Origin of the sequence: Pseudomonas sp. NPDC007930 (assembly GCF_042958985.1) — a bacterium.
In the GTDB taxonomy this organism is placed as follows: Bacteria; Pseudomonadota; Gammaproteobacteria; order Pseudomonadales; family Pseudomonadaceae; genus Aquipseudomonas.
Map to the genome: position 1 here is coordinate 275,992 of NZ_JBIBKC010000005.1, position 85,977 is coordinate 361,968.

76 protein-coding genes, 3 tRNA genes, 2 pseudogenes and 1 riboswitch (1 of these 82 only partly in view) are annotated in these 85,977 nt (G+C 66.0%); of the genes and pseudogenes, 50 read left to right on the plus strand and 31 right to left on the minus strand.

Features of this window, described 5'->3' with window-relative positions:
- The 4 genes from ACFZCE_RS13855 to ACFZCE_RS13870 form a co-directional block, all read right to left on the minus strand.
- Positions 1-173: the start of an aminotransferase class III-fold pyridoxal phosphate-dependent enzyme gene (locus ACFZCE_RS13855; protein WP_390939818.1), read on the minus strand. The gene continues 976 nt to the left of window position 1, outside the view; the window shows 173 of its 1,149 coding nt (coding positions 1-173); it begins with the start codon at positions 171-173; its stop codon lies off the left edge, out of view.
- Positions 174-508: 335 nt separating this feature from the next.
- Positions 509-1,075 (minus strand): GNAT family N-acetyltransferase, encoded by a 567-nt coding sequence (locus tag ACFZCE_RS13860; protein ID WP_390939821.1) that lies wholly within the window; start codon positions 1,073-1,075, stop codon positions 509-511.
- A 46-nt stretch (positions 1,076-1,121) separates the two neighbouring features.
- Positions 1,122-1,892: a CbtA family protein gene (locus tag ACFZCE_RS13865; protein ID WP_390939823.1), complete on the minus strand. Its 771-nt coding sequence runs from the start codon at positions 1,890-1,892 to the stop codon at positions 1,122-1,124.
- 12 nt (positions 1,893-1,904) lie between these two features.
- On the minus strand, positions 1,905-2,126 hold the full coding sequence (locus ACFZCE_RS13870; protein ID WP_390939825.1) for a CbtB-domain containing protein: 222 nt from the start codon (positions 2,124-2,126) through the stop codon (positions 1,905-1,907).
- Positions 2,127-2,178: 52 nt separating this feature from the next.
- Positions 2,179-2,238, minus strand: a riboswitch (cobalamin riboswitch).
- Between the two features lie 128 nt (positions 2,239-2,366).
- Between ACFZCE_RS13870 and ACFZCE_RS13875 the strand changes: the two genes are divergently transcribed.
- The 6 genes from ACFZCE_RS13875 to ACFZCE_RS13900 all read left to right on the plus strand — a co-directional run bounded on the left by ACFZCE_RS13875 (position 2,367) and on the right by ACFZCE_RS13900 (position 8,954).
- Entirely contained in the window at positions 2,367-3,140 is a 774-nt protein-coding gene (locus ACFZCE_RS13875) for an ATP-binding cassette domain-containing protein (protein WP_390939985.1), read from the plus strand.
- A gap of 70 nt (positions 3,141-3,210) precedes the next feature.
- Positions 3,211-3,963 (plus strand): SRPBCC family protein, encoded by a 753-nt coding sequence (locus ACFZCE_RS13880; RefSeq protein WP_390939827.1) that lies wholly within the window; start codon positions 3,211-3,213, stop codon positions 3,961-3,963.
- A 99-nt stretch (positions 3,964-4,062) separates the two neighbouring features.
- Entirely contained in the window at positions 4,063-5,061 is a 999-nt protein-coding gene (locus tag ACFZCE_RS13885; RefSeq protein ID WP_390939828.1) for an iron chelate uptake ABC transporter family permease subunit, read from the plus strand.
- Positions 5,058-5,819, plus strand: coding sequence for an ATP-binding cassette domain-containing protein (locus ACFZCE_RS13890; protein WP_390939830.1), 762 nt, complete (start codon positions 5,058-5,060; stop codon positions 5,817-5,819). The genes ACFZCE_RS13885 and ACFZCE_RS13890 overlap by 4 nt, the downstream gene beginning before the upstream one ends.
- A gap of 19 nt (positions 5,820-5,838) precedes the next feature.
- The gene (locus tag ACFZCE_RS13895) at positions 5,839-7,953 is read left to right on the plus strand and encodes a TonB-dependent siderophore receptor (protein ID WP_390939832.1); all 2,115 of its coding nucleotides are present in this window, start codon (positions 5,839-5,841) and stop codon (positions 7,951-7,953) included.
- Positions 7,950-8,954, plus strand: a complete 1,005-nt coding sequence (locus ACFZCE_RS13900; protein WP_390939834.1) for an ABC transporter substrate-binding protein — start codon at positions 7,950-7,952, stop codon at positions 8,952-8,954. Before ACFZCE_RS13895 ends, ACFZCE_RS13900 begins: the two co-directional genes overlap by 4 nt.
- Here ACFZCE_RS13900 and ACFZCE_RS13905 read toward each other — a convergent pair.
- Complete coding sequence (locus tag ACFZCE_RS13905; protein WP_390939836.1) at positions 8,929-9,420, minus strand: SprT family zinc-dependent metalloprotease; 492 nt, start codon at positions 9,418-9,420, stop codon at positions 8,929-8,931. The genes ACFZCE_RS13900 and ACFZCE_RS13905 overlap by 26 nt on opposite strands.
- Before the next feature lie 194 nt (positions 9,421-9,614).
- Between ACFZCE_RS13905 and ttcA the strand changes: the two genes are divergently transcribed.
- A complete protein-coding gene (gene ttcA / locus ACFZCE_RS13910) occupies positions 9,615-10,439 on the plus strand; it encodes a tRNA 2-thiocytidine(32) synthetase TtcA (RefSeq protein ID WP_390939838.1) in 825 nt (274 codons plus the stop codon).
- 111 nt (positions 10,440-10,550) lie between these two features.
- Positions 10,551-10,844 (plus strand): helix-hairpin-helix domain-containing protein, encoded by a 294-nt coding sequence (locus tag ACFZCE_RS13915; RefSeq protein ID WP_390939840.1) that lies wholly within the window; start codon positions 10,551-10,553, stop codon positions 10,842-10,844.
- On the opposite strand, the gene ACFZCE_RS13920 is transcribed toward ACFZCE_RS13915, so the two are convergent.
- The 4 genes from ACFZCE_RS13920 to ACFZCE_RS13935 all read right to left on the minus strand — a co-directional run bounded on the left by ACFZCE_RS13920 (position 10,834) and on the right by ACFZCE_RS13935 (position 16,095).
- Positions 10,834-11,763 (minus strand): glycosyltransferase, encoded by a 930-nt coding sequence (locus tag ACFZCE_RS13920; protein ID WP_390939843.1) that lies wholly within the window; start codon positions 11,761-11,763, stop codon positions 10,834-10,836. The two genes, ACFZCE_RS13915 and ACFZCE_RS13920, sit on opposite strands and share 11 nt — an antisense overlap.
- 121 nt (positions 11,764-11,884) lie before the next feature.
- Positions 11,885-12,307 (minus strand): hypothetical protein, encoded by a 423-nt coding sequence (locus tag ACFZCE_RS13925; protein WP_390939844.1) that lies wholly within the window; start codon positions 12,305-12,307, stop codon positions 11,885-11,887.
- An 83-nt stretch (positions 12,308-12,390) separates the two neighbouring features.
- Positions 12,391-15,147, minus strand: a complete 2,757-nt coding sequence (locus tag ACFZCE_RS13930; RefSeq protein ID WP_390939846.1) for an ATP-binding protein — start codon at positions 15,145-15,147, stop codon at positions 12,391-12,393.
- A gap of 54 nt (positions 15,148-15,201) precedes the next feature.
- Positions 15,202-16,095, minus strand: a complete 894-nt coding sequence (locus ACFZCE_RS13935; protein WP_390939848.1) for a LysR substrate-binding domain-containing protein — start codon at positions 16,093-16,095, stop codon at positions 15,202-15,204.
- Between the two features lie 270 nt (positions 16,096-16,365).
- On the opposite strand from ACFZCE_RS13935, the gene ACFZCE_RS13940 reads away from it, so the two are divergent.
- The 3 genes from ACFZCE_RS13940 to ACFZCE_RS13950 all read left to right on the plus strand — a co-directional run bounded on the left by ACFZCE_RS13940 (position 16,366) and on the right by ACFZCE_RS13950 (position 19,338).
- Positions 16,366-17,589, plus strand: coding sequence for an OprD family outer membrane porin (locus ACFZCE_RS13940; RefSeq protein ID WP_390939850.1), 1,224 nt, complete (start codon positions 16,366-16,368; stop codon positions 17,587-17,589).
- A gap of 79 nt (positions 17,590-17,668) precedes the next feature.
- The gene (locus ACFZCE_RS13945) at positions 17,669-18,391 is read left to right on the plus strand and encodes a 5-oxoproline transporter, DUF969 family subunit (RefSeq protein ID WP_390939852.1); all 723 of its coding nucleotides are present in this window, start codon (positions 17,669-17,671) and stop codon (positions 18,389-18,391) included.
- Positions 18,388-19,338, plus strand: a complete 951-nt coding sequence (locus ACFZCE_RS13950) for a 5-oxoproline transporter, DUF979 family subunit (RefSeq protein WP_390939854.1) — start codon at positions 18,388-18,390, stop codon at positions 19,336-19,338. The genes ACFZCE_RS13945 and ACFZCE_RS13950 overlap by 4 nt, the downstream gene beginning before the upstream one ends.
- 49 nt (positions 19,339-19,387) lie before the next feature.
- Here ACFZCE_RS13950 and ACFZCE_RS13955 read toward each other — a convergent pair whose 3' ends face one another.
- Positions 19,388-21,322, minus strand: a complete 1,935-nt coding sequence (locus ACFZCE_RS13955) for a transglycosylase SLT domain-containing protein (RefSeq protein ID WP_390939856.1) — start codon at positions 21,320-21,322, stop codon at positions 19,388-19,390.
- A gap of 199 nt (positions 21,323-21,521) precedes the next feature.
- Between ACFZCE_RS13955 and ACFZCE_RS13960 the strand changes: the two genes are divergently transcribed.
- The gene (locus tag ACFZCE_RS13960; protein ID WP_390939858.1) at positions 21,522-23,441 is read left to right on the plus strand and encodes an ATP-binding cassette domain-containing protein; all 1,920 of its coding nucleotides are present in this window, start codon (positions 21,522-21,524) and stop codon (positions 23,439-23,441) included.
- A 62-nt stretch (positions 23,442-23,503) separates the two neighbouring features.
- Here the strand turns inward: ACFZCE_RS13960 and ACFZCE_RS13965 are convergent, their stop codons facing one another.
- Positions 23,504-23,995 carry a universal stress protein gene (locus ACFZCE_RS13965; protein ID WP_390939860.1) on the minus strand — a complete coding sequence of 164 codons (492 nt, stop codon included), beginning with the start codon at positions 23,993-23,995 and terminating at the stop codon, positions 23,504-23,506.
- A gap of 85 nt (positions 23,996-24,080) precedes the next feature.
- Here ACFZCE_RS13965 and ACFZCE_RS13970 point away from each other — a divergent pair, with 85 nt between their 5' ends.
- From ACFZCE_RS13970 to prpF, 12 genes are all read left to right on the plus strand, one after another.
- Positions 24,081-24,512, plus strand: coding sequence for a hypothetical protein (locus tag ACFZCE_RS13970; RefSeq protein ID WP_390939862.1), 432 nt, complete (start codon positions 24,081-24,083; stop codon positions 24,510-24,512).
- Between the two features lie 369 nt (positions 24,513-24,881).
- Positions 24,882-27,029, plus strand: coding sequence for a fatty acid oxidation complex subunit alpha FadB (gene fadB, locus ACFZCE_RS13975; protein WP_390939864.1), 2,148 nt, complete (start codon positions 24,882-24,884; stop codon positions 27,027-27,029).
- A gap of 29 nt (positions 27,030-27,058) precedes the next feature.
- Positions 27,059-28,234 (plus strand): acetyl-CoA C-acyltransferase FadA, encoded by a 1,176-nt coding sequence (gene fadA, locus ACFZCE_RS13980; RefSeq protein ID WP_390939866.1) that lies wholly within the window; start codon positions 27,059-27,061, stop codon positions 28,232-28,234.
- Positions 28,235-28,339: 105 nt separating this feature from the next.
- Complete coding sequence (locus tag ACFZCE_RS13985; RefSeq protein WP_390939868.1) at positions 28,340-28,603, plus strand: DUF1653 domain-containing protein; 264 nt, start codon at positions 28,340-28,342, stop codon at positions 28,601-28,603.
- A gap of 97 nt (positions 28,604-28,700) precedes the next feature.
- Positions 28,701-31,316, plus strand: a complete 2,616-nt coding sequence (gene topA / locus ACFZCE_RS13990) for a type I DNA topoisomerase (RefSeq protein WP_390939870.1) — start codon at positions 28,701-28,703, stop codon at positions 31,314-31,316.
- A gap of 104 nt (positions 31,317-31,420) precedes the next feature.
- Positions 31,421-31,945 (plus strand): DUF6586 family protein, encoded by a 525-nt coding sequence (locus ACFZCE_RS13995; protein WP_390939872.1) that lies wholly within the window; start codon positions 31,421-31,423, stop codon positions 31,943-31,945.
- A gap of 51 nt (positions 31,946-31,996) precedes the next feature.
- Positions 31,997-32,230, plus strand: coding sequence for a hypothetical protein (locus ACFZCE_RS14000; RefSeq protein WP_390939874.1), 234 nt, complete (start codon positions 31,997-31,999; stop codon positions 32,228-32,230).
- A 144-nt stretch (positions 32,231-32,374) separates the two neighbouring features.
- Entirely contained in the window at positions 32,375-33,082 is a 708-nt protein-coding gene (locus ACFZCE_RS14005; protein WP_390939876.1) for an FCD domain-containing protein, read from the plus strand.
- The gene (gene prpB / locus ACFZCE_RS14010; protein WP_390939878.1) at positions 33,079-33,966 is read left to right on the plus strand and encodes a methylisocitrate lyase; all 888 of its coding nucleotides are present in this window, start codon (positions 33,079-33,081) and stop codon (positions 33,964-33,966) included. The genes ACFZCE_RS14005 and prpB overlap by 4 nt, the downstream gene beginning before the upstream one ends.
- Before the next feature lie 48 nt (positions 33,967-34,014).
- On the plus strand, positions 34,015-35,142 hold the full coding sequence (gene prpC / locus ACFZCE_RS14015) for a 2-methylcitrate synthase (protein ID WP_390939880.1): 1,128 nt from the start codon (positions 34,015-34,017) through the stop codon (positions 35,140-35,142).
- A gap of 75 nt (positions 35,143-35,217) precedes the next feature.
- Complete coding sequence (gene acnD, locus ACFZCE_RS14020) at positions 35,218-37,806, plus strand: Fe/S-dependent 2-methylisocitrate dehydratase AcnD (protein WP_390939882.1); 2,589 nt, start codon at positions 35,218-35,220, stop codon at positions 37,804-37,806.
- Positions 37,807-37,822: 16 nt separating this feature from the next.
- Positions 37,823-39,004, plus strand: coding sequence for a 2-methylaconitate cis-trans isomerase PrpF (gene prpF, locus ACFZCE_RS14025; RefSeq protein WP_390939884.1), 1,182 nt, complete (start codon positions 37,823-37,825; stop codon positions 39,002-39,004).
- Between the two features lie 229 nt (positions 39,005-39,233).
- On the opposite strand, the gene nadE is transcribed toward prpF, so the two are convergent.
- A complete protein-coding gene (gene nadE / locus ACFZCE_RS14030) occupies positions 39,234-40,061 on the minus strand; it encodes an ammonia-dependent NAD(+) synthetase (RefSeq protein WP_390939886.1) in 828 nt (275 codons plus the stop codon).
- 52 nt (positions 40,062-40,113) lie between these two features.
- Positions 40,114-40,761: an isochorismatase family protein gene (locus tag ACFZCE_RS14035; protein ID WP_390939888.1), complete on the minus strand. Its 648-nt coding sequence runs from the start codon at positions 40,759-40,761 to the stop codon at positions 40,114-40,116.
- Between the two features lie 212 nt (positions 40,762-40,973).
- Here ACFZCE_RS14035 and ACFZCE_RS14040 point away from each other — a divergent pair, with 212 nt between their 5' ends.
- The 3 genes from ACFZCE_RS14040 to ACFZCE_RS14050 are packed head-to-tail and all read left to right on the plus strand — an operon-like array spanning position 40,974 to position 43,944.
- Positions 40,974-42,101, plus strand: coding sequence for an ABC transporter substrate-binding protein (locus ACFZCE_RS14040; RefSeq protein ID WP_390939890.1), 1,128 nt, complete (start codon positions 40,974-40,976; stop codon positions 42,099-42,101).
- Positions 42,098-43,165 carry an iron chelate uptake ABC transporter family permease subunit gene (locus ACFZCE_RS14045; protein ID WP_390939892.1) on the plus strand — a complete coding sequence of 356 codons (1,068 nt, stop codon included), beginning with the start codon at positions 42,098-42,100 and terminating at the stop codon, positions 43,163-43,165. The genes ACFZCE_RS14040 and ACFZCE_RS14045 overlap by 4 nt, the downstream gene beginning before the upstream one ends.
- Complete coding sequence (locus tag ACFZCE_RS14050; protein ID WP_390939894.1) at positions 43,165-43,944, plus strand: ATP-binding cassette domain-containing protein; 780 nt, start codon at positions 43,165-43,167, stop codon at positions 43,942-43,944. The genes ACFZCE_RS14045 and ACFZCE_RS14050 overlap by 1 nt, the downstream gene beginning before the upstream one ends.
- A gap of 15 nt (positions 43,945-43,959) precedes the next feature.
- On the opposite strand, the gene cmoB is transcribed toward ACFZCE_RS14050, so the two are convergent.
- The 3 genes from cmoB to folD are packed head-to-tail and all read right to left on the minus strand — an operon-like array spanning position 43,960 to position 46,515.
- Complete coding sequence (cmoB, locus tag ACFZCE_RS14055) at positions 43,960-44,916, minus strand: tRNA 5-methoxyuridine(34)/uridine 5-oxyacetic acid(34) synthase CmoB (protein ID WP_390939896.1); 957 nt, start codon at positions 44,914-44,916, stop codon at positions 43,960-43,962.
- On the minus strand, positions 44,913-45,653 hold the full coding sequence (gene cmoA, locus ACFZCE_RS14060) for a carboxy-S-adenosyl-L-methionine synthase CmoA (RefSeq protein ID WP_390939898.1): 741 nt from the start codon (positions 45,651-45,653) through the stop codon (positions 44,913-44,915). The genes cmoB and cmoA overlap by 4 nt, the downstream gene beginning before the upstream one ends.
- Positions 45,654-45,660: 7 nt before the next feature.
- Positions 45,661-46,515, minus strand: coding sequence for a bifunctional methylenetetrahydrofolate dehydrogenase/methenyltetrahydrofolate cyclohydrolase FolD (gene folD, locus ACFZCE_RS14065; RefSeq protein ID WP_390939900.1), 855 nt, complete (start codon positions 46,513-46,515; stop codon positions 45,661-45,663).
- A gap of 280 nt (positions 46,516-46,795) precedes the next feature.
- On the opposite strand from folD, the gene ACFZCE_RS14070 reads away from it, so the two are divergent.
- The 5 genes from ACFZCE_RS14070 to ACFZCE_RS14090 all read left to right on the plus strand — a co-directional run bounded on the left by ACFZCE_RS14070 (position 46,796) and on the right by ACFZCE_RS14090 (position 47,997).
- A tRNA-Arg gene (locus tag ACFZCE_RS14070) sits at positions 46,796-46,872 on the plus strand.
- A gap of 32 nt (positions 46,873-46,904) precedes the next feature.
- A tRNA-His gene (locus ACFZCE_RS14075) sits at positions 46,905-46,980 on the plus strand.
- Positions 46,981-47,038: 58 nt separating this feature from the next.
- Positions 47,039-47,123 (plus strand) — tRNA-Leu (locus tag ACFZCE_RS14080).
- Between the two features lie 258 nt (positions 47,124-47,381).
- A complete protein-coding gene (locus ACFZCE_RS14085) occupies positions 47,382-47,678 on the plus strand; it encodes a transcriptional regulator (RefSeq protein WP_390939902.1) in 297 nt (98 codons plus the stop codon).
- A gap of 1 nt (position 47,679) precedes the next feature.
- On the plus strand, positions 47,680-47,997 hold the full coding sequence (locus ACFZCE_RS14090; RefSeq protein WP_390939904.1) for a helix-turn-helix domain-containing protein: 318 nt from the start codon (positions 47,680-47,682) through the stop codon (positions 47,995-47,997).
- 78 nt (positions 47,998-48,075) lie between these two features.
- Here the strand turns inward: ACFZCE_RS14090 and ACFZCE_RS14095 are convergent, their stop codons facing one another.
- Positions 48,076-50,229, minus strand: coding sequence for an ATP-binding protein (locus ACFZCE_RS14095; RefSeq protein ID WP_390939906.1), 2,154 nt, complete (start codon positions 50,227-50,229; stop codon positions 48,076-48,078).
- The gene (locus ACFZCE_RS14100; RefSeq protein ID WP_390939908.1) at positions 50,226-50,840 is read right to left on the minus strand and encodes a biliverdin-producing heme oxygenase; all 615 of its coding nucleotides are present in this window, start codon (positions 50,838-50,840) and stop codon (positions 50,226-50,228) included. Before ACFZCE_RS14100 ends, ACFZCE_RS14095 begins: the two co-directional genes overlap by 4 nt.
- Positions 50,841-51,039: 199 nt before the next feature.
- On the opposite strand from ACFZCE_RS14100, the gene tig reads away from it, so the two are divergent.
- The 6 genes from tig (at position 51,040) to ACFZCE_RS14130 (ending at position 59,491) form a co-directional block, all read left to right on the plus strand.
- Complete coding sequence (gene tig / locus ACFZCE_RS14105; RefSeq protein ID WP_390939910.1) at positions 51,040-52,356, plus strand: trigger factor; 1,317 nt, start codon at positions 51,040-51,042, stop codon at positions 52,354-52,356.
- An 89-nt stretch (positions 52,357-52,445) separates the two neighbouring features.
- The gene (gene clpP / locus ACFZCE_RS14110) at positions 52,446-53,084 is read left to right on the plus strand and encodes an ATP-dependent Clp endopeptidase proteolytic subunit ClpP (protein ID WP_390939987.1); all 639 of its coding nucleotides are present in this window, start codon (positions 52,446-52,448) and stop codon (positions 53,082-53,084) included.
- A gap of 105 nt (positions 53,085-53,189) precedes the next feature.
- Entirely contained in the window at positions 53,190-54,470 is a 1,281-nt protein-coding gene (gene clpX, locus ACFZCE_RS14115; RefSeq protein ID WP_390939912.1) for an ATP-dependent Clp protease ATP-binding subunit ClpX, read from the plus strand.
- A gap of 161 nt (positions 54,471-54,631) precedes the next feature.
- Complete coding sequence (gene lon, locus ACFZCE_RS14120) at positions 54,632-57,031, plus strand: endopeptidase La (protein ID WP_390939914.1); 2,400 nt, start codon at positions 54,632-54,634, stop codon at positions 57,029-57,031.
- A 148-nt stretch (positions 57,032-57,179) separates the two neighbouring features.
- On the plus strand, positions 57,180-57,452 hold the full coding sequence (locus ACFZCE_RS14125; protein WP_390939916.1) for an HU family DNA-binding protein: 273 nt from the start codon (positions 57,180-57,182) through the stop codon (positions 57,450-57,452).
- Positions 57,453-57,619: 167 nt separating this feature from the next.
- Positions 57,620-59,491 carry a SurA N-terminal domain-containing protein gene (locus tag ACFZCE_RS14130; RefSeq protein ID WP_390939919.1) on the plus strand — a complete coding sequence of 624 codons (1,872 nt, stop codon included), beginning with the start codon at positions 57,620-57,622 and terminating at the stop codon, positions 59,489-59,491.
- 51 nt (positions 59,492-59,542) lie between these two features.
- Here ACFZCE_RS14130 and ACFZCE_RS14135 read toward each other — a convergent pair whose 3' ends face one another.
- From ACFZCE_RS14135 to gloB, 7 genes are all read right to left on the minus strand, one after another.
- A complete protein-coding gene (locus ACFZCE_RS14135) occupies positions 59,543-61,144 on the minus strand; it encodes a dipeptide ABC transporter ATP-binding protein (protein ID WP_390939921.1) in 1,602 nt (533 codons plus the stop codon).
- Between the two features lies 1 nt (position 61,145).
- Complete coding sequence (locus tag ACFZCE_RS14140; RefSeq protein WP_390939923.1) at positions 61,146-62,165, minus strand: microcin C ABC transporter permease; 1,020 nt, start codon at positions 62,163-62,165, stop codon at positions 61,146-61,148.
- Complete coding sequence (locus ACFZCE_RS14145; RefSeq protein WP_390939925.1) at positions 62,165-63,241, minus strand: microcin C ABC transporter permease YejB; 1,077 nt, start codon at positions 63,239-63,241, stop codon at positions 62,165-62,167. Before ACFZCE_RS14145 ends, ACFZCE_RS14140 begins: the two co-directional genes overlap by 1 nt.
- Positions 63,241-65,085 carry an ABC transporter substrate-binding protein gene (locus ACFZCE_RS14150; protein WP_390939927.1) on the minus strand — a complete coding sequence of 615 codons (1,845 nt, stop codon included), beginning with the start codon at positions 65,083-65,085 and terminating at the stop codon, positions 63,241-63,243. The genes ACFZCE_RS14145 and ACFZCE_RS14150 overlap by 1 nt, the downstream gene beginning before the upstream one ends.
- Positions 65,082-66,893: an ABC transporter substrate-binding protein gene (locus ACFZCE_RS14155; protein ID WP_390939989.1), complete on the minus strand. Its 1,812-nt coding sequence runs from the start codon at positions 66,891-66,893 to the stop codon at positions 65,082-65,084. The genes ACFZCE_RS14150 and ACFZCE_RS14155 overlap by 4 nt, the downstream gene beginning before the upstream one ends.
- A 114-nt stretch (positions 66,894-67,007) precedes the next feature.
- Complete coding sequence (locus ACFZCE_RS14160; protein ID WP_390939929.1) at positions 67,008-68,423, minus strand: transglycosylase SLT domain-containing protein; 1,416 nt, start codon at positions 68,421-68,423, stop codon at positions 67,008-67,010.
- Between the two features lie 100 nt (positions 68,424-68,523).
- Complete coding sequence (gene gloB / locus ACFZCE_RS14165) at positions 68,524-69,300, minus strand: hydroxyacylglutathione hydrolase (RefSeq protein ID WP_390939930.1); 777 nt, start codon at positions 69,298-69,300, stop codon at positions 68,524-68,526.
- Between the two features lie 68 nt (positions 69,301-69,368).
- Between gloB and ACFZCE_RS14170 the strand changes: the two genes are divergently transcribed.
- Complete coding sequence (locus ACFZCE_RS14170; protein ID WP_390939932.1) at positions 69,369-70,136, plus strand: methyltransferase domain-containing protein; 768 nt, start codon at positions 69,369-69,371, stop codon at positions 70,134-70,136.
- A 20-nt stretch (positions 70,137-70,156) separates the two neighbouring features.
- The gene (gene rnhA, locus ACFZCE_RS14175) at positions 70,157-70,603 is read left to right on the plus strand and encodes a ribonuclease HI (protein ID WP_390939934.1); all 447 of its coding nucleotides are present in this window, start codon (positions 70,157-70,159) and stop codon (positions 70,601-70,603) included.
- Here rnhA and ACFZCE_RS14180 read toward each other — a convergent pair.
- Both ACFZCE_RS14180 and ACFZCE_RS14185 read right to left on the minus strand, forming a co-directional pair.
- Positions 70,600-70,890, minus strand: a pseudogene (locus ACFZCE_RS14180) (alpha/beta hydrolase); the annotation flags it as partial. The gene rnhA and the pseudogene ACFZCE_RS14180 sit on opposite strands and share 4 nt — an antisense overlap.
- 71 nt (positions 70,891-70,961) lie before the next feature.
- Positions 70,962-71,631: pseudogene (locus ACFZCE_RS14185) on the minus strand (patatin-like phospholipase family protein); the annotation flags it as partial.
- A gap of 147 nt (positions 71,632-71,778) precedes the next feature.
- Between ACFZCE_RS14185 and ACFZCE_RS14190 the strand changes: the two are divergent.
- The 5 genes from ACFZCE_RS14190 to ACFZCE_RS14210 are packed head-to-tail and all read left to right on the plus strand — an operon-like array spanning position 71,779 to position 76,719.
- Entirely contained in the window at positions 71,779-72,057 is a 279-nt protein-coding gene (locus tag ACFZCE_RS14190) for a hypothetical protein (RefSeq protein WP_390939936.1), read from the plus strand.
- A 57-nt stretch (positions 72,058-72,114) separates the two neighbouring features.
- On the plus strand, positions 72,115-73,032 hold the full coding sequence (locus tag ACFZCE_RS14195; protein ID WP_390939938.1) for an AAA family ATPase: 918 nt from the start codon (positions 72,115-72,117) through the stop codon (positions 73,030-73,032).
- Positions 73,029-73,985, plus strand: coding sequence for a DUF58 domain-containing protein (locus ACFZCE_RS14200; protein ID WP_390939941.1), 957 nt, complete (start codon positions 73,029-73,031; stop codon positions 73,983-73,985). The genes ACFZCE_RS14195 and ACFZCE_RS14200 overlap by 4 nt, the downstream gene beginning before the upstream one ends.
- Complete coding sequence (locus ACFZCE_RS14205) at positions 73,982-75,958, plus strand: transglutaminaseTgpA domain-containing protein (RefSeq protein WP_390939943.1); 1,977 nt, start codon at positions 73,982-73,984, stop codon at positions 75,956-75,958. The genes ACFZCE_RS14200 and ACFZCE_RS14205 overlap by 4 nt, the downstream gene beginning before the upstream one ends.
- On the plus strand, positions 75,955-76,719 hold the full coding sequence (locus ACFZCE_RS14210; RefSeq protein ID WP_390939944.1) for a CHAD domain-containing protein: 765 nt from the start codon (positions 75,955-75,957) through the stop codon (positions 76,717-76,719). Before ACFZCE_RS14205 ends, ACFZCE_RS14210 begins: the two co-directional genes overlap by 4 nt.
- On the opposite strand, the gene ACFZCE_RS14215 is transcribed toward ACFZCE_RS14210, so the two are convergent.
- From ACFZCE_RS14215 to ACFZCE_RS14225, 3 genes are all read right to left on the minus strand, one after another.
- Entirely contained in the window at positions 76,716-76,904 is a 189-nt protein-coding gene (locus ACFZCE_RS14215; protein WP_390939946.1) for a hypothetical protein, read from the minus strand. The two genes, ACFZCE_RS14210 and ACFZCE_RS14215, sit on opposite strands and share 4 nt — an antisense overlap.
- A gap of 325 nt (positions 76,905-77,229) precedes the next feature.
- Positions 77,230-78,462: a methyl-accepting chemotaxis protein gene (locus ACFZCE_RS14220; protein WP_390939948.1), complete on the minus strand. Its 1,233-nt coding sequence runs from the start codon at positions 78,460-78,462 to the stop codon at positions 77,230-77,232.
- A 76-nt stretch (positions 78,463-78,538) separates the two neighbouring features.
- Positions 78,539-79,345, minus strand: coding sequence for a TatD family hydrolase (locus tag ACFZCE_RS14225; RefSeq protein WP_390939950.1), 807 nt, complete (start codon positions 79,343-79,345; stop codon positions 78,539-78,541).
- Positions 79,346-79,533: 188 nt separating this feature from the next.
- Between ACFZCE_RS14225 and ACFZCE_RS14230 the strand changes: the two genes are divergently transcribed.
- The 5 genes from ACFZCE_RS14230 (at position 79,534) to ACFZCE_RS14250 (ending at position 84,274) form a co-directional block, all read left to right on the plus strand.
- Entirely contained in the window at positions 79,534-80,955 is a 1,422-nt protein-coding gene (locus ACFZCE_RS14230; RefSeq protein ID WP_390939952.1) for a transglycosylase SLT domain-containing protein, read from the plus strand.
- Between the two features lie 165 nt (positions 80,956-81,120).
- Positions 81,121-81,429 (plus strand): hypothetical protein, encoded by a 309-nt coding sequence (locus ACFZCE_RS14235; protein ID WP_390939954.1) that lies wholly within the window; start codon positions 81,121-81,123, stop codon positions 81,427-81,429.
- A gap of 209 nt (positions 81,430-81,638) precedes the next feature.
- The gene (locus ACFZCE_RS14240) at positions 81,639-82,442 is read left to right on the plus strand and encodes a lipopolysaccharide biosynthesis protein (RefSeq protein WP_390939955.1); all 804 of its coding nucleotides are present in this window, start codon (positions 81,639-81,641) and stop codon (positions 82,440-82,442) included.
- A gap of 41 nt (positions 82,443-82,483) precedes the next feature.
- Positions 82,484-83,374: a hypothetical protein gene (locus ACFZCE_RS14245; protein WP_390939958.1), complete on the plus strand. Its 891-nt coding sequence runs from the start codon at positions 82,484-82,486 to the stop codon at positions 83,372-83,374.
- Between the two features lie 60 nt (positions 83,375-83,434).
- Complete coding sequence (locus ACFZCE_RS14250; RefSeq protein WP_390939960.1) at positions 83,435-84,274, plus strand: CAP domain-containing protein; 840 nt, start codon at positions 83,435-83,437, stop codon at positions 84,272-84,274.
- 10 nt (positions 84,275-84,284) lie between these two features.
- Here the strand turns inward: ACFZCE_RS14250 and ACFZCE_RS14255 are convergent, their stop codons facing one another.
- Positions 84,285-85,616, minus strand: coding sequence for a carbohydrate porin (locus tag ACFZCE_RS14255; protein WP_390939962.1), 1,332 nt, complete (start codon positions 85,614-85,616; stop codon positions 84,285-84,287).
- Positions 85,617-85,977 lie beyond the last annotated feature (361 nt).

Genomic DNA, 85,977 nt, shown 5'->3' on the forward strand with positions numbered 1-85,977 from the left:
GGTTGGCCGAGCTGGGCCGGCGGGTTGAGGCCCTGGCGGGCGTGCTCGCTGAGCGCTTGCATCAGCACCGGGTGGGCGTGGCCGAGGGGGCCGGGGGTGGTGTCGAAGTAGGCCTGGCCTTCGGCGCTCCAGGCGGTACTGCCCAGGGCATGGGGGGAGGGGAGAGCGTGCATGGTCGGCGTCCTGGCGAGGTGTGGGGCCAGTATCCGCAAGGGTGCCAGGGTGGATAAACGCGGGTTTGCTGCAAGGATTTTAAAGTTGGGGTTGATAATCGAGGGCCCTTCGCCCGGCACAGCCGGAGTGCCGGACCACGGCCTCCCACGGATTTGTGTAAGTACTTGATTTACGAGGCAACACACACCCCGTGGGAGGCCGGCTGTGCCGGGCGAAGGGCCCTGAAGCTCATGCACAAAATCAGCAGAGCTCACAGATTGATCCCTTCCTAAAATCTGTGAGATTGCTTAAGTGAACAGCATTACGGCTGTGCCGGGCGATGGGCCCGCCAGCCTTACCCCTTGCGCCGCGGCCTGGACACCACCGACTCGATATTCTTGCGCCCGATCAGCGGCGCCCGCTCATGCTCCGGGGCCTCCAGCCACTTGTACATCACTAGGCAATCGACCAGGCCCAGCGCCCCATGGCGGTAGGCCTTGGGCAGCCGCCCGACCTCCTCGAAGCCGAGCTTGCGCCACAGCGCCACCGCCACCTCGTTGGTGGCCACCACCGAGTTGAACTGCATCGCCAGAAACCCCGCCGCGCGGGCTTGTTGCTGGGAGTGCTCGCACATCAGCCGGGCCACGCCCTTGCCGCGGGCGGCCTCGCAGACCATGTAGCCGCAGTTGCTGACGTGGCTGCCGGGGCCGCTGGCGTTGGCCTTGAGGTAGTAACTGCCGAGCAGTTCGCCGGCCTCTTCGGCGACCCAGGTTTGCAGGGGCAGGCCCAGCCATAGGTGTTCAGCCTGTTCACGGGTGGTGTCGGCGGCGTAGGCGTAGGTGGCCTGGGCTGTGACGACCGCTTCGAACGTGGGCCAGAAGCGGTCGAAGTCGCAGGCTTGCATGGGGCGCAGGGTGATCATCGGGCGGGCTCCGGGTGGCGAAGCCGCCGATGATACCTGCCTGGGGCTAACCGCGCAGCCGCGCGTCAGGGCGCACGGCGGGAGCGCCGAGCAGGTAGCGCTCGGCCAGCCAGCCGAAGGCGATGCCCACGCCGCCCCACAGCGCCAACTGGATGCCCAGCGCCACGGTGCGGAACTGCCACAGCAGGGTGGCGCTGAAGTGCTCGGGCACCTCGTTCACCGCCGGGAACGCCGCGCCAGCCACCGCCATGATCAGCGCGTACAGCAGCGCCGCCAGCAGTGTGGCGTTCCAGCCGCCCAGGCGTGGCAGCAGGCTGCGCGCGGCATTCACCGCCAGCACCATCGCCGCCACCGACACCAGCACCATCAGGAAGAACAACCGGGTGCGTTGGGCAATGGTTTCCGGGCTGCCCACCGCCGGCGGGTTGGCCGGGTACTTCAGGGCCGGTACCAGGTACACCGCGATGATCGCCAACAGCGCCAACAGCGCCGCCAGCCCGCGCGGGCTGAGCTTGAACGCGCCGAGGCGGCCCATGGCGTAGGCAAACACCAGGGCGAACAGCCCGCCCATCGACAGGCTGTAGACCATCACCCCGGTGAACAGGCCAACGCCGCCCTGCACCTGGCGGCTGAACACCTCGGGCTCTTCTTCTTCGGCGGCGCTGGGGTCGCCATGGCTATGGCTGTGGCCGGCGCTTTCTTCGAAGGCGATGGCGCGATCCACCTGGGGCTCGCCGAACACTTTCGCCACGGCGAACGCCAGCAGGCCGGCCAGCAAACCTGCGATCAGGCCGCGTAGCAGCAAATTACCAGTCATGTGAAGCTCCGGTCAGTGGCAGGGAAAGCCCAGCAAGTGGCGGCCATCGTGCACGAACTCATGCACCGCGGTACCGGAGAACATTGCCGTGGCGCCTTGCTCGGCACCGACGAAGTACAGCGCCAGCATCAGCAGCAGGCCGGCAAAAACGGCCCAGGGCAGAATTTGCCCCAGCGGCAGGGTGGGCAGCGACAGGTCATCGCTGAGGGGGGCACTGGAGGTGCGGGTGGTCATAGAAGCTCCTGGGAATACGCGTCCCGGCAAAGGCGAAGTGGAACGAAACAGGGTCTGGCTCTCGTGGTGACGATTACAGTGGCGCGACCGCGCCGGGCTTGCACCGGCTTCCTGCGTCGAGGGCCAAGGATAATGGGCTTGGCCGGTTAGCGCCAGAAGCAGCAAGTTTCAAGTTCACCTTGGTAAGTGAATGTTACGCTACGGTTTACCTTCGACCTGCCGTTGAGCGCCGCTAACCCCATGATCGAATTCAACAACGTTTCTGCCTTTCAGCAACAACACCAGGTGTTCGAGCACTTTTCCCTGACCATCGGCGAGCATGAGCGGGTGGCCATTCTCGGCCCCAACGGCGCCGGCAAAAGCACCCTGCTCAAGCTGGTGACCCGGGAGATCTACCCGGTGGTGCGCGACAACAGCTACCTCAAGCTGTTTGGCGACGAAACCGTGAACCTCTGGGCCCTGCGCGCCAAGCTCGGGTTTGTCTCGCAAGACCTGCAAGAAGACTACACCCCCTTCACCACCGCCCTGGAGGTGGTCACCTCGGGCTTTTTTGGTGCCATCGGCGCCCACGGCCACCTGCAGCCGAGCGCCGAGCAGATTGCCCAGGCCCGCGCCATGCTCGCCACGGTGGAAATGGCCGAGTATGAAGGGCGTATGTTCCAGCGCTTGTCGACCGGGCAAAAGCGCCGCCTGTTGCTGGCGCGGGCCTTGGTGCACGGGCCGCGGGCGTTGATTCTCGACGAGCCGGCCAACGGCCTCGACATGGGCGCCAGCCTCGGCATGCTGGCGTTGATGCGCAAGTTTTGCGGCCAGGGCCGGGGGATGATCATCACCACCCACCACATTGATGAGATCATCCCGGAAATTGATCGGGTGGTGCTGCTTGATCGCGGCAAGATCGTCGCCGATGGCCCCAAGGCCGAGGTGATTACCAGCGAAAACCTGTCGAAGCTGTACCACACCCCGCTGCGCATCAGCGAAGAGGGCGGCTGGTACCGCTGCTGGCACGCCTGAGCTCAGCGGCGGAATTTCCCCCGCCGGCGCGGTTCTGATCCTCACATGCCATCGCTTCGAGGACCGCGCCATGACCGACCACCCCCGCCTGGCCAACCGCTGCACCGGCAGCGGCCCGCATAACCTCAACAGTACCGAGCGCAGCCTGTACCTGGCCGCCGGCGCCGCGTTGGCCGCCGATGGCGTGCGCCGTGGCGGGGCGGGCGGGCTGCTGCAGCTGGCCGCGGGCGCCTGGGCTGGCTGGAACGCCTACCGCGGCCGCTGCCCGCTCAAGGCCCGCCTGTGCCCCGCCGAGGCCCCGGTGGATGCCGCCCTGGCCAGCGCCGTGGCGGTGCGCAGCCTGACTGTGAACGCCGCGCCGGAGCAGGTGCTGGCGTTCTTGCAACACCCGGCCAATGTCGGCGAGCTGCTGCCTTGGGTCGATACCATCGAGGAAGTTGCCGGCGGCCACTACCGCTGGGCGATTCGCGGCCCGGCCGGGCGCACGCTGCACTGGTTGCTGGAGCAGGTTGCCGACGGCGACACCTTGCACTGGCGCACCCCGGCTGGCAGCCGCTGGGCGGTGCACGTGCAGGCCAGCCTGAGCACGCCACGGCACGGCCGCGGCACCCAGGTCAGGGTGCTGCTCAGCGCCGACCCGTTCCCCGGCAAGGCCGGCCAGCTGTTTGCCGGGCGCCTCAGCCAGTTTGCCGACGGCGCCTTGCTCACCCTCCTGCAGCGGGTCAAGCAGCAGCTGGAAACCGGCGAGGTGAACGCCCAGGACGCTGAGGCCAACGACTTTTTGTTCGTGCACCCGGCCAACCCTGAGCAGCCTGGCGGCTAAACCCGCCGGCTGCGGCCGATTGTCTCATTCAGGGAGTTTCATTTAGCCCTGGGGCTCGCTATGTGATTTTTTATATAGCGAATACCTCGGGGCTTTTCGATGCGTCTATTTCAGCACTTTGCGCGCGCCACGCCGTGGCTCGCGGGGCTTGGCCTGGCCGGGCTGGTGGGCCTGTCGCTGCTGCTGGGGCGCTACCCGCTGAGCGCGGCGCAGGTGCTGGCGGCGCTGGCTGGCCAGGCCGACGCGCTGACCCGCCAGGTACTGTGGGGCACGCGTTTACCGCGGGTGCTGGCGGCGCTGTTGGTGGGCGCCGGGCTGGCGGTGGCCGGCGCCGCCTACCAAGGGGTGTTTCGTAACCCGCTGGTGTCGCCGGGTTTGCTCGGGGTGTTGGCCGGTTGCGCCTGCGGCGCGGCGGCCGGCGTGCTGCTGGGCGCGGCGCCGGCGGTGGTGGCGCTGCTGGCCACCCTCGGCGGCTGGCTGGCGGTGGGCCTGGCGCTGGCTATCGCGCACTGGGCCGAGCGCGGTTCGATGCTGGTGCTGCTGCTCGCCGGCCTGCTCAGCGCGGCGTTGTTCAACGGTGCGCTGTCGTTGCTCAAGTACCTGGCGGACCCTCAGGAGCAATTGCCGTCGATCGTGTACTGGCTGCTGGGCAGCCTGGCCAGCGTCGACACCCACCTGTTGCGCTGGGTCGGGCCGATGCTGCTGGCCGCGACCCTGGCGCTGTGCGCCATGGGCCGGCTACTCGATGCCCTCAGCCTGGATGACGACGAAGCCGCCAGCCTCGGCCTGGCGGTGCGGCCGTTGCGCCTACTGGTGATCGTCCTGGCCACTGCCACCAGCGCGCTCACCGTGACCCTCGCCGGCATGGTCGGTTGGGTCGGCCTGCTGGTGCCGCACCTGGCGCGGCTGTGGTGGGGCCCGGCCCACGGCCGCTTGCTGCCGCTGTGCGCGCTGCTCGGCGCTGGCTTTGTGCTGCTCGCCGATGACCTGGCGCGCAGCCTGGGCCCGGGCGAGATTCCGCTGGGCATCGTCACCGAGCTGGCCGGGGCGCTGGTGTTTGTGCTGCTGCTGCCGCGCTTGCGCCGGGGCTGGGCATGAGCCGCCTGGTGGCACGTGGGCTGGCCGCCGAGGTGGCCGGGCGAGTGGTGTTCAGCGGCGTGGACCTCGCACTAGGCGCGGGCGAGTTCGCCGTGCTGCTGGGCGCCAATGGCGCCGGTAAAAGCACCTTGCTGCGGGTGCTCGCCGGGTTGCTGCCGGCCCACGCCGGGCAGCTCGTGCTCAATGGCCAGCCGCTGGCCAGCCTGGGCCGGCGCGCCATCGCCCGGCAGTTGGCCTGGGTGCCCCAGGCCCACGTGCCGGCTTTCCCGTTCAGCGTGCGTGAGTGGGTCACCCTTGGCCGCTTGCCCAGCGCCGGGCCCTGGCGCCGGCCCAGCGGCGAAGACCGCGAACAGGTTGAGCAGGCCCTAACGCGGATGGCCGTGGCCCACCTGGCCGAGCGGCCGTACACCCAGCTTTCCGGTGGCGAGCGCCAGCGCGTGCGGCTGGCCCGGGCGTTGGCCCAGGCCGCGCCGATCCTGCTGCTCGACGAGCCGGCCAGCCACCTGGATTACGGCCAGCAATGGCGCTTGCTCGAACACCTGCGGGAACTGGCCGGGGAGGGCTACACGGTGCTGGCCGCCAGCCATGCCCCGGAACAGGCGCTGGCCTGTGCCAGCCGCGCCCTGGCCTTGCACCAGGGCCGGCTGGTGGCCGATGGCGCCCCCGCCGAGGTGCTCGATGCCGCGCGGGTGCGGCAGTTGTACGGCGTGCCGCTGCGCCAGCTGGACCACCCCCCTTACCGTTTTTTCGCCCCTTGAGGTTACCCCTGTGAACACCATGCCCTGGCGCCACAGCCTGCTCGCGCTGGCGATTGCCGCGCCGCTGGCGCAGGCCGATGGCAGCACCGTGCTGCTGGCCCCGCTGACCACCACCGCCAGCGCCCCGAGCGCCGCCGAAGCCGCCCACGACAAGGCGCGCAACCGCCGCGCCAGCGTTGGCCCGCTGGGCTCGCGCAAGGTGCTCGACACCCCCTACAGCGTCAATGTGGTCGGCCACGGCCTGCTCGAAGGCCAGCAGTTGAAGAGCATCAAGGACGCCTACCGCTACCTGCCCTCGGTGCAGGGCGATGGTGCCCGCCCGCAAAGCCGCGGCATGCAGGGCAGCGTGGTGCAGAACAGCCGCCTCGATGGCCTTAACGTGGTCTCCACCACCGAGTACCCCGCCGAGCAGTTCGACCGCGTCGAGGTGCTCAACGGCCTGGCCGGCTCGCTGTACGGCCCGGCCAACCCAGCCGGGACCTTCAACCTGGTGAGCAAACGGCCCACCGACTTCACCCGCAACCGGCTCACCTTTGGCCTTGGCACCGGCCTGGCGTGGCAGAAAGCCGCCGACCTGTCCGGCCCCTTCGACCCCGCCGGGCGCTTGAAATACCGCCTTAACCTGCTCGATGAGCAAGGCCACGGCTACGCCCCCGGCAGCACCCTGCGCCGGCAACTGGTGAGCCTGGCGCTGGATGCGCGCTTGAGCGAGCAGGACGTACTGGAAACCCACTTCAGCCATTACAACTATTTGGGCAAAGGCCTGCCCGGCAACTTCGCCCTGGCCAGCGGCCAAGCCTTCCCCCACGCGCTGGACCCTACCCGCAACCACCTGGGCCAGGATTACGCCGGCAACAACGACACCACTGATACCGCCAGCGCGCACTGGAAGCACGACTTTGACGGCAACTGGAAGCTCGACCTGGGCCTGCTGCGGCAGATCGCCGACCGCGAAAGCACCGCGCTGACCAATACCCTGAGCAACGCCCAGGGCGCCTACACCACCACCGCCTCGACCAGCACCGCCAGCCGTTTCACGATCGACAGCTACCTGCTGAACCTCAGCGGCCATGCCGACACCGGCTTCATCGGCCATGACCTGGGCCTGGGGTTGACTGGCTTTGACTGGAAAAACTACAACCCGGTGGCCGGCGCCGCGGTGACTGTGGGCGAGGGCAACCTGAGCGCCCCGGCGGGGTTTGCCGAACCGGCCTACCCAGACTTCACTGACCGCTACCATTCGGCCACGGCCACCCAGCGCTCGCTGGTACTGGCCGACACCCTGGCGTTCAGCCCGCAGTGGAGCCTGATGCTCAGCGCCAGCCAAAGCCACCTGGCCGCCTCGAACTGGGCCAGCACGGGCGCGCGCAAGCCTGGCGCCAGCGCCAGCGGCTGGAGCCAGGGCGAAAGCCTGATCTACAAGCCCATCGACGATGCCACCCTGTACCTCACCTACGCCGACAGCCTGCAGCAGGGCGACACCGCCAGCGCCGGCAGCGCCAATGCCAATACGGTGCTGGCGCCCTACCGCAGCCGGCAGTGGGAGGTGGGCGCCAAGTACGCCCTGGGCGGCGCCAACCTGGCGCTGGCGCTGTTCCAGATCAAGCGCCCCTATGCCTACACCCAGAGCGATAACGTCTATGCCGTGGGCGGCGAGCAGCGCAACCGCGGGGTGGAGTGGATGGTCGATGGCCAGGCCACGGCCAACCTGCACCTGTACGGCGGCCTGACCTGGCTGCAACCCCTGTTGTTCAGCCACGACCCGAGCAAGGACGGCACCCAGGTGGTTGGCCTGCCCAAATACGCCGGCAACCTGCTGGCGGTGTATCAACTGCCAGCGCTGCCAGGGGTGGCGCTGAACGCCAACCTGCACTACGTGGGCAAGCGCCCCACCGACAACCAGAATGACCACTGGGTGGCGAGCTACAACACCCTCGACCTGGGCGGCAGCTTCACCACCCGGGTGCTACAGCGGCACACGGTCTACCGGCTGCAGGTGACCAACCTGGGCAATGCCCATTACTGGACCAACATCGTGCCCGGCGCCCTCAACGGCTACAGCGGCGTGGGCAACGCCAGCGCCCAACTGGGCGCGCCACGGATGCTCCAGGCCAGCGTGCAGGTCGACCTGTGAAGCGCCACGCCCTGCTGGCGCTGCTGGCCTGGCCGCTGTGGGCGCAGGCGCTGCAGGTCACCGATGACCTCGGCCAGGCCGTGGAGCTGCCGGCGCCGGCGCAGCGCATCGCCGAGGGCTGGTACGCCCACCAGGTGCTGCTGCTCACCCTCGGCGCCGGCGGGCGGATCGTCGCCACCGTCAACCACGCCCACGACCACCCGTGGATGTTCCGCGTGCAACCTGCCCAGCGCCAGGCGCTGCAGGTCGAGGGGCGAACCTTCAACGTCGAGCAACTGCTGGCCCAACGGGTAGACCTGGCCTTTCTCAGCGGCAACGACCGCCAGGGGCCCGCGCTGCAACAGGCCGGCATCGCCGTGATGCACATGGGCTTCGACGACTTCGCCGGCCTGCAGCGCTCATTGCTGGCCACTGCCCATGCCCTCGGCGATGGCCCGGCCTTGGCGCGGGCCGAGGCGTACAACGCCTGGCTGGCGCAAACCTTGGGCGAGGTGCGGCAACGCCTCGGCCCCCTGACCCCGGCGCAACGGCCACGGGTGCTGCACCTGGCCTCTCTCGAGCCGCTCAAGGCCGACGGTGATGGCACCTTGGTCGAGCAGTGGATTCAACTGGCCGGCGGGCGCAACGCCGCCGAAGGGCTGCACGGCAACCTGCAGGCGGTCAGCGCCGAGCAGGTGCTGGCGTGGAACCCGGACGTGATCATCGTCGCCGCGCAGGCCAGCAACGCGCTGGGCAAGCCTGGGTTCGCCTGGCTCAAGCTCACCGGCGCCGGGCAGGCCGGCAAGCTGCTGCGCAACCCCGAAGGGGTGTTCCCATGGGAGCGTTACGGCACCGAGGTGGGCCTGCAAGTGCCCTGGGCGGCGCAGCAGTTGCACCCGGCGCGGTTCGCCGGGCAGAACATGGCCGCGCTGGCGCAAGGCTTCTATCAACGGTTTTTCGATTACCCGCTGACTGCCGAGCAGGCCGAAAGCCTGCTCACTCCAGCCGGGTTTCGCCGCTGAACACCAGGGTTTGCCGGCAGCGCCGGCACAGGTAGCGGCGGCCCTGGCGCACCAGGCTGTGGCGCTGCGGGCTGAAGGGGAATTCGCTGGTGCAGGGGCAGCGGTAGATGTAGCGGGTGACCTGGCGGCGCTGCACGGCGTAGCTGTGGCAGCGGTTCGGCGGTAGTTCATAGACCCCGCGCATGATCAACTGCCACTCCTCGCCATGGGGCGCGATGCGGTCGCCGAACAACTGGTGCGCCACCAGGTGGGCCACTTCGTGAGGTACCGTCTGGCGCAGGAAGTCTTCGGTGTTTTCCTGCAACAACTGGGGGTTGAAGCGCAGTTTGTTCTCGTGCAAATGGGCAACGCCGGCCTTTTGCCCACGCAACTTGAGGCTCACGTGCGGGCGGGCAAAGGGGCGCTTGAAAAAGGTCTCGGCTTGCACGAAGCAGCTTTCGACCCGTGCGAAAAGGCTATCTGACATGGTTCACTTCGCTCCAGAGAGCCGAATTATGCGCCCAAGCCCGCCGCCTTGCCGAGCCGCTTGTCTCGTGCCGGGCCGTTTTTACCGGGCAATACCCACCGCTTGTCCCCGCTGGCGCGGCCCTGCTGCGCCCTTTGGCGGTTACGGGTAGAATGCGCGCCTTCACGTTTTCATATGCGGATTCAATCAACGCCATGGGCACCCTTTCGGTCAACCAGAACAAACTGCAGAAGCGCCTGCGCCGCCAGGCCGGCGAAGCCGTCGCTGACTTCAACATGATCGAGGACGGCGACAAGGTCATGGTGTGCCTGTCGGGCGGCAAAGACAGCTACACGATGCTCGACGTGCTGCTGCACCTGCAGAAAGTGGCGCCGATCCGCTTCGAAATCGTCGCGGTGAACATGGACCAAAAGCAGCCGGGCTTTCCCGAGCACGTGCTGCCGGCCTACCTCGAGGCGCTGGGTGTTGCTTACCACATCATCGAGAAAGACACCTACTCGGTGGTCAAGGAGCTGATCCCGGAAGGCAAGACCACCTGCTCGCTGTGCTCGCGCCTGCGCCGGGGCACGCTGTACACCTACGCCGACCAGATCGGCGCAACCAAAATGGCCCTCGGCCACCACCGCGACGACATCGTCGAAACGTTCTTCCTGAACATGTTCTTCAACGGCTCGCTGAAGGCCATGCCGCCCAAGCTGCTGGCCGACGACGGCCGCAATGTGGTGATCCGCCCGCTGGCCTACTGCGCCGAGAAAGACATCCAGGCCTACTCGGACATGAAAGAATTCCCGATCATCCCGTGCAACCTCTGCGGCTCGCAAGAGAACCTGCAGCGCCAGGTGGTCAAAGACATGCTGGTGGAGTGGGAGCGCAAGCACCCCGGGCGCACCGAGAGCATCTTCCGCGGCCTGCAGAACGTGGTGCCGTCGCAGTTGGCCGACCGCGACCTGTTCAACTTCAACGACTTGCGCATCGACACCAGCGCCGCGCCGCGCTTTGTGGAGTTGATGAACCTCTAGCGTGGCGCTGTAACCCTTGCTTACACCTGCACCCTGGCAGCGTTTCCAGGGTGCGCTAGGGTTACCGGGCGGCCCAGGACGGGCCCCATTCATTTGCCAAGGAGCATTCCCATGCGTACCACGTTGTTGTCCTCGATGTTCGCCCTCGCGCTGGCCATTTCCCCGCTGGCGGCCACCGCCAATACTGCCGCCACGCCCCCGGTGGTGGCCGTCAACCTCAACACCGCCGACGCCGACACCCTGCGCCAGGCCTTGGCCGGCATCGGCCAGGCCAAGGCCGAGGCGATCATTGCCCACCGCGAAGCCCATGGCGCCTTTACCTCGGTAGACGAACTGCTGGAGGTCAACGGCATCGGCAAGGCCTTGCTGGAGCGCAACCGCGAGCGCCTGGCGGTCAATCCGTAAGCGGCCGGGTACCGCCCGGCCGCTTGGGCCGGGCGGTTTTGCTACGGGCAAACCACAAGCGCCCTAGCGCCCGCAGCGTTTTGCCATTCCAGCCCTTGAGCGGGATGGCCCGCAACAGCTCCCGGGCCAACACCTTGTCGCGGTTGGCATACTTGAGCAGCATCGAGTTGCGGTAGTTCAGGCACACCTGTTCATAGCCGGGGTGGTCTTTGAAGCGTGCGTAGGTTTTCAGCACGTTGTTGACCATGAAGCGGCCATTCTTGAAGGTGTTCGCCGGGTGGTCACGGTACTGCGCCAGGACCACGCCGAGCACGTCGATGAAGTACCCGGCGTGGGCGATGGCCAGGGTGATGTACACATCTTCCAGGGCGATCTTCGGGTCGTAGCCACCCACGAAATCCAGCGCGCCGCGGCGCAGCATCAGCGTTGCGGCGTTGCCGCCTGGCTTGCGGTCCATAAAGGCATCGTCGAAGTTCAACCGGCGAAACGGCAGGTTGCGCTGGCGCTGGTCCCGCGCGGGCATCACCTGGCTGCGCTGGTCGATGGTTTCGGCGTTGGCCGCGCAAATGCCGGTTTCGGGGTGGTACTCCAGGTACTCCACCTGGGTGGCGATGCGTTCCGCCAGCATCACATCGTCCGAGCCAAACGGCACGATCAGGCTGCCACGGCTGCGGGCAATGGCTTCGTTGAGGGTGATCGACAGCCCGCGGTTGGTTTGCAGGCGCAGGTCGAAGCCCAGCTCCGCTTGCAGCGCCTCGAGTACCTCGGGGCTGCTGTCACGCGAGCCGTCGTCGATGACCAGCAATTCGATGTGCGGGTAGGTTTGCGCATACACGCTGCGAATGCTCTGCTCCACGTAGGCGGCGTGGTTGTAGCAGGCGATGATAACGGTGACCAGCGGTGGGGTGGGGGTGTGCATCGGGCGGCCATGAATAAGCGTTCAAGGCGCCCATGGTCACACGCAGGCATGTACGGTTGTAGCCGTTGGGTTTGCTACAAATGCCTGCGGTTTTGACACATTAGCTGCACATTTTGCCGGTTCAGCAAGCCGGGCAGAGGTGCTTGCCGGCGTCGCCGCGCCAGCCAAGCTCGGCGATGCGCGCTTCGGCGGCGCTGGCCTTGGCGCTGTCGCCGAGGGCGGCGTCTACCGCGAATTCGAAGTCCAGGTGCTTGCCACAGGCGTCGCAATCCACGCCCCAGGTGTGGATCGCCAGTTCCTTGAAGGCCGGGCCGCTGGCCACGGCGGTCCATTGGCCGATCGGGTTGATCAGGTGGCGGGCCTTGTCGACGGTCAGGCGCATGAACAGCTCGCGGCTACCTTTGAGGGTGACCAGCAGTACATCGCCGGGGCGAATCGCGCCGCCATTGCCGGTGAGCTGATAACGGCCGGGCGTGATGGCGCGGCACTCGATCAGGGTGTGGTGGGGGGTGAGCAAGCTGTAGCGGAAATCGTGTTCGACCATGGGGCCTCCGGAAGGGGCGCGCAGTTTAGCACAGCCTGTGGGCCCGTCGCCCGGCTGGGCCAGGCGAAGGGCCGAGGCGCCGATCACGCATTGAACCGCGCATGCTCCGCCAGCCTGACGATCGCCTGGTCCAGTTCGTCCAGCGCCAGGGCCGCGGCCGGGCTGGCCTGTTTGAGCAGGGTTTCGCTGCGCTGGCAGGCGCCGCGCAACTGCGGCACGCCACAATAGCGAGTGGCGCCGTGCAGGCGGTGGACCCGGTCGATCAGGGCGTTCTGGTCCTGATTGTGGCGGGCCTGGCCGATGGCCTGGCGGTCGTCGTCCAGCCCCGCCAGCAGCATGGCCAGCATGTCGGCGGCCAGGTCTGCCTTGCCGGCGGCCAGGCGCAGGCCTTCGTCGTGGTCGAGCACGCGCTCTTCGGCGGCGCCGGCGTCGGTTTCCTCGCGGCCATGGCCGGGCGCGCGCAGGGCCAGGCCGGTCCATTTCAGTACGGTTTGCGCCAGTTGCCGCTCGCTGATCGGCTTGGTCAGGTAGTCGTCCATGCCGCTGTGCAGCAGCGCGCGTTTTTCGTTGGCCATGGCGTGGGCGGTCAGCGCGACGATCGGCAGCGCGCCGCTGGCCTGTTCCTTTTCCCAGGCGCGGATCGCCTCGGTGGCCTGGCAGCCGTCCATGTCGGGCATCTGCACGTCCATCAGCACCAGGTCGAAGCCGCCTCGCTGGGCGGCCTGGGCGGCGGCGCGGCCGTTGTCCAGGGCCACCACCTCGGCGCCCATGTCTTCGAGCAGGGTTTGCACCAGCAGCAGGTTGGCGGGGTTGTCGTCCACGCAGAGGATGCGCGGCGCGCGGCTGTCGTCGCTGCTGGCCGGCAGGCTGCCGCCACCGGGGTGCAGGCGGTTGACCAGCGCGCAGAGGGTGCGGCGCAGGGTGCGGTTGTACGGCGGCTTGGGCTGCAACTGGTTGTGTGGGTCCGGTACGACCGGGTGGAACACCGCCAGGTCGTTGGTGGGGCACAGCACCAGCACTTGGCAGCCCTGGGCGTCGAGCTCGCGCAGGTAAGCCTTGAGCCGCTCGGCGGTGATGTCTGCCTCGCGCACCCCCAGTACCGCCAGCTCGAACGGCTGGCCGGCCTCGAACGCCGCCACCACGCTGTCGGCCAGGCGTTCCAGGGTGGGCAGGGCGGTCACCTGCATGGCGCAGTCTTCGAGCTGGTGTTCCAGCGCCTGGCGGGCCAGGTCGTGGGGCTCGTACAGCGCCACCCGGCGCCCGGCCAAGGCGGCCGGCGGCAGGTCTTCGGCGTCTTCGCTGGCCTTGGGCAGCGGCACGCTGAACCAGAACGTCGAGCCTTCGCCCGGGGTGCTGTCGACGCCGATCTCGCCGCCCATCTGCTCCACCAGCCGCTTCGAGATCACCAGCCCCAGGCCAGTGCCGCCAGGCTGGCGCGACAGCGAGTTGTCGGCCTGGCTGAAGGCCTGGAACAGCGCCTGGATGTCTTGCGCGCCCAGGCCGATGCCGGTGTCTTGCACGCTGATGCGCAGTTGCGCGGTGTCGTCGGTTTCGTCTTCGAGCATGGCGCGGGCGACGATGGTGCCCTCGCGGGTGAACTTGATCGCGTTGCTCACCAGGTTGGTGAGGATCTGCTTCAGCCGCAGCGGGTCGCCGACCAGCGCCAACGGGGTGTCGCGGTACACCAGGCTGACCAGCTCGAGGCCCTTGGCGTGGGCGGCCGGGGCGAGGATGGTAAGGGTGTCTTGCAGCAGGTCGCGCAGGTTGAAGGGGGTGGCGTCGAGCACCAGCTTGCCGGCTTCGATCTTCGAGAAGTCGAGGATCTCGTTGATGATGCCCAGCAGGCTGTCGGCGGATTTTTCGATGGTGCCGAGGTAATCCTGCTGGCGCTGGGTCAGGTCGCTGCGCTGCAACAGGTGGGTGAAGCCCAGGATGCCATTGAGCGGGGTGCGGATTTCATGGCTCATGTTGGCCAGGAACTCCGATTTGATCCGGCTGGCCTCTAGCGCTTCGCGGCGCGCCATGTCCAGCTCGATGTTCTGGATTTCAATGGTTTCGAGGTTCTGCCGCACGTCTTCGGTGGCTTGGTCAACGCTGTGCTGGAGTTCTTCGTGGGCCTCGCGCAGGGTGGCCGCCATGCGGTTGATGCCGAACGCCAGGGCGTCGAGTTCCTGGCTGCCCATCGGCGCCAGGTGGGTGTCTAGCTTGCCGTCCTGGATCTGCGCCACGGCGGCTTTGATCCGCCCCAGGGGCAGGGAAATACTGCGGGCGATCTGCAGCGCCACCAGCAGGATCAGCAACAACCCGGCGCCGATCAGTAGGGTGCTGGCGAACATCATCCGGTAGCCACGCAGCAGGGTGTTGGTGTGCGACATTTCCACTTCGACCCAGCCCAGCAGGCGGTCGTCTTCGTCGGGTACGTCTACCCCCGCCAGCGCCCGGTGGCGGCCATACACGGGCTGCAGGTAACGGGTGGCATCGTTGCCGCTGACCTGCTGCAAGTGCGCGCCGTCGCCATCGGGCATGGCGTTGAGCATGCTCGGCCCGGCGTGGGCCAGCAGCGCGCGGCCGCCGGCGAGGAACGACACGCTGCGCACATCTTGTTGTTCCAGGGCCTCGGCGGCGATGCGCTCGAGCCGCCGGGTGTCGTTGCCAGCCAATGCCGTGGCCGCCATCGGCGCCAGTTGCTCGCACACCAGTTGCCCGCGGCGCAGCAGTTCGGCGCGCAGTTCACCCTGCTGTAGCCAGGTGAAGTACCCGCCCAGCACCAGCGCCATGCCGCTGGCCGGCAGCATCGCCAGCAGGATCACCCGCCCGCGGATTCCAAGTTTTCTCAACACTGCCTGTCCCCAGCCCTGGCCCATGGGCCGCAGCCTAGCATTCTAACGCCAGGCTCAGGGCTGCACACCACTGGCCAGTGCCACCTCGCGGGCCATTTCCACCACGCTTTCGGCCAGTTCGATCCCCGACCCCACCCGCCAGGAGGCGACGATGTCCATCGGCGGTGGCGGGCTGACGCCCTCGATCAGCGTGAGCGCGCCGGCGGCGGCTTCGATCGGCACCAGCGCCAGTGGCAACGAGCCCACACCGAAGCCGTCGCGAATCAGCCGGGTGATCGCCGAGGCGGAGTTCACGCAACTGATGCGCGCCGCCAGCACGTCGCCCTCGTGCAGCAGGTTGAGCAGGTCCTGGTGCGGCCGGGAGTTGCGCGAGAAGGTCACGATGCGCTCGGCGGCCAGTTCTTGCAGTGAGGCGAAGGGGCGGTCCAGCGCGGTGCCGCGTGCCACCACCCAGTGCATCGGGTAGCGCCCGAACAGGGCGTTGCGCACCGTATCGAGGCGCACCATGTCGGTCTGGAAGATCACATCCTGGTAGCCCTTTTCCAGTTGGTCGCAAAGGTTCAGCGCGGTGTCGGCGGTGATTTCAATCTCCAGCGCCGGCCAGGTCTCGCTGATGCGCCGCACCAGCGCGCTGAGCCAAGTGTGGATCACCGTGTCCATCGCGCCGATGCGCAGGTGGCGGCGCGCCAGGCGGGGGTCACGCAAGGCGTTCTTCAGCGCGCCCATGGTGGCCATCATTTGCTCGGCGTACTCCAGCACCCGTTGGCCTTCGGGGGTGAGCGCCACGCCGCGGGAGTCCCGCACGAACAAGCGGGCGTCGAGCTCGTCTTCCAGCGCGGCGATGCGGCTGGAGATCGACGCCTGGGTAGTGAACAGCTTTTCCGCGGTGAGGCGGAAGCTCTTCAGCCGCGCCACCCAAACAAAAGTTTCGAGGAATTTCAGGTTCATCGCCACCACCCATCCAGTGCAATCCAGGTGCAAGGTTTAGCACCTCGCGTGCCAGCCCGGTTCAAGTTTTTCTTATGGGGTGCCCGGCATTTTTCTCGTTGGACGCCGCCGCTTACGGATTTGAACAATGGCCCGGTCAGAGGCAGGCGGGTGGTTCGCTACCCATAGACCAGGCCCGAGGCCGGCACTACGCCGGCCCATAACAACAATCGCGCTCTGCCAACCGCCGGCGAACGAACCGCCGCGGGCGCCCGTGAACGGGACACCTCGATGAAACGCACGCACCTGAACCTCGCCGCGCTCAGCGCCGGCGCCTTGCTGTGCCAGCACGCCCAGGCCGCCTTTATCGAAGGCAGCCAAGGCCAGCTGGAGCTGCGCAACTTCTACTTCAACCGTGACTTCCGCCAGAGCGGCGCCCGCGACAAAGCCGAGGAGTGGGCCCAGGGCTTCGTGCTGCGCCTGCAGTCCGGCTACACCGCGGGTACCGTGGGCTTTGGTTTGGATGCCTTGGGCATGCTCGGGCTCAAACTGGATTCGGGCAGTGGCACCGCCGGTACCGGGCTATTGCCGGCCGACCTCGGCGCCGGCGGTTCGCAGGATGAATACAGCAAGCTGGGCCTGACCGCCAAGGCCAAGGTCGGCGCCACCGAACTCAAGGTGGGTACGTTGTTCTTCCGCGACCCGGTGATCAGTTCGAACGACACCCGCCTGTTGCCGCAAACCTTCCGCGGAGGCCTGGTGACCTCCCAGGACATCACCGGGCTGAAGCTGATCGGCGGCCATATCGACCGCATCAAGGCCAACAGCTCGAGCGATTTCACTGCCATGACCGCCAACCGCATCGGCGGCCAGAGCAACGGCTTCGACTTCGCCGGCGGCGACTACGCGCTGACCCGCCAGCTCACCACCAGCCTGCGTTACGCCAAGCTCGACGGCGTGTACCAGCAGTATTACGGCGGGCTGCTATGGAACCTGCCGGTGGCCCCCGGCCAGGCGCTGAAAACCGACCTGCGCTACGCCAGCAGCCGTGAAGATGGCAACTTCCGTGACCTCGACAACCGCGCCCTGGGCGCCATGCTCACCTACAGCCTGGGCAGCCATGCCTTCGGCGCGGGCTACCAGCGCATGAGCGGCGCCGACCCGTTCCCGTACATCAGCGGCAGTGACCCGTACCTGGTCAACTTCGTGCAAATCGGCGACTTCGCCAACGTTGACGAGCACTCCTGGCAACTGCGTTACGACTTCGACTTCAGCGCACTGGGCCTGCCCGGGCTGACCTTCATGACCCGCTACGTGAGTGGCGACAACGTCGAGCGCAGCGCACCGGGGCAGGGCAAGGAGTGGGAGCGCAACACCGACCTGGGCTACGTCATCCAGAGCGGGCCACTGAAGAACCTCGGGCTGAAGTGGCGTAACGCCACGGTGCGCTCGAACTTCGGCAACGACCTTGACGAAAACCGCCTGATCGTGAGCTACAGCGTGCCGCTGTGGTAGGCCGGCACGATCACTGCTAGCCCAGCACAGTGCCTTTACCTCTGTGCCCTTACCTCAGTGCCCATACGAGACCTTGACCATGCAAGATGCCCTGAACCTCTGGCCGCTGCTCGGCGTGGCGGCGATCATCGCCGGTTTCGCCCTGCGCCTGAACCCGCTGCTGGTGGTGGCCCTGGCCGCCCTGGTGACCGGCGTTGCCGCGCACATGCCGCTCGAAACGCTGCTCGCCGCGATCGGCAGCGGCTTTATCAAAACCCGCACCCTGCCGTTGATCATCCTGCTGCCGCTGGCGGTGATCGGCCTGCTCGAGCGCCACGGCCTGCGTGACCATGCCCAGCGCTGGATCGGCCGCTTTCGCAGTGCCACCGCCGGGCGCCTGTTGATCGGCTACCTGTTCGTGCGCGAAACCACCGCCGCGCTGGGCCTCACCAGCCTGGGCGGCCACCCGCAGATGGTCCGCCCGCTGCTCGCGCCGATGGCCGAAGGCGCCGCGGTGAGCCGCCACGGGCCGCTGCCGGGGCCGGTGCGCCAGCGCTTGCTGGCGTTCTGCGCGGCCACCGACAACATCGGGTTGTTCTTTGGCGAAGACATCTTCGTCGCCTTTGGTGCCATCGCCCTGATGCACACCTTTCTGCTCGGCGCCGGCATCGACGTCGAACCGCTGCACATCGCGGTGTGGGGCATCCCCACGGCGATCAGCGTGTTCATCATCCACAGCCTGCGCTTGTGGCGGCTAGACGCTTACCTCGCCCGCCATCACCAGGCCGCGGCCGCCAGCACCTCGGAGGTTACCGCGCCATGATCCTGTCTATTCAATACCTGTACTGGCTGGCCGGCGTGGTGTTGGCCATCACCGCCGGGATGATCCTGCTCGACCGCAGCCACCCCAAACGCTGGGCCAGCGGGCTGTTCTGGGCGTTGTTTGCCGTGGCGTTCCTGGTGGGTGAGCGCCTGCCGCCGTTACTGGTGGGGGTGGGCGTGTTGCTGCTGGCGGCGCTGGCCGGCTTCGGTGGCGTGGGCGTAGGCCGCCACCGCGCACTGGCCGATGGCGCGCGCCAGGCCAGCGCCCAGCGCCTGGGTAACCGCTTGTTCGTGCCGGCGCTGGCCATCCCGCTGCTGACGGTAGCACTGGCCTTGGGGCTGAAGGGCGTGCACATCGGCCCGCTGGCCCTACTGGACCCGGCCAACGCCACCTTCGTGGCGCTGGGCGTGGCCAGTGTGCTGGCGTTGGCACTGGCCTGCCGCACCACCGGCGACTCCCCGGTGCAGGCCATGCGCGAATCACGCCGGCTGACCGAAGCCCTGGGTTGGGCCCTGGTGTTGCCGCAAATGTTGGCGATGCTCGGCCTGGTGTTCAACGACGCCGGCGTCGGCAAGGCGGTGGCGCACCTGGCCACAGCCTACATCGACATGGACCTGCGCCTGGTGGCGGTGATCGTTTACGTGCTGGGCATGGCGCTGTTCACCGTGGTGATGGGCAACGGCTTTGCCGCCTTCCCGGTGATGACCGGCGGGGTGGGGGTGCCGATTCTGGTCGGGGTGTTCCACGGTAACCCGGCGGTGATGGCCGCTATCGGGATGTTCTCCGGTTACTGCGGCACGCTACTCACGCCGATGGCGGCCAACTACAACATCGTGCCGGCGGCGCTGCTGGAACTGCCCGACAAGTACGCAGTGATCAAGGCCCAGGTGCCCACCGCGTTGGCGATGCTGGTGGTGAACGTGGTGTTGCTGTATGGGTTGATGTGAGGTGTTGGGGCCCTTCGCCCGGCAGTGCCGGGCGAAGGGCCCTCAGCCTTTACTGATCATCGAAAAACCGCTCGTTCCACTCCACGATCGGCTGCGGTGTATTGAGCTTCTCGCCATAAATGACCGCATAACTCAGCACGTTCTGCACGTACTGCCGGGTTTCATCGAACGGGATCGACTCCACCCACACATCGAACGGCAAGTGGTTGGCGCCACGCAGCCACTGCCGTACCCGGCCGGGGCCGGCGTTGTAGGCGGCGGAGGCCAATACCCGGTTGCCGTTGAACTGGCCCTGCACCTGGCTCAGGTAGGCCGCGCCCAACTGGATGTTCTTGTCGGGGTCGATCACCTGCTGCGGGCTGGCCAGCGGGATGCTGAACTTGCGCGCGGTTTCCTTGGCGGTGCCAGGCATCAGTTGCATCAGGCCCATGGCGCCAACGCTGGAGCGGGCGTCGTCCATGAAGGCGCTTTCCTGGCGGGTGATGGCGAACGCCCAACTGGCGTGCAGGCCGCGCAGGCGCGACTCGCGCACCAGGGTGTCGCGGTGGGCCATCGGGAAGCGGATGTTCAGGTCGTCCCAGTACTGGGCCTGGCTGATGGTGCGGATTGCCGGGAAGTACCAGCCCAGGTCGTAGCCCAGCTTGGCCTGGGCGACCATTTCGTCGCGGCTAAACAGGCGGGTCACGTGGTACCACTCGCGGCGCCCGGCGACCACGTCGCCACGCTCGTACAACTCCAGCGCGCGGCGGATGCCCGGGGCCCGGCGCACCTTGGTGACCGTGGCCTGGGTCAGCGGCAGTGGGCGGTTGGCCAGTTGGTACGGCTCTTGCGCGCGGTCGGCGGCGAGGAAGCCATAAAAGTCGCGCTCCTTGGCCAAGGCCCGATACAACTGCTGGGCCAGCGGGTTTTGCGGCTGCGCCAGCTCCAGGCTGCGCGCCTGCCAGTAACGCCAGCGGTTGGTTTCACCCAGCGACGGCGGCAACTGGCGGGTGAGGCTGTAGGCATCCTGCCAGCGGCCCAGGCGCAGCAACAGGCGCAGGCGCCATTCGCTGACGGTGTCGTCTTTCAGGCCCGGGTCGTAGGCGGTCATCAGGTCGAGGGCGCGCGGGTCGTACTGGCGCGCCAGGGTGAGGCCGATTTCCCGGGCAATGGCCACCTTTTCCATCACAGAAAAGTGCATGTTCGCCGCATAGCCATCGAGCAGGCCCATGGCTTGCTCAGGGTCTTGCTTGGCCAGGCGGCGCAGGCCGTAGCTGACCACATCGCCCATGGCCTCATCGACCGGCTGGAACAGCCCCGGCTGGTTGAGCAGCTCGGGCTTTTGCGCCACGTTCAGCAGCAGCCGGCCCTGGTTGGAGAGGGTGACCAGGCCCTTGCTGAGGTTATTGGCCAGGCTGAAGTTGCGCGCCTGCACCGCCAGCTTGACCCGTTCCCAGCGTTTTTGCTCGGTCAGTTGGCCTTCGCCGGCCCAGCGGGTGAAGAGGTCGTCGCAGGTGCTGGGGCGGTCTTTGCCGCTGAGCCAGAGTTTTTCAGTGTTGGCGTAGGCCTCGGCGCGTTGGCTGGGCTGGGTGAGCTGGTACTGCGCGTGCAGGCAGTCGAGCTCGGTGAAGTTCAGCTTGGCGTCGTAGTAGCGCTCGAAGGTTGGCCATTCGCCACGGTCGGCGAGCAGGCGCAGCCAGCGCAGTTTCATCCAGTTGGCCTGGGGCAGGTCGCCGTGTTCGGCGAGAAAGCCTTCGACCTCCTGGTTGCTCGCCGCCGGCAGCCGCGCGGTGAGTTCGTCGTACGCCAGGTAGGGCTCCAGCGGGTAGTCGGCGAGGGCCGTGCGGGCCTGGAAGTACGGCGCGCTGTTGCCATTGGCCAGGGCTTTTTTGGCCTGGTCGTAGAGCTGGCGTTGGGTGGCGAGGTCGGCGGCCTGGGTGGCGCTGGAGGCAACCGCTGAAAACAACAAGGCACAGCAAGCGAAACGGGACAGTCGACTGCGCATGAGACTTCCGGAGCAATACGGGTGAAGGCGGCAGGTAAAAAGATAAAGGGCCGCGCGATGCCGGCTAGCTTAGCGGGTTGGGGGTGCGGGGTGAAAGCGTTCCGGGGTGTATATAACGGTAACCGGATGTTTGGCACGCGCGGTGCCCAACGGGCGGCCCAACTCGGCTAGAATGCGCGCCCGGTTTCTGGAGAATCTCATGACTTTGCTCAAACTCAGCGACGTTTCGCTTGCCTATGGCGCCATGCCGTTGCTGGATCAGGTGTCTTGGCAAATCGCCCGCGGCGAGCGGGTGTGCATCATTGGCCGCAACGGCACCGGCAAGTCCAGCATGCTGCGCCTGGTGCGCGGCGACCAGAAGCCCGACGACGGCGAGATCTGGCGGGCACCGGGGCTGAAAATCGGCGAACTGCCGCAAGAGCTGCCGCGGGCAGACGACCGCACGGTATTCGACGTGGTCGCCGAGGGCCTGGCCGGGGTTGGCGAACTGCTGGCGCGTTTTCATCACCTGAGCCAGAACATCGTCACCGACGACGACCTCAACGAAATGATGGAAGTGCAGCACGAGCTCGAGGCCCGTGACGGCTGGCGCTTGCAGCAACTGGTAGACAGCACCCTGAGCCGCCTGCAACTGCCGGCCGAGAAAACCCTCGCCGAGCTGTCTGGGGGCTGGCGCCGCCGCGTGTTGCTGGCCCAGGCGCTGGTCAGCGAGCCCGACCTGCTGCTGCTTGACGAGCCCACCAACCACTTGGACATCGGCGCCATCGCCTGGCTCGAGGAAGCCCTGAACGGTTTTACCGGCGCGGTGCTGTTCATTACCCACGACCGCTCCTTCCTGCAGAACCTGGCCACGCGCATTCTTGAACTGGACCGCGGCCACCTGATCGACTGGAACGGCGATTACGCCAGCTTCCTGGTGCACAAAGAAGCCGAACTGGCCGCCGAAGAAACCGCCAACGCGCTGTTCGACAAGCGCCTGGCCCAGGAAGAAGTGTGGATCCGCCAGGGCATCAAGGCCCGCCGCACCCGCAACGAAGGGCGCGTGCGCGCGCTCAAGGCGCTGCGCGTCGAACGTGGCGAGCGCCGCGAACGCCAGGGCAAGGCCAACATCCAGCTGGGCATGGGCGATAAATCCGGCAAGCAGGTGATGGAACTGGAAAACGTCAGCTACGCCCACCCCGGCGGCCCGATGCTGGTGAAGGATTTCTCCATGGTGCTGCAGCGCGAAGACCGCATCGGCCTGCTTGGCGCCAACGGTACCGGTAAAACCACCCTGCTCAAGCTGATGCTCGGCGACCTGGAGCCGGTCAACGGTTCGGTCAAGGTCGGCACCAAGCTTGAAGTGGCCTACTTCGACCAGTTGCGGATGCAGCTCGACCTCGAAAAAACCGTGATCGACAACCTCGCCGAAGGCCGCGACTTCATCGAGATCGACGGCCAGAGCCGCCACGTGCTCAGCTACCTCGGCGACTTCCTGTTCAGCCCGCAACGCGCGCGCACGCCGGTCAAGGCGTTGTCTGGGGGCGAGCGCGCGCGCTTGCTGCTGGCCAAGCTGTTCAGCAAGCCGGCCAACCTGCTGGTACTCGACGAACCGACCAACGACCTCGACGTTGAAACCCTCGAGTTGCTCGAAGAGGTGCTCGCCAACTTCAAGGGCACCGTGCTGATGGTCAGCCACGACCGGGCCTTCCTCGACAACGTGGTCACCAGCACCCTGGTGTTCGAAGGCGACGGCGCGGTGCGCGAGTATGTCGGCGGCTACCACGACTGGCTGCGCCAGGGCGGTTCGCCCAAGCTGTTGGGCGTGAAGGAAAACAAAAGCGGCAAGGCCGAGTTGAACAGCGCCGTGGTCGCGCCGGTGGAGCCCGCGCCAGCCCCTGTGGCCGCGGCAGCGGAGCCGAAGAAGAAACTCAGCTACAAACTGCAGCGTGAGCTGGAGGCGTTGCCGGGGCAGATCGATTCAGTAGAGGGGCAGATCGCCGCGGTTCAGGCTGAAATGGCCGGGGCTGGCTTCTACCAACGCCCCGCGGCGGAAACCACCGCTGTGCTGGCGCGCCTGGAGCAACTGCAGGCTGAGCTGGATGGGCTGGTAGAGCGCTGGGCTGAGCTCGATAGCTGAAGGCAGCGGGCCTCCCACTCACCCTCGTGGGAGGCCCGCAGCGCCGGGCCTAGGGCCCTCGATCAGAACGCCGTGCTGCCCGGAATATCATCCTGCGGCTTGGCTTTTTCCGCCGCGCTGGCTTCCTTCAAGCGCACCGCCAGCACATCGCAGGGGGCGCCGTGGAGCACGTCGTTGGAGGTCGAGCCGAGCAACAGCTTCAGGCCGTGGCGGCCATGGCTGCCGACCACGATCAGGTCGATCCCGTTGTCCTTGGCCAAGGTGTGGATTTCCTGGCGAGGCTGGCCGTAGGTCAGGTGGGCGTCGTCGCGCGACAGGCCGGGGAATTTCGCCAGGAGTTTTTCCAGCCGCTCCTTGGCCTGGTCGAATTGCTGTTGTTGCAGTTGCGAGAGGTCCATGGGAACGTCGCCGCCGAAGGCCATGGCCATCGGCTCGACGATGTGCACCAGCGACAACCGGGCGCCGGTACCTTCTGCCAGCGCGCGGGCGCGCTTGACGACCGGGTCGCATTCCTCGGTCAGGTCTACGGCGACCAGAATGTGTTGATAGGACATGGCAAGTACTCCAGCAATGGCGTGAGTTAAGTATGGTCGTTATCTGTACAGGTGTTTTGACACCCTTTTGCGTGGCTAGTTAGATATGACGGTATTGATAGCGTTGTCAATCATTGCGCTGATGCTCAGCCCGCTGGCCTGGCTGAAACCGTCGCGCCGGCAGAGCGGGCGGATTGCCGCGCGCCTGGAAGCGCGGCGGCTGGGTTTGGCCATGCAGCTCATGCCGCAGCCCTGGCCGCACTGGATGCAGCCCACGCCGCCCGAGCCCTGCCCGCAATACGCGCTGCCGCGCCCGGCCGGCGCCCGGCAGTGGTGCTACTGGCAGCCCAGCCCGGGCCAATGGGTGAACCAGTGGCGTGAGCCCTGTGAAGATGAAACTTTGTTGCAGGCTCTTACATCGCTGCCCGCGGACGTCTGGAAGGTCGAGGCCCAGGGGCAACTGATTGCCGCCTACTGGGGCGAGCGCGGCGAGGCCGCCCAGGTCAATGCCGCGTTGCGCGCCCTGAACGTGGCCTGAAATTAAAAAGCCCGATCGCAAGGATCGGGCCGGGGTTGGCCAGGCAGGCCGGAAAACGTTGGCGCGATGATACGCCGCCCAGCCTTAAAAACCTCATCATTTTTGCTATCAATATACGGCTGGCCAATTCGCGGCTTAACTGAAAAGCTCGGGAGTAGGGCGGGCGCTTTTCCTGTCAGAAAAATGCCTCATCCGCCGGCCATTGTGCCTGATTGACAATTTTCTGCTTTTCGCTGAAGGTGTGTGCACCCAATCAAACGGGCGTATGAATCGGGCGTTTGCCCGCCATCACGGCCCGCTTTGCCCCGGCGGGCGGGCCTTTGCGGCCTGGTCGGGGCCCAATCACGTTTTCCATCTGGAGATCAGTTGATGATTTACGAAGGTAAAGCCATCACGCTCGAGGCGCTCGAAGGCGGCATCGTCGAACTGAAGTTCGACCTCAAGGGCGAATCCGTCAACAAATTCAACCGCCTGGCGCTCGGCGAGCTTCGCCAGGCCGTCGATACGCTGAAGGCCCATGCGGGCCTGGCCGGGGTGCTGGTGACCAGCGGCAAGGACGTGTTCATCGTCGGCGCCGACATCAACGAGTTCGTGGTCAGTTTCCAACTGCCCGACGAGCAACTGCTGGCCGGCAACCTCGAAGCCAACCGTATCTTCAGCGACTTCGAAGACCTGCCCGTGCCCACCGTGGTCGCGATCAACGGCATCGCCCTCGGGGGCGGCCTGGAAATGGCCCTGGCGGCAGACTTCCGGGTCATGGCCAGCACCGCGAAAATCGGCCTGCCCGAGGTCAAGCTCGGGATTTACCCAGGCTTTGGCGGCACCGTGCGCCTGCCGCGGCTGATCGGCGCCGACAACGCCATCGAATGGATCGCCGCGGGCAAGGAACAACGCGCCGACGACGCCCTCAAGGTGCGCGCGGTGGATGCGGTGGTCGCCCCCGAGCTGCTGCGCAGCGCCGCCCTCGACCTGCTCGGCCGGGCGATGGCCGGCGAGCTGGACCACAAGGCCCGGCGCCAGCCGAAGCTGGAAAAACTCAAGCTCAACGCCATCGAGCAGATGATGGCCTTCGAAACCGCCAAGGGCTTCGTCGCCGGCCAGGCCGGGCCGAACTACCCGGCGCCGGTCGAGGCGATCAAGTCGATCCAGAAGGCCGCCGCCTTCGGCCGCGACAAGGCGATCGAAATCGAAGCCGCGGGCTTTGTGAAAATGGCCAAAACGCCGGCCGCCGCCAGCCTGATCGGGCTGTTCCTGAATGACCAGGAGCTCAAGCGCAAGGCCAAGGCCTTCGACCAGCTCGCCGGTGAGGTCAAGCAGGCCGCGGTGCTCGGCGCTGGCATCATGGGTGGCGGCATCGCCTACCAGTCGGCGTCCAAGGGCACGCCGATCCTGATGAAGGACATCAACGAAAAAGGCATCGAACAGGGCCTGAACGAGGCCGCCAAGCTGTTCGGCAAGCTGGTCGAGAAGGGCCGCCTGACCCCCGCCAAGATGGCCGAAGGCCTCAGCGCCATTCGCCCGACCCTGAGCTACGGCGATTTCGGCCATGTCGACATCGTGGTCGAGGCGGTGGTCGAGAACCCGAAGGTCAAGCAAGCGGTGCTGGCCGAGGTCGAGGCCCAGGTGAAGGAGGGCACCATCCTCGCCTCCAACACCTCGACCATTTCCATCAGCCTGCTGGCCCAGGCGCTCAAGCGCCCGGAGAACTTCGTCGGCATGCACTTCTTCAACCCGGTGCACATGATGCCCCTGGTCGAAGTGATCCGCGGCGAGAAGTCCAGCGAGCAGGCGGTGGCCACCACCGTGGCCTACGCCAAGAAAATGGGCAAGAACCCGATCGTGGTCAACGACTGCCCGGGCTTTCTGGTCAACCGCGTGCTGTTCCCTTACTTCGGCGGCTTCGCCAAGCTGGTCAGCGCTGGCGTGGACTTCGTGCGCATCGACAAGATCATGGAAAAATTCGGCTGGCCGATGGGCCCGGCCTACCTGATGGACGTGGTCGGCATCGACACCGGCCACCATGGCCGCGACGTGATGGCCGAAGGCTTCCCGGACCGCATGAAAGACGACCGCCGCTCGGCGATCGACGCGCTGTACGACGCCAAGCGCCTGGGGCAGAAGAACGGCAAGGGCTTCTACGCCTATGAAATCGACAAGAAGGGCAAGCCGAAAAAGGTCGCCGACCCGTCGGTGCTCGAAGTGCTCAAGCCGGTGATCTACGAACAGCGCGAGCTGAGCGACGATGACATCCTCAACTGGATGATGATCCCGCTGTGCCTGGAGACCGTGCGCTGCCTTGAAGACGGCATCGTCGAAACCGCGGCCGAGGCCGACATGGGCCTGGTCTACGGGATTGGCTTCCCTCCGTTCCGTGGCGGCGCATTGCGCTACATCGATGCCCTGGGCGTGGCTGAATTCGTGGCCCTGGCCGACCGTTACGCCGAGCTCGGCCCGCTGTACCACCCGACCGCCAAGCTGCGCGAAATGGCCGCCAACGGCCAGCGCTTCTTCGGTTGAGCCGCCCGACTACCAGAGCGAGATCTGATATGAGCCTGAATCCAAGAGATGTGGTGATCGTCGACTTCGGTCGCACACCCATGGGCCGCTCCAAGGGCGGCATGCATCGCAATACCCGCGCCGAGAACATGTCGGCGCACCTGATCGACCAACTGCTGGCGCGCAACCCCAAGGTAGACCCGGCCGAGGTCGAAGACGTGATCTGGGGCTGCGTGAACCAGACCCTCGAGCAGGGCTGGAACATCGCCCGCATGGCCTCGCTGATGACCCGCATCCCCCACACCGCGGGCGCGCAGACCGTCAGCCGGCTGTGCGGCTCGTCGATGAGCGCGCTGCATACCGCGGCCCAGGCGATCATGACCGGGCATGGCGATGTGTACGTGATCGGCGGCGTCGAGCACATGGGCCACGTGGGCATGATGCACGGCGTCGACCCCAACCCGCAGTTGTCGCTGCACGCGGCCAAGGCCTCGGGGATGATGGGCCTGACCGCCGAATTGCTCGGCAAGATGCACGGCATTGGCCGCGAACAGCAAGACGCCTTCGCCCTGCGTTCGCACCAACTGGCGCACAAGGCCACCGTCGAGGGCCTGTTCAAGGATGAAATCATCCCGATGGAAGGCTATGACGAAAACGGCCTGCTCAAGGTGTTCGACTTCGACGAAACCATCCGCGCCGACACCACCCTCGAAGGCCTGGCGTCGCTCAAGCCGGCGTTCAACCCCAAGGGCGGCACCGTGACTGCCGGCACCAGCTCGCAGATCACCGACGGTGCCTCGTGCATGATCGTGATGTCTGCCGAGCGCGCGCAGGCGTTGGGCATCCAGCCGATGGCGGTGATCCGCGCCATGGCGGTGGCTGGCTGCGACCCTTCGATCATGGGCTATGGCCCGGTGCCGGCCACGCAGAAGGCGCTCAAGCGCGCCGGGCTGACCATCGCCGACATCGACTGCCTCGAGCTCAACGAGGCGTTCGCCGCCCAGGCCCTGCCGGTGCTCAAAGACCTCAAGGTGCTCGACAAGATGGACGAGAAGGTCAACCTGCACGGTGGCGCGATCGCCCTGGGCCACCCGTTCGGCTGCTCGGGCGCGCGGATTTCCGGCACCCTGCTCAACGTGATGAAACAAAAGGGCGCCACCCTGGGGGTGGCCACCATGTGCATCGGCCTGGGCCAGGGGATTACCACGGTGTTCGAGCGGGTGTAAGCCCGCGGTGAAGAAAACAGCGCCGGGGTCTTGTGCCCCGGCGTTCGTTTTGGGCATCTTAAAAATCTTGTTAAAAAACTTGCAACGTTTTTGCCGGAGCCCCACATGCAACTACAGCCAGGCCTCTATCGCCACTACAAGGGCCCCGAATACCGCGTGTTCGGCACCGCCCGCCATTCCGAAAGCGAAGAGTGGGTGGTGGTCTACCAAGCGCTGTACGGCGATTTTGGGCTGTGGGTGCGGCCGCTGAGCATGTTTCTGGAGTCGGTCGATGTTGACGGCGAGCAGGTACCACGCTTTGCTTGGGTGCAGGCCCAGCCGGGGCTGTTCGACCTCATTTCGCCGGCTGCCACCAGTAGTGGCGCATAAGCATCACGCTTGACCTCATCTGGTCACCACTATATATAGCGGAGCCTCAAAGGGCTTAACCGCTCTCTTTTTTCAGCTTTCAGGAATTTTCCAATCCATGGGCAAATCGCTGGTCATCGTGGAATCCCCGGCTAAGGCCAAGACCATCAACAAGTATTTGGGCAACCAGTACGTGGTGAAGTCGAGTATCGGCCATATCCGAGACCTTCCCACCAGTGGTTCGGCCAGTGCCTCGAAAGAGCCCAAGGCCCCCGCCAAAAAAGGCAAGACCGCCGCCGAAGCGCCGGCCCTGGCGCCCAAGGAGAAGGCCCGCCGCCAGTTGGTGGCGCGCATGGGCGTTGACCCGGAACACGGCTGGAAGGCCCAGTACGAGATCCTCCCCGGCAAGGAGAAGGTGATCGAAGAGCTGCGCCGCCTGGCCAAGGATGCCGACACCATCTACCTCGCAACCGACTTGGACCGCGAGGGGGAAGCCATTGCCTGGCACCTGCGCGAAGCCATCGGCGGCGATGATGCCCGCTACAAGCGCGTGGTGTTCAACGAAATCACCAAAAAAGCCATCCAGGAGGCCTTCTCCCAGCCTGGCAGCCTCGACATCGACCGGGTCAACGCCCAGCAGGCGCGGCGCTTCCTCGATCGGGTGGTGGGCTACATGGTCTCGCCGCTGTTGTGGCAGAAGATCGCCCGTGGCCTCTCGGCCGGCCGTGTGCAGTCGGTGGCGGTCAAGCTGATCGCCGAGCGTGAGCGGGAAATCCGCGCGTTCATCCCCCAGGAATACTGGGACGTGCACGCCGACCTTGCCGGCAAGGGCGAGGCCAAGGTGCGCTTCGAAGTGGCCCGGGAAAACGGCGAAGCCTTCAAGCCGGTCAACGAAGCCCAAGCCATGGCCGCGGTGGCCAAGCTCAAGGCCTCCAGCTACAGCGTGGCCAAGCGTGAAGACAAACCGACCAGCAGCAAGCCGTCGGCGCCGTTCATCACCTCCACCTTGCAGCAGGCGGCGAGCAACCGCCTGGGCTTTGGCGTGAAAAAAACCATGATGATGGCCCAGCGCTTGTACGAAGCGGGCTACATCACCTACATGCGTACCGACTCGACCAACCTGTCGGCCGATGCGCTGGCCATGGCCCGCGGTTACATTGAGAAAGAATTCGGCCAGGCCTACCTGCCGGCGCAGCCGAACCTGTACAGCAGCAAGGAAGGTGCGCAAGAGGCCCACGAAGCCATTCGCCCCTCCGACGTGAACATCGCCACCGCCCAGCTCTCGGGCATGGAGCGTGACGCCGAGCGCCTGTACGAGCTGATCTGGCGCCAGTTCCTGGCCTGCCAGATGACCCCGGCGCAGTACCTGTCGACCACCATCAGCGTGACCGCCGGTGCCTTCGAGCTGCGCGCCAAGGGCCGCATTCTCAAGTTCGACGGTTACACCCGCGTGCAGCCCCAGCAGAGCAAACCCGGCGAAGACGACGTGCTGCCCGACATGGCTCAGGGCGAGGCACTCACGCTGCTCAAGCTCGACCCGGCCCAGCACTTCACCAAGCCACCGGCGCGCTACTCCGAGGCCAGCCTGGTCAAGGAAATGGAAAAACGCGGCATCGGCCGCCCATCCACCTACGCCGCGATCATCTCAACCATCCAGGACCGCGGCTACGTGACGCTGCACAACCGCCGTTTCTACTCGGAAAAAATGGGCGACATCGTCACCGAGCGGTTGTCCGAGAGCTTCTCCAACCTGATGGACTACGGCTTTACCGCCGGCATGGAAGAGAACCTCGACGACATCGCCCAGGGTGAGCGTGACTGGAAGAACGTGCTCGACGAGTTCTACGGCGACTTCAAGCACAAGCTCGAATCGGCCGAGGACAGCACCCACGGCATGCGCGCCAACCAGCCCACGCCGACCGACATCCCCTGCCCGGAATGCGGCCGCCACATGATGGTGCGCACCGCATCCACCGGGGTATTCCTCGGCTGCTCGGGCTACAGCCTGCCGCCCAAGGAACGCTGCAAAGCCACCATCAACCTGGTGCCGGGCGATGAAATCGCCGCCGACGACGAGGGTGAGTCGGAGTCGTTGCTGCTGCTGACCAAGCGCCGCTGCCCGATCTGCAGCACGGCGATGGACGCCTACCTGGTCGATGAAAAGCGCAAGCTGCACATTTGCGGCAACAACCCCGATTGCACCGGCTACGAAGTGGAGCAGGGCAGCTACCGGATCAAGGGCTATGAAGGCCCGAGCCTGGAATGCGACAAGTGCGGCAGCGAGATGCAACTGAAAACCGGCCGCTTCGGCAAGTTCTTCGGCTGCACCAACGCCAACTGCAAGAACACCCGCAAGCTGTTGCGCAACGGCGAAGCGGCGCCACCGAAAATGGACGCGGTGAAAATGCCCGAGCTCAAGTGCGAGAAGGTCGACGACACCTACGTGCTGCGTGACGGCGCCTCGGGGCTGTTCCTGGCCGCCAGCCAGTTCCCGAAAAACCGCGAAACCCGCGCGCCGCTGGTGCTCGAGCTGATCCCGCACAAAGACGAGATCGACCCGAAGTACCACTTCCTGTTTGACGCGCCGATCAAAGACCCAGACGGCCGCCCGGCGGTGATCCGTTACAGCCGCAAAACCAAAGAGCAATATGTGCAAACCGAGGTCGAGGGCAAGCCCACCGGCTGGCGCGCGTTCTACGACGGCCGGGCGTGGAAGGTCGAAGACAAGCGTTAAGGTCAAACAGTAAGCGCCCTTCGCCCGGCACAGCCGGCCTCCCGGCTGTGCCAGGCGAAGGGCCCTGAACCCAAGCACCAGGGCAACACAGCGGAGGCGCCCCCATGGCCAACGAACGCTACACCCGCACCAACCAGAAGCTCTACTTCGCCGGCCTGGCCCTCGAAACCCTGGCCAAGGCCGAGCAGGGCAGTGCCATGAACGCCCTGGCGCGCATGCAGGCCGAGCGCGAGGCGGTGGTGTTCCACCTGTACGGCGCCCTGCTCGGGCTGTGCCATGAAATCGCCGGGTTCTACCGCCTGGCCGACAGCGCCGCGCCCCGCGCCCAGGCCTACCTCACCCCCGCGGTGCTGACCTCGGCGGCCAACCCGGAGCTGGCCGAGCTGGTCGAGCTCACCCAGCAGCCGCACACTTGGCTGTCGCAGTTGCTCAGCGCCTATGGTGACCTGTTCCAGCCGCCGCGCGAGCCGGCCAAGCCCAAGCACGACGTGACCACGCCGCTGATCCAGGCGGTCGACCTCGGCGCCGAGGGCGAGCCCGAGCCGTTGAACGCGCAAACCCTCGAGGCCTGGCGCCAGCACCTGAAGGCGCTGGCCATTCGCTTTCGCGATGGCCTGAGTGAGTGCTGATTCGGTCAACCGCTGTTACAATGGCGGGCCAACCTGGAGAACTGCCCCTCTATGTCCACGTCTTTTCTTGAAATCGTCGAGCTGCCAGACGGCCGCATCGAACTGCGTCGCGCCGAAGATGAAGGGTCGCTGGTCACACTCGATTTCTCCGAAGACGCCAAGGCATTCCTGCAGGGCCAGCACGTAGAGGTGGCCAAGGCCATGCTCAGCGTCGGTGTGCAGATGGCCGGCAAATTGGCCGAGAGCGATTTCGAGCGCGATGATGGCGCCCGCGTGTTGCATTGACCGCGGCAGGTGTTGAACAACCCGGTATGGCGCAGCGCCTACCGGGTTTTTTAATGGCCGGGTTTTTCCTGGTGTAGACAATCTGTTGACCATTGCCGAGGGCAGGGCTAGATTTACCGCATAAGCCCAATAAATTGTCGACACATGCCTGAAGCCCCACTCCTCAGCCTGCCACTGGCCGATGACCACGAAACCATCGCCGAACAGCTGTTTCGCCGCCTGCAGAACGCCATCGTGCGCGGCGACATTGCCCCGGGCAGCAAAATCTCCGAGCCGGAACTGGCGCGCACCCATGGCGTCAGCCGCGGCCCGCTGCGCGAGGCAATCCACCGCCTCGAAGGCCAGCGCCTGGTGGTGCGGGTGCCCCATGTGGGCGCGCGGGTGGTGTCGCTCAGCCAGCAGCAGTTGATCGAGCTGTACCAGATTCGCGAATCCCTCGAAGGCATGGCCTGCCGCCTGGCGGCCGAGCGCATGAGCGCCGCGCAGATCAGCGAACTGCGCCAGGTGCTCCACACCCATGAGCGCGATGAAGCCTTCCAGGCCGGGGTTGGCTACTACCAGCAGGAAGGCGACCACGACTTCCACTACCGGATCATCCAGGGCAGCGGCAACCACACTCTGACCGAACTGCTGTGTGGCGAGTTGTACCAGCGGGTGCGCATGTACCGCATTCAGTTTTCCGCCACGCCGCACCGCCCGCGCCAGGCCTTCGCCGAACACCATCGCATCCTCGACGCCATCGCCGAGCGCGACGGCGAGCTGGCCGAGTTGCTGATGCGCCGCCACATCGCGGCGTCGCGGCGCAACATCGAGCGGCAACTGCACAACAACGACAATGGAGGTGAAGCATGACCCAACCCCGCCCAGGCGAACGGTTCCGCGCCGCGCTGGCCAGTGAACGGCCGCTGCAGATCGTCGGCACCATCAACGCCAACCATGCGCTGCTGGCCCAGCGCGCCGGCTTCAAGGCGATCTACCTCTCCGGCGGCGGAGTGGCGGCCGGTTCGCTGGGCCTGCCCGACCTGGGCATCAGCAACCTCGACGACGTGCTCACCGACGTGCGCCGCATCACCGACGTGTGCGACCTGCCGCTGCTGGTGGATGTCGACACCGGCTTTGGGTCTTCGGCGTTCAACGTGGCGCGCACGGTGCGCTCGATGATCAAGTTCGGCGCCGCTGCCATGCACATCGAAGACCAGGTCGGCGCCAAGCGCTGTGGCCACCGGCCGAACAAGGAGATCGTCAGCCAGCAGGAGATGGTCGACCGCATCAAGGCCGCCGTCGATGCCCGCACCGATGACAGCTTCGTGATCATGGCGCGCACCGACGCGCTGGCGGTCGAAGGCCTGCAGGCCGCGCTGGATCGCGCCGCGGCCTGTATCGAGGCCGGTGCCGACATGGTCTTCCCCGAAGCGATCACCGAGCTGGCCATGTACAAGCAGTTCGCCAGCCGAGTGGGCGTGCCGATCCTCGCCAACATCACCGAATTCGGCGCCACGCCGCTGTTCACCACCGAGGAGCTGGCCCAGGCCGATGTGGCCATGGCGCTGTACCCGCTGTCGGCGTTCCGCGCGATGAACAAGGCGGCGGAAAACGTGTACGCCGCGCTGCGCCGCGACGGCACCCAGCAGAACGTGGTCGATACCATGCAAACCCGCATGGAGCTTTACGAATCCATTGGTTACCACGCGTTCGAGGAGAAACTCGACGCGTTGTTCGCGCAGGGTAAACGCTGACCTGCTGCGAACCTTCCTTACAACAAGTTCAAGAACGGGAGAATCCACATGGCAGAAGCAAAAGTATTGAGCGGCGCCGGCCTGCGCGGCCAGGTCGCCGGGCAGACCGCCCTGTCGACCGTGGGCCAGGCGGGTGCCGGGCTAACCTACCGCGGCTACGACGTACGCGAACTGGCCGGCCAGGCGGTGTTCGAAGAAGTGGCCTACCTGCTGCTGTATGGCGAGCTGCCCAGCCGCGCCGAGCTCGACGACTACCTGGCCCGGCTGCGCACCCTGCGCAGCCTGCCGCAGCCACTGAAAGAGGTGCTCGAACGCATCCCGGCGGCCGCCCACCCCATGGACGTGATGCGCACTGGCGCGTCGTTTCTCGGCGTGCTGGAGCCCGAGGGCAGCTTCGAGCGCCAGCACGCGGTGACCGACCGCCTGCTGGCGCTGTTCCCGGCAATGCTCTGCTACTGGTACCGCTTCGCCCACCACGGCGTGCGGATCGACACCGACAGCGACCAACCGGGCATTGCCGGGCACTTCCTGCACCTGCTGCATGGCAAGCCGCCGAGCGACCTGCACCGCCAGGTGATGGACGTGTCGCTGATCCTCTACGCCGAGCATGAATTCAACGCCTCGACCTTCACCGCGCGGGTCTGCGCGTCGACGCTGTCTGACCTCTACTCGTGCATCACCGGCGCCATCGGCACCCTGCGCGGGCCGCTGCATGGCGGCGCCAACGAGGCGGCAATGGCAATGATCGACCGCTTCGCCAGCGCCGAGGAGGCCACCCGCGGCACCCTCGGCATGCTCGAACGCAAAGAGAAGATCATGGGCTTCGGCCACGCCGTGTACCGCGACTCGGACCCGCGCAACGAAGTGATCAAGGGCTGGGCGAAGAAGCTGGCCGATGACGTCGGCGATAGCCGCCTGTACGCGGTGTCCGAAGCGGTCGACAAGGTGATGTGGGAGCAGAAGAAACTGTTCCCCAACGCCGACTTCTACCACGCCTCGGCGTACCACTTCATGGGCATCCCGACCGAGCTGTTCACGCCGATCTTCGTGTGTTCGCGGCTCACCGGCTGGGCTGCCCACGTGTTCGAGCAGCGCGCCAACAACCGCATCATCCGCCCCAGCGCCGAGTACACCGGCGAGCCCCAGCGGCCCTTCGTGCCGTTGGCCGAACGCTAGGGAACACTTCCCAGCCGAACGGGCAGGGCGGCCCAAGAAGCCGCCCGCCCGAACCACCGACCGTGAGCCTGTGCCATGAACACTCAATACCGTAAGCCCTTGCCCGGCAGCCCCCTGGACTACTTCGACGCTGCCGCCGCGGTGAATGCGCTGGCCCCCGGCGCCTGGGCGGGCCTGCCGTACACCTCGCGGGTGCTGGCCGAGAACCTGGTGCGCCGCTGCGCGCCGGAACAACTCAGCGCGGCCCTCGGGCAGTTGATCGAGCGCAAGCGCGAGCTGGATTTTCCCTGGTTTCCGGCGCGGGTGGTGTGCCACGACATCCTCGGGCAAACCGCGCTGGTCGACCTCGCTGGCCTGCGCGACGCCATCGCCGCCCGCGGTGGCGACCCGGCCAAGGTCAACCCGGTGGTGCCCACCCAGTTGATCGTCGACCACTCCTTGGCGGTGGAGTGCGGTGGCTACGACCCCGACGCCTTCGCCAAGAACCGCGCCATCGAAGACCGCCGCAACGAAGACCGCTTTCACTTCATCGACTGGACCAAGCTGGCGTTCGAGAACGTCGAGGTGATCCCCCCGGGCAACGGCATCATGCACCAGATCAACCTGGAGAAAATGTCGCCGGTGGTGCAGGTCAAGGATGGCGTGGCCTTCCCCGACACCCTGGTCGGCACCGACAGCCACACACCGCATGTCGACGCGCTGGGGGTGATCGCCATCGGCGTGGGCGGCCTGGAAGCTGAAAACGTGATGCTCGGCCGCGCCAGCTGGATGCGCCTGCCGGACGTGGTCGGCGTGGAGCTGAGCGGGCGCCGCCAGCCCGGCATTACCGCCACCGACATCGTGCTGGCCCTGACCGAATTCCTCCGCCAGCAGAAGGTGGTCGGCGCCTGGCTGGAATTCTACGGCGAGGGCGCGCGCAGCCTGACCCTCGGCGACCGCGCGACGATCTCGAACATGGCCCCCGAATACGGCGCCACCGCGGCGATGTTCGCCATCGACGAGCAAACCCTGGCGTACCTGCGCCTGACCGGCCGCGAAGAGCAACAGGTGCGCCTGGTCGAAACCTATGCGCGGGAGACCGGCCTGTGGGCCGATGCCCTTGCCGCGGTGGAGTACGAGCGGGTGCTGCGCTTCGACCTCTCGACGGTGGTGCGCAACATGGCCGGGCCGTCGAACCCCCACGCCCGCCTGGCCACCTCCGAACTGGCCGCGCGGGGCATTGCCGGGGCCTGGGAAGATACTCCCGGGTTGTTGCCCGACGGCGCGGTGATCATCGCCGCCATCACCAGTTGCACCAACACCAGCAACCCACGCAACGTGATCGCCGCCGCGCTGCTGGCGCGCAACGCCAACCGCCTCGGGCTGGCCCGCAAGCCGTGGGTGAAAACCTCGCTGGCACCCGGCTCCAAGGCCGTGGCGCTGTACCTCGACGAAGCCGGGCTGACCCACGAGCTGGAGAAGCTTGGCTTCGGCATCGTCGCCTTTGCCTGCACCACCTGTAACGGGATGTCTGGCGCGCTGGACCCAGCCATCGAACAGGAAATCATCGAGCGCGACCTGTACGCCACCGCGGTGCTGTCGGGCAACCGCAACTTCGACGGGCGCATTCACCCCTACGCCAAGCAGGCGTTTCTGGCTTCGCCGCCACTGGTGGTGGCCTACGCCATTGCCGGGACCATTCGTTTCGACATCGAAAACGATGTGCTCGGGGTGGCGCAGGGGCGTGAAATCCGCCTGAAAGACCTCTGGCCCAGCGATGAGGAAATCGACGCGGTGGTTGGCGCGGCGGTCAAGCCCGAGCAGTTCCGCCAGGTGTACATCCCGATGTTCAACCTCGATAACGCCAGCGCCGAAAAGGTCGCGCCGCTGTACCCCTGGCGCGCGCACAGCACCTACATCCGCCGGCCGCCCTATTGGGAGGGCGCGTTGGCCGGCGAGCGCACCCTGCGTGGGCTGCGCGCGCTGGCGGTGCTCGGCGACAACATCACCACTGACCACCTGTCGCCGTCCAACGCCATCCTGCGCAGCAGCGCCGCGGGTGAATACCTGGCGCAGATGGGCCTGCCCGAAGAGGACTTCAACTCCTACGCCACTCACCGCGGCGACCACCTCACCGCGCAGCGCGCGACCTTCGCCAACCCCAAGCTGATCAACGAAATGGCGGTGGTCGACGGCAAGGTCAAACAAGGCTCGCTGGCCCGGGTTGAACCCGAAGGCCAGGTGATGCGCATGTGGGAAGCGATCGAAACCTACATGGCGCGGCGCCAGCCGTTGATCATCATCGCCGGCGCCGATTACGGCCAAGGCTCTTCCCGCGACTGGGCCGCCAAGGGCGTGCGCCTGGCCGGGGTCGAGGCGATCGCCGCCGAAGGCTTCGAGCGCATCCACCGGACCAACCTGATCGGCATGGGCGTGCTGCCACTGGAATTCTTGCCGGGCACCACCCGCGCCACGCTGGGCATCGACGGCACCGAGCTGTTCGATGTGCAGGGCGCGCGCACCCCCGGCGCCCAGCTCACGCTGGTGATCCAGCGCCGTGGCGGCGAGCGGCTGGAGGTGCCGGTGAAGTGCCGGCTCGACACCGCCGAAGAAGTATCCATCTACGAGGCTGGCGGCGTGTTGCAGCGTTTTGCCGAAGATTTTCTCGAAGCCGCCTCGGCATAAAGCCAGGAGAACGAACATGGCACCTGCAGCGCAATTGAAAATCCCTGCCACCTACCTGCGCGGGGGCACCAGCAAGGGGGTGTTCTTCGTACAGGAAGACCTCCCTGGCGCTGCCCGCGTACCCGGCCCGGCGCGCGACGCGCTGCTGCTACGGGTGATCGGCAGCCCCGACCCCTACGGCAAGCAGATCGACGGCATGGGCGGCGCCACCTCCAGCACCAGCAAGGTGGTGATCCTCAACCGCAGCCAGCGCCCGGATCACGACGTGGATTACCTGTTCGGCCAGGTGTCGATCGACAGCGCCTTCGTCGACTGGTCGGGCAACTGCGGCAACCTCTCGGCGGCGGTCGGCCCGTTCGCCATCGCCCAGGGCCTGGTCGCCGCCGAGCGGGTGCCGCACAACGGCCATGCGGTGGTGCGCATCTGGCAGGCCAACATCAGCAAGACGATCATCGCCCATGTGCCGATCACCGACGGCCAGGTGCAGGAAACCGGCGCCTTCGAGCTCGATGGGGTGACCTTCCCCGCCGCCGAGGTGCAGCTGGAGTTTCTCGACCCGGCCGCCGAGGAGGAGGGCGGGGCGGGCGCGATGTTCCCCACCGGCAACCTGATCGACGACCTCAACGTGCCGGGTGTGGGCAGCCTGGAAGTGACGATGATCAACGCCGGCATCCCGACCATCTTCTTCAATGCCGCGGCGCTGGGCTACACCGGCACCGAGCTGCAAGGCGAGATCAACGGCGACCCGCGGGTGCTGGAGATGTTCGAGCGCATCCGCGCCTACGGCGCCGTGCGCATGGGGCTGATCAGCCGGGTGGAAGACGCCGCGCGCCGCCAGCACACGCCCAAGGTGGCATTCGTCGCGCCGCCGGCCAGCTACACCGCCTCCAGCGGCAAGCCGGTGGCCGAGGGCGATGTCGACCTGCTGGTGCGGGCGATGTCGATGGGCAAGCTGCACCACGCGATGATGGGCACCGCCGCGGTGGCGATCGGCACCGCGGCGGCGATCCCCGGCACCCTGGTCAACCTCGCCGCCGGCGGCGGCGAGCGCGAGGCCGTGCGCTTCGGCCACCCCTCCGGCACCCTGCGCGTCGGCGCCCAGGCGCGGCAGGTCGACGGCCAGTGGCAGGTGACCAAGGCCATCATGAGCCGTAGCGCGCGGGTGTTGATGGAGGGGTGGGTGCGGGTGCCGGGGTAGGTTTTCAGGGCCTATCGCCCGGCACAGCCGGCCTCCCACCAGATTTATGTAACTCCTTGATTTAAAGAGAAATACTGGACCCGTGGGAGGCCGGCTGTGCCGGGCGATAGGCCCTGAAGCTCATGCACAAAATCAGCATGGCTCACATGTTCATGCCCTCCACGAGGCCGTGAAGTTGCCTAAGTGAACAGCACTCCGGCTGTGCCGGGCGATGGGCCCTCAGCCGCCTTCAAGGCACGAACGGCAACGCGCGCTTGTGGTGGGTTTTGTCGTAGGTGCTGGCGATGATGTTATAGGCCTCTTCCGGCACCGCCTCGCCATGCAAGAAGGCGTCGATCTGCGCGTAGGTCACGCCATGGGCATGCTCGTCGGGCTTGCCGGGGTTGAGTTCTTCGAGGTCCGCGGTGGGCACCTTCATCACCAGGCTGTCTGGGGCGCCGAGGTAGCGCGCCACGGCACGCACCTGGTGTTTCACCAGCCCGCTGAGCGGCGCCAGGTCGCAGGCGCCGTCGCCGAACTTGGTGAAAAAACCCATCACCGCCTCGGCCGCGTGGTCGGTGCCGATCACCAGGCCGTCGTAGGCGTTGGCGATGGTGTACTGGGCGACCATGCGCATCCGCGCCTTGGTGTTGCCGATCACGAAGTCCCGGCGCGCCGGGGTCAGCCCGCCCAGGTGGCTGACGGTATCGGCCAGGCCCTTGACGGCGCCGGCGATGTTCACCGTCGCCTCTTCATCGGCACGCACGAACTGCATCGCCAGGGCGGCATCGGCTTCGTCGTGCTGCACGCCGTGGGGCAGGCGCACGGCGACGAAACGGTAGGTGGCATCGCCGGTTTCGGCGCGCAGTTCCTCAACGCTCAGCTGCGCCAGGCGCCCGGCGGTGGAGGAGTCCACGCCGCCGCTGATGCCCAGCACCAGCACCCTCAACCCGGCGCTGCGCAGGGTGTGCTTGATAAAGGCCTTGCGCCGGTCGACCTCCGCGGCGATGGCGGCGTCATCCTTGAACGGCGGGGTGACATCCAGCGCGGCGGCGATTTCGGCTTGGCGGTTGCTCATGTCGGTCGATCTCCCATCGATGTGAAACAGGCAAAGGTTGAATGCACAGGGGTCAAAGCTTACAGGTATCGGCGGCCAATGCGGCATCCAGGGCCGCGGCGCTGGCATACAGGCTGATGCCGGCCTCGCTCATGGCCTGGCAGGCCGCTTCGGCGCTGTGCGCGGCGATCGCGCGGCAGGCCGGCAGGTACACACCCACCTCGAAGCCCGCGCGGCGCAGTTGCAAGGCGGTGGTGCGCACGCAGTAGTCCAGCGCCAGGCCGCCGACCAGCACCCGGCCCACGCCCTGGGCGCGGAGGAATTCGATCGCGCCGGTGCTGCGGCGCTCGGCCAGGTCGTGGTAACAGGCGCCGTAGGGGTGCAGGTCGAGCTCGATGCCCTTCCACACGAAGAAATCGTAGTCCAGCGGCGCCGGCAGGCCGTCGAGCAATTCAAAGCCGGCGGTGCCCGGAACGCAATGGCTGACCCAGGTCAGGTCGGCGTTGGCCAGGCCCAGTGGGGCGAGCATCTGGCTGGGTTCGGCGACCACCCACTTGGCCTGGGGCGAGTGCGCATCCTTGCTGCCCAGGCGCAGGCTGGCGCGGCTGGCGAGGAAGTTCAGGTCCGCGGCGATCAGGTCGCCTTCGGGCACCGGCAGTTCTTCAGGGCACAGCGGCGTGAAGCCTTTTTGTGCATCGACATCGAAACTGGCGACTTTCATGGCGCGCTCCGGCGGGTGGGGTTTACATAGTACCTGCTTGCCGGGGCGCGGTTGAAGCGCTGGCGGTGGGCGGCGGCTCAAGGGCGAGGCTTTGCACAACACATCCGGTTACTAGATGACAGTTTCTTCATCGGCTCGCGCCGCGAATGCGAACGGTTTTCAGGCACAATAGTAAGTATTTATTTCTAAAGCCGCTCGCACACGAGGTACTCATGCGTTCGTTTTCTCCCCGCGCCCTGCTCGGCGCGCTGGCTTTGAGCGTGGCCTGCCAGGCCGCCTTCGCCGCCACCACCGTCACCGACATCGCCGGCCGCCAGGTGCAGATCCCGGACCAGGTCGAGCATGTGCTGTTGGGTGAGGGGCGCATGCTCTATGCGGTCGCCCTGCTCGAGGGGCAAGACCCGCTCAAGCGTATCGTCGGCTGGCAGGGCGAGCTGAAAACCGTCGACAAGCAAGGCTACGCCGCCTACCAGGCGAAATTTCCGCAAATAGACACCCTGCCCACCATCGGCAAAACCTCCGAAGCCAGCGTGAACCCGGAAAAGGTGCTCGACCTGCACCCAGACATCGCCATCTTCGGCGTGGCCGGCCATGGCCCGGGGGTGAACAACCCGGTGGTGGAACAACTGCACCAGGCCGGCGTGCCGGTGGTGTTCGTCGACTTCCGCCAGCACCCGATGAAAAACACCGTGCCGAGCATGCGCCTGCTCGGCCAGGCACTGCACCGCGAAGCCCAGGCCCAAGCCTACATCGACTGGTACGAGCGCCACCTCAAGCGCGTGCAGGAGGTGGTCGCCAAGGTACCCGAGGGTCAGCGGCCGTCGGTGTTCATCGAAATGCTCGCCGGCTACAACAAAGGTGGCGTGGCCTGCTGCCACACCGCCGGCAAGGGCAATATGGGCGAATTCATCCAGGCGGCGGGGGGCCATAACATCGCCGCAGACTTGGTGCCCGGGCCGATCGGCGACATCAACCTGGAAAAGCTGATCAGCGCCGACCCGCGCTTTTATCTCACCAGTGGCACCCGCGACCAGAACAGCAGTGATGACGGCCTGAAGGCGGGCGCTGGCGTGACCGAGGCGGCCGCGCGGCAAAGCCTGCAAGCGCTGGTGGCGCGCCCGGGCATCTCCAGCCTGACCGCCGTGCGCGAAGGCCGCGTGCATGGGGTGTGGCACAACTTCTACAACTCGCCGTACAACGTGCTGGCGATCGAGGCCATGGCCAAGTGGTTCTACCCCGAGCAGATGAAGGACGTTGACCCGGCCAAGAGCCTGGCCGAGTTGCAGCAGTTCTTGCCGGTGAACATCCAGGGCACCTACGCGGTGGACCTCAAGCCGTGACCGCCAAGCTCAACCTGGCCGATACCCCGCCCCAGGTGCTCGACGACTACAGCCGTGTGCTGCGCCGGCGCCTGCTGCTGCTCGGCGCCTTCGTGCTGGCCATCGCGGCCTCGATGTTGCTCGACTTCACCCTTGGCCCCGCCGGGCTGAGCCTGGCCGACCTCTGGCAAACCCTGCTGCACAAAGAGAGCGTCAGCCCCGGCCAGCAGGTGATCGTGTGGAGCATTCGCTTGCCGCAGGCGCTGATGGCGGTGTTGGTCGGCGCAGCGCTGGGCCTGGCGGGCGCGGAGATGCAGACCATCCTCGGCAACCCGCTGGCCAGCCCGTTCACCCTGGGCGTATCGCATGCCGCGGCGTTCGGCGCGGCGCTGGCGATCGTACTCGGGCTGGGCATCCCTGGGGTGCCCAGCGAGTGGTTGGTGGCGGCCAATGCGTTCGTGTTCGCCATGCTCGCCACCCTGGCGCTGGATGTGCTGGCGCGGCTGCGCAAGGCCGATACCAACGTGGTGGTGCTGTTCGGCATTGCCCTGGGCTTCACCTTTGGCGCGCTGGTGTCGTTGATCCAGTTCGTGGCCAGTGAAGACGCCCTGCAGGCCTTGGTGTTCTGGACCCTCGGCAGCCTGGCGCGGGCCGACTGGCCCAAGGCCGGGATGCTCGCCCTGGCCCTGGCGGTGTGCCTGCCGCTGGCCTGGCGGCGCTCTTGGCAACTGACCGCGTTGCGCCTGGGCGAAGACCGCGCCGCCAGCTTCGGTATCGACGTCAAGCGCCTGCGCCTGGGCACCTTGCTGCGGGTCAGCGTGCTGTCGGCGCTGGCGGTGTCGTTCGTTGGCACCATTGGTTTCATCGGGCTGGTCGGGCCGCACATCTCGCGCATGCTGTTCGGTGAAGACCACCGCTTCTACCTGCCCGGCAGCGCCCTGGCCGGGGCGGTGATCCTTTCGCTGGCCTCGGTGGTGTCGAAGAACATCATCCATGGCGTGCTGGTGCCGGTGGGCATCGTCACCGCGCTGGTGGGCATCCCGTTCTTTCTGTTCATCGTGTTGCGGCGCAAGGGGGTGCAGTGATGGCGCAGTTGGCTATCGAGGGGTTGCAGGTTCACTACGGCCGCCGCGCGATCATCAACGGCTTGGCCCTGGAAGGCGTTGCCGCCGGTGAGGTCACGGCATTGCTGGGCCCCAATGGCAGCGGCAAGTCGACCCTGCTCAAGGCCATCGCCGGGCTGACCCCGGCCCGTGGCCAGGTGCTGCTCGGCGGCCATGACCTGCTGCACGCCAGCTTCGCCCAGCGCGCCGAGCAGGTGGTGTACCTGCCACAAAGCCTGCCGGCCAGCGTGCACCTGCGGGTGTTCGAGTCATTGCTGGTGGCGCGCCGCGCCAGTGGCGCCGGGCATGCCGGTGAAGAGGCCGAACGGGCCCGGGCGCTGCTGCGCCAGCTCGACATCGAGCACCTGGGCATGCGCTTTCTCGATGAACTCTCGGGCGGGCAAAAGCAACTGGTGGGCCTGGCCCAGGCGTTGATCCGCGAGCCCCGCGTGCTGCTGCTCGACGAGCCGCTGTCGGCGCTGGACCTGAACTTCCAGTTTCACGTGATGAACCTGATCGGCGAGCTGACCCGCGCCCACGGCATGATCACCCTGATCGTGCTGCACGACATCAACATCGCGCTGCGTCACACCGACCGCGCGCTGATGCTGCGGGGTGGGGCGCTGGTGGCCCACGGCGCGCCGGCCGAGGTGATCACCCCGGCGACCCTGGCCGAGGTGTATGGCGTGCGCGGGCGGGTAGAGCGCTGCTCGCAAGGGTGCGCGCAGGTGTTGATCGATGGCTTGGTGGGGGTGGTGTAGGCCGGCAGCCCTCGGCTACTTGCGCGCGGTGATCACCGCGCGCATCGGCGCCGGCAAGCCCTCCACGGTTTTGGCGTGGTCGTCGGGGTCAAGGAAGTGTTCCAGCGACTGGTAGCGCATCCACTCGGTGCTGCGCTGCTCGGCGATGCTGGTGGTGCTCACGTCCACGCATTTCACCTCGTTGAACCCGGCGCGCCGCAGCCACAGCTCCAGCGCCGGTACCGAGGGCAGGAACCACACGTTGCGCATCTGCGCGTAGCGGTCATCGGGCACCAGTACATCCTGCGGGCCGCCATGGATCACCAGGGTTTCGAGTACCAGCTCGCCCCCTTTCACCAGGCAATCCTTCAGCGCATACAGGTGGTCGATGGGGGAGCGGCGGTGGTACAGCACGCCCATCGAGAACACCGTGTCGAAGCCTTGCAGGTTGGCGGGCAGGTCTTCGAGGGCCAGCGGCAGGTGCCAGGCGGGTAGATCCGGCAGGTACTGCGCCAATGCCTGGAACTGGCAAAAGAACAGCCAGTTCGGGTCGATGCCGATCACCGCCTCGGCGCCGGCGCCGAGCATCCGCCACTGGTAGTAACCGTTGCCGCAGCCCACGTCGAGTACGCGCTTGCCGTGCAGGTCAAGGTGCGGCGCTACCCGTTCCCATTTCCAGTCTGAGCGCCATTCGGTGTCTACGTGCACGCCAAACAGCTCGAACGGGCCCTTGCGCCAGGGCGACAGCCCCATCAGGGCGTCGCGCAGGCGCTGGCGGCTGCTGTCGTCGCAGGCGCCGCCGAGGGTCACGCCGCGGGCCAGGTCGACCACGCTGGCGGTCAGCTCCGGTAAGGCCTTGAGGGCGTTCTGCCAGCGTTGCAGGTCACCGTGGCCGCTGGCCAGGCGCTGCTCGAGGTCAGCCTGCAGGCCTTGGGCCCAGGTGTGCAGGGGCGAACCGGCCAGGCGCCGGGCGAGGGGAGAGAGGTCGATCATGGCAGCGCTATAAATGAGGCGAAATTGATGCACTGAAACCACGGCACCACGCGGCTGAAGCCGGCGGCGAGCAGGCGGGTGCGGTGTTCTTCTAAACTGTCGGGCTTCATCACGTGCTCGATGGCGCTGCGCTTCTGGGCGATTTCCAGTTCGCTGTAGCCATTGGCGCGCTTGAACGCCAGGTGCAGGTCGGTGAGCAGGGCTTGGTCGGCAGGGTCTTCGAAGCGCAGTTTTTCCGACAGCAACAAGGCCCCGCCGGGCACCAGCGCCTGGCGAATCCGCGCGAGCAGGGTGACCCGCTGCTCCGGCGGGATGAACTGCAAGGTGAAGTTCAGCGCCACCACCGAGGCCGGCTCGAAGGCCAACTGGAGGATGTCGGCCTCGCGCACCTGCACCGGCAGCAGTTCCTGGAACATCGCATCCTGGGCGCTGAGGTATTCCGCGCAGCGGCTGGCCATCGCCGCGGAGTTGTCCACGGCGATCACCCGGCAGCCTTCGCTGCTCACGTGCCGGCGCAAGGCCTGGGTGACCGCGCCAAGGGAGGCGCCGAGGTCGTACAGCACCGTATGCGGCTGGGCGAAGCGCGCCGCCAGTACGCCAAGGTTTTCGACGATGGTCGGGTAACCGGGCACCGAGCGCTTGATCATGTCGGGGAACACCCGTGCCACGGCTTCGTTGAACACGAAGTCGGGCACCTGGGCCAGGGGCTGGGCGAAGATACGGTCGGAATCGGACACGGCGGGCTCAGCCGTGCAGCGTTTCGGCGGCGTACAGGGTGTTCTCGAGCAGGCAGGCGCGGGTCATCGGGCCGACGCCGCCAGGCACCGGGGTGATCCAGCCGGCGCGCTCGGCGGCGGTTTCGTACACCACGTCACCGACCAGGCGGCCGTCGGCCTGGCGGTTGATGCCGACGTCGATCACGATCGCGCCGGGTTTGATCCACTCGCCCTTGACCAGCCCCGGCTTGCCGGCGGCCACCACCACCAGGTCGGCGCGGCCGACATGGCCGGCGAGGTCCTGGGTGAAGCGGTGGGTGACGGTCACCGTGCAGCCACCGAGCAGCAGTTCCAGCGCCATCGGCCGGCCGACGATGTTCGAGGCACCGACCACCACTGCGTCCATGCCGTAGAGGTCTTGCCCGGTGCTTTCGAGCAGCGCCATGATGCCCTTGGGCGTGCACGGGCGCAGCAGCGGGATGCGTTGGGCCAGGCGGCCGACGTTATAAGGGTGGAAACCGTCGACGTCTTTGTCGGGGCGGATGCGCTCGAGCAGGCACGAGGCATCGAGGTGTTCGGGCAGCGGCAGTTGCAGCAGGATGCCATCGATCTCGGCGTCGGCGTTGAGGCGGTCGATCAGGGCTTCAAGCTCGGCTTGCGAAGTGCTGGCGGGCAGGTCGAAGGCGTCGGAGCGAAAGCCGACTTCCTCGCAGTCCTTGCGCTTGTGGGAAACATAGACCTGGGAGGCAGGGTCGGTCCCTACCAGGATCACCGCCAGGCCTGGAACGCGCAGGCCCTGCTGGCGGCGCTCGGCGACACGTTGGGCGATCTGCCGGCGGATGCCTCCGGCAATCGCCTTGCCGTCGATAAGTTGTGCTGTCATGACGCGTAGTAAACCATCGCAGGGTAAAAAAGGTGCGCGTATTCTCGCATGCCCGGCGCCCCGGTCAAAGGCGTATGGCGGGGGGAAATGGCTAAGCCCTTTATATCAATGAATTTTTTTCAAAAAAGTGTTGACGCCCTCCGGGGCCATCTATAAGATTCGTCGCACTTGTCGGGCAGGGCCTAGCGCTGGTTCAGACGGTCTACGAAGTTGTAGCGATTTTCGCGGCAAGTTTTCGGAGATTGAGGCTTTTATTCGGCTGATTCGGAGTCGAGCATAAGCGCCCGTAGCTCAGCTGGATAGAGCATCCGCCTTCTAAGCGGATGGTCGCAGGTTCGAGTCCTGCCGGGTGCGCCATTAACGGCAGCTTTGGCACAAGTAGCAATATGGTGGGCGTAGCTCAGTTGGTAGAGCGCTGGATTGTGATTCCAGTTGTCGTGGGTTCGATTCCCATCGTCCACCCCATATTTTGAAAAGGCGCCTGGTGATTCATCAGGCGCCTTTGCTTTAAGCTAGCGTCTCTGCGGACGTGGTGAAATTGGTAGACACACTGGATTTAGGTTCCAGCGGCGCAAGCTGTAAGAGTTCGAGTCTCTTCGTCCGCACCATCTCAGGTTCCTGACGCTTCCTTAGGCTTACAGCGAACCCCGGAAAGCCCGCCTAGTGCGGGCTTTTTCGTTCCTGGGGTTTCCACGCCCTTGCTGTGCATTCCCCACATTTTTAGTACATGGGTCAGTACACCCCGAATTCGACCCATCAGCGATGTACTAGATGTTCCTCGCCAGTGCTGTGGGCAGGCAAATGAAAGCCGACGCTCTGCTACTCGTTCAATTGCGGGATGTACGGGATGCCCGTATTATGGTCCCATGTATACCGTCATTGAAACGCCTACGTTCCAAAAGCATGCCGCCAAGCTATGGCTAGAGGAAGAGCGCATCGCTTTTATCGACTGGATCGCGGCGAACCCGCTTGCGGCTGATGTAATCCCAGGTGCGGAGGGTGCGCGGAAGGTGCGCTGGGCGCGCGCGGGGTCAGGAAAGTCCGGTGGCGCTCGTGTGATTTACTTTAGTGTGATTGAAGATGAAATTGTGTTGCTGGTAACGGTCTACGCTAAAGCCGACCGCTCCAGCATGAGCCCCGCTGAAATCAGCAAGGTGGTTTGAAATGCGTAATATCGATATTGAGGCAGTGGCCAAGGCCATTGAGGAGGATGCGGGCGAGGCGCTGCCTGATTTGCGGCAGGCGCTGGGCGAGGCGCAGGCGGGCCATGGGCGTGTCACTACCCCTGAGCAAGTGCTGGTGCGCCAAGCGCGAGAGCGCTCCGGCCTGACCCAGGCGATGTTTGCAGAGCGCATTGCCACGCCGGTCGCGACGCTTCGTGACTGGGAGCAGGGGCGTTTTGTGCCACCGGGCGGTGTGCTTTGTCTTATGCGCCTGATCGCCAAGCATCCAGAGTTGTCGCTTGAGCTTGCGGCCTATTGATTGCTGATCGCTTGGGGTGATAATGCGGATGCTTTCGTTCTGGCCCATTGAGGTGGGCGGGCAGTGCTCGCGTGCCCCTCACCCCTCGCTCGGCAACACCACCCTGAACTCGATCCGCCCGCCATTCTGGCTCACGGTAATCTCGCCGTTATGCGCCGCGGCGATGGCCTGGGAAATATACAGCCCGATCCCCAGCCCGTTCTTGTTGCGGCTTGGCTGGTTGCTGGCGGGCTTGAACGCCTGGAACAGCGAGCTCAGCCGCTCGGGTGGCAGCTCGGTGGCTTCGTTGGTCACCGTCAGCGTGGTTTGCCCGCCGCGTTGGGCCAGCCCCAGGCCGACCGGGCGCCCGGGCAGGCCGTGGTAGCGCGCGTTGCCCAGCAGGTTGGTGATGATCTGGGCGAAGCGGTCCGGGTCGGCCAGTAGCTGCACGTTTGGCTCGATCTGGGTGTCGACCTGCATGCCGGGGAAGGCCACCAGGGTTTCGGTGACGATGCTCTCGGTGAGGGCTGAGAGGTCGACCTGTTCGCGGTTGACCATCATGCCCATGCCGGTTTGCAGCCGGCTCATCTCCAGCACCTGGCTGATCAACCGCTCCATGCGCCCGCTGGACTGGCTGATGTGCTGGCGCAGTTGGGTGTCGCGTTGCTCGTTGGAGCGCAGCATCGACGCGGCCATGGAAATCGACTGCAGCGGGTTGCGCAGGTCGTGGCCGAGCATGGCGATCAGCCGCTGGCGCATGCGGTCGATCTCGCCGGCGCGGTTCAGCGCCAGCTCCACCAGGGCGCTGCGCAGGGCGTCGGCGATGGCGGTTTCCTGTTCGGTCCAACTGGCGGCGCGGCCGCGTACCACTTCTTCCCATGCCTCGAACGAGCCGCGCGGCGTCAGCCGTGAGCCGGAAGGGCCAACCTTGACGATTTTTTCCGGCTTGCCGGCCCAGCGCACGTTGTGCACTTCTTCCTGGCGGAACCACATCACCCAGCCGTGCTCGTTGGGGTGAAAGCGCACCGCCAGCACCCCGCAATAGCGGGCGTCCGGGCTGGCGGGGTCGGTATGCTGCCATTGTTCGGTGTGGAAGGTGTCTTGTTCCGGGGTGCTGGCCAGGTGGGCGATTACCGCCTCGGCGAGGTGGTCGAAGTGCCCGCCAATGCTTTGGGTGCGCCCGGCCAGGCAGATGGCGGCGCCGTCGCACGGCAGCAGTTGGGCCACGTTCAGTGGCGCAGTGCCCAGCGCGGCGAGCAGGTCTTCGGCATCCCAGGCGGCGCGCATCAGTTGGTTGCGCAGTTCCGCGGAGCGGCGCCCGGCGGCTTCGTTGTGCTGTTGCTCGAAGCGTTCGACCAGTGCGCTGCACACCTGGGAGATCACCTGGAACGACATGCGCACCGGGTGCGGCATGGTCTTGGGTGCCATGTGGTGGCAGGCGAACAGCCCCCACAGTTTGCCGCCGACCACGATCGACACGCTCATCGACGCCTGCACGCCCATGTTGGCCAGGTACTCGCAGTGGATCGGCGACACGCTGCGCAGGTCGCAGAAGCTCAGGTCGAAGGGCTTCATGTCCAGCGGGTTGATCAGCGGGTCGAGGGCGCTGGGGTGGTAGGCCGCGTCGGCGATCACCCGCACCGGGTTCTGGATGTACAGCAGCCGCGCCTGGGCGGGAATGTCCGAGGCTGGGTAGCGTTGGCCGAGGTAGCTGACCAGGTCTTCACGGCGCGCCTCGGCGATGACTTCGCCGGAGAGGTCTGGCCGAAAGCGATAGGCCATGACCCGGTCATAGCCGGTCAGCTTGCGGATTTCCTCGGTGACCCGCTCCAGCAGCTCGGCGCTGTCGTTGCGCCGTTGCATTTGCCCGATGATGCGCTGGGCGTACAGGGCCAGTTGGCTGAACGACGCGGCGCCACTGTGGCGCGGTTCGAACTCGAGAAAGCGCACCGCGCCATGGCGATGGCCGATCACGTCGAACAGCGTGCCGTTGATGTCGCATTCGCAGCTGTGTTCGAGCTCTTGCGGGTTGCTCGCCAACCACTGCGCCAGCGCCGGCCACTGGGCCAGGTTCAGCGGCTGGCCTGGCAGCGGGTCGAAGCCGACCAGTGCCTTGAAGTTGCGGCTGCGGGTCAGGGTGTGGCCCTGGTCGTCGAGGGCCAGCAACGCGCCGTGGGGCTGGATCGCCCCGGGCAGGTGGATCGGCTCGTCTTCGCAGTTGGCCAGGGTGACCGGCGTTGGCGGGCTGCTCATGGCGTGGGCTCCAGGGCTTCGAGCACCACCCATTGGCGGAACGAACCGAACCCGGCCCGCGCGGCCCGCGCGGCGGCGGCGATGTCGGCCTCGGTGGTCACGTGTTCGGCCAAGGCCTGCTGCCAGGCCCGCCACAGCGCGCCGGTGTGTTCGCCGTAGCCGCGCAGCCAGTGCAGGCCCAGCGGTTGCAGGCGGGCCTGCCACTGCTTATACAGGTACGCGCCGCCGAGGGTAGCGCCTTCGCACACGTAGCTCAGGCCAAAGGCCTCGGCCAGGCTGGCCGGCCGCGGGCTGTAGGGGCAGGGCGCCACGGCTGCGCGCAGGCCGCTGTCGAGCAGGTCTTGCTGCAGCCAGCCGACCTTGCGCGCGCGCTGTTCGGCCCCCAGTGCCTGGCGCCAGGCGGCCGGTGCTTCGGCGCCATAGAGGCTGGCCTCCAGCGGCTGCATCCAGCCCAGTACGCGCCCGGCGTGGTGGGCGTAAGCGGCCACGTCGAGGTCGGCGGCCGTGAGCGGGGAGTGCTGGTCCAGCTCGGCGTGCAGGTCGCGGGTGGCGTCGCGCAGCGCGCTGAGCGCGGGGGAGGCTTGCAAGCTGATGGCAATGGTCCTTGGCATTGGCGGATCGAGGTTCGCCGCAGAATAGCAGCCCAGGCCCCCTCGGGGAACGAATTCTCCCCGGCGTTGAGCCTTTGTGAGCGCTTGTGCAGCGTTGCGCGCACAGGCAGGTGACTTCTTGCCAATGACCCACTAGAATGCTTGCCCTTGATCTGGGGTCGGGAATGGCCGGCTAACGTCTGTGCAACGAGGAATATCCATGCAAGTTTCTGTTGAAAACACTTCCGCGCTCGAGCGCCGCATGACGATCGGCGTGCCTGCCGAGCGCATCGAGACCGAAGTCAACAAGCGTCTGCAACAGACTGCCCGTCGCGCCAAGGTGCCAGGTTTCCGTCCTGGCAAGGTGCCAATGAGCGTGATCCGTCAGCGTTACGAAGACGCCGCCCGTCAGGAAGCCCTGGGCGACCTGATTCAGGCGACTTTCTATGAAGCCGTGGTCGAGCAGAAGCTCAACCCCGCCGGCCAGCCGGCCGTCGAGCCGAAAGTGTTCGAAAAAGGCAAGGACCTCGAGTACATCGCGACTTTCGAAGTGTTCCCTGAATTCACCGTTGCCGGCTTTGAAAGCATCAGCGTAGAGCGCCTGAGCGCCGACGTCACCGACGCCGACCTCGACAACATGCTCGACATCCTGCGCAAGCAGAACGTGCGCTACGAAGCCGTCGAGCGCGCTGCGCAAGACGAAGACCAACTGACCATCGACTTCACCGGCACCATCGACGGCGAAGAGTTCGCCGGTGGTTCGGCCAAGGGCACCCAACTGGTGCTGGGCTCCGGCCGCATGATCCCGGGCTTCGAAAGCGGCCTGGTCGGCGCCAAGGCCGGTGAAGCGCGCACCCTCGACGTGACTTTCCCCGAGGATTACCAGAACCTCGACCTGGCCGGCAAGGCTGCCCAGTTCGCGGTCACCGTCAGCGCCGTCGCCGCCCCGGAACTGCCTGAGCTGAACGAAGCCTTCTTTGGCCAGTTCGGCATCAAGGAAAGCAGCCTCGAGGGCTTCCGCGCCGAAGTGCGCAAGAACATGGAGCGCGAGCTGCGCCAGGCGATCAAGGCCAAGGTCAAGAACCAGGTCATGGACGGCCTCGTCGCCGCCAACCCGATCGAAGCGCCAAAAGCCCTGCTGGGCAACGAAGTCAACCGCCTGCGCGTGCAAGCCGTGCAGCAGTTCGGTGGCAACATCAAGCCTGAGCAACTGCCGGCCGAGCTGTTCGAAGAGCAAGCCAAGCGCCGCGTTGTGCTGGGCCTGATCGTCGCCGAAGTGGTCAAGCAATTCGACCTCAAGCCTGAAGAAGACCGCGTGCGCGAGCTGATCCAGGAAATGGCTTCGGCCTACCAGGAACCCGAGCAGGTCGTGAGCTGGTACTACAAGAACGACCAGCAAATGAACGAAGTCCGTTCGGTTGTGCTGGAAGAACAAGTTGTGGATACTGTTCTGCAGAAAGCTAGTGTGACTGACAAGTCGGTCTCTTACGAAGAAGCAGTGAAGCCGGCACAAGCGCCTGAAACCGCCGCCGAGTAACGCTGACTAACGCTTCGAAACCTCATAAGCCAGCCTTCGAGCTGGCTTATGTGTATTCAGGACATGACTAATTGGGAGTGAATGCAGGCATGGCCGGCAATTCTTATTTTCAGAACGCTGACATCCAGGCCGCTGGCGGCCTGGTCCCGATGGTTGTCGAGCAATCGGCGCGCGGCGAGCGCGCCTACGATATCTACTCGCGCCTGCTCAAGGAGCGAGTGATCTTCCTGATTGGCCCGGTCGAAGACTACATGGCCAACCTGGTCGCCGCGCAGTTGCTCTTCCTTGAAGCGGAAAACCCGGACAAGGACATCCATCTCTACATCAACTCCCCGGGCGGCTCGGTCACGGCAGGCATGTCGATCTACGACACCATGCAGTTCATCAAGCCCGACGTCTCCACCACCTGCATCGGCCAGGCCTGCAGCATGGGTGCGTTCCTGCTCGCCGGCGGCGCCAAGGGCAAGCGTTACTGCCTGCCCAACTCGCGCGTGATGATCCACCAGCCGCTGGGCGGCTTCCAGGGCCAGGCCTCGGACATCGAGATCCACGCCAAGGAAATTCTCCACATCCGTTCGCGCCTGAATGAACTGCTGGCCTATCACACCGGTCGCAATCTGGAAGAGATCGAGCGTGACACCAACCGTGACAATTTCATGAGCGCTGCCCAGGCGGCCGAATACGGTCTGGTGGACATGGTCATCGACAAGCGGCAAATGCCCGCGTAATCGGCACGGCCTCCCCCTGGCGGGCAAGCCCCGCCATTCGCGGGCTTGAAAAAGCCCGCATTTGCCTTCATCTTGTGTTTCAAGCCTACCGGATTGGATCGATCAATGACTGACACCCGCAACGGCGAGGACAACGGCAAACTGCTCTATTGCTCCTTCTGTGGCAAAAGCCAGCATGAAGTACGCAAATTGATTGCCGGCCCCTCGGTCTTCATCTGCGACGAGTGCGTCGACCTGTGCAACGACATCATCCGCGAGGAGGTGCAAGAGGCACAGGCCGAGAGCAGCGCGCACAAGCTGCCCTCGCCAAAAGAAATCAGCGGCATCCTGGACCAATACGTGATTGGCCAGCAGCGTGCCAAGAAAGTGCTGGCCGTCGCGGTGTACAACCACTACAAGCGGCTGAACCAGCGCGACAAGAAGGGCGACGATGTCGAGCTCGGCAAAAGTAACATCCTGCTGATCGGGCCTACCGGCTCGGGCAAGACGTTGCTCGCCGAAACCCTCGCGCGCCTGCTCAACGTACCGTTCACCATCGCCGACGCCACCACCCTGACCGAAGCCGGTTATGTGGGTGAAGACGTCGAGAACATCATTCAGAAGTTGCTGCAGAAGTGCGATTACGACGTGGAAAAGGCCCAGATGGGCATTGTCTACATCGACGAAATCGACAAGATCTCGCGCAAGTCCGACAACCCGTCGATCACCCGTGACGTATCGGGTGAGGGCGTGCAGCAGGCGCTGCTCAAGCTGATCGAAGGGACCGTCGCTTCCGTGCCGCCACAAGGTGGGCGCAAGCATCCGCAACAGGAATTCCTGCAGGTCGACACCCGCAATATCCTGTTCATCTGCGGTGGTGCGTTCTCCGGCCTCGAAAAAGTCATCGCCAACCGCTCCACCAAGGGCGGTATCGGTTTCGGTGCCGAGGTGCGCAGCAAGGAAGAGGGCAAGAAAGTCGGCGAGTCGCTGCGTGAAGTCGAACCTGACGACCTCGTCAAGTTCGGCCTGATTCCCGAGTTCGTGGGCCGCTTGCCAGTATTGGCGACCCTCGACGAACTCGACGAAGCCGCGCTGGTGCAGATCCTCACCGAGCCGAAGAACGCGCTGTCCAAGCAATACGCCAAGCTGTTCGAGATGGAAGGCGTTGACCTGGAGTTCCGCAGCGACGCGCTGAAGTCGGTTGCCCGCAAAGCCCTGGAGCGCAAAACCGGCGCCCGTGGCCTGCGTTCGATCCTCGAAGGCGTGCTGCTCGACACCATGTACGACATTCCTTCGCAGAAGGATGTCAGCAAGGTGGTCATCGATGAAAGTGTGATCGATGGCACCTCCAAGCCGCTGCTGATCTACGAAAGCGAGCCGCAGGCCAAAGCCGCACCGGACGCCTGAGGCGCCCGGGCGTGCAGGCCAGGCTGCGAGTGACTAAGGGGCCTTGAAGGCCCCTTTTTTGTTTCTGTTTCAACGCTTGTTTTTTGCGGGGGCCGGCCCCACATTGGCCCCATGCTTATTTTTTCCATCTGTACGCGGCTCAGCCGCCAAGAGGCGAAACCATGAAATCAACCATTGAATTGCCTCTACTGCCATTGCGTGATGTTGTCGTGTATCCGCACATGGTCATCCCACTGTTCGTGGGGCGCGAAAAATCCATCGAGGCCCTCGAAGCCGCGATGACCGGTGAGAAACAGATCCTCCTGCTGGCCCAACGCAACCCCGGCGACGATGACCCGGGCGAAGACGCCCTGTACCGCGTGGGCACCGTGGCCACCGTACTGCAATTGCTGAAACTGCCCGATGGCACCGTCAAGGTGCTGGTCGAGGGCGAGCAGCGCGGTACCGTCGAAGCCTTCAAGGAAGTGGCCGGGCACATCCGCGCCGAAGTCTCGCTCATCGAAGAAGCCGAAGCCGCTGACCGCGAAGCCGAAGTGTTCGTGCGCAGCCTGCTGTCGCAGTTCGAGCAATACGTGCAGCTGGGCAAGAAGGTGCCTTCCGAGGTGCTCAGCTCGCTCAACAGCATCGACGAGCCCGGGCGCCTGGTCGACACCATGGCCGCCCACATGGCGCTGAAGATCGAGCAGAAGCAGGACATCCTCGAGATCGTCGACCTCTCGGCCCGGGTCGAGAAGGTGCTGGCGCTGCTGGATGCCGAGATCGACCTGCTGCAGGTCGAGAAACGCATCCGTGGCCGCGTGAAGAAACAAATGGAGCGCAGCCAGCGCGAGTACTACCTCAACGAGCAGATGAAAGCGATCCAGAAAGAGCTCGGTGACGGTGAAGAAGGCCACAACGAAGTCGAAGAGCTGAAAAAACGCATCGAGGCCGCCGGGCTGCCGAAAGACGCCCTGGCCAAGGCCCAGGCCGAGCTGAACAAGCTCAAGCAGATGTCGCCGATGTCGGCCGAGGCCACCGTGGTGCGCTCGTATATCGACTGGCTGGTGCAGGTGCCGTGGAAGGCCCAGAGCAAGGTGCGGCTCGACCTGGCCAAGGCCGAGACCATCCTCGACGCCGACCACTACGGGCTCGAAGAGGTCAAGGAACGCATCCTCGAATACCTCGCCGTGCAAAAGCGCGTGAAAAAAATCCGCGGCCCGGTGCTGTGCCTGGTCGGCCCGCCTGGGGTGGGTAAAACCTCGCTGGCTGAGTCGATCGCCGCCGCCACCAACCGCAAGTTCGTGCGCATGGCCCTGGGCGGCGTGCGCGACGAAGCTGAGATCCGCGGCCACCGGCGCACCTATATCGGTTCGATGCCGGGCCGGTTGATCCAGAAAATGACCAAGGTGGGCGTGCGCAACCCGCTGTTCCTGCTCGATGAAATCGACAAGATGGGCAGCGACATGCGCGGCGACCCCGCTTCGGCGCTGCTCGAAGTGCTCGACCCCGAGCAGAACCACAGCTTCAACGACCATTACCTGGAAGTCGACTACGACCTCTCCGACGTGATGTTCCTCTGCACCTCGAACTCGATGAACATCCCGCCGGCGCTGCTCGACCGGATGGAAGTGATCCGCTTGCCGGGTTACACCGAAGACGAGAAGGTCAACATCGCCACCAAATACCTCACGCCCAAGCAGATCAAAGCCAACGGCCTGAAAAAAGACGAGCTGAGCATCAGCGAGGCGGCGATCCGCGACGTGATTCGCTACTACACCCGCGAAGCCGGGGTGCGCAGCCTGGAGCGGCAGATCGCGAAAATCTGCCGCAAGGTGGTCAAGGAGCACACCGCGCAGAAGCAGGTCAGCGTCAAGGTCGTGCCCGATTCGCTCGAAGCGTTGCTGGGCGTGCGCAAGTTCCGCTACGGCCTGGCCGAGCAACAGGATCAGGTCGGCCAGGTCACTGGCTTGGCCTGGACCCAGGTGGGCGGCGAGTTGCTGACCATCGAAGCGGTGGTGGTACCGGGCGGCAAGGGCCAGTTGATCAAAACCGGCTCGCTCGGTGATGTGATGGGCGAGTCGATCACTGCCGCGCAAACCGTGGTGCGCAGCCGGGCCCGCAGCCTGGGCATCGCCCTGGACTTCTTCGAGAAGCGCGACATCCACATTCACATGCCGGAAGGCGCCACGCCGAAAGACGGCCCCAGTGCCGGTATCGGCATGTGCACCGCGCTGGTGTCGGCGTCTACCGGCATCCCGGTGCGCGCCGATGTGGCCATGACCGGTGAGATCACCTTGCGCGGCCAGGTACTGGCGATTGGCGGTTTGAAGGAAAAACTGCTCGCCGCGCACCGCGGTGGGATCAAAACCGTGATCATTCCGGAAGAAAATGTCCGTGACTTGAAGGAAATTCCCGAAAATATCAAGCAAGATCTCCAGATCAAGCCGGTCAAATGGATTGACGAAGTCCTGCAAATTGCGCTGCAATACGCCCCGGAGCCCTTGCCCGATGTGGCCCCGGAGATTGTCGCCAAGGATGAAAAGCGTGACGCCGATTCCAAGGAAAGAATCAGCACTCACTAAGCCTTGGCAGTGCCGGCTGGCGTTCTTGACAGAATTTTAGAGCCCTTGTTATAAAGCGGCTCATTCTGAAATACGTTAGCCGGTACCTGTTTCATTGCGTTGAATACATATTTAGAAATAACTCAATAGAGATATAAGGGGACTTAGAGTGAACAAGTCGGAACTGATCGATGCCATCGCCGCATCCGCTGATATCCCGAAAGCCGTCGCTGGCCGCGCGCTGGACGCCGTCATCGAATCCGTCACCGGTGCCCTGAAGGCCGGCGACTCCGTGGTACTGGTTGGTTTCGGTACCTTCGCCGTGAAAGAGCGCGCCGAGCGCACTGGCCGTAACCCGCAAACCGGCAAGGCGATCAAGATCTCCGCCGCGAAGATCCCGGGCTTCAAGGCTGGTAAAGGCCTGAAAGATTCGGTCAACTGAGTTTCACCCGCCGGGCCGTGAGGCCGGGCCGGGATGCGGCACCCGCCGCGTGGGTAGTTCTAAAAGCTCGCTGTGCGAGTAACGAGAAGGCGCATCCCAGTAGGGTGCGCCTTTTTTTATCCAGATCTGGGCGTTGGCCATGATCGGCCATCGTTTCTGGGGGAAGCATGCTGCAAAAGATCAGGGACAATTCACAAGGGTGGATTGCCAAGACCATCATCACGGTTATCGTGGCATTGATGGCGCTTACCGGCTTCGACGCCATTTTCCGCGCGACCAGCCATAGCCAGGACGCCGCCAAGGTCAACGGTGACGAAATCACCCAGGCCGACCTCAGCCAGGCCGTAGAAATGCAGCGGCGCCAGCTGATGCAACAGCTGGGCAAAGACTTCGACCCCGCGTTGCTCGACGAGCGCATGCTGCGCGAATCCGCCCTCAAGGGCCTGATCGACCGCAAGCTGCTGTTGCAGGGCGCTCAGGACGGCAAGTTCAGCTTCTCCGAAGCCGCGCTGGACCAGGAAATCCTGCAAACGCCGGTATTCCAGGTCGATGGCAAGTTCAACGCCGACCGTTTCGACCAGGTTATCCGCCAGATGGGCTTCAGCCGCCTGCAATTCCGGCAGATGCTCACCGACGAAATGCTCGTCGCCCAAGTGCGCGCGGGCCTGATCGGCACCGGCCTGGTGACCGACGCCGACATCCTCGCCTACGCCCGCCTCGACAAGCAGACCCGCGACTTCGCCAGCGTCAGCTACAAGGCCGACGCCACCGCGCAGAAGGTCAGCGACGATGAGGTGAAGGCCTACTACGACGAGCACGCCAAGGAATTCATGAGCCCCGACCAGGTGCTGATCGACTACGTGGAGCTGAAAAAATCCGCGTTCTTCGACCAGGCCAAGGTCAGCGACGATGACTTGCAAGCCCAGTACCAGAAAGAAATCGCCAACCTGGCCGAGCAGCGCCGTGCCGCGCACATCCTGATCGAAGTCAACGACAAGGTCAGCGATGCCGAAGCCAAGGGCAAGATCGAAGCCATCGCCGCGCGCCTGGCCAAGGGTGAAGATTTCGCGACCGTTGCCAAGCAAGCCTCGCAAGACCCTGGCTCGGCCAACAATGGCGGTGACCTGGGCTATGCCGGCAAGGGCGTGTACGACCCTGCCTTCGAGGACGCGCTGTATGGCCTCAAGCAAGGTGAAGTGTCGCAGCCGGTGCGCAGCCAGTACGGCTGGCACCTGATCAAGCTGCTGGGCGTGCAGGCACCGAAAGTGCCGACCCTGGCCAGCCTGAAAGACAAGATCATCCGCGACCTGAAAAGCCAGCAGGTTGAGCAACTGTACGTGGATGCCGCGAAGAAGCTCGAAGACTCCGCCTTCGAAGCCTCCGACCTGGCCCAGCCGGCCCAGGAGCTGGGCCTGAAGGTGCAGACCTCGCAGCCGTTCGGCCGCGACGGTGGCAGCGAGGGCGTCACCGCCAACCGCCAGGTGATCCAGGCCGCGTTCAGCCCGGAGGTGCTCGACGAGGGCGCCAACAGCAACGCCATCGAGCTGGACCCAGACACCACCGTGGTGGTGCGCGTGAAGGAACACCGCAAGCCCGAGCAACTGAGCCAAGAGGCCGTCAGCGAGCCGATCCGCAAGGAACTGGCGCGCCAGAAGGCCAGCGATGCCGCCAAGGCCAAGGGCGATGCCCTGATCGCCGGGCTGCGTGATGGCAAGGTCGCATTGGCCGCTAGCCAGGACGGCCAGGCCTGGAAGGTCAGCGAAGCAGTCACCCGCAGCCAGGAGGGGATTGACCCGAAAGTGCTGCAGCAGGTGTTCCGCATGCCTAAGCCTGAGGGCGGCAAGCCGACCTTCGCCGGCGTGACCCTGCAAGACGGCAGCTACGTGGTGGTGCGCCTCAATGGCGTGAACGAAGGCCCAGCGCCGAGCGAAGAGGAAAAGGGCCAGTACCGCCAGTTCCTGTCGTCGCGCAATGGCCAGCAAGACTTCGCCAGCTACCGCAAGTGGCTGGAGAGCAAGGCGAAGATCGAGCGTTACTGATCTGAGCTGAACAAAAAAGCCCGCGAAAGCGGGCTTTTTTGTGGGCGGCGCTCAACCCTTGCCCGTCACGAATGCCGCTTCCAACAACTGCTGGGTATACGGATGCTGCGGCGCCGCGAACACCTGCTCGGCCGGCCCTTGTTCAACCACCTTGCCTTGCTTGATCACCATCAGTTGGTGGCTCATGGCCTTGACCACCGCCAGGTCGTGGCTGATGAACAGGTAGGTCAGGTTGTGCCGGGCCTGCAGGGTGCGCAGCAGCTCGACCACCTGGCGCTGCACGGTGCGGTCCAGCGCCGAGGTGGGCTCGTCGAGCAGGATCAGCGCTGGCTTGAGCACCAACGCGCGGGCGATGGCCACCCGCTGGCGTTGGCCGCCGGAGAACTCGTGGGGGTAGCGGTGGCGGGTGGTGGGGTCCAGCCCCACCTCCTCGAGCACGCTGACGATGGCCTGCTCCTGTTCTTCAGCGCTGCCGATGCCATGGATGCGCAGCCCTTCGCCGATGATCTGGCCCACGCTCATGCGCGGGCTGAGGCTGCCGAAGGGGTCTTGGAAGACCACCTGCATCTCCCGCCGCAGCGGCCGCACCTGTTGCCGCGACAACCCTTGCAACGGCTGGCCGTGGAAAACGATGCCGCCCTCGCTGTGGATCAGGCGCAGGATCGCCAAGCCCAGCGTCGACTTGCCCGAGCCGCTTTCACCGACGATGCCCAGGGTTTGCCCGCGTGGCAGGCTGAAACCCACGCCATCGACGGCCTTGATATGGTCGACCGCACGGCGCAGCACGCCCTTGCGGATCGGGAACCAGACTTTCAGGCCCTCTACCTCGAGCATCGGTGCGCCGGCGGCGTTGGCCGCCGGCGCGCCGCTCGGCTCGGCCGCCAGCAGCTCGCGGGTGTAGGGGTGCTGGGGGGCGGCGAACAGCGCCTGGCAGTCGGCCTGCTCGACGATCCGGCCCTTTTGCATCACGCATACCCGGTGGGCGATGCGCCGCACCAGATTGAGGTCATGGCTGATCAACAGCAAGGCCATGCCCAGGCGCGCCTGCAGATCCTTGAGCAGCTCGAGGATCTTCAACTGCACGGTCACGTCCAGCGCGGTGGTGGGTTCGTCGGCGATCAACAACTCGGGTTCGTTGGCCAGGGCCATGGCGATCATCACCCGCTGGCGCTGGCCACCTGAGAGCTCGTGTGGCAGCGCGCGCAGGCGTTTGGCGGGTTCGGGTATGCCCACCAGCTCAAGCAGCTCCAGCGTGCGCTCACGGGCCGCCGCGCCGGTCAGGCCCTTGTGCAGGGCCAGCACCTCGCCAATCTGTTTCTCGATGTTGTGCAGCGGGTTGAGCGAGGTCATCGGCTCTTGGAAGATCATCGCAATGCGGTTGCCGCGCAGGCGCCGCAAGGGTTTTTCAGCCAGGGCGAGCAGGTCGTGCTGGCCATAGCGGATGCTGCCGCTGGGGTGGTGGGCCTGGGGGTAGGGCAGCAGGCGCAGGATGGAATGCGCGGTGACTGACTTGCCCGAGCCGCTTTCGCCCACCAGGGCCAGGGTTTCGCCGCGGCGGATGTCGAAGCTTACGCCGTCTACCGCGCGCTGGCGGTGCTCGCCGGCCACGAACTCCACCGCCAGGTCGCGTATTTCGATCAGGGTGCCGTTCATGTTATTTCCTTGGGTCGAAGGCATCGCGGGCGGCCTCGCCGATAAACACCAACAGGCTCAGCATCAGCGCCAACACGGTAAACGCGGTGATGCCCAGCCAGGGCGCCTGCAGGTTCGATTTCGCCTGGCCAACCAGTTCGCCCAGCGACGGCGCACCAGCCGGCAGGCCAAAGCCGAGGAAGTCGAGCGCGGTGAGGGTGCCGATCGCCCCGGTGAGGATGAACGGCATGAAGGTCAGGGTCGAGACCATGGCGTTGGGCAGGATGTGATGGAACATGATCGGCCCATCGCGCATGCCCAGCGCGCGGGCGGCGCGCACGTATTCCAGGTTGCGCCCACGGAGAAACTCGGCGCGCACCACATCGACCAGGCTCATCCACGAGAACAACAGCATGATGCCCAGCAGCCACCAGAAGTTCGGCTGCACAAAGCTGGCCAGGATGATCAGCAGGTACAGCACCGGCAACCCTGACCACACCTCGAGAAAACGCTGCCCGGCGAGGTCGACCCAGCCGCCGTAGAAGCCCTGCAGGGCGCCGGCGATCACGCCGATGATCGAGCTGGCGAGGGTCAGCGTGAGGGCGAACAGCACGGAAATCCTGAAGCCGTAGATCACCCGGGCGAGCACGTCGCGGCCCTGGTCGTCGGTGCCCAGCCAGTTTTGCGCCGAGGGCGGCGCCGGGGTGGGCACGCGCAGGTCGTAGTTGATGCTCTGGTAGCTGAACGGGATCGGCGCCCACACCACGCGGGCGTTGTGTTGCGCCAGCAGCTCACGCATGTACGGGCTTTTGTAGTTCGGCTCCAGTGGGAATTCACCGCCGAAGGCGGTCTCGGCGTAGCGCTCGAAGGCCGGGAAAAACCACTGGCCGTCGTACTGCACCAGCAGCGGTTTGTCGTTGGCCAGCAGCTCGGCGCCCAGGCTCAGTACGAACAGCACGCTGAAGATCCACAGCGACCACCAGCCGCGCTTGTTCGCCTTGAAACGCTGGTAACGGCGCAGGTTCAGGGGAGATAGGCTCATCAGTGCTTCCTGCTTTCGAAATCGATGCGTGGGTCCACGAGGGTGTAGGTCAGGTCGCCGATCAGCTTCACCACCAGCCCCAGCAGGGTGAAGATGAACAGGGTGCCGAACACCACCGGGTAATCGCGGTTGATCGCCGCTTCGAAGCTCATCAGCCCCAGCCCGTCGAGGGAGAAGATCACCTCCACGAGCAACGAGCCGGTGAAGAAGATACTGATGAACGCCGAGGGGAAGCCCGCCACCACCAGCAGCATGGCGTTACGGAACACATGGCCGTACAGCACCTTGTGCGGGCTCAGGCCCTTGGCCTTGGCGGTGACCACGTACTGCTTGCCGATCTCGTCGAGGAAGCTGTTCTTGGTGAGCAGGGTCATGGTGGCGAAGTTGCCGATCACCAGTGCCGTGACCGGCAGCGCCAGGTGCCAGAAATAGTCGAGCACCTTGCCCGGCAGGCTCAGCTCGGCGAAGTTGTTCGAGGTCAGCCCACGCAGCGGGAACCAGTCCCAGTAGCTACCGCCGGCGAACAGCACGATCAGCAGGATGGCAAAGAGAAACGCCGGCACCGCGTAGCCGACGATGATCGCCGAGCTGGTCCACACGTCGAAGTGGCTGCCGTGGCGGGTGGCCTTGGCGATGCCCAGCGGGATCGACACCAGGTACATGATCAGCGTGCTCCACAGGCCCAGGCTGATCGACACCGGCATTTTCTCGATGATCAGGTCGGTCACCCGGGCGTTGCGGAAGAAGCTCTCGCCAAAGTCGAAGTGGGCGTAGTTTTTGATCATGATCCACAGCCGCTCCGGCGCCGGCTTGTCGAAGCCGTACAGGCGCTCGATTTCGGCGATCAGCGCTGGGTCGAGGCCCTGGGCGCCGCGGTAGCTGGAACCGGCCACGGACACTTCCGCGCCGCCGCCACCGCCAATGCGGCTGGTGGCGCCGTCGAAACCCTCGAGCTTGGCGATGGCCTGCTCCACCGGGCCGCCGGGTGCGGCCTGGATGATGATGAAGTTGATCACCAGGATGCCGAACAGGGTAGGGATGATCAGCAACAGGCGGCGAATGATGTAGGCAAGCATCAGCGGGCCTCCTGGCCGGTGGCGGGCGCCGCGGGCGGCTGCGGCTCACTGGCGCCGGGGCGGGCCCACCAGGTCATCAGGCCGATGTCGTAGGTCGGCGCGGTGGCCGGGTGCTGCAGTTTGTTCCAGTAGGCCACGCGCCAGGTGTCGACCCGCCAGTTCGGCAACAGCACGAAATTCCACAGCAACACCCGGTCCAGCGCGTGGGCATGGGTGATCAGGCTCTGGCGTGAATCGGCGTTGATCAGGCCGTCGACCAGTTGGTCCACGGCGGGGTTTTTCAGGCCCATGATGTTCTGCGTGCCGGGGCGGTCGGCGGCGGCGCTGGTGAAGTAATAGCGCTGTTCGTTGCCCGGCGAGGCCGATTGCGGCAGGGCATCGATGACCATGTCGAAGTCGCTGGCGCGCACCCGGTTCACGTACTGGGAGGCGTCTACCCGGCGCAGCACCAGGTCGATGCCGAGGTCTTTGAGGTTGCGCTTGAACGGCAGCAGGATGCGCTCGTATTCGGGGAAGGCCACCAGGAATTCAATCGTCACCGGCTTGCCGTCGCGGTCGGTCATGCGGTCGTCGACCACCTTCCAGCCAGCCTCCTGCAGCAGTTGGTAGGCACGCCGCTGTTGCTCGCGGATCACCCCGCTGCCGTCGCTGACCGGGTTGCGGTAGGGCTCGGTGAACACCCGCTCGGGGATTTGCCCGCGCAGCGGTTCGAGCAGCTTGAGCTCATCGGCGCTGGGCAGCCCGCTGGAGGCCAGTTCGGAGTTACCAAAATAGCTGTCGGCGCGCACGTAGGCGCCGTTGAACAGTTGGCGGTTGGTCCATTCGAAGTCGAACATCAGCGTCAGCGCTTCTCGCACGCGTACGTCGGCCAGCAGCGGCCGGCGCTGGTTGAAGGCAAAACCCTGGATGCCGGCCGGCGCGCCGTTGTGGATTTCTTCCTTGATCAGCTTGCCGTCGCGCACGGCGGGGGTGTCGTAGGCCGAGGCCCAGTTTTTCGCCACGCGCTCTTCGCGGTAGTCCACCGCGCCGGCCTTAAGGGCTTCCAGGGCAACGCCGCCGTCGCGGTAGACGTCGGCGACGATCGCGTCGAAATTGTACTGGCCGCGGTTCACACCCAGGTCCTTGGCCCAGTAGTTCGGGTCCCGCTCAAGGCGCAGCGAACGCCCGGCCTGCACCGAGGCGACCCGGTACGGGCCGCTGCCCAGCGGGGTGTCGAGGCTGGCGCGGGCGAAGTCCTTGCCGGCCCAGAAGTGCTTGGGCAGCACCGGTAGCTGGCCGATGATCATCGGCAGCTCGCGGTTTTGCCCGGTCTTGAAGTGGAACACCACCTGCAGCGGGTTCTCCACCTCCACGCTTTGCACGTCGGCGTAATAGCCGCGCCAGAACGGCGCGCCGTCTTTCATCAGGGTATTGAAGGTAAAGGCCACGTCTTCGGCGCGCAGCGGGTGGCCGTCCTGGAAGCGTGCCTGCGGGCGCAGGTAGAAGCGCACCCAGGTGTTGTCGGGGGCTTTTTCCGCGCGCTCGGCGACCAGGCCGTATTCGGTCATCGGTTCGTCGAGGCTCTGCACCATCAGGGTGTCGTACACATAGCTCACCTGGGAGGCCGGTACGCCCTTGTCGATCCACGGGTTGAGGCTGTCGAAGCCGCCCACCAGGGCCAGGCGCAGGGTGCCGCCCTTGGGCGCGTCGGGGTTGGTGTAGGCGAAGTGGCTGAAGCCCTCGGGGTACTTGGGCGGTTCGTTGTACAGCGTCAGGGCGTGCTGGCCGGCGGCCAGGGCGAGGCTGGAGCAGGTCGCGAGCCACAGCGTGCAGGCCTGCCGAAGCAGGGCATGCGGCACAATCATGGGGTGTTCTCCGAAGGTTTCAGCCACCAGCTGTTCAACGCCAGCGAATAGGGCGGGGTGGTGACGAAGGCGAACCGGTTGCGGTAGGCCAGGCGGTGATAATCGAGGTACCAATTGGGAATCATGTAGTGCTGCCACAGCAGCACGCGGTCCAGCGCGCGCGCTGCGGCCACCTGCTCATCACGGCTTTGCGCGCCCAGCAGGCGCTCGAGCAGGGTGTCGACCAGCGGGTTCTGGATGCCGGCGTAGTTCTTGCCGCCCTTGACCGCGGCCTGGCTGGAGTGGAAGTACTGCCATTGCTCCAGGCCCGGGCTGAGGGTCTGGTTGAGGGTCATCAGGATCATGTCGAAATCGTATTGGTCCAGGCGCTGCTTGTACTGCGCCCGGTCAACGGTACGCAGGCGGGCATCGACCCCGGCGCGCAACAGGTTTTCGACATAAGGCTGCAGGATCCGCTCCAGGCTCGGGTTGACCAGCAGGATCTCCAGGCGCAATGGGCGGCCCTGGGCATCCACCAGGTGATCGCCGCGGTATTGCCAGCCGGCGCTGGCCAATAGACCGAGCGCGCGGCGCAGGGTTTCCCGCGGCAGGCCATTGCCATCGGTGGCTGGCAGGGTGAAGGGCTGGCTCAGTACCTGGGGCGGCAGGCGCTCGCGCAGTGCCGCCAGCAGCAGCCACTCCTGCCCGGTGGGCAGGCCGCGGGCGGCGAATTCGCTGTTGGGGTAATAGCTGGTCGAGCGGCGGTAGGCATTGCTGAACAGCGCGCGGTTGGTCCATTCGAAGTCGAACAGCAGGCCCAGCGCCTCGCGGGTGCGGGCATCGGCGAGGCTGGCGCGGCGGGTGTTGAAGAACAGGCCTTGGGTCTGGCTGGGGATCTGGTGCGGGATTTGCGCTTTGATCACGTCGCCGCGGCGCACGGCCGGGTAGTCATAGCCGCTGAGCCAGTTCTTCGCCTGGCTTTCGATGTACAGGTCGAATTCGCCGGCCTTGAAGGCCTCGAAGGCGACTTCCTTGTCGCGGTAGAACTCCACCTCGACCCGGTCGAAATTGTACTTGCCACGGTTGGCGGGGAGGTCTTTGCCCCACCAGTCGCGCACCCGCTCGAACACCAGGCGGCGCCCCGGTACCACCTGGGTGATGCGGTAGGGCCCGCTGGTCACCGCGGGCTCGAAGGTGGTGGCTTCGAAGTCCTTGCCCTTCCAGTAGTGTTGCGCCAGCACCGGCATCTCGCCCAGGCGCAGGATCAGCAGCGGGTTGCCGCTGCGCCGCAGCACGAAGCGGACCCGCCGCGGGCCAAGTATGTCGACCCGCTCGACCTCCTGCAGGCTGGTGCGGTACAGCGGGTGGCCATGGTGCAGCAGGGTGCGGTAGGAGAACGCCACATCCGCCGCGGTGACCGGCTGGCCGTCGTTGAAACGTGCCTCCGGGCGCAGGTTGAACACCACCCAGCTGCGGTCGCTGGCGTACTCGACGGAGCCGGCGATCAGCCCGTAGCTGGAGGTTTCTTCGTCGCCGGAGGGGTCGTACGGGCCGGTGCCGATCATCAGCGGCTCACTCAGCTCGCTCACGCCGTACTGCAGGAAGTTGGCGGTGGCGGTGGGGCTGGTGCCCTTGAAGGTATAGGGGTTGAGGGTGTCGAAGGTGCCCAGCGCCATCACCCGCAAGGTGCCGCCCTTGGGCGCGCGCGGGTTGGCCCAGTCGAAGTGGGTAAAGCTGGCCGGGTACTTGAGCGTGCCGAATTGCGCATAGCCATGGCTTTCGACCCGCTCGGCGCGGGCGGCGCCGCAGCAGGCGAGGGCTAGGGCCATGGAGAGGAGCGGCAAACGCATGGGGGCGGCTAAGGTCCGGGCAGTGAAGGTGTGGCCGGTACAGTAGCAGAGTCTCTACCTCGCCGCGATTGGCGAGGGGTTACGCGGTATGGCTCAGCGGTCGAGGTAGACGGTGAGCATCTGCCCGGGCTTGAGCGCCTTGGCCGCCTGCGGGTTCCAGCGCTTGAGGTGCTGGGTTTGCACGTTGAAGCGCTTGGCCACCTGGTACAGCGAGTCGCCCTTGCGCACCTTGTACTGGGTGGCGCGTTGCTTGCTGGCCGCGACCTTGCGGCTGCCGGCGGCCGTGGCGCGTTTGTCGTTCATCACCAGCACCTGGCCAACCTTCAGGTGCTTGCCGCTGAGGCGGTTCCAGCGCTGCAGGTCGCCCACGCTGACGCGGTTGGCCTTGGCGATGGCGCCGAGGTTGTCGCCGCGCTTGACCTTGTAGGTGCTGGTGCGCGCCGGCGTGGCGCTGGCCAGCCGCTCGACCACCGCGCTGGAAGGGCGCAGCGCCACCAGTTGGCGAGGGTCGGCCAGGTTGGCCTTGACCAGTTGCGCCTTGGCCGTGGGCACCAGCAGGTGTTGTGGGCGGTCGAGGGTTTCGCGGCGCTTGAAGGCCGGGTTGAGCTGGTAGAGTTCGTCTTCGTCGATGTCGGCCATCGCCGCCAGGCGCGACAGGTCAAGGCGTTGGTCGACGTCTACCACCTGGAAATACGGCTGGTTGGCGATCGGCTCCAGGTCGATGCCATAGGCGGTGGGTGAAGACACCACCTCGGACAGCGCCAGCAGCTTGGGCACGTAGTCCATGGTTTCCTGGGGCAGCGAGAGGTTCCAGTAGTCGGTGGGCAGGCCCAGCCGCTGGTTGCGCTCGATGGCCCGGCCCACGGTACCCTCGCCGGCGTTGTAGGCGGCCAGCGCCAGCAGCCAGTCGCCGCCGAACATGTCGTGCAGCTTGCTCAGGTAGTCGAGTGCCGCGGTGGTCGACGCGGTCACGTCGCGGCGGCCATCGTAGAGGTTGGTTTGCCGCAGGTTGTAGTAGCGCCCGGTGGACGGGATGAACTGCCACAGCCCCACCGCCTGGGCGCGGGACAGCGCCATGGGGTTGTAGGCGCTTTCGATCACCGGCAGCAACGCCAGCTCGAGCGGCATGTTGCGCTCTTCGAGGCGTTCGACGATGTAATGCATGTAGAGGCTGCCGCGGTCGGCGGCGGTGCTCAGGAACGACGGGTTGCCGACGAACCACAGGCGCTGCTGCTCGACCCGCGGGTTGACGTCTACGCCCTCTTGCAACTGGAAGCCCTGGCGCATGCGGTCCCAGACGTCATGGGGCGGCTGCTCGGTCTTGGCATCCAGGAACACCGGCCGCGGCTGGGCCCGCTTGGCCAGTTTCGGCACCGTGGGGGCCGGCTCCTCGGGCAGCTGCGCGGTGCTCTGGCAGCCGACCAGCGTGAGCGAGCAGGCCACCGCCACTGCCTGTGCCAGCCGGGTCAATGCAGTCGAAAGTGGAGTGGTGCAAGTGGTTGACGACATTGGCGGGGTGCAAGTTCCAGGCTGAAAGGTCGGGGGATTCTAGAGAAGTGCCTCTTTTTGGGTCAACCTTTGAGAACCTGCGGGAGCAACAAAGCCCTGTTTAGAACTTATCCTTCCAAGCCCGCAGTGCCGCGAACACCTCCGTATCGCTAGCGCAGGGGCGGCCCTGCCACTCGTCGGCCTTTTGTTTAACAGATGTTTCAGCGGTGCGCAGAAAGGGGTTGGTGGCGTGTTCCAGCGCCAGGCTGGTCGGCAGGCTGCAGCCATCGCGCTCGCGCAGCGCGCGCACCTGTTCGAAGCGCTCGGCCACGGCCGGGTTGTTCGGCTCAACCGCCAGGGCGAAGCGCAGGTTGCTCAGGGTGTACTCGTGGGCGCAGTACACCGCGGTGTTGGCCGGCAGCGCCGCCAGGCGCGCCAACGAAGCGTGCATCTGCGCCGGGGTGCCCTCGAACAGCCGGCCGCAGCCGGCGGCGAACAGCGTGTCGCCACTGAACAGCAGCGGCGCCGGCGCCGGCTGGTAGAAGGCAACGTGGCCGAGGGTATGGCCCGGCACCTCGATCACCTCGAAGTGCCGCCCCAGCACGTCGACCTGGTCGCCCTCGCGCAGGGCCACGTCGCGCCCCGGGATCGCCTCGCCGGCCGGGCCGTGCACGCGCGCGTTGCTCTGGGCCTTGAGCGCCAGCACGCCGCCGACGTGGTCGTTATGGTGGTGGGTGATGAGGATGTCGGTCAGCCGCGCCTCGGGGTGTTCGGCCAGCCATGCCAGCACGGGGCTGGCATCGCCCGGGTCGACCACGGCGCAGGTGCCCTGTGCGGTATCCTGTAACAGCCAGATGTAGTTATCGTTGAACGCCCGCAGCGTATGTACCTGTATCATGGCGGTATCCATCGAACATGAGTGTGGCGCTCATCTTAAGCCCAGCCGCGTGCATCCGGGAGAACACAATGACCGAAGACGCCTTTGCGCAAGCCGATTCGCAGTGGCTGGCCCTGATCGCCGAGGCCCGAGAGTGGTTTGCCGGCCCCCTCGGGCAACTGTTGCTGCGCGAGGAGCACCAGGCCCTGACCGAAGAACTGCGCAAGTTCTTCGGCGGCTACCTGGTGCATTACGGCCCTCAGGCCGACGCTCCGCCGGTGGCCGAGCAGGTGCAGCACCACGTGCGCCTCGGCGCGCCGCTGCCGGGCGTGCAAATCGTCTGCGAAGAACAAGCCTGGCCACTGGGCGAACACGCCGCGGACCTGGTGGTGCTCCAGCATGGCCTCGACTTCAGCCTCTCGCCCCATGGCCTGTTGCGGGAGGCGGCCCAGGCGGTGCGCCCCGGCGGGCACCTGGTGGTGGTCGGGCTGAACCCCTGGAGCAGTTGGGGTGTGCGCCATGCCTTCGGCCAGGGCGCGCTGCGCAAGGCGCGCTGTTTCTCCGCCTCGCGGGTGACCGATTGGCTCAACCTGCTGGGCTTCGCGCTGGAGAAAAAACGCTTCGGCTGCTATCGTCCGCCGCTCGCTTCGCCGGTCTGGCAGGCGCGCCTGGCCGGCTGGGAACGGGTGGCGGGCGGCTGGCAAAGTGCTGGCGGCGGCTTTTACATCCTGGTCGCGCGCAAGCTGGTGGTGGGCCTGCGGCCCCTGCGCCCGCCGCGCCGTGAACCGATGGGCAAGCTGCTGCCGCTGCCGCTGGCCAAGGTCAACAGGGCCAACCGGCGCGACAGCGAGCACTGACTTTCTACTGGAAACACGCGATGAGCGACCTGATCGAGATCTACACCGATGGCGCCTGCAAGGGCAACCCAGGACCGGGTGGCTGGGGCGCACTGCTGGTTTATAAAGGTGTGGAAAAGGAACTGTGGGGGGGCGAAACCTCCACCACCAACAACCGCATGGAGCTGACCGCCGCCATCCGCGCCCTCGAAGCGCTCAAGCGCGAATGCGCCGTTACCCTCGTGACGGACTCCGAATACGTGATGAAGGGCATCCGCGAATGGATGCCCAACTGGAAAAAACGCAACTGGCACACCGCGGCCAAACAACCGGTGAAAAACGCCGACCTGTGGAAGCTGCTCGACGAGCAGGTCAACCGCCACCAGGTCACCTGGCAGTGGGTGCGCGGGCACAACGGCCACCACGGCAACGAGCGCGCCGACGCCCTGGCCAACCGTGGGGTGGACGAAATCCGCGGCGCCCGTTAGTGCTTGTGCTCGCGCTCGTACACCTCGAAGGTATCCCGCGCAATCAAACGGCCCAGCGCAATCAGCTCCGGGGCCCGGTAAAACTCGAAAAACCGGCACACCCGCTTGGGCACGTTGATCAGTACATCCGGCGGGTAGCCGGCGATCTTGTACTGGGCCAATGAGGTTTGCATCACCTCGAAGCTCTGGTTGATCAAATCCAGCAGCGACGCCGGCCCCACGTTATCGATGATCACCGAGTCGCTGGCCGAGGCCGGCGCGCCGTCGTCTTCCGGGGCGTTCGGTGGGCCTTGCAGGGTCAGCGCCGGGGCTTCGCCGTCCCAACTGGCGGGCAGGGTGATCGCGTCGTGCTCCATGGCCAGCAAGGCCTCGGCCGGGCGCCGGCGTAGCGGCAGGCGTGAGCCGATCTGCCCCACCAGCTTGTCGAAGCGCCCCTTGAACGCGGGTGGGCGTTCCACCACCGGCAGGCTGTACTGCTTGTGGTTGGTGGCATTGAGGTTCACCGCCACGATCAGGTCACAGTGGCTCGACACCACCGGCACGATCGGCAAGGGGTTGAGCAGGCCGCCATCGACCAGCACCCGGTGGCCCTGCTGCACCGGGGTGAACAGGCTCGGGATCGCCGCCGAGGCGCGCATCGCCTGGTGCAGGCAGCCTTCCTGGAACCAGATTTCCTGCTGGTTGGTGAGGTCGGTGGCCACCGCGGTGTAGGGGATGGGCAAGTCTTCGATGTTGATCTCGCCAACGATGCGGCGGATCTGCCCGAACACTTTCTCGCCGCGGATCGCCCCGAGGCGGAAGCTGACGTCGAGCAGGCGCAGCACATCGAGGTAGTCGAGTTGTTCGATCCAGTGGCGGTATTCGCCGAGCTTGCCGGCGGCATACACCCCGCCGATCACCGCGCCCATCGAGCAGCCCGCGATGCAGGCAATCTCGTAGCCACGCCGTTCGATCTCTTCGATCACGCCGATGTGGGCATACCCTCGGGCGCCCCCTGAGCCGAGGACAAGGGCTACGCGTTTGCTCATTGAAATACGCCCTTACATTTGGATTTGCCCACCTTGCCTTATCCGCGCCCGCCGCGGCAATTGGCAACACTCTGGTAGTGGCACTTTTTGCTACGGGCACCGTCTTACGTGCACAATCGCTGTTCCACTTGCTGAGGACTCCTCAAAATGAAAGCCTGGTTCTGCCTGCCGTTGATGATCGTAGTTCTGACAGGTTGTTCCGGCCGCACGGCTTACCGCGAAACCTGCGGTACCCAGCTGGATGCGGCCTGGCACGAACTGGACCTGGCCAAAGCCGAAGGCTTTGCGGGCACCGTGAGCTACTCCAAGGCGCTGTCGCTGCTGACCGCCGCGAAAACCCAGCAGCAGTTCGAGAAGTACGATGGGTGTTCGGAGAAGGCCGAGAAAGCGCGCTTCTACATTCGCGAATCCCGCGCCGGACGTTGATGTAACCCGTACGCCCCGGCCCGCCCGGGGCGTGCCGCCCACTGCGGAGGCACTGGCATGCGCGCGCTGTTGGACGCAAGCCTCGAGTCGATCAACGACGTGTTGCTCGGCAAGGAACACCAGGTGCGCCTGGCGCTGGCCTGCCTGATCGCAGGCGGCCACTTATTGATCGAAGATTTGCCCGGCATGGGCAAAACCACCCTCAGCCAGGCCCTGGCGCGGATTATGGGCCTGAGCTTTCAGCGTATTCAGTTCACCTCCGACCTGCTGCCCAGCGACATCCTCGGCACCTCGGTGTTCGACAAGGACAGCGGCCGGTTCGTGTTCCACGAAGGGCCGATTTTCGCCGAGCTGATCCTCGCCGATGAAATCAACCGCGCCACCCCGAAAAGCCAGAGCGCCTTGCTCGAGGCCATGGAGGAGGGGCAGGTGACCATCGAAGGCAGCACCCGCGCGTTGCCCTCGCCGTTCTTCGTGATCGCCACCCAGAACCCCAGCCACCAGGGCGGCACCTTCGCCTTGCCGGAATCCCAGCTCGACCGCTTTCTGATGCGGCTGTCGTTGGGCTACCCGGCCCATGCCGCGGAAAAAGCCCTGCTGATGGGCGAGGCGCGGCGTGATTTGCTGCCGCGCCTGCCGGCGGTGTTCGGCCCTGAGCAACTCCAGCAGGTGCAGGCCCAGGTGCGTGCGGTGCGGGTCACCGACACCCTGATCGACTACTTGCTGCGGCTGGTCGAGGCCACCCGCACCCAGGCGCAGTTCGCCTGGGGGCTGTCGCCGCGGGGTAGCCTGGCATTGGTGGCGGCGGCGCGGGCCTGGGCACTGCTGGCCGGGCGTGATTACGTGATCCCCGAAGATGTGCAAGCGGTGTTGCCCGCGGTGGCCAGCCACCGCCTGCGCGAGCGCGCCGACCCCACCGGGCAGGGCGGCGGCGCCCTGGTGCAATGGTTGCTGCGCGAGGTGCCGGTGCTGTGAAAGCCGCCCTGGCGGCGCGCCTGCAACGCTGGCAGGACCGCCGCGCGCCGGTGGCGGCGCAGGTGCTGCTCGACCACCAGCGGGTGTACATCCTGCCCAGCCGCGCCGGGCTGGGCTACGCCCTGACCCTGGCGCTGATCCTCCTGGCGGCGATCAATTACCAAAACAGCATGGCTTACGTGCTGGTGTTCGTGCTTGGTTCGCTGTTCATCGTCACCATCCTCCACACCTACCGCAACCTCAGCGGCCTGCAGGTGGGCAGCGCGGCACCGGCGGCGGTGTTCGCCGGCGAGCAGGCGCGCTTTACCCTGCGCCTGGAGAGCACCGGCAAGGCCCACCAGGCCATCGCCGTGGGCTGGGGCCGTGAGCCGTTGGCCAGCGCCGACCTGCTTCCGGCCCATGTGCAATGGCTCGAGCTGCCCTGGCCGACCCAGCAGCGTGGCTGGCTGGCGGCGCCCCGGGTGCGCCTGAGCACGCAGTTTCCGCTGGGGCTGCTGTGTGCCTGGAGCTGGGTCCGCAGCGACCAGCGCGTGCTGGTGTACCCGCAGCCGCTGGCCGGTGACCTGCCACTGCAACCGGCCAGCGCCGATGAACACGAGCAGGTGGGGCTGCAGGTGGTGGGGCAGGGCACCGATGACTTTCAGGGGCTCAAGGCGTACGAGCCGGGTGATACCTGGCGGCGGCTGAACTGGAAGGCCTGGTCCCGCGGCGGGCCGTTATTGATCAAAGCCTTTGGCGAGCAGCGCGGCCAGGAAGTGGCGCTGGACTTTCTCGCCCTGCGCGGCGGCACCGAACAGCGCCTGTCGATCCTCTGCCACTGGGTGCTGCAACTGACCGAACAGCAGCGCCCGTTCGCCCTGCGCCTGCCCGGGGTGGCGTTGCCGCCGGCCTGCGATGAAGCCCACCGCGAGGCCTGCTTGCGGGCCCTGGCGCTGTTCGGGGCGCGGCCATGAACCTGCCACGGGTAGGCCTGACCTGGCTGTTGATCGGCCAGGCCTTGCTGTTGGTGCCGCTGTGGTTGCAGTTGCCGCCCTGGTTGTTGTTGCTGTGGCTGGCCTGCAGCGCCTGGCGCATCGCCATGTACCGCATGCGCGCTGGCGCGCCGGGGCGCCTGGTGCGCACGGCGATGGTGCTGCTGGCGGCGTTGGCGGTGTACTTCAGCAGTGGCAGCAGTTTTGGCCTGGAGTCGGCCGCGGCGCTGCTGATGGCGGCGTTCTTGCTCAAGCTGCTTGAGCTGCACAGCCGCCGCGACGCCTGGGTGCTGTTGCTGCTCGGGCTGTTCTGCCAGGTGGTGGCCTACCTGTTCGACGCCAGCCTGCCGTGGGCGCTGTACAGCCTGTTGCCGCTGGCGGCGCTGCTGGCGGCGATGGTCGGCCTGCAGGGCGGCGCTGGCGAACGCCTGCTGCCACCGCTCAAGCGCGGCGCGGCGCTGCTGTTGCAGGCGGTGCCGCTGGCGCTGCTGCTGTTTGTGTTCTTCCCGCGGATGGCGCCGTTGTGGTCATTGCCGCTGAACAGTGGCCAGGCCCGTACCGGGCTGAGCGATGTGATCGCCCCCGGTGACATCGCCAACCTGGCGCAGTCACCGGAGCTGGCCTTCCGGGCCAGCTTCGATGGCCCGCTGCCGCCACGCCGTGAACTGTACTGGCGCGCGCTGACCCTCGAACGCTACGACGGCACCCGTTGGCAGCAGGGCGGGTTGTCGCGCTTCCAGCCGGTGCAAGCCTGGCAGCCGGTCGGTGAGCCCTGGCGCTACCGGGTGATCCAGGAGCCCAGCGACCACCCCTGGCTGTTCGCCCTGGACGTCGCCCGCACCGCCTCACCGAACGTGCGCCAGGGCTTGGACTACCGCTTGCAACGCAGCCGCCCGGTGGACCAGCCGCTGTACTACGGGGTGGAGTCCTGGCCACAGGTGCGCCGCGACGAGGCGCTGCCCGCCGCGCTGCGCCAGCAAAACCTGCAACTGCCCGCCAGCGGAGACCCGCGCATCCGTGAGTGGGCGGCCGGCATGGCCCGCCGTTACCCGCAACCGGCGGCCTTGGTGCAAGCCATGCTGCAGCGCTTTCATGATCAGGACTACCACTACAGCCTGCGCCCCGACACCCTCGGCGAGAACGCCATCGACGGCTTTTTTTTCGACACCCGCCGCGGCTTTTGCGCGCACTACGCCGGCGCTATGACCTTCGCCCTGCGCGCCGCGGGCATCCCCGCGCGGATGGTGGTCGGCTACCAGGGCGGCGAGCTCAACCCCAGCGGCAATTACCTGGCGGTGCGCCAATACGATGCCCACGCCTGGGTCGAATACTGGCAACAGGGCCAGGGCTGGACGCGGGCAGACCCAACCTTCGCGGTGGCCCCGCAGCGTATCGACGTGGGCTTGGCCGAGGCGCTGGATGCCGATGAACCGTTCTTGCAGAACGCTGGTTTCTCGATGCTACGTTACCGCGACCTGGCGTGGCTCAATGCCCTGCGCCTGGCCTGGGAAAACCTCAACTATGGCTGGGAGCGCTGGGTGCTCGGCTACCAGCAGGAGCAACAAGGCGAGTTTCTGCTGAGCTGGTTCAAAAGCTGGGCCGGCTGGGTGCTGCCCATCGCCGCGGGCGTTATCGTCGCGCTGTTGGCGCTGGGCCTGCTCAAGCCCTGGCAACGCCGCGCCGACCCGCTGGCGCGCAGCTTCCAACGGTTCGAGCGGCTGTTGCGCCGCCATGCGCTGGTGCGCGCCCCCGGCGAGGGCCCCTACGCCTTCGCCGAGCGCGCCGCCAAGGCGTTGCCGCATTGTGAGCAACCGATCCACGCCTATGCCCAGGCATTCGGGCAACAGCGTTACGCCGGCCTGCCGCCCTCGGCGGATGTGCTGGCCTTGCACTTGGCCAGCTTGCGGCGCAACCTCGGCCGGCCAGGCATCACCCCTAGGAAACCGACACCATGAGCGCAACACTCGACGGCGCGATCGCCGAACTGATCGCCCTGGAAACCCGCCTGATGGCCTGCCGCGAGCGCTTGCGCGCGCACACCGACAGCGAAGCGCTGCATGATTTGCGCACCACTGTGCGGCGCCTGCGCAGCCTGCTGCGGCCATTGCGCGGGTTGCCCGGCATCGACCGCCTGGAGGTGGCCGCCAAGGCGGTGGGCGAACTCACCACGCCGTTGCGTGATCGCGAAGTGCTGGCCGCGCACCTGGCCGCCCATGGCCATGGGGAACTGGCCACGCCGCGTTTGCGCCAGGCGCTCGACGGCTTCAGCCGGGTGGCCGGCAGCGCCGTGCTCGGCCAATTGATGCGCCTGCTCGACGCGGTGGTGCCGCTGCTGCGCACCGCCGAACGCAATGGCGTGATGAAAGGCCTGGGCCGGCGCCTGAACAAACGCCTGGGCAAGCAGCACACCAAGCTCGCCGAAGCGTTGGCCGACCCGGCTCACGACCGCCATCGGCTGCGTTTGTTGATCAAGCGCGTGCGCTATGCCGGCGAGGCGTACCCGGCGCGTGCGGGGGTGGGCGCTAAGGTGGCCAAGGCCTTCAAACGCGCGCAGGGCGCGTTGGGTGACTGGCACGACCGGCTGCAATGGCTGGCCCTGGCCGAACAGCAACAGGACCTGGCGCCGATGACCCAAGGTTGGCAAGCCGACCTCGTGCGCTTCGAAGGCGTGGCCGATCAGGCACTGGTACGCCTGCAAAAAGCGCTGAAGGCCTAGCGCTGGGCGGCGGCGGCAGCCAGGCAGATCCCGCCGATGAGCATTTCGACCGGGTTGGCGCAGGCCAGGCCGGCGCCGATCAGCAGCACACCCACGCTGAGCATCGGCAGCGCCAGCGGCGACGCTTGGCGCGCGTCTGCCTGGGCGTGGTGGGGGTGGGCGATGGCGGCGAGGCGGCGGATCATGGCGGGCACTCCTAGTAAACCGTTCTTGTTACCAGCGTAGCCCCGCCGCTGGCGCGCGACGAATCGAAAGTGCCTATGGGGGTTATAGCGCGGGTGCTTGGCTGAAGGGCCCTTCGCCCGGCACAGCCGGCCTCCCACGGGTTCTATGCTGCCTCGTAAATCAAGTACTTACACAATTCTGGTGGGAGGCCGGCTGTGCCGGGCGAGGGGCCAGTCAGGCCATGCGCTCGGTAAAACTACCGGGAGAAATCAGGGCTTTTCACCCTCAATTTAGCCCTCTGATTGCTTAAGTGAACAGCACTACGGCAGTGCCGGGCGAGGCACCTCACAAGCGCAACTGCCCAATTGCCCGGTTCAACCCTGCCGCCAGCACCGCCAGTTCATCGCTGGTGGCCGCCGAGCCTTGGGTTTGTTGCACGGTGTGCTCGGTCACCTGGCGAATGTTCAGCACCGAGCGGCTCATGTCTTCGGCCACCTGGGCCTGCTGCTGCGCCGCCACCGCGATCTGCGTGTTGCTGTCGCGCATCTGCCGCACCGCGCCAGCGATGCTGGCCAACGCGCCGCCGGCCTCGCTGGCCTGCTCGACGCAGGCGTCGGCCTTGATCGAACTGTCGCGCATGAAGTCCACCGCATCGCGGGTACCGGCCTGCAGGGCACCGACCATGGTGGTGATCTCATCGGTCGAGGTTTGCACCCGCTTGGCCAGGTTGCGCACCTCATCGGCCACCACCGCGAAACCCCGGCCCATGTCGCCGGCGCGGGCCGCTTCGATGGCTGCGTTGAGGGCGAGCAAGTTGGTTTGCTCGGCGATGCTGTGGATCACGTTGACCACGCTGGTGATCTTTTCGCTGTCCTGGGCCAGGTGCTGGATCATCTCGGCGGTTTGCTGCACCCCGCCAGACAACCCGGCGATCGATTCACTGACCCGCGCCACCGCCTGCTGGCCGCTGCCGGTGAGCTGGTCGGCGCGCTCAGACAACTCACGGGTGGCCTTGGCGTGCTCGGCGATGTGCTGCACGGTGCTGGTCATCTGCTGGATGGCGGTGGCCGCCTGCTCGGTTTCGCTCTGCTGGCCGAGCATGCCCTGGCGCACTTGGCCCATGCTCGCCGCCAGGCTGGCGGCGCCGGTGTCAAGTTGCCCGGCGGTGCTGGCTACCGTGCCCACCACCCGGCCATAGCCGGCCTGCAAGGCATTGAAGGCACTGGCCATCTGGCCCACTTCGTCGGCGCCGGCCACGGCGACCCGGGCGTTGAGGTCACCGCTGCGCTCGACGCTGACCATCACGTCGCGCAGCGTATTGAGCTGGGCCAGCAAAAAGCGGATCAGCAACTGCGAGGCGGCGAGCAGCAGCAACATCAACAGCAGCACCGCCACGGCATAGTTGGGCAGGCGGTTGAAAAACACCTCGGCATAACCCGGCGCCGGCTGCGCCACCCGCGCCAGCGCTTGTTGTTCCAGGTGCACTGCGTAGAGCACGAGCAGGCAGGTGGTGACGAACGCCACGGCGTTCACCGCCCAGAATTTGTATTTGAGCGAAAGGTTGCGGAGCCAATGCATGGGGAACTCTCGACAGTCAGTAATAGCGCTGCGCCAGTATTGTCTGCTGCCAAGATGACGGCTTTGTTGACGCAGATCAATCCAGCGCCGGCAGCCCGAAGAACGCGCGCGCGCAAGCGCTGCTGTGGGCCGCCAGTTGCTGCTCGGTTTCGCCGCGGTGGCGGGCGACTTCGCGCAGCACCTCGGGCAGGAAGGCCGGTTCGTTGTGGCGGCTTTTCGGCTTCGGCCGCAGGGTCCGCGGCAGCAGGTAGGGGGCGTCGGTCTCGAGCATCAGCCGGCCGGGGCGGATGTTGCCGACCAGTTCATGCAGGTGGGTGCCGCGGCGTTCGTCGCAGATCCAACCGGTGATGCCGATGTGCAGGTCGAGGTCGAGGTAGCCGAACAGCGCCTGGCGCTCGCCGGTGAAGCAGTGCACCACCGCCGCCGGCAAACGATCACGGAACGGTTTGAGGATGGCCAGCAGCCGCGGGTGGGCCTCGCGTTCGTGGATGAACACCGGCAACCGGTGCTCCACCGCCAGCGCCAGTTGCGCCTCGAAGGCCGCCTCCTGGGCGGGGCGTGGGGAAAAATCGCGGTTGAAGTCCAACCCGCATTCGCCCACCGCCACCACCTGCCGCTGGTCGAGCAGGGCTGCCAGTTGTCGCTCGCTGGCGGTGTTCCACTGGGCGGCGTCGTGGGGGTGCACGCCGGCGGTGCTGAACAGCCGCTGCGCGGCGGGGTCATGCCGTTGGGCCAGCGCCAGAGCCTGTTCGCTGCCCTCCACGCTGGTGCCAGTGAGCACCATTTGCACCACGCCAGCGCCACGCGCGCGCTCGATCACGGCCTCGTGTTGGCCGTCATAGCAGGGGTTGGTCAGGTTGACGCCGATGTCGATCAATTGCATGGTGCTTCCTCGCCTTGGCCGCGGGCAGCATAGCAGAGCCGGGGTATTTCAATAAAATCAAGAACTTCAGCTTTCGCGTGGGGTCTGAGCCGGCCTTGGGCGCAGCCCGGTACAACGGCAAGGGTGGGCGAGGGTGGCCTGGGCCTTGCTTATTGGCTAGCCGGGCTGGCTATCACTTCGGAGCACGAATGAAGCGTTCCCTTTTTTTCGCCATGGCCCTGGCCATGGCCGCGGCGTGCCCGGGGGTGGCCGCCGCCAAGGCCAATGGCCCGCAGCAGGCTGCGCACCCGGCCAAGGTCCGTGACCTCGCCGACATCCGCCGCAGCCACGTGCTGCGCGTGCTGGTCAACCAGAGCCGCAACAGCTCCGGCACCGTCGGTGGCCAGGTGATCGGCGTTGAAGACATCCGCTTGAAAGCCTTCGAGCGCTACCTGGCCAGCCCCGCCGGCGGTGGCCAGAAGGTCAGTTTCAAGCTCATCCCCAAGGCCAAGGAGCAGTTGCTGGGCGCCTTGCTGCGCGGTGAGGGCGACCTGGTTGCCCCCGGCGAAGCCATGGACCTGGCCGCCTTGCCGGGCATCAGCGGCAGCCAGCCAACGGTCGAACGCACGCCACTGGTGCTGGTCAGCGCGCGCGGCAGCCGGCGCTACAGCCAACCCCAGCAGTTGGCCGGCAAGGCACTGGTGCTGCCCGCCGGCAGCGCCGCCGGCGAGGTGCTGGCGCGGTTGAACGCGCAACTGGCCCAGCGCCGCCAGGCGCCGGTGCGGGTGGAGTGGGTCGACCCGAGCCTGGCCGTGGAAGATGTGCTGGAGATGGTCGAAGCCCGGGTGTACCCGATGACGCTGGTCGAGCAGCCCATCGCCGAACGATGGGCCAAGGTGATGCCGGGCCTGCGTATCGACCGCCAGGTGGCGTTCGCCCCGGCCACCGGCATGCGCTGGTACACCCGCAGCCTGGCCACCCAGTTGCAGGCCAGCGTCGATGCCTTCGTGCAGGGGTACCGCCCGCCGGTGGACCAGGACAAAGCCTTCGTCAAGGCCTATGGCCCGCTGTACAAGATCCACAACCCGCTGGCCCGCGCCGAGCGCGAGCGCCTCGAAAACCTGCGCCCGGTGCTGCAGCGCAATGCCCAGCAGCAGGGCCTGGACTGGCTCGACCTGGCCGCGCTGGCGTACAAAGAGTCGGCCCTGGACCCGACCGCCCGTGGCGGCAGCGGTGCCACCGGGCTGCTGCAGATCACCCCCCAGGCCGCGGCGCGGGTGGGGGTCAGCGGCATCCATGAGCTGGACAACAACGTCAAGGCCGGCGCCCGTTACCTGGCGTTGATCAAGCGCAAGTTCTTCGCCAGCCGGCAGCTCGCCGAACGCGAGCGCATGGCCTTTACCCTGGCCGCCTACAACCTGGGACCCGAGCGGGTGCAGGCGCTGCGCGCCGAAGCCCGGCGCCGCGGGCTGAATCCCAACCAGTGGTTTTTCCAGGTGGAGCGGGTGGCGCAGGAGCAACTCGGCATGGCCACCGTCAGCTACGTGAACGCGGTGAACAAGTACTTTCTGGCCTATGATCGCGAGCGCGACAGCCTTGAGCCGAAAACCAACCGGGTGGCATTTCGTTGAGGCGCCTTGACATCGCGCCCGCGCCTTCTTAGCATCCCCTTCGCGCCGATTTAGACAGCTACTTGCGGGGCGCGGCAAGCCTACGGGCTTGTGAAATACCGCTAAAGCGCTGGCTCGGTGATGCCTCACACCCCGCCCGGCACCGTTTGCGAGGCGGAGATCCCCATGAGTTGCCCACGCCCCAGTGTTTGCCTGGCGCCTTTGCCCTCGGCGCGCCTGCATAACCGTACGCCCAGCATCCTGCTGATCGGCCAGCACCAGCCCACCTTGCTGCGCTGCCTCGATGGCTGGCCGCGGCGCAACGGCAAGGCCAGCGCGCTGGCCATCCAGTTCGCCGAGGCCGGGCAAGACCTGGCCGGCTACGCCGCCGACCGTTTCGACCTGGCGGTGGTGCAGTCGCCCTCGGCCGAGCAGGCGCCCCGGGTGATCGCGCAATTGGTGCGGATCGCGCGGCAGGGGTTGCTGCGGTTCTGAGGGGGTTGTAACCGTTCACTTACAAAGCTGTGACCGCCTGTAGATGTAAAAATAACATCAGGCTGAGAAGATCCAACGTTAATCCGGCGTCGTATTTCGGATTTTTCCACCTATATAGGTAGCCTGCTAATCATTAGGCTCTCGGCGCTGGCCCCGTGGCCAGCCTGCCGATATATCAGGAGTTGGGTCTTATCGCCTCGCCATCCGTATTGAGTTTCGACCGCTGCCGCAACATCGCTTCGGGCGCTGTGTTCATTCTGGCGTCCGGGCCGTCGGCCGGGCAGTTCCCGCTGCAGCGTTACGCCGGTGTGCCGATGATCGCGGTCAATGGCGCGATTTCGCTGTTCAACGGCAGCCGGCAAAAACCCTGGTGCTATGTGTGCACCGACATGGGCTTCATGGAGCAGCAACCCGAGCTGTACGCCCGGGCGTTGGCCATCAGCGAGCGCGTGGCGGTCTGGCCGGAGGCCGTCGAGCGCTTCCCGCTGCCCGTGGCGGGGGAGCTCTATGCCCCGCGCAAGGTGCCCGAGCCGGGCTGGGTCGAGCAGTTTTTCGAAGACCCTGAGCTGGCCCGCGGCTACGCCGGCCAATGGCCGCGCCGGCGCCGGATCGGCTTCAGTAAAAACCTCGAAAAAGGCTACTTCGACGCGCGCACCGTGCCCTATGTGGCGCTGCAGATGGCCTACCATGCCGGCTTTGATACGGTGTTTTTGGTGGGCTTCGACCTCAACCAGGCCGCGCCGCGGTTTTACGAAAAACCTGGCGCCAAAGCTTCGCCCTGCGAGCTCGACAAACACTATGAAACGCGGATCCTGCCGTCGTTGCGGCTGATGGCTGAGCAGGTGGTGGGCGAGCGCTTTCGGGTGTACAACCTCTCGCCGGGCTCGCGGGTACCGCCGTCTATCATCCCGTTCGCGCCCTTGCAGCAGGTAGACGAGTTGCTCGGCCAGGCCCGTGGTGGCGCCGCGCCGCTCAGGGCCTGCGCGGTGCCCGCCCAGGGCATGGCGCGATGAAGGTTTTTTTCCTCGGGTGGAAGTCTGAATACGAGCGCGAGATGATCGCGTCCCTCGCGCAGCGCTACAGCGTGGCGGTCGTCAAGCCTGGGCCGTGGGCGCGACGGCTTTACAAGTTGCTCCGCTCGCTGGGCAAAAAGACCCCCCTCAAGCTGCCCTATGCAGGGCTGGGGCGGTGGGTGGCTCGAACCCTCGGCGCGGGCCGGCAGGACCTTCTGTTGTGCAACGAAGGCGAGCTGTTTCGTGGCTTCAATACCTCGATCGTGCAGGCCTTTGCCGGGCGCAAGGTGTTGTTGGTTCGTGACCTGATCGATGCCGCAGCCCTTGAGCGCGCGCGGCCAATGTTTGATCGCATCTACAGTTTCGACCCTGCCCAGTGCGCGGCGTTGGGTATCGATCACCTGGAGCAGTTTTTTCCCTATACCGCCGGCAAGGCCCGCGCGCTGGGCCAGCAGGGCAGCGCCACGCCGGGCGCGCCGCGGTTTTTTTTCCTGGGGCGGGAGAAAGGCCGCAGCGCCGCTGTGCATGGCATCGCCGACGCGCTCGCTCAGTACCCAGGTACCCTGGACTTCCATTTGGTGGGTGCTCCAGTGAGTTCGCCCTATCATGTTGCCGCGCCCTACAGCTATCGCGAGAGCATTCGCATGGCGTTGGCAGCCGATGTGCTGGTGGAGGTGAACCAAGCCGGGCAGGCGGGCTTCACCCTGCGGGTGCTGGAAGCGCTGTTTTTCGACAAGAAGTTGCTCACCACCAATGCCCAGGTGGCGGCCGCGGACTTCTACGACCCGGCGCGGTTCTTCATTTGGGGTGTGGACCCGATTGAGCGGCTGCCGGGCTTCATCAGCGGTACGCCGCCCGCGGTCGCCCCGGCAGTGCTCGAGCGCCTGGGCCCCGAGGCCATGATCAAGCGGGTCGCCAGCGCGCTAGGCTGATTGCTACGCGGGGCAGGGCTGCTACAGTGGGCGCTTTCCCCCTGACAGGATGCCCCCGGTATGCGCCTTCCGCTTGCGGCTTTTGCCTGCTGGCTTACTGCTTGTTCCTTCTCTGCCCTGGCCGATGAACCCAGCCAACTGGTCGAAGCCCTCAACGCCTACCGCGGCCAATACCAGCGCTGCGGCGAACAGGCCTCGCAACCGCTGCCGCCGCTGGCCAGTGACCGGCGGCTGGTGCTGCCGGTCAATACCAGCGGTGACTTGCAGCAGGCCTTGGCCCAGGCCGGCTACCCGATGCTCAACGTGCAGGCCATCAGTTTGTCTGGCCCGCGCGACGCCCAGGCGGCGATGGCGGCGGTGCAGGCCAACTTCTGCAAGGTGGTGCTGGCCCCCGGTTTCGTCGACATCGGTGTGAACCAGGTAGGCCGCGATTGGCGCATCGTGCTGGCGCGGCCGTTGCTGTCGGCCAAGCTGGGGGCTTGGGAAAACGAAGGCCAGGCGTTGCTGGCGGCGATCAACAGCGCCCGTGGCCAGCCGCGCCAATGCGGCGGCGCAGCCTACGGCGCGGCGCCGCCGTTGGCCTGGAACGCCACCCTGGGCAGCACCGCCGAGGGCCATAGTCGGGAGATGGCCAACCAGAACTACTTCGACCACAAGGACAAAACCGGTGGTACCCCCGGTGACCGCGCCGAGTTGGCTGGTTACCCCGGCCAGGCGGTAGGGGAAAACATCGCCGCCGGCCAGGACGGCGTGGCCAAGGTGCTCGCCGGCTGGTTGGCCAGCCCCGAGCACTGCGCCAACCTGATGAACCCGGCCTGGCGCGACCTGGGCGCGGCCTATGCCACAGACCCGAAAAGCGACGCCGGCATTTACTGGACGGCGATGTTCGGCGGCCAGTAGGGCGCGCCGGTCAGAAGCTGGCGGCGGCCTGCAGCCCCAGCACCACGGCGTTGTCGACCTGGCGCACACCGCCGGGGTTGCGCACGTATTGCAGGTTGGGCATCAGGTTCAGCCAGCCAGTGGCCTGGATGCCGTAGTTCAGCTCGGCCATGTAGGCGGTGTGCTGCTCAGGCACGTAGCCGGCGTCGCTGTAGCCCAGGCCACTGGCGTCGTTTTCCAGCTGCGCGTTGCGCAGGTACTGGCTGCTGGCATGGATGCGCGCCAGGCCAACGCCCAGGGTGTCGTGTGGGCGCGCGGCGAACGGGCCTTTGTACACCAGGCTGGCGTGCTGGTAGCTGTCGACCGGGTTGGTGGCGCGGTCATGGAAGGTCGCGCTGGCATACAGCACCAGGCCGCGGCTGGCGTCGCCGCCGGGGGCGGTGAGTTGCTGCTTGGCGGTCATCCACCCGCCGTGGCGGCTGTCTTGGCTGCGGTAGTTGTCGCCGGTCAACGCCGCGGCATTGCCATTGGCGTCGTGGTACACGTCAGCGTGGTTGGCCGTGTTGTAGTAGTAGCCCAGGCGGTACTCACCCGGCAGGCGGTTGACCTGCGGCGCCCAGATCAACTCGGCCGGCAGCAGCATGCCGGTGGTGCCGTGGGTGCGCAGCTTCAGCGCGTTGTCGTTGTCCAGGCCCGACGGGTTGACGTTGTAGCTGGCGACCTGGGCAGCCAGTTGATCGGCCAGCCGATACTTGATGCGCAACGCCCAGGAACTGGTAGGGCTGTTGTAGATGTCGCTGACGTAGTTGCCCGGCTGCGAGCCGCAGAACGCCAGGTTCTGAAACAGGCAATCCTGCACGGCGAACTCGTCGCTGACAGTAAAGCGCCCGGCCTTGACGTTCAGGCGGTCGTTGAACCAACCCTTGCTCAGCCACAGCTCGGTGATGCGCGTAACGCTGCCGCGCCCGTGAATCTGCTGGGTCGAGGCAAAGCCGCCGGCGCGTGGGTCGTTGAGGGCATCGTCGTCCAGGCTACGGCCGTTACGGTCGCTGAACTGCACCTGCGCCTGGGCGTCTTGCCAGCCCAGCAGCTTGTGCAGGTCGAAGGTGGCGCCCAGGCTCCACTGGTCGGCATAGCGCGCGGTGTGGTGGCCGCTGTAGCCGCCGCGCAGGTTGGCGGCGCCTTCGCTCAGGTAGTTGAGCTGAAAGTCTACGCCTTGGTCGTGCAACTGGGTGCGCAGGCCGCCCCAGTCGCCGAGCATCCAGGGCGATTGGGTATCGAAGGCAGTCGTAGCGAAAGCCGGGGCCGAGCAGGCCACGGCAGCGCCCAGGGCCAGGGCGCGGATCTTGTTAGGGGAAGGCATGGTGATATCCAGAACATGAATGAAGGGCCAAACCCTTGGCCCAGAGCGGCTGAAGCGGTTTAGCACGCCCCGCGCGCAGGGTACGGCATCTGGCAGGGGTTCGCTGCGCTGGAATGGGAAAACAGCGTTACGGGGGAGGAGATAAAAGGGGGGGGGGGCAGGGTTATGGGGCCCTTCGCCCAGCGCGGCCGTAATGCCGGAGCAAGGCCCCCCCACCAGATTTGTATAAGCCCTTGATTGACTGGGCAATACAGAGCCCGTGGGAGGCCGGCTGTGCCGTAATGCTGTTCACTTAAGCCATTTCACGGCTTTACGGAAGAGATCAATCTGTGAGCTCTGCTGATTTTGTGCATGAGCTTCA

Coding starts and splice junctions, on each gene's coding strand:
- ACFZCE_RS13860 (WP_390939821.1), bottom strand. CDS start 1,075: ATGATCACCCTGCGCCCCATGCAAGCCTGCGACTTCGACCGCTTCTGG.
- ACFZCE_RS13865 (WP_390939823.1), bottom strand. CDS start 1,892: ATGACTGGTAATTTGCTGCTACGCGGCCTGATCGCAGGTTTGCTGGCC.
- ACFZCE_RS13870 (WP_390939825.1), bottom strand. CDS start 2,126: ATGACCACCCGCACCTCCAGTGCCCCCCTCAGCGATGACCTGTCGCTG.
- ACFZCE_RS13875 (WP_390939985.1), top strand. CDS start 2,367: ATGATCGAATTCAACAACGTTTCTGCCTTTCAGCAACAACACCAGGTG.
- ACFZCE_RS13880 (WP_390939827.1), top strand. CDS start 3,211: ATGACCGACCACCCCCGCCTGGCCAACCGCTGCACCGGCAGCGGCCCG.
- ACFZCE_RS13885 (WP_390939828.1), top strand. CDS start 4,063: ATGCGTCTATTTCAGCACTTTGCGCGCGCCACGCCGTGGCTCGCGGGG.
- ACFZCE_RS13890 (WP_390939830.1), top strand. CDS start 5,058: ATGAGCCGCCTGGTGGCACGTGGGCTGGCCGCCGAGGTGGCCGGGCGA.
- ACFZCE_RS13895 (WP_390939832.1), top strand. CDS start 5,839: ATGCCCTGGCGCCACAGCCTGCTCGCGCTGGCGATTGCCGCGCCGCTG.
- ACFZCE_RS13905 (WP_390939836.1), bottom strand. CDS start 9,420: ATGTCAGATAGCCTTTTCGCACGGGTCGAAAGCTGCTTCGTGCAAGCC.
- ttcA (WP_390939838.1), top strand. CDS start 9,615: ATGGGCACCCTTTCGGTCAACCAGAACAAACTGCAGAAGCGCCTGCGC.
- ACFZCE_RS13915 (WP_390939840.1), top strand. CDS start 10,551: ATGCGTACCACGTTGTTGTCCTCGATGTTCGCCCTCGCGCTGGCCATT.
- ACFZCE_RS13920 (WP_390939843.1), bottom strand. CDS start 11,763: ATGCACACCCCCACCCCACCGCTGGTCACCGTTATCATCGCCTGCTAC.
- ACFZCE_RS13925 (WP_390939844.1), bottom strand. CDS start 12,307: ATGGTCGAACACGATTTCCGCTACAGCTTGCTCACCCCCCACCACACC.
- ACFZCE_RS13935 (WP_390939848.1), bottom strand. CDS start 16,095: ATGAACCTGAAATTCCTCGAAACTTTTGTTTGGGTGGCGCGGCTGAAG.
- ACFZCE_RS13940 (WP_390939850.1), top strand. CDS start 16,366: ATGAAACGCACGCACCTGAACCTCGCCGCGCTCAGCGCCGGCGCCTTG.
- ACFZCE_RS13945 (WP_390939852.1), top strand. CDS start 17,669: ATGCAAGATGCCCTGAACCTCTGGCCGCTGCTCGGCGTGGCGGCGATC.
- ACFZCE_RS13950 (WP_390939854.1), top strand. CDS start 18,388: ATGATCCTGTCTATTCAATACCTGTACTGGCTGGCCGGCGTGGTGTTG.
- ACFZCE_RS13955 (WP_390939856.1), bottom strand. CDS start 21,322: ATGCGCAGTCGACTGTCCCGTTTCGCTTGCTGTGCCTTGTTGTTTTCA.
- ACFZCE_RS13960 (WP_390939858.1), top strand. CDS start 21,522: ATGACTTTGCTCAAACTCAGCGACGTTTCGCTTGCCTATGGCGCCATG.
- ACFZCE_RS13965 (WP_390939860.1), bottom strand. CDS start 23,995: ATGTCCTATCAACACATTCTGGTCGCCGTAGACCTGACCGAGGAATGC.
- ACFZCE_RS13970 (WP_390939862.1), top strand. CDS start 24,081: ATGACGGTATTGATAGCGTTGTCAATCATTGCGCTGATGCTCAGCCCG.
- fadB (WP_390939864.1), top strand. CDS start 24,882: ATGATTTACGAAGGTAAAGCCATCACGCTCGAGGCGCTCGAAGGCGGC.
- fadA (WP_390939866.1), top strand. CDS start 27,059: ATGAGCCTGAATCCAAGAGATGTGGTGATCGTCGACTTCGGTCGCACA.
- ACFZCE_RS13985 (WP_390939868.1), top strand. CDS start 28,340: ATGCAACTACAGCCAGGCCTCTATCGCCACTACAAGGGCCCCGAATAC.
- topA (WP_390939870.1), top strand. CDS start 28,701: ATGGGCAAATCGCTGGTCATCGTGGAATCCCCGGCTAAGGCCAAGACC.
- ACFZCE_RS13995 (WP_390939872.1), top strand. CDS start 31,421: ATGGCCAACGAACGCTACACCCGCACCAACCAGAAGCTCTACTTCGCC.
- ACFZCE_RS14000 (WP_390939874.1), top strand. CDS start 31,997: ATGTCCACGTCTTTTCTTGAAATCGTCGAGCTGCCAGACGGCCGCATC.
- ACFZCE_RS14005 (WP_390939876.1), top strand. CDS start 32,375: ATGCCTGAAGCCCCACTCCTCAGCCTGCCACTGGCCGATGACCACGAA.
- prpB (WP_390939878.1), top strand. CDS start 33,079: ATGACCCAACCCCGCCCAGGCGAACGGTTCCGCGCCGCGCTGGCCAGT.
- prpC (WP_390939880.1), top strand. CDS start 34,015: ATGGCAGAAGCAAAAGTATTGAGCGGCGCCGGCCTGCGCGGCCAGGTC.
- acnD (WP_390939882.1), top strand. CDS start 35,218: ATGAACACTCAATACCGTAAGCCCTTGCCCGGCAGCCCCCTGGACTAC.
- prpF (WP_390939884.1), top strand. CDS start 37,823: ATGGCACCTGCAGCGCAATTGAAAATCCCTGCCACCTACCTGCGCGGG.
- nadE (WP_390939886.1), bottom strand. CDS start 40,061: ATGAGCAACCGCCAAGCCGAAATCGCCGCCGCGCTGGATGTCACCCCG.
- ACFZCE_RS14035 (WP_390939888.1), bottom strand. CDS start 40,761: ATGAAAGTCGCCAGTTTCGATGTCGATGCACAAAAAGGCTTCACGCCG.
- ACFZCE_RS14040 (WP_390939890.1), top strand. CDS start 40,974: ATGCGTTCGTTTTCTCCCCGCGCCCTGCTCGGCGCGCTGGCTTTGAGC.
- ACFZCE_RS14050 (WP_390939894.1), top strand. CDS start 43,165: ATGGCGCAGTTGGCTATCGAGGGGTTGCAGGTTCACTACGGCCGCCGC.
- cmoB (WP_390939896.1), bottom strand. CDS start 44,916: ATGATCGACCTCTCTCCCCTCGCCCGGCGCCTGGCCGGTTCGCCCCTG.
- folD (WP_390939900.1), bottom strand. CDS start 46,515: ATGACAGCACAACTTATCGACGGCAAGGCGATTGCCGGAGGCATCCGC.
- ACFZCE_RS14085 (WP_390939902.1), top strand. CDS start 47,382: ATGTATACCGTCATTGAAACGCCTACGTTCCAAAAGCATGCCGCCAAG.
- ACFZCE_RS14090 (WP_390939904.1), top strand. CDS start 47,680: ATGCGTAATATCGATATTGAGGCAGTGGCCAAGGCCATTGAGGAGGAT.
- ACFZCE_RS14095 (WP_390939906.1), bottom strand. CDS start 50,229: ATGAGCAGCCCGCCAACGCCGGTCACCCTGGCCAACTGCGAAGACGAG.
- ACFZCE_RS14100 (WP_390939908.1), bottom strand. CDS start 50,840: ATGCCAAGGACCATTGCCATCAGCTTGCAAGCCTCCCCCGCGCTCAGC.
- tig (WP_390939910.1), top strand. CDS start 51,040: ATGCAAGTTTCTGTTGAAAACACTTCCGCGCTCGAGCGCCGCATGACG.
- clpP (WP_390939987.1), top strand. CDS start 52,446: ATGGCCGGCAATTCTTATTTTCAGAACGCTGACATCCAGGCCGCTGGC.
- clpX (WP_390939912.1), top strand. CDS start 53,190: ATGACTGACACCCGCAACGGCGAGGACAACGGCAAACTGCTCTATTGC.
- lon (WP_390939914.1), top strand. CDS start 54,632: ATGAAATCAACCATTGAATTGCCTCTACTGCCATTGCGTGATGTTGTC.
- ACFZCE_RS14130 (WP_390939919.1), top strand. CDS start 57,620: ATGCTGCAAAAGATCAGGGACAATTCACAAGGGTGGATTGCCAAGACC.
- ACFZCE_RS14135 (WP_390939921.1), bottom strand. CDS start 61,144: ATGAACGGCACCCTGATCGAAATACGCGACCTGGCGGTGGAGTTCGTG.
- ACFZCE_RS14140 (WP_390939923.1), bottom strand. CDS start 62,165: ATGAGCCTATCTCCCCTGAACCTGCGCCGTTACCAGCGTTTCAAGGCG.
- ACFZCE_RS14145 (WP_390939925.1), bottom strand. CDS start 63,241: ATGCTTGCCTACATCATTCGCCGCCTGTTGCTGATCATCCCTACCCTG.
- ACFZCE_RS14150 (WP_390939927.1), bottom strand. CDS start 65,085: ATGATTGTGCCGCATGCCCTGCTTCGGCAGGCCTGCACGCTGTGGCTC.
- ACFZCE_RS14155 (WP_390939989.1), bottom strand. CDS start 66,893: ATGGCCCTAGCCCTCGCCTGCTGCGGCGCCGCCCGCGCCGAGCGGGTC.
- ACFZCE_RS14160 (WP_390939929.1), bottom strand. CDS start 68,423: ATGTCGTCAACCACTTGCACCACTCCACTTTCGACTGCATTGACCCGG.
- gloB (WP_390939930.1), bottom strand. CDS start 69,300: ATGATACAGGTACATACGCTGCGGGCGTTCAACGATAACTACATCTGG.
- ACFZCE_RS14170 (WP_390939932.1), top strand. CDS start 69,369: ATGACCGAAGACGCCTTTGCGCAAGCCGATTCGCAGTGGCTGGCCCTG.
- rnhA (WP_390939934.1), top strand. CDS start 70,157: ATGAGCGACCTGATCGAGATCTACACCGATGGCGCCTGCAAGGGCAAC.
- ACFZCE_RS14190 (WP_390939936.1), top strand. CDS start 71,779: ATGAAAGCCTGGTTCTGCCTGCCGTTGATGATCGTAGTTCTGACAGGT.
- ACFZCE_RS14195 (WP_390939938.1), top strand. CDS start 72,115: ATGCGCGCGCTGTTGGACGCAAGCCTCGAGTCGATCAACGACGTGTTG.
- ACFZCE_RS14205 (WP_390939943.1), top strand. CDS start 73,982: ATGAACCTGCCACGGGTAGGCCTGACCTGGCTGTTGATCGGCCAGGCC.
- ACFZCE_RS14210 (WP_390939944.1), top strand. CDS start 75,955: ATGAGCGCAACACTCGACGGCGCGATCGCCGAACTGATCGCCCTGGAA.
- ACFZCE_RS14215 (WP_390939946.1), bottom strand. CDS start 76,904: ATGATCCGCCGCCTCGCCGCCATCGCCCACCCCCACCACGCCCAGGCA.
- ACFZCE_RS14220 (WP_390939948.1), bottom strand. CDS start 78,462: ATGCATTGGCTCCGCAACCTTTCGCTCAAATACAAATTCTGGGCGGTG.
- ACFZCE_RS14225 (WP_390939950.1), bottom strand. CDS start 79,345: ATGCAATTGATCGACATCGGCGTCAACCTGACCAACCCCTGCTATGAC.
- ACFZCE_RS14230 (WP_390939952.1), top strand. CDS start 79,534: ATGAAGCGTTCCCTTTTTTTCGCCATGGCCCTGGCCATGGCCGCGGCG.
- ACFZCE_RS14235 (WP_390939954.1), top strand. CDS start 81,121: ATGAGTTGCCCACGCCCCAGTGTTTGCCTGGCGCCTTTGCCCTCGGCG.
- ACFZCE_RS14245 (WP_390939958.1), top strand. CDS start 82,484: ATGATCGCGTCCCTCGCGCAGCGCTACAGCGTGGCGGTCGTCAAGCCT.
- ACFZCE_RS14250 (WP_390939960.1), top strand. CDS start 83,435: ATGCGCCTTCCGCTTGCGGCTTTTGCCTGCTGGCTTACTGCTTGTTCC.
- ACFZCE_RS14255 (WP_390939962.1), bottom strand. CDS start 85,616: ATGCCTTCCCCTAACAAGATCCGCGCCCTGGCCCTGGGCGCTGCCGTG.